This window comes from Sphingomonas sp. SUN019 (assembly GCF_024758705.1).
Lineage (GTDB): Bacteria > Pseudomonadota > Alphaproteobacteria > Sphingomonadales > Sphingomonadaceae > Sphingomonas.
The window spans coordinates 452,645-566,428 of the sequence record NZ_CP096971.1 but is presented as its reverse complement, the minus strand read 5'-3'; the positions used below and the strand labels follow the sequence as shown (position 1 = coordinate 566,428).

Sequence of the window (113,784 nt, the reverse complement as noted above, 5' to 3'; positions counted from 1 at the left end):
CAAAAGGTGCCTTACCGGTTATTGTCGTTACTGCCGACACAGCCACCGACCTCCGGGAGCGCTGCCTTAAGACCGGTGCCGACGACGTAATCCAGAAACCCGTCGCGATGGGCGCACTCCTTAATGCCATGGGCCGGATGGTCGCGAAATCCGGCGGCAACGAGATGATGCTCGATTAACTGACGAGCACACAATCCTTGAATTCTGTGCGGCGATTACCGAGCGCTAGGACAAGCAATTTGCTCGACGATCACTTCCGGTATGGATCATCGAGGTTTGCCGCCCAGCCGGTCCCTACGGCTTTGAAACCGCGGGGACTAGGTTCGGTCCTCTTAAGTCTGTTAGCCGTTGATCCACCTGTAGATACGATGGTTTTCGAGCGTGCCGCGTCCGGATCTATCGTCTGGGCAAACCGCAGACCTGCTACGTCGTCGTACACCCAAACGACCGTCGCACCGACTTCTTCCAGCGCTCCGACCGATACGAGTACGGTACTTCCGACACGGAGCGACCTGGCCTGATCAAAGCGCGCACCGCCGCTGGACAAATCGCGGACCCGATGCTGAGTCGGGGTACCACCCCAAAATCCGGAAATTCGCGCGCCCAGCATCACCCGCTGGCGCGGCTCTCGTAAAGGCGGCTTTTCAGGCGCGTCGGTTTCGGACACGGCGGTCCTCCAAAGGCACTCATCGGCGTTACTGGCTCTACCGGGAAGGATAGATACGCGTCGCTGGTCGCCATATCAGATTCACCATTAATTCCGCGCGTCCAAAAAGTTCACGAGGGTCCCATCAAACGAATGCGTCGCGATTTTGATCGCTGTTGTTTCGAGCCAGCTTTCAGGGCTCGGTGCGGTACGTAGCCGCAAAACTTACGCTCGATCTACTGACCGGCATCCGCGGAATAACACATCGGATTGCGCAGCCAGGCATCGACCGCGGATTCGCGCCAACCGGCGCAACGATCGCTGATCCGAAGATTCTGGGGAAACGTTCCATTCTGCATTTTCCGATACATCGTCGACCGGCTGAGCCCGGTGCGGTCGAGCACTGCGTTCAGGCGGAGGATGCGGTCGGGAGTGTTGGTCATGCTGTGGTCCTTTCTGCGTTGCTTTGACGTGCAGAGGATAGAATTGAGATTGACGTGTGCGCTGCAAGGGCGCGCGATCCGGGCGGCATCGCACGTGTCCTCTACGACCCCATAAAAGCTTCACGACTAAGAATTTTCATCCGGCCATAGCGGCATCCCACGCCCGCGGCGTGGCCGCGCTCTACGCCGCTGCCGCGTCGCCGAGCCGCCCTTAAGCGTCTCGAGCCATTCGGATGACGATCGCTGACGCGTGGCCGTCGCTACGCGCCGGCGTGGCGGTCGGCGCGTTGCGCGCAGGCTTGGGTTTGGCGCGGCTCGGCGGGGTGGGCGTCGCTACCCTCTGGTCCCGCCGCGGCGGGCCGCAACCTGAGCTCCGCTCAGGTCCTCCTCTTCGTTTCGGTCCTGCGGATGCTGCCCGCCGCTTCGGCGGGACCGGTGGGCACGCTCCTGCCGCCCACCCCGCCATTCCGGCCGGGCTGCGGTGGTTGGGAGTAAGGAAGATGGGCCCTGAGACAGGCGAGCAGCGGCAGAGCCTCTATGCCGAGGTGACCGCGCGGGTGATTGCCGAGCTGGAGGCAGGGCGGCTGCCATGGGTGCAACCGTGGGACGGCGCGGCGTGCGGCTGCGCCATGCCGCACAATGCGACGACCGGGCGGCGGTATTCGGGGATCAACGTCCTGATCCTGTGGGGCGCGGTGATCGCGGGCAGATATCGCGCACAGCGCTGGCTGACCTACAAGCAAGCACAGGCGGCGGGCGGCAACGTCCGGCGCGGCGAGAAGGGAACCGTCGTCTGCTACGCCGACCGGTTCACGCCGAAGGTTGAACAGGCCCAGGCGATGGACGAGGAACGCGACCCGCGCGCGGTGGCGTTCCTGAAGCGGTTTACCGTGTTCAACATCGACCAGTGCGAGGGCCTGCCCGATAGGCTGACCAGCGTACCCAAACCGATGGCCGACGAGACCGCTTTGCTTCCCGCAGTGCAGGCGTTGATTGACGCGAGCGGCGCGGATTTCCGAATCAGTGGTGAGCATGCATTTTATGCGCCCGCCGAGGACGTGGTCGCTGTGCCGCCGCCGGTCGCCTTCCATAACCCGGCGAACTGGTACCGCACAGCACTGCACGAGCTTGGCCATTGGACCGGGCATCGCTCCCGCTTCGATCGCAATAAGCGCGGGTCCTTCGGCAGCGCCGACTATGCGCGCGAGGAGCTGGTAGCAGAGATGGCAAGCGCGTTTGCGTGTGCATCGCTGGCGATCACCCCGACCGTTCGCCACGCCGACTATATCGGCTGTTGGCTGGCGGTGTTGCGCGAGGACGACCGAGCGATCTTCCGCGCCGCCAGTGCTGCGTCCAAAGCCGCCGACTATCTGCTGGCGTTCGTGCCGGAGACGGCGTCATGATCCCGCACCCCGCCGGTACCGCGCGCATGGCCCGGCTCGCAGCGGTGCTGCGGCAGATGCCCGAGCGGCAGCGGGCGATCTTCCTGACGGTGAGCAACGACGAACAGACCTTTGCCGAGCTGGCCGAGCGGTTCGGCATCAGCAGCGCAGCAGTCGAGCAGGAACTGGCGCGCGCGTTGGTGCTGTTGGACGGGGCGGCGGACGACGCCGGATCACTAGGCGGACGCTTTTGCTCCGCTGGATCAGGCGGCATCCCCGGGGCTGACCGATGCGTCTCGCTGGCACCGCCAGCGAGACTGTCGCGGGGCGGAAACCATGGTTACAAGCGATGACGATGCGCACCGACCTCGACCATCTGCCGCCCGCCAAACAGCGCGAGCTCGAGCGCGTGGTCGAGATCCTGTTCGAGGAGTTTGGCGACGCGAACGGGCTGGCGACCGGCAAGCGCAAAGCCGGGCGCATCCTCAAGATCATCCTGTTCGGCAGCTACGCGCGCGGCGGCTGGGTCGACGAGCCGCAGACCGCCAAAGGCTATCAATCCGACTACGACCTGCTGATCATCGTCAACCAGCAGGAGCTGACCGACCGCGCCACCTATTGGTACCGCGCCGACGAGCGGCTGATCCGCGAGATGACCATCACGAAGACGCTCAGGACCCCGGTCAACTTTATCGTCCACACGCTGCAGGAAGTGAACGACGCGCTCGCGCACGGGCGGTTCTTCTTCATCGACATCGCGCGCGACGGCGTTGCGCTCTACCAAGCCGACGACAAGCCGCTCCTCACCCCCACCCCCAAGACGCCCGATCAGGCGCTCGCGATGGCGCGGGAGTATTTTGAGGAGTGGTTCCCGAGTTCACTTGTCTACTTGGAGACAGCGAACGGCCTTCGCGAAAAGGGCCGGACAAAGGAACCCGCCTTCATTCTGCACCAAGCCGTTGAGCGGCTTTACCACTGCGTGCTCCTAGTCAGCACGTTCTACACGCCGCACGTCCACAACATCGCGTTCCTGCGTACCCAGGCCGACAAGCTAGACCGTCGGCTGATGTACGTCTGGCCGCGCGACACGCGCGCCGAGCGCGCGATGTTCGAAAAACTGAAGGACGCGTACGTGAAGGCGCGCTACTCCAAACATTATCGCATCACCGCCGAGGAGCTCACATGGCTCAGCGCGCGCGTCGAGGAGCTTGGCCGTGCGGTGCAGGAAGTATGCGAAGAGCGCATCGCGCTGCTCGCGCGCGATGTCGCTGCGTAAGGTCTAGCGCGCGGCGCTGTCGCGGATCGCCTGCTCGATCATGGCCGCGAGCGTCTCTTCCGCTCGCACCCGGATGCCCGGCTCAGGCAACACGAGGTCCTGCCGTATCCACTGCGGCGCGCGCGCCAGAACAGCAATTATTATGGCTTGGAGATCGTCAGGCATCGCGCGCTATGCGTCGGACGTGTCGGCGACCGCACCCCAGAAGGTACAAGCCTGCGTGTCGGTTGCGAGAGAAGTGATCCGCGCCCGTATCGCTTCGAGCAATAGTGTGGTTCGCGCAAGACTGCTCGCGCCGCGCGATGATCGCGCGGCGCTCGCCGCCTCAGTCCATCTTCAGCTTGAGCGGCGCGCGTTTCGTACGCTCGGCTCCTGCAGTTTTCGATGCGGTCGCCTTCGCCTTGCGTCCCTTTTGGCCGAGACCGATCTTCAGCGCTGCTGCGCGACGAGCCTCCGAATAGCCTTCGGCGACCATCGGGTAGTCCGCCTTCAGCTTGTACCGCGCGCGATACTCTGCCGGGGTCAGGCCATGGCTCGACAGATGCCGGCGCAGCGTCTTGTAGGGCTTGCCGTCGATCATCGAGATGATGTGATCTTTCGATGCAAGCGATTTACGTGCCGTCACCGCGGGCGTGTACTCTTCGGTCTGTGCATCGTCCGTTGAGGGCAAAGAGGTGGAAGACCCGTTCGCGAGTTCGGTTACTGTGTCGAACATCTTCTGCAGGAACGCTGGCACGTCTTCCGCAGATATGCGATTGTTCTGATTGGAGAGCCACGCGATCGTCAGTTCGGTGGCGAGTTCGACGGTGTTCGTGTCGCTGGTGTCGGTCATCTTGGTCCTGCGTTGTTGGATGGCCGATCCGCATTGATCAGCTTTTAGCTAATCGATCCATAATGGATGTTTCTAGCGAGTCGATACTCGCAAGCGCGCAATCCGATCAATCGATCGCGCCATGCTCGAACATTCGCTTTCCACGCCGACGCCACAGCAGGATCAACTGCTCGCGATCGTCAGCGCGAAGTCTTGTGGCAATATCGGCCAACGCGCCGAGCATCACTGCACGATCGTCGTCGGTAAGCTCGATCAGTCCGGCCTTGGCGATCAGGCCGCCAAGCTCGATCAACTGGCGCGTGCGTTCGCGGCGTTTCATGATCCAGTCGCGTCGGTCATTTCTCGCGCGTTTCGCGTCCAGGCGATGACGCCATGCCGCCACCTTTCGCAGTGTCGCCAGCGTCGCGGCGAGATCGGCGCACCGACTTATCTGCCCCGCGCTGAAAGAACGCAGCGCCGCGGGTGCGCCAACTCTCTTTCGCGCCCGCGTCCTTGGTTTCGACCGCGGCGAGCAGCACGCCCGCCAGCTGTTCGATCGGCAAAGCCCCGCCGCCGGTGGCGACGACGAGTTCTCCGAGCTGATTGATCCTCCGGTCTTTCAATCGCCGCGCCTTGTCGTTCAGCGTCATCAACTCTGCATCGAAATCGCGCGGCTTGCGCATCGCCCGTGTCCTCCGGTTGATCGTCGGGGACAGACCAGTTATCGCGTCGTTCGATCAGTCGCAATGCGTTGAAATCTCTTGGGATCACGCGGTCCCGAGACAGATGAAATCTTTCGAGGGCGCGCTTATACGTCGTGCCGACGTCGCTTCTGAAGTGTAAGTGGATTGCCGTCATGGCGATCTACCACTTCTCGGCCAAGGTCATTTCGCGCGCCGCCGGATCGAGCGCGGTTGCGTCCGCCGCCTATCGCTCGGCCTCGCGGCTTCACGATGAGCGGGTCGATCGGCATCACGATTTCTCGAACAAGGCGGGCGTCGTCCATTCCGAGGTGATGCTGCCCGAAGGTGCGCCCGAGCATCTGGCAGACCGCGAACGGCTGTGGAACGCGGTCGAAGCGGGCGAGAAGCGCATCGATGCGCAGCTTGCCCGCGAGATCGAGTTTGCGATCCCGCGCGAACTGAGCAGACAAGAAGGTATCCGTCTGGCGCGCGAGTTCGTGCGCGACGAGTTCGTCGATCGCGGCATGATCGCCGACCTGAACGTGCATTGGGACATGGGTGCGGACGGCATGCCGAAGCCGCACGCGCACGTGATGCTCACCATGCGCGAGATAAACGGGGAGGGGTTCGGTTCCAAAGTTCGCGACTGGAATCGTACCGATCTGTTGGAGCATTGGCGCGGAAGTTGGGCCGAACACGCCAACCGGCGGCTCGCCGAACTCGATATCGATGCGCGGGTCGATCACCGCAGCCTCGAAGCGCAGGGCATCGAGCTCGAGCCGCAGCACAAGATCGGCCCCGCCGCCTCGCGCATGGTGCGCCAAGGCCTGGCATCCGAACGGCTCGACGAGCATTGCGATATCGCGCGGGCGAACGGCGACAAGATCATCGCCAATCCACGTATCGCGCTCGACGCGATCACGCGGACGCAGGCGACCTTCACCACACGCGACCTAGCGAGGTTCGTGCATTGCCATAGCGACGACAAGGAGCAGTTCGACCGCGCGATGAGCGCCGTGCGGGGCGCGCCCGACCTGGTCGCGCTTGGCAAGGACGGGCGCGGCGAAGAGCGGTTCACCAGTCGTGACATGATCGAGACGGAGCAGCGGCTGGAGCGTGCCACCGCCGCACTGGAGGCGCAGCGCCGACACGCGGTCGGCGAGCAGCATCGCAAGCTTGCGCTGGTCCGGGCTGAGATGCGCGGTCTCGTACTTTCCGCAGAGCAGCAGTCAGCGTTCAATCATGTGACAAAGGCGGACGGAATCAGCACGGTCGTCGGCTACGCCGGCACCGGCAAATCCGCGATGCTTGGCGTCGCGCGCGCCACTTGGGTGAGTGCGGGTTATGAGGTGCGCGGCTGCGCGCTGTCCGGCATCGCCGCGGAGAATCTGGAAAGCGGGTCGGGCATCGCATCGCGCACGATCGCGAGCCTGGAGCATCAATGGGCTCAGGGCCGCGACTTGCTGACGGCGCATGACGTGCTCGTCATCGACGAAGCCGGCATGATCGGTACGCGGCAGATGGAACGCGTGATCGCCGAGGCAGAGAAACGCGGGGCGAAGGTCGTGCTGGTCGGCGATCCCGAACAGTTGCAGGCGATCGAAGCCGGTGCGGCGTTCCGGTCGATCGCCGAACGCCACGGCAGCGTCGAGATCACCGACATCCGCCGCCAGCAGAGCGACTGGCAACGCACCGCGACGCGGCATCTGGCGACCGGGCGGTCGGCTGACGCGATAGAAGCTTACCGCGATCACGGCGCGGTTCATGCCTCCGCCACGCGCGGCGATGCGCGCGCAAACCTGATCGACCGGTGGGATCGGGAGCGCGCCGCGCAGCCCGATGCCAGCCGCATCATCCTCACGCACACCAATGAGGAGGTGCAGGCGCTGAACGCCGCCGCACGCGACCGGCTGCGCCGCGGCGGGGATCTCGGCGACGATGTCATGCTGCACGTCGAGAAAGGCGAGCGCGCGTTCGCGCGCGGCGACCGCGTGATGTTCGGTCGGAACGAGCGCAGCCTCGGCGTGAAGAACGGATCGCTGGGGCGGATCGAGAGCGTTAGCGCCGTGCGAATGGCGGTAATGCTCGACGATGGTCGTGCGGTGGCGTTCGACCTGAAGGATTATGCCGCCATCGATCATGGTTATGCCGCGACCATCCACAAGGCGCAGGGTGTGACGGTCGACCATGTTCATGTGCTGGCGACGCCGGGGCTCGACCGCCACGCTGCTTACGTCGCGCTGTCGCGGCATCGCGACGCGGTTGAGGTTCACTACGGTCGGGACGACTTCGCCGACGAGGGTCGGATGGTCCGCACGCTGTCGCGCGAGCGGGCAAAGGACATGGCATCCGACTATCGCCGGACGTTCGCCGACCGACGGCAGATTATCCTGCCGTCACCGCCAGCGCCTGAACGCGTAAGCGCCGTCGACCGATCGGTGTCCGATCGACTGGCGCCGGTGACCCCACCAATCACATCGGTGCGCGATCTGACACCGGCTGCCACTACCGCGGTCGAGCGGCATGGCCGCATCGTACAGGCCCTGCGGTTCGCGACCAGCGTCGGAGAGCCGCATACCGCCCAACAACGAAATGAACTGAATGCCAGCCGCAGTTCGCTCGACGGCCTCCGACCGTATGGTGCGCGTGACCTTGAAGCCGCGTTTGCGTCGGATCATGGACTGATCCGCAACGCGGCCGAAGGCCGGACCACGGCCGCACTCCGCGCGATGCAATTTGAAGCCGAGGTTCGGGTCGACCCTCAGCTCCGCGCGAGCACCTTCGTCCAGCGCTGGCAGACGCTCGAGCGGCAGCGGCGGATGCTGCTCCGTGATCACGAAGACACGCGTGCAAACGCGGTCGGCGACCGTATGCTCGGCATGGCCAGGAGCCTCGAGCGCGACCCGCAGATCGAGTCGATCCTGCGCAGTCGCAAGGCGCAGCTTGGCTTGCCGGAAGTACCGGGACGAAGCGTTGGCCAGAGCCTTGCCGACCTTGTCGGTCGCAATCGAAGCCGCGGCATTGGTATCGGTATGTGAGTACGCTGTTGCCCGGCCCGTCTCGTCGCAACGGGCGGCCAGCCGGCTGCGATTCGATGCTCGGATGGGTGCTTTCGGTGGAGAACGGCCTGGCGGCTTCCGGGCGATGAGTGGCGTATCCTAGAAGAGGTCCAGCGGCAGTTCTTGGGCTGTTCGATCCATCCGTCACCGCTCAACCCCCCCCTAGACTTGGTTGAGGTTCGCCGAAACGACGCGAGGAACCAAATTCGGTCACGTCAGCGTTATTGGGCGTGTTTCGAAACCGGATGGCCATTAATCTCGACATACGGCATCGTTGGAGACGCAATCGGATCGAGTGTGCGTGGGTCGAAGAGCTCCGCGCGTCGCCGATCACCCGTGACCATGTCGATAATCATCCGCCTGGAGAAGCGTCGCATCAGCTTGATCATCGAGAGGCGTTCAAGATTTCTGGCGTCGCCCGACGCTTCGTTAGTAAACAGATGGCCGATCGGCGGCCCGAGAAGCAGGTCACGTTGACCCGGGTTACAGTTGGCCACCACAGTTGTTATGTACGGGATTCGGCCATTTTTGTATGTGTTGAACAGCGGTGTATCGCAACATCGTGCGTACCATCGAAGCGTTGGCTTTTCGGTTAGATGTAGGCAGGCAAGCTGATCACGACCGACAGTAAGTCTCATCATCGCGCAGCGGCCTTGGTAAAGCGCGGTTCCGGCGGTTCGATCCAGAACGCGATCAACCGCACCAAGACGCTTTGCGAAAGCCTGACAATCTGTGCAGTGGCATACGACATGGTCGCCGACGCTCGGGCCGGGTTTGATCAGCGTTCCCACTACCGACCCGCAGGCGCACGAAAAGGACAGGTCGAGCCGCAACTGCTCATTTCCTTTGCTGTCGGTCAACAACCGGCCGTTCGCTCCTGCAACCCGCTGAGTGCACATGATAAGGTATTTGTGATGATTTGCGTAGCCGGCGTTTAGGCGGCCTAGTGATCGTCCGGGCGGTCGCCGCCAAGTAGCAAACCCAATCCCAGACATTCAGGCGGTCCAAGTCTCTTACTTAAACCTGACCTTCGTTCATGGCGGAAGCCCACGGCAGCTATGCGCCCATAATCGGTCATCGCACTTGCCAGCCAGCAATCCCGGAACCTGCCTTTCGTTCACCTTGCTCGCCGTGAGGACTTGGATGGCCTATATTGGGACGGTGCCGACGGTCTGCTTCCAAGCGCGGGTTCCTAGAAAGCAGTCATCCGAGCTAAGGATTGACGGCTGTTCCGGATCATTACTTAATAAGAGAGACGGAATAGCGGACACTCGACCTTGATATATGACGGAGCGTTTAAACGACCGACCCGTTTAGCCTCCATATAAAGACGTGCCAATCCCCGCTATGATGGCTAAGAGCGGCCCGCCTCCCGATCAGTATTCGAGAACGCCGGATGGCCGATGTTTTGTTGTGCGCGGGCACCTCTGGCAAATCTTGGACCCGTCTTGCTCTCCAGAAGATAAGGTTCGCTTGGTATCCGATCTCATGGCTGCGCGCCGTGATACCGGATCGGGTCTCCGATCCGGCGACGATGGGCGACAACACGCGGTGCAAATCTTTGTCGGCAGGCTGGGTTTCTTGCGGACGATAGACGATCAACGCGCGGAGGCCCACGCTTCTGTCATCTCGGTCCGAAGGCATGCGAAGAAGCGCGAAGCTGTCGTTTTCCCGGCGCATCAGCCCAATCCGTGCGAAGGCCTCGAGCTAGCCTTCCATCGGCCATCTGCCCGAACGCTCACTTAACCGGCGTGCGTTTCGCACGATTCGGTAACATGCTGTAATGGGGATCATAGTTTTCGTCATGGTGCGCGATCGTCGCGACTGCGCGCCGGGCGCGCGAGGTGGCAGCCACTCCGCCCTAGCGGGGCACTTGGTGCCCGCGGGCCGCGAACCAGCCGACGCGGAGCTGTCCAGCGAGGTCTGCCGCGACCTCCAGACCGTCTACCACCATGCTGGCACCGGCCGGATGAGCGAGCGGCGGGCGTGCATTGGCGTCGGAGTGGACCGCAAGAGCATGCGGTATCGCTCGTGCCAGTCAGACCTGCGGTCGCGACTATGTGAGTTGGCGCAGCAGCGCCGACGGTTCGGCTATCGGCGGCTGCACGTCCTGCTCCGCCGGGACGGCGTCAAGATCAACCGCAAGGAATCCCAGCGGCTGTATCGAGAAAAGGGTTTGACGGTGCGGCTCAGGAAGGAACGGAAGCGTGCCGTTGGTTCGCGGGCACCCGCGCCGGTGTTGGCGCTACCGAACCAACGCTGGAGCTTGGACTTCGTCCATTATCAGCTTGCCACCGGCCGGCGCTTCCATATGCTTAACATCGTCGGCGACATCACGCGCGAGTGCCTAGCGGCGGTGCTCGACACGTCGATCTCAGGTCCGCGGGCTGTTCGCGAACTGGGGATCTAATCACGAGGCGCGGTGCGCCGAAGATGATCGTTAGCGACAACGGGACCGAACTTACCTCGAACGCGGTGCTGGCCTGGTCAGGCGATGTCGGCGTCGAGTGGCATTACGTCGCACCGGGCAAACCGACGCAGAACGGCGTTGTCCAGAGAGAGCTTCAGCGGGCGCATGTGCGACGAACTGCCCAACGAAACATTGGTCTTCACGATCGGTTAGGCACGTGCGATCCTCGCCCGCTACTCGAACAGCGAAGGGGCGGAGTTAACCCCGCCGTTGCTTCACCTGCACTCATACGCGACAACACCGGTCGGTCTCTGGTTGCCGCTGGATGAAAGGCGGGGGTCACGTCATCGCCATACCAGCATCCCGTTCCTTCAAGATCGCGATGATCTGCTCTTCGCTTAACCTGCCGCGGTTCATTTTTGTCAGCGTCCCTAGAAGCGGCCTCCACCTGCTCGCGGTCAAATTTTAGGCGCGCACATCACCTCTTCCAAACAGGATAACAAAGGGGGAGACGCGAGCGTCTTTAAAGTTGGAATACTTGATGCTATGCCTTTGAAAATTTGGGGGTGCAAGCGTGACAATCGAATACGCGCAGAGCAACGTCACAGTGCGCAATGGCGCCAATGTCACCGGCAACCCTGCCGTGCTGATAAGCGGTAACAACGTTACACTTCGAAACGCCGGCTATCTAGACGGCGAGAGTTCTGGCACGATTGTTGGTCTGACCGGTAGCGGCACCACGTTCATCAACGAGGCGGCCGGCAATGTTGGGTCGGACTTTTTCCGCTCGACCATCGTCGGCTCGGCGTTCAGCGACACCATTATTAACGAGGGTCGCATTCGCGGCCGGGTCGACCTTGGCGCTGGCGATGATGTCTATATCGAGCGCCGCTCGAGCGCAGAGGTGGCTCTCGGAGACGGCGACGATCGGTTCGACTTCGTGGCGGGCCAAAACTACACCGATATGTTTTTCCTGTCGCTCAGGCTTGACGGTGGCATAGGCACCGACACGCTCAACCTCTCCGGTCAAGTATTAAAGCTCAATCCAATCATCCGAGACTTTGAAACACTTAATGTCTCTAGCTCGTTGGCCTATTTAAATAGCGTTTCTGGGTTCAAGACGATCAACTTGGCACCGAACGGATTCTATGAACTGGCCTACTCCTTGAACCCTGATGTCGATCTTTCGCTGCAGAGCTCGCTATCCTTACGGGGCAGCTCTTCGTTGCGGAGCATAACGGGCTCGGATGGGCAGGAAGAGCTTCGGCTGGCCGGCAACGTCCGTATTGGCGGGAATGTTCGGCTTGGTGCCGGCAGCGACTTTGTGACGCTGGACTATACAACAGCAGATCTTGGTGCACCGAAGGTAGGAGGTCTTATCGACGGCGGTCTCGGTACGGACCAGCTCACCATAATGACGACGGGCACGATGCCGCTTACCGTCGATTTAACGCAGTTTCGCAACTTTGAGAGCATTCAAACTCGTTCGGGCGCAAGTAACCTGATATTTCAGGGTGTTTCCGACGTTGCAACCATCTGGCTGTCCGAGGACGCATTATCTACATTCGAGTTGCAAGCCGCGACGCTGGATGTGGCTGCGATAAGCGGGCGCATTCAGATTGTTTCGGGCACCATTGTTGGATCAATCACCGGACCCGGAGGGCATTCAACCGAGCCCGCTGAAAGCAGCCTTTCGATCGTCAATACCGGGAGCATCCTCGGCAACGTACGGCTGAGCAATGGCGATGACAGCTATCAGGGCACCGGCAGCGTCAGCGGCGTCATTTACGGTTTTGCCGGCAATGATCATCTGGTTGGCGGTATGGGATCGCAGACGATCGATGGCGGCGACGGTCACGACAGACTGTACGGCGGCATCGGTTCGGACCAATTTTTTGGTGGATCGGGTGACGACCTTCTTGATGGCGGTTCCGGCGCTGATCGTTTGGACGGCGGCACCGGTAATGACACCTATATGATCGACAATGCCGGTGACGAAGTCATCGAGTTCAGTCAGGCCGGCGTCGACACCGTGATCTCAAGCGTCAGCTTCACGCTAACCGCGGGCCTCGAGAACCTGACTCTTATGGGGAACGGCTGGATCGACGGCACCGGCAACGAGTTGGCCAACTACATCGTCGGTAACAGAGGTAACAACCGTCTATCGACGGGCGCGGGGGACGACATCGTCACGACCGTAGCGGGGGTTGAGGGTTACAAGTCCGATGCCGGCTTCGACGTGGCGGATGGCGGCGACGGCTTCGACACGCTGCTCCTTGGCGGGTTCAAGTCGGACTATCATGCGTTGATGGCCAGTGGTCGCACCTTTCTTGTCACCGAAAACGGCGCGGTCGAGCTATTCGGGTTCGAGCAAGGCGCGTTCAGGTCGAAGGGGGCCACCTCGATCCCGGAGCTGTTAGCGAGCACGGTGGCGTTCGACGGCCTTGAATACGTCGCGTCTTATAGCGACCTTCGCGCCGCGTTCGGCACTGATGCGGCCAAGGGTCTGACCCATTATGTCCAGAACGGTTTTACCGAAGGTCGGTCGGTTGTGTTCGGCGGTCTCGAGTACATCGCGTCGTACAGCGATTTACGGGCAGCGTTCGGCGCCGATGCCACCGCGGGTGCGCGCCACTACATCCAGAACGGCGCGAGCGAGGGCCGTAGCATCACTTTCGATAGCCTCACCTATCTGGCGTCGTACGGGGATCTCATTCAGGCCTTCGGGACGGATGCGAACGCAGCAGCGCGTCACTTCATTCAGTGGGGCGCGAACGAGGGCCGGTCGACCATGTTCGATGCCAATACCTATGCGGCGAATTACAGCGATTTGGCCGCGGCATTCGGCGACGATGCGGATGCGTTGGCGCGTCACTACATCCTGACCGGTTACGCCGAAGGACGGACGTTTGTGCCGCCGTCGTCGGGCTCTGCCGCTGCGCCGTCTTCGGTACCGGCCGACGCTTTTGCCGATACAGTTGGCGCGCCGAACGCATCCTGGTTTGATGGGCACTTTCCCGGCGCGATAGCACTGGACACTCACCTTCTCATCATCGCCTGATAACAGCGTGAAAACGCCCGGTGCTCGCTCGTTTAGAATTCAGATAACCTCCGACGAGTTCCGCTGAGCGGCGTCGCGCACATCTGGCGCTGTCCGCTTACTCTAGTACCCCGGTCACGTTCTCGCTGAGCGCCTGCATGGTACCGCCGCATGCGCCGCACGCGTCTGCGTCCGGGTCGAATGTCTTGGCCTAAGGTGGTTAGCCGACGTTCTGCTCCCACTCTACAAAGCCAACCTTGACCTTATTCTCTCTCGCTCACCGCATAAAGCAATCTGCCTGCTCAAAAGAGTGGCCGGATGCGTCAACTCGCTTGTCGCCGAACAGAACTCACCCCTGTCTGTAACCCTGTAAAGCACATCGTCCGGGAACATCCCGCATTTACGGATTGCGTTGGCTGCCTCTTCAAAGGTCGCCGTCTTAGCTCCACATCCCGTAAGCAACGGTAGCGCAGCGATCCACCCAACCATCGACTTAGGCGCATCCTGACAAGCATCGGCAAAGCGTGCATCATTGTCGGTGATGTCCGCAAGTGGGCGTAAACGGTCGTTCAGGACGCTGGCCCCGGCAGGGTCAGCTTTGCGCCCTAATTTCCGCCGTTCGGCAGGACACTGCACAATCCCCGAAACCAGCCGTTCATGTAGCCGGTCTCAGCTATTGCCTGACGTCCGACATTAGCACTTTGCTGCCGTTTCGCGGCCACCAATTGAACGACAGGTTGAGCCAAAAGCCGCCGTTCTTTGGCTGGAATCAGAATGACCGCGATGTTGGACGTTCCGGTTAGTCCGCTTGGCAATTGAAAGGGGCCGGGACAAACCGTTAGCTCGTGCCGGGTGCCACCATCGTGATGTTTTTCGGATTGATGAGCAATTTCAGATCGGACATTGCCGCCTGATCCGCCCCATATTCCTCCAAGTCATCGACTTTCCGGCGAACATCAAGGGCTTCGGAGCGTGTCGACCGATACTGCCAGTCGGGGTCTTCGGTCTTGGCAAACAAGACCTTGGCGCTGAAGGTTATGCTGCTTTTGGCAAACGATGCCGAGTTGAGATACAGCCCTTCCGGGGGAGCCGACGTCTCTTCAATTCAGGCGCGATACCGGCAGCGCGCAGCCCCGCCCCCTCAGGACACCATGACCGTAGGCATCCCAAACATGAGTGAGCGATCCGGCCATGATCGGACTACCGCCGGGTTATCTAGCGCGGTTCATCCGCGACGGACGACCGAGAAGCGTGCCGCCGCTTGATCGCCGCCATCTATCGCTGCTCTTCGACGTTGAAGAGACGGAGTTCGGTGCCGATGGTCCGCGGCGGGTCGAAAATATTGCCGATCGGCGGAACGCGGAGCAGGTTCAATATCAAACGGGAATTACAATGTTGAGCGACCATATCGACTATTTCCGCCAGCGGGCGGCGCAGGAGCTGATAATTGCGAACGAGTGCACCGACCCGGTGACCGCGGCGATCCATCGCCGAATGGCGCAGGAATACTCGCGGCGGGTACGCGAGGCGGGATCAACTCTGCGAATCGTTGTAGACCAATAGATAGGCAGGGCGGGCGGTGACCGCATACCGGCACAATTTTCCGGGGACGGAACATCTTGCGGACGCGCCGCATATGGTTGGCTACCGCTGCCGCCTTTGCACCGCCAATGATCCCGACGGCGTGATCGAGCAGCTTGCCGCCGATCTATGGGATGGCCGCCGCAACCGGCATCTTGATGATCGTTCATGGGCGCAGGCGGGGGAATACTGGCAGCGCACGCTTCGCGAGTTCGTTTCGACGGCGGTAAGTTCGCTCAGCCATCCGAATGCCGAACCAATGAGCGATGGCTGAGGCCAGGAAAACATGGCGTCCCGCTCGAACGACTGGGAATCGGAGTGCGGGACGCCAAGGAGTTTGCGTATTGCAGGAGGGCCCTAGTGTAACGGTCAGCCAGCGTCACGGTCTTAATTTAGATCATTCGACGGACGCGATTTGTCCACAATTATCACGCCTTGCTCACCCGGCAGATGAAGTTGCATCATAAACAAGGATTCTGACCTGTCCGCTTTACCTGAGCGCCAGAAGGCGTTCCGCGCATCGTGGAACCACGGCGACGTGATCGACGAAGCTTCACACCGGACCGCAGACGAACTCGATGCGATCATCACCCAAGCTGAGTTTGACCTGATTACCTGACCCGCGACTAGCCGCTTATGTTAAGGTCAGATTTGGTCGAATTCGTCGCCGCAGAGATTGGTAGCCCGACGGTGGCGGATGATATGGTGAAATGTCTTTTCTCGACGATGGTCGCGCATTTTGAAAAGGGCGGCCGCGTCGAGCTTCGCAAGTTTGGTTCGTTCAGCGTGAGATCGTATCGCGGGCGGAACGCGAGGAACCCTGCGACCGGCGAATTTGTAACGGTTTCGCCCAAGTGCCGGGTTCATTTCAAGCCAAGTCGTCAACTCACGGCATCGCTAGCAGCAGGCGCTGCTTTAGCGTGACACTTAGGGGCGAGAAGCTGGACGGCTGCCAGCAGGGCGCGATTGAAGCGGATCGCCGTCACTCAGTCCTTACCATTCTGCGTAGTATGTCGTTCGCGCCATTTGGAATAGCATTCTTCATCGCTGTGCTGCTGGAATTTGGTCGATGACGGATGAGATCGAAGGCGATTGGCGGATGCTGATCGAAGATGAGGCGCTGGGCGCGGAAACGACAATATACTCATTCCGCGACGGTATGGTGATCGACCCAAACCGCGAGTCAGTAGGTTCATATGAGGCTTCCGACGACGGGCGTTATCTCATCACCATTGGCGGGATGGCCTGCAGCGTGAGCGCTGGGGCGAGTGGCACGATCGAGACGCTCACGGGATCAATCGATCAGGGCGAATGGTCCGACCCGGTGACGTTCCTTAGGATGCGGTTCGACGTGCGAGCGCCCGACCATCTCGACGGAGCCTAGGGTTTCAAGGTGCAATCGCGCAACGCTCCAGCACGAGGCTGACCCAGATTGCGATGAATTGCGGTGGGAGACGGACCCTCTATTGCACTTCGCCGTTGAGACTTCCGCACGAGCGGCGCTCGCGCCCCACCCAGTTGGAGGAAGCATTATGGGCTTGTTCACGAAAGACATCGCCACGTTCGACGACCTGTTCCTTCACCAGTTGCAGGACGTGTACTACGCCGAGCACCAAATCACGAAGGCGCTGCCGAAGATGGTCCACAAGGCTACCGATGCGGGCCTGAAGCAGGGCTTCCAAACCCATCTGAAAGAAACCGAAGGTCAGATCGAGCGGCTGGATCGCGTGTTTGATCTGCTCGGGGAGAAGCCGAAGGCAGTCACGTGTCCGGCGATCGACGGCATCATTAAGGAAGCCAACGAAGTTGCTGGCGACATCTCCGACAAGGCAGTGCTTGATGCCGCGCTGATCGCTTCAGCCCAAGCGGTCGAGCATTACGAAATCACGCGCTATGGCACGCTGGTCACATGGGCCGGGCAATTGGGCCGCCCGGACATCGCAAAGCTCCTTCAAGAGACGCTCGACGAGGAATATGCGACCGATGACAAGCTGACCGCGATGGCGAAGGCGAAGGTCAACCCGAAGGCCGAAGCGGTCACGGCCTGATCGACCGGGGGCGGCCGTTCCCGGGGAAGGCCGCTCCCGTGTCACCCGCGCATCCGCCTCATTCACCGTCGCCAGTCGTACCTCGATCGCGGCAACCATGCGGTATGACGATCGCCGCTATCCAAAATTCGGCGCATTCTAAAAATGCAAGGCCGCCGCAGGGGGGAGCCGCGACGGGCCTAAGTGCATCGCTGGAACAGCTTTAATGGTCGCAGCGCACGACAGCTCCAGACGCTCGGTTTATGTTGTACCGATTGAGCCACAATCTCGCATCATCTTGTGCCTTTCGTAGTTGATGACCTGAGGATTAGAGCGATAGCGCAGGCATACAACCAGCCTTTGGTCGTCGAGGCTGAAGGTGGAGACCCTCACGTTGATGGTCTTGGCGGCGTGACAATGTCTCTAACACCTGAAGCGGCGGCTGAGATGTCGGCGCGGCTTGCGCGTGTCGCGGTCGCGACGGCAGGACAGATCGTCACGCGTCGTGGCTCTCGGCGCGTCGATCTGCCAAGCGCGCGATAGCTCGTACGGCCCCGGGCTTGGAACATCGGTAAGTGGCAGTTCGCTTTGCGGCAATGCCTACTCGTTTGCTTTTCGCGTACAGTTTGATCGTCGTGCTATTGGTCAGCGTGGGGATGGGGTTAGCCGTTTGGTATCGCCAAAAACGCAAGCGGCGTCAAAATCGACCACGCCGCCCTCCTGCAAAATTCTAGGAGGCGCGGCGGTGCATCTGTCAGGTAGTAACCTCAATTGAGACGCCGCCCGAGCTAATAATCTTCAGACGGTTCCTCCGACGCGTTGATTGGTTGAGCAGCTTAAGCAGCCATCTCCAGTCCTCAAGCCACCGCGCGGACATTAAGCCGACCGCAATGCTGGCCGCCACGCCGACGATCGGGTAGCCCAACCGCATCGCACCCCCGACACAGATCATCTGCCAAAGGTAGATGCTGTAACTAGCGCGCCCCAACGCGACCAACGCTCGCGAAACCCGTATGTGCGGCGGCTCGTACCCTTGAAGCGCGACGAGTGCGCCGAGCGCGAAGAATGCCGCCGTTCCAACCATTACCGCGGGATGACCTACCGCGGCCCACACCGTGAAGAAACCGACAGCCATCGCGAAGAGGATCAAACGTCTGAACCGACCCGCCGCCATAATAGCGGGCCAAACGGCATACGCTTGAAACTCTACCGCAATCGACCACAGGTGGCCGACATGGCCATGCCCAGAGGCTCCGCCAAAAGCTATTAGCACGTCAGATCCGCCGAGGAAGTGCCAGGGGTAACCCGCCATATCGCGCCCTTGAGCTTCCGCGATGATGAGGTTCGCGACGAGGTAGATGTAGAAGGGCGGGATCAAGCGTACGGCGCGCCGCTGCCAAAATGTAATCGGTCGCATACCGTCCCGCATTTGTCGGGTGATGAGATACCCGGACAGCGCGAAGAAAATCGGAACGCCGATCCAACCGATAGAGAGATAGTTCGCATGGAATAGAAGCACAGCAACCGCCGCGACGCCGCGGGCCGCGTCAATCGAGCTGTTTCTCTGCATCTCGGGCGCGTGCGCCTATCGGCTCTCGGTAGCAAGCGGAACCGCGAGCAGCGCGCTCATCCTTGTTGACGCTAAGTCTGCGAAGATGGCGGCAACTGGATGATCCGCTGCCACAGCTCGATCGGGACCATCGCACCGCGAGCGCAACTGGCGGCACCTGCAACCGGGATCGCCGCGATTACCCGCGCATCCGCCTCACCAACCGCCGCCAGTCGTCTTCCGTTTTCGGCCCCCGGTTCGGCAATTTCGGCAGATCGAAAGACAACGCGTACCTGTATGACCTTGCCCTGCAGCGCACACATCGCAGATGGCCGAGGAGGTAGATTATCATCTTGTCCCAGCGCATTACGAAGAAATAGCGTTCCAGTGTCTCCCGGTCGATCGTGCCCTTATGGCCGCACCGGCCCGCATAGCTGCCGTGGGCCTCCGCCATGAACGAAGGTCAGGTTTGGGGAAGAGGCTGAGCCCGCCTGAACGTCTGAGATTGGGTCAAATTCGTGATTGCCAATCACCGCCGTGATTGAAAAATGAGTGCTTTAGATTGAGCAGCGTCTGTGCGTTTCCGTGCGTGATCGCCGCCTTCTCCGCCGCCGTCAAATGGAGCCGGTCGAGCGCGTTCAGCGTCCGTGCCAGCGAGAACTGAGGATAGTCGGACCCGAGCAAGACATGGTCGATGCCGACGTTGCGAATGGTCCAGACAAACTCGTCGGCGATTGGAGAGCCGGCGGCTAAGGTCACGGTCGCCGAAATGTCGAAATAGATGTTGTCGCCGAACAAACCCTCGGCCGTTCGCGCGAGCTTCAGCACGTTCCAGAAGCGGAAATTCATACCGCCAAGGTGAGCGAACAGGAATTTGGTCTTGGGTGCCCGCAGTGCGAGGTTGAACAGTTTCTCGCTGTCGCCGGGCAGAATGTTGGCGTTGTCCATCATTACGATGACGCTCAGTTCCCCGGCGCGCCGGACTAGTGCCAGCACACGCGGATCGGCCGCATCGAATAGCTGAGTATGGGGATGGATTTTGATCACCCTGATGCCAAGACCGGCGACGCGCTGCAGCTCGGCGAGAGCTGCCGCACCGTCATAGGGATGGACAGTCGCGATAGGGAGCATTTCTGAGTGTCTGGCGGCTAGTGCCAGTAGCGCGTCGTTGCTGGCGCGGATGCGAACTGGCTGTCCCGCCAGCGCCTGATTGGGCCCACCAAACCACATTCCGCCGAAACCGGTCACTGTCTTGCAGTCCGCCTTAATCTGCTCCTCGTACTCGCGCAGCGACTGCTCGCCGTTCCAGAGATGGACGTGGTTGTCGAACACCTGCGCTTGCGCTGCCGGCGTGACGAGCAGAAGCGCCGTGGCGAGGATCGATCTGAACTTCATGCCGCCTCCAAGCCGTTGGTTGTGACGCCGTCGTTGCCGTCGCCGTCAGCCTACGAGGCGGGAGGCCGGTGTAAACGCGTTTTGCGCCCGCTCCACCCGCCTGGGTGGAATGCCTGAGCCGGCTGTAAGTCCAGATGAACGGGCGGCCGGTTTGGGGAAATGCTTTCGGGCCTAGCTGAGTGTCTGCAATTGGGTCGCAACCGCCAGCTTCCGCCCGTTAGGCAACGACCGGCACCCGCCCCGTCCGCAACGCTTGCTTCATTGCACCGCTCAGATGATCATTGCCACATGCATGCCGGAGCCGCTCCTCTCCTAGACATCGTGTTCGAGGCGGCGGTAATCGAGTGGCGTGGGCCCGCTCCCTTCTACTTCGTCGCCATACCTTCCGAGCATCTCGGTGAGGTAAGCTATGCCGCGCGTGAGGCGAGCTACGGCTGGGGCTGCGTTCCGGTCACGGCCAGTATCGCCAGCGCATCGTTCGAAACCTCGCTTTTCCCGAAGGACGGCGGCCATCTGCTACCGCTGAGGGCTGCGGTGCGGGTGCAGGCCGGTATCGCGCCCGGCGATAACGTTTGCGTTCGCATGCGCATCGCCCGCGTCGGTGCCTAACGGTCAGGCCGGGAGGAGCGGCTGTGGCATCAACAAACCGCATGAACGAGTGACCAAAATGGGGAAGCCGATAGGATAGCGTAAACGTCTTCTCCTGGGTCACCCTTGCTAGATTGCCGGGCCCTATTGAGTTCAGACCGTGGCTATCAGCAGTACCCGCCTGAACGCTCGCCGCGACGAATGGTTGATCTTTGGTTCTAGCAGCCGTTCGGGGCAGTAATTGACCTAATGAGAGGCCGCGGTCCCCCGGAAGTAAGCTGGACGAGGGCTCTACCATTGCAGCGCATTCCAGGGGCTGCGTAGCGATACGTTACTCGATAGCTTCCACGCCCAGCGGGTGTGATACTTGTCAGTCGCAACGGGTCGGGCAACCGTCCGTAGAAGCGGGTGATTGCGTCGGCAGATTAGGTGCGGCTGGACCTTTCTTCCGGGATGATCTGCGCCGATGCCACGTCGCCTCAGCCAGTGCCGAGAGCATTATAAAAGGTCCGTACCGTATCCTCACCCACTGACGCGGCGACGGCCTGAGGCTCAGTTGCGTTCGCGACCTTCCGCGGGTCCGGTACTCTCGTCTGAGGGGAAAGCGCCGAGAGTACTACCTCCTCCGCCTCGCGATTTGTGCGTGGGCCGCCAATTTCTGAGAATGGAACTCGAGGAGAGACCTCTGACGGTCCGGTATCGGATGCTGCGAGCGAGGTCTTTGGGGATGTCGTATCGACCGCGGGGCGCGGGCGGTATGTCGCGTCAGACAGGTTGAACGCAGCAAGTTTGCTGACGATCGCCTCTTCGCCCGTCATGACGTAGACGAGGCCGCTCGCGTCTGCCGCGCCTTGGGCTGTGTACTCGATGTCCGCCGTCAGGCGGCGCTCGCCACCGAGCGCCTGTCCGGAACCGGGAGGAGCGTCAAGAATAAGACGCCCCTTGCAGCGTGTGAGGTCGAGGGTCGGATCCCAGTCTTTTACGATGGGCGCTTCCATCCTTACGAACGAAAAGGCTTCGAGCGTGTTTAGGTTGGTTCGATGGCTGCTTTGCGCGCGCGTCTGATCGAAAACGACGCGCTTCATGCGATCATAGGCTGTGCTCGATGCGCAGGCATCCTTATGCCGCTTTGCCTCAGCGCGAGTTTGTGCCGGCTCGGCAGGCTCGGTTTCCTTGAACTTGCCGCATGCGCCAACCGCAAGCGCAATCAGGAGAGACCATGTCGAGATGTTCCACGCAATCGTTGACCGATTCATTGCCACTCCAAAACGAACTAGTCCGTCCAACTTATCCGATCCGGCAAAGTTCAGGTGGTGCGCCAAACGCGCATGGCAACCTCTGACGTGACTGAAACGCTGGGGGCCAGAATAAGGGCTCGTGCTCCGGCGTACGTCCCTCAGCCTGTATCAGATACGTAGCGAGAGCAACGGGGCGCCTGGAAACATAAAAGTCCGACCGAGATGAGCTTGCGACCGTCGCCTGCACAGCAATGGACCGGTCGGCAAGGCTGCCGATCCGATCCATCACCATACGCTACGCCACGCTACTTAACTGAAGCTCTCAGGTGGTGAATCGCGAGCGGCGCGAACTGTGGCCCCCGTGACGGTACAGGATGTCGGTCACGGTTTCGGCCGGGACCGTATCGGCACTCGCTTCGACCGAGACCAGCACGCCTCCTCGACCAAGGTGATCGCCGTAATACCCGGCATCCTGCTCATCGACGCCGTGCTTGGTCAGCGTCTCGTTGAGCGTTCCAGCCGCAGCGCCGGCGGCCGCGCCGATTGCCATTGCGCCGGGGACTGCCGTCGCGGCAATCGCGCCGGCGGCGATCAACGGTCCGACGCCAGGAATGGCGAGGGCTGCGACACCAAGCCCGGCGCCAAGCGCGCCGCCGCCCAGGATGCCGCGCATGACGCTGCCATGGCCGTCGTCGGTAACGTCACCAACGCCGTCTGCAGTGCTGGTCACGCCGTCGTTCGTGGTCACGATGGACAAAGCGCGATCGGGCACGCCCGCCTGGCGAAGATCCGCGATGGCGCGATTTGCTTCTTCGGGGGTGTCAAAAACGGCCGAAGCTAGATTGGTGGTCATTGGATATTCTCCAGAGATCAACGCAGCGAACCGCGGCGAAAGAAGTTGATGATTGCGAGCAGCACGACCGCCCCTAGCAACGATACGAGGATCGACTGAATTGAGATCACTCCGCTGGTGATCGGCGCGCCGCCAATGAGCGGGGTCACGATGAACCCGGCGAGCAACGCGCCAACGATGCCGACAACGACGTTCAGCAGGATGCCTTGCTGGCCATCGGTGCGCATGATCATGCTGGCGACCCAGCCGATCAGCCCGCCGACGATAAGAAGGACGATGAGGCCCATGATAATTCCCTTCGCTTGATTGCGTGAAGGTTAAACCGCTGGCGGAATGCGAATGTTCAGATCAACGCGACCATCGTCCAGCGACGATTGGTGCAGACGTACCAAGTTGATTGGTACTGATCCGCGGAACAGTCGGCGCTTTCGCGCGCTTGAAGGGCATGTCGAACGCTGCAATCGCCGACCATCAGATCACGCTCCGTCATCTCGAGCAATTGATGGCGCAACTGCTCGACGGAGTGATATTGATCGACACGACTGGCGTTATTTTGAGCGCGAACGACGCGGCGCTGGGTATGCACGGCGCGCGCACGATCGAGGATCTGGGGAGAACAGCAGAGGAGTATGCACAGCGCTTCGCGCTGCGCACCCGCGAGAACCGGCCGATGCGGCATCGCGAGTATCCGCTGTTCCGGCTGCTCGCAGGAGAAAGTTTTCCCGACCTGATCGTCGAAGTCGCACCGGCGGGCGACGATGAGGTCCGTTGGGTGCATCAGGTGCGCGACGTCGTTACGAACGTCGATGGCGGTGAGGCCGATTTCCTTGCGCTGGTGATCAGCGATGTGTCCGAGCGGTTCGATGCCGAAGCGCGCTTTGCTGCGATGTTCAATGCTAATCCCGCCCCGGCGATCGTCGTGCGGCTGAGCGATCAGCGGATTGTCCAGGTCAATCCCGGGTTCGAGGCGTTGACCGGGTTTGCGCCCGAGCAGCTCGTCGGCAAATCGCTGTTCGGGCTCGATCTACTCGATGGACTTACCGAACCAGTTGCAGTGCGACGGCAAATCGAGGACGGCGCGGTCGTCACTCAGAGCGAGGCCGACCTACTCATTGCGGACGGATCGCGGCGCCTAGTGCTGTTCGCTGGCCAGCCGATCGACGTGACCGATGAGGACGCGCTCCTGTTAACCTTCGCTGATCTCGAACCGCGGCGGCAGGCCGAACGTGCGCTTTCCGCGAGCGAACATCACTTACAGGCGGTGTTCGAGATGGCACCGGTCGCCATGATGGTGACGCGTGAGGTCGATCATAGGATATCGAGCGTCAATGCGGCATTCCGCGAGCTGACGGAACATGGCAGCGCCGCCGCGATCGGGCGAACGACTGACGATTTGCAGCTATGGACGCAGGCTGAGCATCGCGCGGCGCTCGAGCGCCGATTGGCCGAACACAGCAGCGTCCGCAATGACGATGCCGTCCTTCAGTCCGCAAACGGCGCTCCGATCGATTGCCTCGTATCGGCGGAGACGATCAGCATGGACGGCGCGGCGTGCGTGCTCTGGGTGTTCCACAACGTGACCGAGCGTAAGCAGACCGAGCGTGAGCTTGCTGCCGCGATCGAGGAGGTAATGAAGGACACCAACTGGCTCAGTCACTCGATCCTCGACAAATTGGCGACGCTGCGTCGCCCCGAGACGCAGGCCCCGACGGCCGCCCTAAGCTCGCGCGAGCGCGAAATCCTCGAGTTCATCTGCGACGATCTGGACGACAACGCGATCGCCGAGCGATTGGCGCTCTCGCGCAACACGGTACGCAACCATGTCGCGCGTCTCTACGCCAAGATCGGCGTCAACCGCCGCAGCGGCGCAGTCGTGTGGGGGCGGGAGCGGGGGATTGGGAAGGCAGGCTGATGCTTGAGCGGCATGCAGTAAGGCTCAGTAACCTTGAAGAGGGGTCGCCCGCGAAGATTTATCATGCGGCGCCACATGCCGACCACGAAGACGACTATCCTGTCGGCAGCGGCATCTCAGAAAGCCTGGCACCCGACACAATTAGACAATGAGCGTATGGAGTGGAAAGCGAAGGCGGCGCGACTCATAACTACCATTGGGTCTTTCAGGCTTTGAGGCTAGCTGAACGATGTATCCCGTTCAGCATTGAGCACCCGCACGCGGTCGGTCAACTTCCCCGTAGTTCCAGTCAGGTTCCGACGGTGGGTCAGGCTCGCTAGGCGGAGGCGAATCTCATTTAGCGCCAAATTGTTTCGGACTGTCGCATACTCGGCGCTACCTAGAACGCTACCTTGCAAGGTGCCATAAGAGGAAGGCACCCGGCGAGCGGCTCTAAATGATTGATTTTGCTAAAAAATATGGTGGACGCACTTGGGCTCGAACCAAGGACCCGCTGATTAAGAGTCAGCTGCTCTACCAACTGAGCTATGCGTCCATGACCGTCGTGGAGGCCGGGAAAACGGCCGCCCCGTGATCGGGAAGGGCGCGGATAGCAGCGGGGGCGGGGAATGCAAACTCTTTTTACCCTCCAACACACGCCCTACCAGCGGCTCGCGCGGCGGTTGGTGCGGTCGATCGACATCAGAATCGCCAGGCACAGGCACACCGTCATCTGCGCCGATCCGCCGAAGCTGACCAGCGGCAGCGGGATGCCGACGACAGGGGCAAGCCCCATCACCATCATCAGGTTGATCGCAACGTAGAAGAAGATCGTCGTCGACAGCCCCGCCGCGGTCAGTTTCGCAAAGCGGCTGTCGGCGCGCACCCCCACGTTCACGCCCCAGCGGATGACGAGGAGGAACGCGGCGATGATGAAGATGCCGCCCGCCAGCCCCCATTCCTCCGCCATCGTCGCAAAGACGAAATCGGTATGTCCTTCAGGGAGATAGTCGAGATGGCTCTGCGTGCCGTTAAGGAACCCCTTGCCAAAGATGCCGCCCGATCCGATCGCGATCTTCGACTGGCTGATATGGTATCCGGTGCCCAGCGGGTCGCTTTCGGGATCCATGAAGATCAGCACGCGGTTGCGCTGGTAATCGTGGAGCAGGAAATTCACCGCCAGCGGCGCGGCGACCGCCAGGCTGAGCGCGCCGCCGACGAACAGCCGGAGTGGAACGCCCGCCAGGAACACCACCGTCACGCCACCCGCCGCGATCATCAGCGCCGTGCCCAGGTCGGGCTGCAGCATCACCAGACCCGCGGGAATGCCGACCAGCAGCACGGCCGGCCACAACCCGCCGATCCGCCGGGTCTGGTTCGGCGGCAGCATATCGTAGAAGCGTGCTACGGCCAGCACGATGCCGACCTTCATCAATTCGGACGGCTGCAACCTGATGAACCCGAGATCAAGCCAGCGCTGCGCCCCGCCGCGCACCGCGCCGAGCAGTTCGACCAGCACCAGCAGCACCAGGATGACGACGTAGGCGGGCAGCGCCGCCTGCCGCCAGACCTCCTCGCGCAGCCGCGATAGCACCACCGCGCCGCCCAGGAACACGAAAAAGCGCACCGCCTGCGGCAACGCCCACGGCCTGAGACTCCCGCCCGCCGCCGAATACAGCACGACCAGCCCGAAACAGCCGATCGCCAGCACCGTCAGCAGCAGCCGCCACGGCAGCCGGGCGAGCGGAGCGGGAACGATCGAGCTGTGCCGCATCACTCGAACCCCGGATCGTGCGAACCGACGCTCGCCGGACCCGCGCCGTTCGCAATATCGCCGACGACCGCCTCCTGCGACGCATTGGAGGCGTCGGTCGCGCGCTCCACGGCGGGCGCGTCGGTCGCGCCGGGCGCGTCGGTTTCGGTCGCCACCGCCTGCACCGGCGGGGGCGCATTTTCCGCCACGCGATACGCTTCCGCGGTCGCCGCCATGCGCGTGCGGATGTCGCCGCCCCACGTCGGTTCGTATTCGGCAAGCGATTTCAGCGCGCGGTCGCGGTCGAGCAGATAGGTGAAGATGTCGCGCGCGATCATCGGCGTATCAAGGTTTTGGATGAGATGCCCGTTATGCTCCAGCACGATCCCGACGGCATAGCGCGGGTTTTCGGTCGGGCCGAACGCGATGAACAAGGCGTGGTCGCGCAGTTTGAACGGCAATTGCCGGTTGTTCAGCACGCCGCCCGCGCGCTCGGCCATCGTGATGCGGCGAACCTGCGCGGTGCCGGTCTTCGCGCTGATCGTCATGCCCGGAATCTGCAGCCGCGACATGCCCGCGGTGCCGCCGTCGTTGACCACCGCGAACATCGCGTCGCGAATGCGCGCCAGATTTTCCGCGCTCGACGACAATAAAGGCGCGTCGCGACGCACCTTGTTCACCAGCAGGCTCGGCTGCAGCGCGCGGCCCGATGCGATCCGCGCCGCCATCACCGCCAGCTGCAGCGGATTGGCCAGCACATAGCCTTGGCCGATCGATGCGTTCATCGTGTCGGCGACGGTCCAATCGTCCTTGTATTTCTTCAGCTTCCAGGCGCTGTCTGGCACGGTGCCGTAACGCTGGCTGTTGTACGGCAGGTCGAATTTCTCACCCAGCCCCAGCGACCGCGCGACCGGCGCGATCGCGTCATATCCCACGCGCCGCGCCATTTCGTAGAAATAGATGTCGCAGCTCTGCGCCACCGCGCGCCGCATATTGATCCCGCCGTGCCCGCCGCGTTTCCAGCAATGGAACACGCCGCTGCCGACCCGCAGCGCGCCCGAACAACTGACGCTGGCGTTCGGATCGACCCCCGCCTCCAGCAGCGCCAGCGCGTTCATCGGCTTGACCGTCGATCCCGGCGGATACAGTCCCTGCAGCACCTTATTCATCAGCGGAACGTGATCGTCGTCGCTCAGCATCTTCCATTCGAGATGGCTGATCCCGTCGGAAAAGCTGTTCGGATCATAGGCCGGCATCGACACCATCGCGAGGATCTCACCGGTCAGCGTGTCGATCACCACCGCGGAGCCCGAATTGGTCCCCAGCCGCCGCGCGATATATTCCTGCAGCCCGACGTCGATCGTCAGCCGCTGGGTCTGCCCCGGCACGTCGGGCCGCGTGGCGAGTTCGGCGACCAGTTTCCCGCGCGCAGTGACCTCGACCCGCTTCGCCCCGGCCTGCCCGCGCAGCTCGGTTTCCATCGTCTTTTCAAGTCCATCCTTGCCAAGCTTGAAACCGGGTGTGACGAGCAATTGCTCCTTCGTTTCCTTGAATTGCTCGGCCGTCGCCGCCCCGACATAGCCGGTCAGATGCGCCACCGCGGCCCCCGCGGGATAGTTGCGCGCAAAGCCGCGCGTCGGCGCGACGCCGGGCAATTCGGGCTGGCGCACCTGCACCGCCGCAAAGCGTTCCCAATCGACATTGTGCGCGACCTGCACCGGTTGGAACCCCGCCGCCTTCTTCAGATCGGCGCGAATGCGCAGCAGATCCTCGGGTGTCAGCGCCAGCAATTGCTGGAGCAGCGCCAGCGTCTTGTCCTCGTCACGCAGCCGGTCGGGGATGATGTCGACGCGGAAATCGGTGCGATTGTCCGCGATCGGGCGGCCGTGCCGGTCGACGATCCACCCGCGCCGCGGCGGGATCAGCGTCAGGTTGACGCGATTGCTCTCGCTCAGCAGGTTGTAATGCTCGTTCTCGGCGATCGACAGCCAGCCCATCCGTCCGATCAGCAGTGCGCCGACGCCCAGTTGCGCGGTGCCGAGCAGCCACGCGCGCCGCGAGAACGTGTAACCCTGCTGCGCCTCGGTCGCGATTCGTTGCTGGCGCATCTGTCGCAGCCCTCAGTCGACGTCGCGTTTGCGGTCGATCCACGCGACGATGCGGGCGGCGACGGGGAAGAGCAGGATCGAGATCACGATCTGCACTATTAACACGCTATCGACGTGCGCGCCGAGGGGGGATGCGAAAATTCGCCCGCCGATCAGGCACAAGGCGATGCCCGCCGCGGCGATCGCCCAATCCTGCAGGAAATCGCGGAACATCGTCCGCTGGTCGAACAGGTCGATCAGGAAGAAGGCCAGCGTCCACAGCAATACCGCACTGCCCAGCGGCTGACCGCTCACCAGGTCGTCGAAAAACCCCAGCAAAGCGGGGGCCCAGCGCCTTAGCGCCAGCGGTGCGAGCAACCGCCACGCCAGCAGCATGAGCAGTCCGCACGGCGGCAACAGCGCAAACGTCGCCGCGACGGGGATCGCCGTCACCAACGATCCCGCCATCACGCTGACCCACGGGACCAGCCGCGCGCGCGTCGGCGGCAGCGTCGGCGCAAACTCCTTGCGCGGCGCGGCGCTCACGGCGCGCTTCCCTCCGGTGGCGCGGCGCGCGGCGACAGGGTGGGCATGAACGCGCGGCTGACGATCGCGAAGTCGAACGTGTCGGCGCTGGCGAAAGGTTGCGCCGGGGCCGAATCGCTGCCCGTCGCGCGCACCTCCGCCACCAGCACCCCCGGCGCGAAGATGCCGCCGGTGCCGGACGTGACGAACCGGTCGCCGGGCCGCAGCTTCGCGTCGGCGGTATAGACCGAGCGGATGTCGATCAGCCCGTCGCCGCGTCCGGCCGCCAGCGCAGGCATTCCGTCACTGATGCGCTTCACCGGCACGACGCTTTCGGGATCGGTCAGCAACAGGACGCGCGCGGTGTTCGGCCCGGTTTCGATGATCCGCCCGATCAGCCCGTCGGGGCCGCGCACCGGTTGTCCCGGCTCCACGCCCTGCCAGCGGCCCGCGTTCAGCACCCCGAAGCGCCGGGTGCTCGACGCGCTGGAACTGACGATACGCGCGGTCGCGACCGCCCCGGCATCCGCCTCGCGCAGCTTCAGCAGCCCGCGCAGCCGCCGGTTGTCGCGCACGATGATCCGCGCCTGCACCAACGCGTCATGCGTGCGCTTCACCTCGGCGCGCAGTTGCTCGTTCTCGCCATGGACGCGGAAATAGGTGCCGATCGTCTCGGGGATCGACACGATGCCGCGCACCACCGCCGACACGCCCGACGAAACCGGCGCGGTCACTTCGGTCGCCGCCGACCGGAATGCCGCGAACGCTGGCGGATTGAAGGCGGACAGCGCGAGCAGCACCGCACCGACCACCGCGCCCGCGATGGCCAGGACATAGCTGACGAACAGCGAATATTGCGCCCGACGCGAGAAACCCGGACGCCGGTCCCGCGACGGCGCCATCTGCTGTCAGCCTTCTATCAGCCGTTGAGGAGGACGCCGCGGTAGATCGGATCCTCCAATGCACGGCCGGTGCCCAGCGCAACGCAGGTGAGGGGGTCGTCCGCCACCGTCACGGGCAATCCCGTCTCGTCGCGCAGCACCTCGTCCAGCCCCTGCAGCAACGCGCCGCCGCCGGTCAGCACGATGCCCTGATCGACGATGTCGGCCGCCAGCTCGGGCGCGGTATTCTCCAGCGCGACGCGGACACCCTCGACGATCGTCGCAACGGGCTCGGACAGCGCCTCGGCGATCTGCCCCTGGTTGATCTGGATTTCCTTAGGCACGCCGTTCACCAGGTCGCGGCCTTTGATGTGGATCGTCAGGCCGATGCCGTCGGCGGGCGGCTTTGCGCAGCCGACCTCCTGCTTGATCCGTTCGGCGGTCGCTTCGCCGATCAGCAGGTTGTGGTTGCGGCGGACATAGCTGACGATCGCCTCGTCCATCTTGTCGCCGCCGACGCGCACCGACGTGGTATAGGCAAGACCACGCAAGCTCAGCACCGCGACCTCGGTCGTGCCGCCGCCGATGTCGACCACCATCGACCCGATCGGTTCGGTCACCGGCATATCCGCGCCGATCGCCGCCGCCATCGGCTCCTCGATCAGGAACACCTGGCTCGCGCCCGCATTCGACGCGGCGTCGCGGATCGCGCGGCGTTCAACCTTGGTCGATCCCGACGGCACGCAGATCACGATTTCGGGCCAGCGCATGAAGCGGCGCTGGCCGTGCACCTTGCGGATGAAATGCTTGATCATCTCCTCGGCGACGTCGATGTCCGCGATCACGCCGTCGCGCAAAGGTCGGATGGCTTCGATGTTGCCCGGCGTCTTGCCCATCATCAATTTGGCGTCGTCGCCGACCGCCTTCACGCGCTTCACGCCGTTGATCGTCTCGACCGCCACGACCGACGGCTCGTTCAGCACGATGCCGCGACCGCGCAGATAAACCAGTGTGTTGGCGGTCCCGAGGTCGATCGCCATGTCGTGCGACATGAATTTGAAGAAGCGCGAGAAAAATGCCATTTGACCGTGGATTCCGTACCCGTTGGCCGGGACGTCCCGGCAGATAACGACACTTATACCGCCGCCCCGCCGCGCGCCGAATCTTCGCGGTTCAGATGAAACGTCGCACGGGGTCGCGGGATGGCTGCGCTTGGTCTAGGGCTTGCCCTGTGTCAATACGCCGCCTCCCTTCGCATCTGGTCAACCGCATCGCCGCCGGTGAAGTGGTCGAAAGACCGGCCAGCGCGTTGAAGGAACTGGTCGAAAACGCGATCGATTCAGGCGCATCACGCATCGCGGTGGCGCTGTCCGAGGGCGGTCTGACGCGGATCGAGGTGGTCGACGACGGCTGCGGGATGAGCCCCGAAGACATGACCTTGGCGCTCGAACGTCACGCGACGTCGAAACTTCCCGATGAGGCGATCGAATCGGTCGTGACCTTGGGTTTTCGCGGTGAGGCATTGCCCTCGATCGCCAGCGTCGCGCGGTTGACCCTGGAAAGCCGCCCGCGCGGGGCGGATGGGTGGTCGCGCGTCGTCGACAATGGCGACGTGGTGCGCGAAGGCCCCGCCGCGTTGCCGCCCGGGACACGCGTATTGGTCGAGGAACTGTTCGCCCGCGTCCCCGCCCGCCGCAAATTCCTCCGCTCCGCCCGCAGCGAATATGCCGCCTGCCTCGACGCGGTGAAGCGGCTCGCGATGGCGCGCCCCGACATCGCCTTCACGGTCGACCATGACGGGCGGCGGGTATTGGCCACGCTGCAGGCGGAGGACCGGCCGGGCAGGGTGGCCGCGCTGGTCGATCGCCAGCTCGCCGACAATTCGGTCGCGATCGATCTGGTGCGTGACGGTGTGACGCTGGGCGGGGTGGCGGGCCTGCCGACCTTCCACCGCGGCGTCGCCGATCATCAATATCTGTTCGTCAACGGCAGGCCTGTGAAGGACCGCCTGCTGATCGGCGCGATCCGCGGCGCTTATGCGGAAATGATGCCGCGCGACCGGCACGCGGTGGTAGCGCTTTTCCTCGATGTGCCCGGCGGCGAGGTCGACGTCAACGTCCACCCCGCCAAGACCGAAGTCCGCTTCCGCGACCCGGCGATGATCCGCGGCATGATCGTCTCCGGCCTGCGCCGCGCGCTCGACGCCGCGGGCCACCGCGTCGCGCACCGCGCGGCACCCGATGCGCTCGCGATGTGGCGTCATGGTGATCTCCCGCACACCTCGGCGCCAATATCGGATGCCTATGCGTCGACATCCGCCAACATCCACGCGGTGTATGAACCGCGCCCGACCTTCTTCGCGCCCCCGCCACAGGCCCGCGCCGAACCCGCTTACGCACAACCATCGCCAACATCCGATTTTCCCTTGGGCGTCGCCCGCGGGCAGGTCGCCAAAACCTATATCGTCGCGGAGGCAGACGACGGCCTGATCATCGTCGATCAGCACGCCGCCCACGAACGGCTCGTCCTCGAACGGATGCGCGCCGCGCTGATCGGGGGCAGGGTCGCGACGCAGGCGCTGCTGCTGCCCGAGGTGGTCGAACTCGACGAACCCGCCTGCGACCGACTGGAGGTGCGGATCGCCGAACTCGCTGAATTCGGTCTGGAACTCGAACGCTTCGGCCCCCGCGCGATCCTCGTCCGCGCCACGCCCGCCTTGCTCGGACAGGCCGACCCGACCGGCCTCGTCACCGATCTCGCCGACGAACTCGCCGCCTATGACGAAGCGTTGAGCCTCAAGGAACGGCTGGACGCGGTCGCCGGCACGATGGCCTGCCACGGCTCGGTCCGCGCCGGGCGCATCCTGTCGGTGACTGAAATGAACGCCCTCCTGCGCGAAATGGAGGCCACGCCCCACTCCGGCCAGTGCAACCACGGCCGCCCGACCTGGGTAAAGCTTTCAAGTTCGGACTTGGAAAAGCTTTTCGGTAGAAAATAAAACAACTTAAGCGAAATCTGAAAAACCGCGAGCCGTAGGTGGGACCCCCCGTGGTTGAAATGACTGCTATCGCCCAGTTGCGGACATTCAGGTCCGCAGCGTTTCGACGTATTCATGGACCGCCTTGGCCACATCCAAAGCCCGCGCTTGAATGCCCGGGACAGCGGTCAACCCCATGTGCTCCGTCTCGATTTGGACTAGGTAATCAGCGACCGCTTCGTCCGGCTGGCCATTCCAGAGTTGCCCGGCTGCTTGGAGCAGGTAGCTATCGTATTCGTCGGCGGGCCAGCCATGACCGGGTCCGCCGACGCCGATGGGGTCCCACTTGGACCATCCTATCTCGCGAAGACGCGATAGCTGAAACGACGGAAGGGCGCTCATTGGTCCCTCTTACAACGCCAACGTCCGCTTTCCACCAATCCCGGACATTTGACGAGGCGACCTGCTTGTTTTGTGACTCAACCTTGGTAAAGCTGGCGCACGGCGACATCGAAAAGCTCTTCGGTCGCCGCTGATTGACAGCCCGTGCGTGGCGCGCTGTAGTCTGCCCACGGGGCCAGGCGATCGCCCCGCGAGGCGCAACGCCGAAGCATCGCGTCCACCCCGTTCAACGGACGCGCCGATGATCCGACCGCTAACGCTCGCCGCCTGCCTCGCGCTCGCCCCCGCCGCCCACGCGCAGGAAAAGGCCGGGCCGCTCGACATCACCGCCTCCACCCGCCTGCGCGCGGAGGCGATCGACGGTCAGGCGCGCGCCGGGTTCGGCACCTCGGACGAACTGTTCAACATCCGCTCGACGCTGGGAGTCTCGTGGCGCGGCGAGGACGTGACGCTGGCCGCCGAACTGTGGGACAGCCGGGTCTATGGCGCGAAGCCGACCACACCGTTGACCACCGGAGAGGTCAACGCGGTCGAGCTGGTCCAGCTCTACGCTACCGCCAACGTCCGCGACCTTCTTGGGGCGGGCACGAAGACCCAGCTGCAGGCGGGCCGCTTCACGCTCAACATAGGTTCGCGGCGGCTGGTCGCGGCGGACGACTACCGCAACACGACCAACGGCTACACCGGGCTCCGCGCCGACATCGCCGCGCCGGGCGGGGTGAAGGCGGTGCTGATCTACACCCTCCCGCAGGTCCGCAAACCCGACGATTTCGCGTCGCTGAAGCGCAACGCGGTCGCGGTCGACCGCGAGAGTTTCGATCTGGTGCTGTGGGGCGGCACGGTCAGCCGCGACCGCACGATCGGCGACGCGATGGCGGAATTGAGCTTCTACCACCTCGGCGAGCGCGATTCGCCAAGCCTCGCCACGCGCGATCGGTCGCTCAACACCGCGGGCGGGCGAGTAATGATCGATCCGAAGACCGGCCATGCCGATGTTGAAATAGAAGCCTTCTATCAATGGGGCAGGGCGAGCAGCGGCGTCGCGACGAACGCCGCGCGAACCGACGTCTCCGCCTCTTTTGTCCACGCCGACGCGGGCTACACCTTCGCGCATTCGTGGAAACCGCGCGTGTCGGTCGAATACGACCGCGCCAGCGGCGACAGGCCCGGTGGAGCGAATGCACGGTTCGATACTTTGTTCGGGATGCGCCGCGCGGATCTCGCGCCTGCCGGGCTCTACAACGCCATCGCGCGCACGAATCTGGAGACGTTCGGTCTGCGGCTTGAGGTGGAGCCGTCGAAACGTCTCGACGCGTTCGTCACCTGGCACTCGCTGTGGCTCGCGTCGGCGACCGACGCCTTTTCGTCGACCGGCGTCGTCGATCGCAGCGGCGCATCGGGGCGGTTCGCGGGCAACCAGATCGACGCGCGTCTCCGTTACTGGCTCGTGCCCGATCGCCTGCGGTTCGAGTTCGACGGTGTGCTGCTCGCCAAGGGCCATTTCCTGCGCGACGCGCCCAACGCGCCTTCGGGAAGAACGACGCGCTACGGCTCGATCAATCTGACGATGATGTTATGATAGCGTAACAATGACGCAAGCTTCATTCGCGCAATCGCGAATAGGTCTAATAAAGTTCCAGAACAATAATCCATGACAAGGTTATTGCCGGATTTCGGCGTAGCTTTGTCTATGTGATCTCCTTTCGGTTCTCCGATCACGCCCCCTATCGGCGTTCCGTCGTCCTCCCTTGGCGGGACGCCGTTTTTTCGGTCTGACGTGTGGAGCGAGAAATGGACCAGCTAAACGACCGGGAATATTATCGTTCGCGCGCCATCGCGTCGCGCCAACTGGCCGAAAGGTGCAGCGATCCGCAGATCGCGAAGATCCATTCGGATTTCGCGCGCCATTACGAAGCGGCGATGGCGAGCAGGCAACCGCTTCTGCGGGCAGTCGACGACTGATACTACGCCGCGCGCCGCATTCGATTATGTAGATACGTCTCGTCGAACCCCGCCACCTTCACCAATCCCGGCGGATCGAGAATGGTCAACTTGCCCCGACCCAGCTCCATCAGTCCGGCGATCCGCAATCGGCGCAGGATGCGATTGATATGTACCGGGGTCATGCCGAGCGAATCGGCGAGGATGACCTGCGACACCGGAATTTCGAGTGTATTGCCCCTGATCAGCCCGATATTGCGGGCGCGCACGAACAATTCGCACATCAGATGCGCGACCCGCGCTTCGCCATCGCGGCGTCCCATGCTGACGATCCAGGCCCGCATCGTGCTTTCGTCAACCAATTGCGTGGACCACAAGGCGTGCGCGATCTGCGCCCGCGTCGTCACCAGTTCGTGCATTTCGGCGCGCGATATCATCGCCACCCGCGATGCGCTCAAAGTCTGAATGCTATGATCCATCTGCGCCAGAACCGCGACGTGCATGTCGCAGGTGTCGCCGGGCATCAGGAAAGCGACGATCTGGCGACCACCTTCGGGCAGTATCTTGTAGCGGCAAGCCCAACCTTCCAGCATCACGAACACAGGCCCCGGCCGGTCACCTTCGCGGATCAGATCCTGCCGCGCGCCCACCTTGCGCGGGTTGGAGGTGACGCGCTCGGCTAACGCAATGTCTTCACTCGACAGTTCAGCATAGCAAAGGAGCTTTTCGACGAATCTGTTCGGCATGGCCGTGGCTAACAACGAAAAAGGGCCGAAATCTTAACCTGGGTTGAGGCTGCGCATTAAATTCGATTGTGGCTTCAGTTTAACACAGGGTCTACTCGACTGTCATCGTCGACTTCTGCGATCGGGCGCCGGCGGCTGTGAGCCATCAGACTCTCGCCTGCGGTACGCGGAAAGCAACCCATGCCACCGAATAACAACGATAATGAGCGGCAACGGCCGCCCGGCGGCGACGCGGGTGCGCATGGGCAGGCCGCGCTTCTGCTGATCGAAGCGACATTGCACGCATTGGTTGAGGCAAAGGCTTTCACGGTCGGCGAGGCGTTGTCGATCGTCGAGACCGCGGCGGAGGTGAAGCTGGATGTCGCCGAGGCCAATGGCGAATCGACCGCTTCAATGGAGGAGGCGCTGCTGCTGCTGCAAAAGATCGCGCACAGCCTGCGCGGCGGTCGCTGAGACGTCGGTTTCGTTCATCGCGCAGAAACCTTTCGCCTGCGCGCGCATTGTGCCGACCGAACCGAACGACACACGGGCCGTCGCAATGAAGCAAATTCTCCCCATCGTTCTCGCGCTGATCCCGCTAGCTGCAGTCGTGGGAGCGTGCGTGACCTGCCCGTGACCCGCGCTTTGTCAGCCAAACAAGAAAAGGCCCGCCCGGATCGCTCCGGACGGGCCTTTTTCTATTCGGCCAAGGTTGGCGTCGGGCTTCAGCCCTGCGCTTCTTCCTCGCGTGCCGGCGCGTCCGCAGTTGCGCCGGGTTCCGCGTTCGGATCGTAATCCTCTACGAAACCGGCCTCGTCCTTCTCGAACATCGCCGACATGACGTCGACGCCCGACGCCTGCATCTCGGCCTCTTCGGGCGAGCGTGCGACGTTGACCTTCACGGTCACCGACACCTCGGGGTGCAACGCGACCTTCACCTCGTACACGCCGATCGCCTTGATCGGCTTGTTGAGGACGATCGCCGACTTCGCAACCTTGTGGCCATCGGCGATCAGCGCATCGATCAGGTCGCGCACCGCGACCGAACCGTAAAGCTGGCCGGCGTTCGACGCTTGGCGGATCAGCGTGACGCTCGCGTTCTCGAAGGTCTTGGCTTCCTTCTCGGCATCGGCGCGCCGCGAAGCGTTGTCCGATTCGATCCGCGCACGGTTCGATTCGAACACCTTGCGGTTGGCTTCGTTCGAGCGAAGCGCCTTCTTGTTCGGCAGCAGGAAGTTACGGGCGTAACCGTCCTTCACCTTCACCACGTCGCCGATGGCGCCGAGCTTCTCGACGCGCTCAAGCAGAATGACGTCCATGTCGGGCGCTCCTTACTTAACGATGTAGGGCAGCAGGCCCAGATGACGTGCGCGCTTGATGGCCTGGGCCAGTTCGCGCTGCTTCTTCGCGCTCACCGAGGTGATTCGCGACGGGACGATCTTGCCACGCTCGGACACGAAGCCCTGCAGCAACCGGACGTCCTTATAGTCGATCCGGGGAGCATCCTTGGCCGAAAACGGGCAGCTCTTGCGGCGGCGGAAAAACGGGCGAGCCATTATGCGGCCTCCTCTTCACGGTCACGACGGGGGCGGTCGGGGCGGTCGCCACGATCGCCGCGCGGGCCGCCGTCACGGCCACCATCACCACGGCCGTCGCGGTCACGGCGCTCACGGTCGCGCTCCTGCTTGCGCATCATCACCGTCGGGCCGGCTTCGTGTTCGTCGACCTTGACGGTCATGAAACGGATCACGTCCTCGTTGATCTGGGTCTGACGCTCCAGCTCGGCGACGACATCGCCGGGGGCCTCGATCTCGAGCATCACATAATGCGCCTTGCGGTTCTTCGCGATCTTGTACGCGAGGCTGCGCAGGCCCCAGCTCTCGGTCTTGACGACCTTGCCCTGGTGATCGGTGACGATCTTGGTGGCGGCTTCCGCCAGTGCGTCCACTTGCGCCTGCGCCAGATCCTGGCGCGCAAGGAACACGTGCTCGTACAGAGCCATGCTTCGTTTCTCCTGCCGATCGCTGACACCGCCCCATGCGATGCCCCTCCGGCTGTCTTTGCAGTATTGACGTTCCAACGGCTACGGGGCGGCAGGATTGCTCCCGCCACCCCGGCTGTGTCAGCGTCTCCTACCGGAAAGCGCGTCAAAGGCAAGTCCTACCAGCGGATGTTGCGGATCACCTGCTTCACGACGCCGCCGTTCGTGACGAGTACGGCGTCACGACCCGAACGTGCCCAATACTGGCCGCGCGGCGGAGCATACAGGCGCGCGGTACGGTACCGGCGATAGTCGACCACCCGATAGTTCTGCGCATAGCGCCGGTCGAAGCGCTGTCCGTTGTTCCATTGGCGATAGTTTGCGCGCGGCTGCTGGCGAATGGTCGTCTTCTGCACGATCGTGCCATTCGGCCGCTGCTTGACCGTCGTCACCTGACGGGTCTGCGCTTCGGCTGCGCTTGCCGCGATCAGCGGCGTTGCGACGAGCGATGCGGCGAGCGTCGCCTGGATGATCTTCTTCAGCATGATCTGTCTCCTCTTCATGTCGGCGCCGTGTGTGGCTTGGCGTCGAGAACCTATCTGGGCCGCGGATGTATCCGTCGCTTGTCGCGGCAGCCGCTGTTTGGTCGCGAATTGTCGCAAGACGCCCGCGGGGCTGAACCAACGTTCAGAAACCGCCAAAAACTAACGCTTTTTGCACCGGTCGGCGCGTAACCGCGGTGGCGATGACACGATCGACGAACTGGCGATGGGGGCTGCTGCTCGCCGTTCTGGCGGCGGCGGCGCTGTGGCTGGGGTGGGTCGGCTTCATCGCGTCGGACGATTCGCTCTATTACGCCGGGGCGATGCGCTGGCTGACCGATCCGCCGTTTGCAGGCGATACGCACTGGTCGACCCGCTTTCCGTTGACGCTGACCTTCGCGGCGGTGCTTACGGTGATGGGGCAGGGGTTCGCGGCGTTCGCGGCGACGGCGGTGCTGTTCTACGCTGCGATCATCGCCGTGACCGGCCTCTATGCCGCGAAGGTCGGTGGGCAGCGCGCCGGGTGGATCTCGGCGCTGCTGACCGCGACCATGCCGGTCATCGTCAGTCACGCGACGACGGTCAGCGTCGATCTGCTGGAGGCGTCTGCGTTGCTGCTGGGCGCGCTGCTGGTGTCAGGCGCCACCGCGACGTGGCGCGGCGTCGCGGCGGGCGCGTGCTTCGGTGTCGCGGTGCTGTGCCGCGAGACGAGCCTGCTCCCGATCGTCGGCCTTGCGCCGTTGTTTTTGCTGGGCCGCCCGGTGCCGCGCCGCATACTGATCGCGAGCGGCATCGGCTTTCTGCTGGTGATCGGCGGGGAGGCGCTGTTCCAATATGCGATGACCGGCGATCCGCTGCGCCGCTACGCGATCGCCTTCCACCACGACGAACATATCGATCGCGCCGCGAACATGGAGGGCAATTTCCTGCTCCATCCCGCGATCGATCCGCTGCTGGTGCTGCTGGTCAACGATGATTTCGGGCTGCTGTTCTGGCTCGGGGGGGCGGCGGTCGCATTCGGCGCGTTGCGAGGTATCTCGGCCGAGGGCCGCAAGCGCCTGATCGTCCTGTCGGCGATGGCGCTGGCCAGCTTCGTGCTGGTGTCGGTCCTCTATTCGAAGCTCGTCCTCAACCCGCGCTATTTCACGCTCCCCGCGCTGGTCGCGGCGATTGTGCTGGCGATGTGGCTCGACCGGATCGCGCCACGCTGGCGCGCCTTGCTGCTGGCGGCGGTGGTCGGCAGCAACCTGCTGCTGATGAGCGTCGGCAACGCGCATCCGCGCTGGGAGATGGAGGCCTTGGTCGACGCCGCGCGCGCGCATCCTGCCCAAACCGTCATCGGCGACGAGAACGACGTTCGCCGCGCCGCGTTGCCGCTGGGGTTCGCGGGTCAGCAGAACATCGCGTCCGGCGCGCCGCAGCCCGGCGTCCTGCTGGTGGCGCGCGAGGACCAATCGCCGGTCGGCACCGTCATCGCCCGTTATCCGTCACCCCCGACGCGTCTCGGCGGCATCCTGCGCGGCCTCGGCCTCGAACCGTTCGTCCCCGCGCCCGTAGCGCACCGGATGTTCGCACCCAGTCCGCCAGTGGTGCTGGTCCGCACCCCGCGTTAGGATCGTCCCCGACACGACAAAAGGGGACGATATGCGCGCGATTTTTCTGGCCCTGCTGCTCGCGGAGACGCCGCTCGCCGCGCAGACCGCCGAGCCACTGACCGTCATCCACGCCGGCCGCCTGATCGCCCGCGCCGACCAGCCCGCGCGCGGCCCTTCGACGATCACGATCCGCGGCAACAAGGTCGAACGAATCGACGCCGGGCTCCAGCCGCCGCCCGCGGGTGCGAAGCTGATCGACCTGTCGCAGATGACCGTCCTGCCCGGCCTGATCGACGCGCACGTCCACCTGACCTCCGATCGCGCTGGCACGGAGGGGCAACTCGCCGCGGTGACCGAATCGATCCCGCTCCACGCCTACGAAGCGCAGATGAACGCGGCCAAGACGCTGCAGGCGGGCTTCACCACGGTGCGCAACCTGGGCGACGACGCCTCGGGGGTTACGCTGGCGCTGCGCGACGCGATCGCGCGCGGCTGGACGATCGGGCCGCGGATCGTCGACGCGGGCGAATCGATCTCCACCACGTCGGGCCACATGGACGCGCGGCTGGGTCTGGCCGAACACGTCGGCGAGGCTATCGTCCACACCGACAACCTCTGCGATGGCCCCGACGAATGCCGCAAAGCGGTGCGGCGGCAGGTCGGCCGCGGCGCGGACGTGATCAAGATCGCGACTACCGCCGGGGTGAACAGCGTCATCGCCGCAGGGCTGGGTCAGCAGATGTTCGACGACGAGGCCAAGGCGATCGTCGACACCGCGCACCTTTATGGCAAGAAGGTCGCGGTCCATGCGCACGGCGCGGACGGCATCGCGGTCGCGCTGCGCGCCGGGGCCGATTCGATCGAGCACGGCACGTTGATGGAGGCGAACGAGGTCGCGCTGTTCCGCAAATCGGGGGCGTATTACGTGCCGACGCTATCGACCGTGAATGGCTACAAGGAACGCATCGCGGCAAATCCCAACGCTTATTCCCCGGCGGTGCGCGCGAAGATCGACTGGCGGATCGGCATCACCGGAAAGGCGCTGGAGCGTGCGGTCGCGGGCGGGGTGAAGATTGCGTTCGGCACCGACGCTGGCGTGTCGAAGCACGGCCGCAACGCCGACGAATTCGAACTGATGGTGAAGCACGGCATGAGTCCCAGGACGGCCCTCACCGCTGCGACGATCGGCGCGGCTGATCTCCTTGGCCTCACCGACATAGGGACTCTGGAGGCCGGCAAGACCGCTGACATCGTCGCGGTGTCGGGCGATCCGCTCACCGACGTGACGGTGTTGAAGCGCGTCAACTTCGTGATGCGCGACGGCCAGGTGCACAAGCAATCCCAATAGTCGCTAGGCTGTAGGGTGGACGGATCGCACGGTCCGCCCTAGTCCCGCGCGCCTTGGATTTCCGAGAGGACATGAGATGCGCGCGTTCGTTTTTCCGGGTCAGGGCAGTCAGGCGGTCGGCATGGGCGCGGCGCTGGCCGAAGCCTCGTCGCACGCCCGCGCGGTGTTCCAGGAGGTAGACGAGGCGCTCGGCCAGAACCTGTTCCGGCTGATGACGGACGGCCCCGCGGACGACCTGACGCTCACCGAGAATGCGCAGCCCGCGATCATGGCCAACGCCATCGCGACGCTGCGCGTGCTGGAGCAGGAAGGCGGCGTGCGTCTGTCGGAAAAGGCTGATTTCGTCGCGGGCCATTCGCTAGGTGAATATACTGCCTTGTGTGCGGCGGGCGCGATCGACCTGGCGACCACCGCGCGGCTGCTGAAGCTGCGCGGACGGGCGATGCAGGCGGCGGTTCCGGTCGGCACCGGCGGCATGGCGGCGTTGCTCGGCGCGACGATCGAACAGGCGGAAGCGATCGCGGCGGCGGCGGCCGAGGGCGAAATCTGCACCGTCGCCAATGACAATGCGCCGGGACAGGTGGTCATTTCGGGGAATGCGGGCGCGATCGAGCGCGCCGCGGGCCTCGTGAAGGAGCACGGCGTGAAGCGCGCGATGCCGCTCCCCGTCTCGGCCCCGTTCCACTGCCCGCTGATGCAGCCCGCCGCCGACGCGATGGAAGCGGCGCTGGCCGAAGCCCGCATCGACGCGCCGTTCGTCCCCGTCTTCGCCAACGTCACCGCCGCCCCGGTCACCGCCTCCGACACGATCCGCCGCCTGCTGGTCGAACAGGTCACCGGCATCGTCCGCTGGCGCGAATCGGTGCTCGCGATGCACGCGGCGGGCGTGACGCGCTTCGTCGAACTCGGCGGCAAGGTGCTAGTCCCCATGATCAAACGCATCACCCCCGACGTGGATTCGATCAGCGTCGTGTCGATGGACGAGATCGAAGCGCTGCTTCAGAAGATTTGATGGAGACCCGAATGTTCGACCTCACAGGCATGACCGCCCTCGTCACCGGCGCATCGGGCGGGATCGGTTCCGCCATCGCGCAGGCGCTCGCCGCGAAGGGTGCGCGGATCGCGGTGTCCGGGTCCAACGTCGACAAGCTGGAGGCATTTCGCGCCAGCCTGACGGGCGATCACGTCGCGGTGCCGTGCGACCTGTCCGATGCCGCGGCGGTCGACGCGCTGGTCCCGCAAGCCGTGACCGCGTTGGATGGCAAACTCGACATCCTCGTCAACAACGCCGGGGTGACGCGCGACAACCTCGCCATGCGGATGAAGGATGAGGAATGGGACACCGTCATCCGCGTCAATCTGGAGGCGGCGTTCCGGCTGATCCGCGCGGCGGCCAAACCAATGATGAAGGCGCGCTTCGGCCGCGTCATCTCGATTACGTCGGTCGTCGGGCAGACCGGCAACCCCGGTCAGGCGAACTATGCCGCGTCGAAGGCGGGGCTGGTCGGGATGTCGAAGGCGCTGGCGCAGGAACTCGCCAGCCGCAACATCACGGTCAATTGCGTCGCGCCCGGTTTCATCCGATCGGCGATGACCGATGCGCTGCCGGATGCGCAAAAGGCCGCGCTGCTGACGAAGATTCCTGCCGGCGACCTGGGCACGGGGGAAGACATCGCCGCCGCGGTCGTCTATCTCGCCAGTCGCGAGGCCGGATACGTCACCGGCCAGACCGTGCACGTGAACGGCGGAATGGCGATGGTGTAAGGCTTGCGCCGGACCCAAGCGCGTTCTACCTGCGTTCAGGAATACCGTTGAACCCCCCAATCGAAAGAGGGACGAATATGAGCGAGACCGCCGACCGCGTGAAGAAGATCGTCGTCGAGCATCTCGGCGTCGAGGCCGAAAAGGTCACCGAGGACGCCAGTTTCATCGATGATCTGGGCGCGGACAGCCTCGACATCGTCGAGCTGGTGATGGCGTTCGAGGAAGAATTCGGCGTCGAAATCCCCGATGACGCCGCCGAGAAGATCGCCACCGTCAAGGATGCGATCACTTACATCGACGAACACAAAGCCTGATTTTACGGGTTTGAACTATTGCCCGAAAGGGCCGGAATTGAGCGGCTCCCCGTCCCCGGCTAGAGGGCGGGGAGCCGTTTTCGTATTTGAGATATTCGGAGTTGAGCGTCATGCGCCGCGTCGTCATCACGGGTTTGGGCCTCGTTACCCCGCTGGGGGCCGATGTCGAAACCGCCTGGGCCAATCTGATCGCCGGAAAATCGGGCGCGGGGCCGATCACGCGCTTCGACGCGTCGGACCAGAAATGCCGCATCGCGTGTGAGGTGAAACCCGCCGACCACCCGTACGGCTTCGATCCGAACAAGCGCGTCGACCACAAGGTCCAGCGACAGGTCGATCCGTTCATCATCTTCGGCATCGACGCCGCGGGGCAGGCGCTGGAAGACGCCGGCCTGACCGAAATGACGGAGGCGGAACGCTTTCGCGCGGGATGTTCGATCGGCTCCGGCATCGGCGGTTTGCCGGGAATCGCCAGCGAATCCCTGGTCTGCGAAAACAAGGGACCGACGCGGGTCAGCCCGCATTTCGTGCACGGCCGCCTGATCAACCTGATCTCGGGTCAGGTCAGCATCAAATACGGGCTGATGGGACCGAATCATGCGGTCGTCACGGCGTGCTCGACCGGCGCGCACTCGATCGGTGACGCCGCGCGGATGATCGCGATGGACGATGCCGACGTGATGCTGGCGGGCGGTGCGGAGGGCGCGATCTGCCCGCTCGGTATCGCCGGCTTCGCGCAGGCGAAGGCGCTGTCAATGCGCAACGACGAACCCGAGCGCGCGAGCCGTCCCTATGACGTCGATCGCGACGGTTTCGTCATGGGCGAAGGCGCGGGCGTCGTCGTGCTTGAGGAATATGAGCGGGCGAAGGCGCGCGGCGCGAAAATCTATGCCGAGGTCATCGGTTACGGCCTGTCGGGCGACGCATACCATGTCACCGCGCCGCATCCCGAAGGATCGGGCGCATTCCGCTCGATGGAAATGGCGATGAAGAAGTCGGGCCTCGCGCTGACCGACATCGACTACATCAATGCGCACGGCACCTCGACGCCTTTGGGCGACGAATTGGAGCTGGGCGCAGTGCGGCGGCTATTCGGCGACGCGCTGACCGGCCTGTCGATGAGCTCGACCAAATCCGCGATCGGGCATCTGCTCGGCGGCGCGGGCGCGGTCGAATCGATCTTCTGCATCCTCGCGATGCGCGACCAGATCGTGCCGCCGACGCTGAACCTCGATAACCCCAGCGAAGGCTGCACCGGTGTCGACCTGGTCCCGCACGTCGCGAAGAAGCGTGAAGTGAAGGCGGTGCTGAACAACAGCTTCGGCTTCGGCGGCACCAATGCATCGTTGGTGATGCGGGCGCTGTGATCCAGTCATGAGGCCGCTTGGCTGTATCGGCCTCCTGATCGGCCTGCTTGGCATCTTCGCGCTGATGCTGATCGCGCAGGATTGGCGCGGTGCGGGGCCGACCAACCGCGCGCTGACCGTCCAGGTGCCGCGCGGGGCGTCGCTCGCGCGGGCGGCGACCGAACTTCAAAAGGCGGGCGCGATCGATTCCGCACTGCGTTTCCGAGCCTATGCCCGCATCTTCGGCGACGGCGCGCCGATCAAGGCGGGCGAATACGACATCCCTGCTTCCGCCAGCCAGTCGAAGGTGCTCGACCTGCTGCAATCGGGCAAGGTCCGCCAACGCTTCGTGATCGTACCCGAGGGCCTGCCTTCGGTGCTGGTGCAGGAGGCGTTGTTGCGCAGCGACGGCCTGACCGGCGCGGTCGATGTGCCGCGTGAGGGATCGGTCCTGCCCGACAGCTACGCCTACGAACGCGGCGATACGCGCGTGTCGGTCGTGCTGCGGATGCAAAAGGCGATGCGCGACTACCTGGCTGCTGCGTGGAAGAAGCGCAAACCCGGCATCGCTGTGACGACGCCCGAACAGGCGATCGTCCTCGCCTCGATCGTGGAGAAAGAGACCGGCAAACCCGGCGAACGCCGCATGGTCGCCGCCGTCTATGGCAACCGCCTGCGCCAGGGGATGCCGCTACAGGCCGACCCGACGGTGATCTACCCGCAGACCAAAGGCCGCGCGCTCGGCCGCCGCATCCTGCGGTCGGAGCTGGACGCGAAGAACGGTTACAACACCTATGCCGAGGCGGGATTGCCCGCGGGGCCGATCGCCAATCCGGGCAAGGCCTCGATCGACGCGGTGTTAGACCCGGCGCAATCGCCCGCCCTTTATTTCGTCGCGAACGGAACCGGCGGCCACGTGTTCGCGAACACGCTCGACCAGCACAACGCCAACGTGCAGAAATGGTATGCGATCAGGCGGGCTCGGGGAGAGATGTAGGGATTATGCCTGCCAATGGTGGTTAGCCGACATTCGCGTCCCCGCCCTTCACTGCCCACACCGTCGCAACCAACTCGTCTAGTGACACGGACCCAACAGGTAAGCGACCAGTGGCTTCCAGACAGTTCAGTAGCAAACGGTGCAGGTCATCAGGCCTGTTCGGCTCATCGATCCGCTCAACAAACACCAACCCCTCGTGAGAAGTAATAGAGTAGGCTTCGCCACCCGGTCCATATGCGGCGGGATACACGCCATCCTCCACGTCAATGGCTTCAAGGTATTGCTGCGTATCCGAGGCCGATGCAAAGACCAGCAACGCTCATCCGCCGCTACGAACACCGCGCTTGACGGAACTTCCACCACGTAACCTCCCACGTATTACCCCCTGCCGTTGCGAGGTTGTGTGTGCCGGTTTGCCGAATGTCCGCAAGTGGGCGAAGGCGGATGCTTGCCTATTCGTCACCCTCCGCAGAGCCAAATCCTTCCGTCCAGTGATCTTGACCGAGTTCGTAGCGATCGATCTGCCAACCGTTCGGATGCTCCACGAAGCCCGGCTGGCGAGCGAGCCGCTTTGTGGCAGCCTCTGCGCTGCTGGCCGTTGGGTAAACGCCGATCAGCTTGGCGTCGTCGCCAAACTCGTCATCGGAGCGGATATGATGGAGGATGAAGACGGCTTCCATCGTTCCAGTATGCTCGCCCGCCGGAACGTCCGCAAATGGGCGGAAACGGTCATCCGCGTTTTCCTACACGGTCGCTATCTGCTAAGGATCGCTAGCTGCTTCTCATCGCCGGATTACGACAGGACACCGCCGCGCCCGCGATCAGTGCGTAGGTGCGATTTTAATGCGATTTTTGCCGTACGCCGAAATGCCGCCTTGGCCTAACCTTAGACTAACTTTCCGCGAAGGTTTTCATCTGCAATGCGTCCCTGCGGCGCAGTTTTGGGGCGCAGCAACCTCTCGCTATCGCAGACCCGCGGCCTTGCGCGCCTTCGCCTCGACCTCCGCCATCGAACCGCCGGTCACCCAGCTACCCCCCACGCACAGCACCTTATCGAACACCAGCCATTCGGGTGCGCTCGCTTCGGTGATGCCGCCTGTGGGGCAGAAGCGGCATTGGTAGAACGGGGCCGCCAACGCCTTCAGCGCCTTCAGCCCGCCGCTCGTTTCCGCCGGGAAGAACTTGAAATGCGTCAGGCCCAGGTCGAGGCCGCGCATGATGTCGCCCGCGGTCGCGATGCCGGGGAGGTAGGGGACGCCGCTGGCGATGATCGGGTCGGCCAGCCGTTCGGTCAGGCCGGGCGAGACGATGAACTCCGCGCCCGCGTCCATCACCTGCGCGAACTGCTCCGCGTTGACGACCGTGCCCGCGCCCACGATCGCGCCGGGCACCTGCTTCATCTCGCGGATTGCGTCGAGCGCGGCGTCGGTGCGCATCGTCACCTCCAGCACGAGCAGGCCGCCCGCGACCAGCGCCTCGGCCAGCGGTTTCGCGGTCGCGGCGTCGTCGATCACCAGCACCGGAATGACCGCGCTGGTGCGCATGATCTCTGCGATATCGGGCATCACGAATGTTCCTGTGCGAAAGCAGCGGCGGCGCCGAACAGGCCCGGCTGCGGATGGGTGATGAGTTTCACGGGAATGCCCGCCATCAACGACTGGAACCGCCCCTTCGCGACGAACCGCTGGTCGAAGCCCGACCGGATCAATTTGTCCTTGATCCGCAGGCCAAGCCCGCCCGCGATCACCACGCCTTTCGCGCCATGCGCCAGCGCCAGATCGCCCGCGACGGCGCCCAGCGCGAGGCAGAAACGGTCGAGCGCGGCCAGCGCGATCGAATCGGACCCGTCCAGCGCCTCGGCCCAGATCGTCTTGTCGTCGCGGCTCGGCACCGAACGTCCTTCCATTTCGGCGAGCGTCTCGTAGATCGCGACGATCGCCGGTCCCGCGACGACGCGTTCGGTCGACACGCGCGTGAAGGTTTTCCGCAGCCGCTTGACGATCGCATCCTCGATCCCGTCGAGCGGCGCGTAATCGACGTGCCCACCCTCGGTCGGCAACACGTGATAGCGCCCCTCGACCTTCAAGACCTGCGCCACGCCCAGCCCGGTGCCGGGGCCACAAACCGTCGTCACGCCATCGCCCGGCAGGTCGGTGTCGGGACCGCACAGATGGACGAACTGGTCCTTCGGCAATTGCGCCACCGCATGCCCGACCGCGCCGAAATCGTTGATGATCGTATAGGTTTCCGCACCCAGCCGCTCGCCGATCAGCGACGGCCGGATCACCCATGGGTTGTTAGTCAGCCGGATAACGTCGCCGGTGATCGGCGACGCGACCGATATCGCCGCGGCCTTCGGGATCGGGCGATCGGTCTGCGCGTCGAACGCCTGCCACGCGGTCTGCAGGCTGGCGTGTTCGGCGGTCTTTAGCGTCACCGGCTCATCCATCGACACGACGCGCCCGCCATCCACTTCTGCGATCGCGAAGCGCGCGTGCGTGCCGCCGATGTCGACTGCCACTACTTCCATGCGCTTCTCTCCGTTATTTCCACGCCGTCACCCCAGCCTTCGGTGGGGTGACGGATCGTCACAAACCCGCCCCAGCCAGCACCGCACTCGCGCCCTTTTCGGCCTCGTCGCTAAGCCCGCGGAACATCCCGAACAATTCGCGGCCCATGCCGGTCGCGGGCGGCGGGGCTGGGGCGGGGACACGCGCGGCCCATTCAGCCGGATCGACGAGGGCATCGAGCGTGCCGTTGATCGCGTCGACCCGGATCATGTCGCCGTCGCGGATCAGCCCGATCGCGCCGTCCAGCAACGCTTCGGGCGAACAATGGATCGCGCACGGCACCTTGCCGCTCGCCCCCGACATCCGCCCATCGGTGACCAGCGCCACGCGAAATCCGCGGTTTTGCAACACCCCGAGCGGCGGGGTCAGCTTATGGAGTTCGGGCATCCCGTTCGCGCGCGGCCCCTGGAACCGCACGACGACGACGACATCCTGTTCCAGCTCGCCGCGCTTGAACGCCTCCAGCACGTCGAGCTGGTCGATGAACACCCGCGCCGGAGCCTCGACGATCCATCGCTCGCGCTCGACCGCCGACACCTTGATGCACGCGCGCCCGATATTACCCGCCAGAATGCGCATCCCGCCATCGGGCGAAAAGGGGTTCGTCACCGGTCGGACGATCGTCTCGTCGCCGCTTTCGGTCACCGGTTTCCACGCGAGCGTATCGTTCTCGATCGACGGCTTTTGCGCCGAAGCTGCGAGGCCGTCCGCATTCACAGTCAATATGTCGCCGTGGAGATAACCGCCCTCCAGCAACTGCCTGATGACATAGGGCATACCCCCGGCGGCCTCGAACGCATTCACGTCGGCCGACCCGTTGGGATAGACCCGCGCGATCGTCGGGACTGCGCACGACAGGCGATCGAAGTCCTCCCAATCGATCACGATCCCCGCCGCGCGCGCGATGGCGGGGACGTGAAGCAGATGGTTGGTCGACCCGCCTGTCGCCAGCAGCCCGACCGCGGCATTGACGATCGCCTTCTCATCCACGCACCAGCCGAGCGGCCGATAGTCGTCGCCGCGCCAGCCGATCGCCGCCACGCGGTGCGTCGCGGCACGGGTCAATTCCTGCCGCAGCTTCGTGCCCGGATTGACGAACGCCGATCCCGGCATGTGCAGCCCCATCACCTCCATCATCATCTGATTGGTGTTGGCGGTGCCGAAAAAGGTGCAGGTGCCCGTCGTGTGATACGCCGCGATCTCACTGTCGAGCAGCTCCTCGCGGCTGGCGTCGCCGGTCGCGAACCGCTCGCGCACCGCGGCCTTCGTCTTGTTGGCCAGCCCCGACGGCATCGGCCCGCCGGGGATCAGCACCATCGGCAGATGCCCGAAGCGCAGCGCGCCCATCAGCAGCCCCGGCACGATCTTGTCGCAGATGCCGAGCAGCGCCGCGCCCTCAAACGTGCCGTGGGACAAAGCGATCGCGGTCGCCAGCGCGATCGTGTCGCGGCTGAACAGCGACAGTTCCATGCCGGCATAGCCCTGCGTCACGCCGTCGCACATCGCGGGCACGCCGCCAGCCACTTGCGCCGTCGCGCCGACCTCGCGCGCCCACACCTTCATCAGTTCGGGATAGCGATAGTAGACCGCGTGCGCCGACAGCATGTCGTTGTACGCGGTTACGATCCCGATGTTCATGCCGTCGCCCGCCTTCATGGCGTCACGGTCTTCGGGCGTTCCGGCATAAGCGTGGGCCAGGTTCGCGCAGCCGAGCGACGGTCGTCCGATCCACGTCTCGCGCTCACGCTCGATCAGCGCCAGATAGGCTGACCGGGTCGGGCGCGAGCGTTCGATGATCCGGTCGGTGACGGCGCTGACGGCGGGGTTCATATCTCAGCCTCCGTTCACGGTGCCCAATGGATGTCCACCGGCAGTTCGGCATCGGCCAGCACGCGACCGATCGGATAGGGCGAGCCCGCGCCTTCGGAGATGGCGTCCTCGATCACGCGCTTCTTGCCCGCGCCGGTCACCGCAATCATCAATGCCCGCGCGGTGATGATCCCCTGCCGCGACAAAGTGACGCGCGCGACCGGGGCCTCGGGCGGCAGCGGCTCGGGCATCACGCCCAGCGCGCGGCGTTCCTTCGGGCCGTTCAGCGCCTCGTCGAAATCGGGGCCGGGGAAGATCGACGCGGTATGCCCATCGCCGCCGACGCCCAGCAGGCACAGGTCCAGCGGCCAGTGCAGATCCTGCATCAGCGCATCGGCCGACCGCCCCGCCGCCTTGTAGTCGGCATTGGCACCCGGCACGATCGGCATGACGCGCGCGCCCTTCGGCAGGAACGCCTTGGCGATCATCGTCACATTGCTCAGCGCATCGCCCAGCGGCACGACGCGTTCGTCGGTCGGCACGATCGTGACGCGCTTCCAGTCGAGCTTCGCCGCGCTCAGTTTCTCGTAGATCGGGACCGGAGTCTTGCCGCCGGGCAAAGCGATGACCGCCGCGCCCCGCGCGTCGATCGCGCTTTCGATGATGAACTGCACATCGCCAGCGACCGCGCCCGCCATCTCGGCCGCGTCCTCATATTCCCACCATTCGATCTCGGTCATAGCAATGCTCTTTACCTGAAGATTTTAGAAACCGCTCATCCTGAGGAGCCATTGAGCTTGTCGAAATGGCGTCTCTAAGGACGTGTCCGGCTCCGTCCTTCGAGACGGTCTTCGACAAGCTCAGCCCCTCCTTAGGATGAGCGGGCTGAGAAACCATTTCTGCCCTAATCGTCCTGCCAGGTCACGCCATCACGCTCGGTCAGCGCGATCGCGGTGGACGGACCCCAGGTGCCTGACGGATAATGTTTCGGCTTCGTGCCGTTCGCATCCCAACCGGCGCGGATCGCGTCGATCCACGTCCATTGCGCCTCCACCTCGTCGCGCCGCACGAACAGCGTCTGATCGCCTTCTATCAGGTCGAGCAGCAAGCGTTCATACGCGATCCGTCGCCGCGTGCCTGCAAATTCTGCGTCCAGGCTCAGCTTCAGCGGCACTTCACGCAGTCGTACCCCGTCGCGATCCAGCCCCGGTTCCTTCGCCATCACCAGCAACTCGATATATTCTTCGGGCTGCAGCCGGATGATCAGCGTGTTGGGCTGGAGCAGCCCGCCGCGCCCGACGAACATCGAATGCGGCACCGGCTTGAACTGGATCGCGATCTCGCTGCGACGCACCGCCATGCGCTTGCCGGTACGGATGTAGAAGGGGACGCCCTGCCAGCGCCAATTGTCGATATGCGCCTTGATCGCGACGAACGTCTCGACGTTCGAATCCTTGCCCAGTTCCTCGTCGTAGCTTTTGACGATCGCGCCATTCACCGCGCCGCCAAGATACTGGCCGGTGACGGTCAGCGAGGGCACGTCTTCGGGCTTCATCTGCCGCAGCGACCGGAACACCTTCGCCTTTTCGTCGCGCACCGCGGTCATGTCGTACCGGGCAGGGGGCTCCATCGCGATCAACGCGAGCAATTGGAGCATATGGTTGGCGACCATGTCGCGCAGTGCGCCGGCGCCTTCGTAATACCCCGCGCGATCCTCCAGCCCGACCGTCTCGGCGATCGTGATCTGGACGTTGTCGATGCCCTGCGCGTTCCACACCGGTTCGAAGAAGGAGTTGCCGAAGCGTAGGGAGAGGATGTTTTGAACAGTCTCCTTCCCAAGGTAGTGATCGATCCGGAAAATCCGGTCCTCGGGAAAGACGCTGGCGACGGTGTCGTTGATCTCGCGGCTGGAAGCGAGGTCGTAGCCGAGCGGCTTTTCCAGCCCGATCCGCACCGTATCGCCCGCCAGCCCGACCGTCTTCAGCCCCTTTACCGCGGGTTCGAACAGCGACGGCGCGGTCGACAGGAAGATCGCCAGCCCACCGCTGACGTCGCCCACCTTGTCGGCCAGCGGCTGAAAGGTCTTCAGGTCCGACAGATCGGCCGACTGGTAGAACAGCCGGTCGAGGAACCCGCCGACCGCCTTTTCGTCCGAACGATCCTTGGGCAGAAACTCGTCGAGCGCCTCCTTGGCGAACTTCCGAAACCCCTTGTCGTCCAGTTCGGAGCGCGCCGACCCGGTGATCGTCAGCCCCTCGGGCAGAAGGCCATCGGCGTGCAGGCCGTATAGCGAGGGCAGCAACATCCGCTGCGCCAGATCGCCGGTCGCGCCGAACAGCAGCAGCTTGCCGACAGGATTGCGCTCCATCGTCACCCTTTCAGAGCGTGAGGCCGGTGGTCGCATCGAACCCGGCCATGATGTTGAGATTCTGCACCGCGGCGCCCGCCGCGCCCTTGCCGAGATTGTCGAGCGTCGCGATCAGCCGTGCCTGACCCGATTCGTCAGCGCCGGTAATGCGCAGCGTCATCCGGTCGGACCCGGCATTCTCTTCGATCGTCACCAGCGCCGCGTCGTCGTCGGCGACACGCACCAGACCGGCGGGATAGGCGTCCGCCAGCACGCCGCGCAGGTCCGCGACCGTCGCGGGTTTCGTCAGCATCGACAGGTGCAACGGCACCTCGACCAGCATCCCGCGATACGTCCGCGCGACCGATGGCTGGAAGATCGGTGCGTGCGTGAGGCCCGAATGAACCGTCATCTCGGGCACATGCTTGTGCGCGAGCGACAGGCCATAGGCGCGAAACGCGGTATCGGTCCCGCCGCCCTCGAATTCGGCGATCATCGCCTTGCCGCCGCCCGAATAGCCCGACGCTGCGTTGACGCTCAGCAACGCATCGGCGGGCAGCAGCCCCGCGCGGATCAGCGGCCTTACAAGCGCGAGGAAGCCGGTCGGATAGCATCCCGGATTGGACACGAACCGCGCCGCGGCGATCCGTTCCGCCTGATCGGTCTCCAACTCCGGAAATCCGTAGGTCCAGCCGTCCGCTACCCGGTGCGCGCTAGACGCGTCGATCACGCGTGTGCGGAAATTGTCGATCAGCGTCACCGCTTCGCGTGCGGATTCGTCGGGCAGGCACAGGATCACGAAATCGGCGTCGTTCAGCGCCTGCCGCCGCGCGCGCGCATCCTTGCGACGTTCGTCATCGAGCACGATCACCGACACATCCGCCCGGCCACCCAGCCGCTCGCGGATTTCCAGACCGGTGGTGCCCACCGCGCCGTCGATGAAAACCGATACGCTCAATCCACGATCCCCAGCGCCACCGCGTCGACATAACCGACCAGCCCGTGCGCGGTCGCCACGCCCCATGCGACGCCGCCGGTCACGTCGAGCAATTCGAACGTCTCGCCCTTCGCCAGCGTCGCCATCACGGGCGAATCGACGATGCGGGTTTCGCGAAGCATGGCTTCCCCTATCAGAACGCTTGCGAGCGGGGCGGCGTAATGCGGCGCGAATACGTATTCGGCGAGCCGCACGTCGGCGATGTCGGGCCTGACCGCATTGGTGCGTGGGTCGAGCGGGCGCGACCGCCCCGTCAGTGCAAACGCCTTATGCGTTGACGCGTCCGGTCGATGCGGGCTCTGCCTCGCCGATGAACTGCCCGAACTCTTCAAGAAAACCTGCCCCTTCGGAAGTCTGCGCGACGAAGATGTTGCGCTTGTCGCTGTCGTCGCGCTGGCGGCGCAGATAGCCGAGCGCGCCCAGCCTGTTCAAGGCGCGTGTCACGACGGGCTTCGACACGTTCAGGATTCGCGCCAGGCCCCGCACGGTATGCGGGCCGGGTTTGAGGTACACCACCAGCAAAAGCGCCATCTGGCGATTGGTCAGGTCGGGTTCGCCCGACCGCACATAATCCACCAGCGCGTTCATCCAGGTGCCGAGTTCAGTCTGTACGAAACTTGCCACGTCTGCCTTCCGATCGAGGATTTCGGTCGTCTCAGGAGTCACAAGGGCAGTAACGCAGCCCACCCCAAGGTGGTTTCAGGTCCGTGACAAATAGCCGCGGTTGATCGCGTGCCGCGCGTCCCCTATGTGCCCGCCGTCGCGCGCTCCCGCGCTTGTTTCGGAAAACCGATGTTCACCTTTCTGCTCGTCCTGCACATCATCATCACCGCCGCGCTCGTGACGGTGGTCCTGATGCAGCGTTCGGAGGGCGGCGGGTTGACGTCGGGCGGCAGCCCGTCGGGCCTGATGTCGGCGCGCGGCGCATCCGATTTCCTGACCCGCGCCACCGCGGTGCTGGGCACGCTGTTCATCCTGCTGTCGATCGCGCTGGCCGCCTTTGCGGCGTCGCGTGGCGGTACGTCGGTCGATACCTCGCTGCAACGGACTGTTCCGGCAGCCGCTCCGGCAGCGACCGCACCGCCGTCCACCGGTGACGCGCCGTTCGCGGGCGCAGCGCAGAACGCGGCAGCAGCAGCGGGGGGCAACCAGTCAGCCCCCGCCAATACCGACAACGGCGTCCCGCTCGCCAACTAATCCACTCGGTTCGCCGGTTTAACGGCGCTCGCGGCGACGCGGGCGCTTGTCGTTCATGCGTGTTAAAGGCGAGGAGCCAAACCCAATGACCGCAACGGTCGTGATCGTCCGGGGAAGGCCGCTGGCAAGAAGCGCAGCGCAGCCGCGTAGCTTAAGCTACGCGCAAGCAAGCGACGCCGCCAGCGGCCTTCCCCGGACGACCGCGAAGCGGCGAGCCGTCTTTTGTCGCACAGCGGCGTCGCTCGTCGATCACGATGCTTTGGCATCGCTCACTCCTCGCTCCTACCTGTGCGACAAAACTCGGCCCGTCACGACCATTGCGGTCGTTGGGTTTGGCTCCTAGGCGTTACCTCCCATGGCGCGGTTCATCTTCATCACCGGCGGCGTGGTCTCCTCGCTTGGCAAAGGTCTCATGGCGGCGAGCCTCGCGGCGTTGCTGCAGGCGCGCGGTTATCGCGTCCGTATCCGCAAGTTCGATCCGTATCTGAACGTCGATCCCGGCACGATGAGCCCGTATCAGCACGGCGAGGTCTATGTGACCGACGACGGGGCGGAAACCGACCTAGACCTCGGCCATTACGAACGCTTCACCGGCGTCGCCGCGCGGCAGAGCGACAACGTGACCTCGGGCCGCATCTATCAGCAGATCATCACGCGCGAACGCCGCGGCGACTATCTCGGCGCGACGGTGCAGGTCATTCCGCACGTCACCGACGCCATCAAGGCATTTGCGAAGGCCGAAACCGACGACCTGGATTTCGTGTTGTGCGAGATCGGCGGCACGGTCGGCGACATCGAATCGCTCCCTTTCATCGAGGCGATTCGACAGTTGAAGAACGAGGTCGGCCGCGGCAATGCGATCAGCGTCCACGTCACGCTGGTCCCGTACATCGCCGCCGCGGGCGAATTGAAGACCAAGCCGACGCAGCATTCGGTGCGCGAACTGGCCGCCCTCGGCGTCCAGCCCGACGTGCTGGTCTGCCGCTGCGAACATCCGCTGCCACCGTCCGAACGCGCGAAGATCGCGCTGTTCTGCAACGTCCCCGAAAGCGCGGTCATCCCCGCGCTGGACGCCAAGAGCATCTACTCTGTTCCGCTGCAATATCACGGCGAGGGGCTCGATTCGGAGGTGCTCCGCGCCTTCGGCATCATGCCGTCATCGCCGCCCGACCTCAGCCGTTGGTCCGAAATCGTCGATCGCCTGACCAATCCCGAGGGCGAAGTGACCGTTGGGGTCGTCGGCAAATATGTCGGACTGCAGGACGCGTACAAATCGCTGAACGAGGCGCTCGTCCACGGCGGGATCGCCAATCGCGTGAAGGTCAACGTCCGCTGGATCGATGCCGAACTGTTCGAGAACGACGATTCGGAAATCGCCGCGCATCTCGAACCGTGCGACGCGATCTTGGTCCCCGGCGCGTTCGGTGAGCGCGGCGCAGAGGGCAAGATTGCCAGCGTCCGTTTCGCACGCGAACGCGAAATTCCGTATTTCGGCATCTGTTTCGGGATGCAGATGGCCTGCGTCGAGGGCGCGCGCGACCTGGCGGGGATCGAAAAGGCGTCATCGACCGAATTTGGTCCTACGGACGAACCCGTCGTCGGCCTGATTACCGAGTGGATGGGCCGCAGCGGTCTCGAAAAGCGCGCCGCGGAAGGTGACATGGGCGGCACGATGCGATTGGGGGCGTATGAAGCGTCGCTCAGCGGCAACAGCGTCGTCGCCTCGATCTACGGCGCGCAGACGATCCACGAACGTCACCGTCACCGCTACGAAGTGAACACCAACTATCGCGAGGCGCTGGAAAAGGGCGGCCTCGTCTTCTCGGGCATGAGCCCCGACGGCACGCTTCCCGAAATCGTCGAACGCCCCGACCACCCGTGGTTCGTCGGCGTCCAGTTCCATCCCGAACTGAAAAGCAAACCGTTCGATCCGCACCCCTTGTTCGCCAGCTTCATCGGCGCGGCGGTCAAGCAGAGTCGGTTGGTCTAGAACCAAACGAAAGCGCCCGGACCTTTACGGCCCGGACGCCCAACGACGCCCCGGAAAAGGGAGTAACGGGGCGCCGAACAGTTACGCCGCTTGCGCGTCCTCGGACGCGTGTTCGACCGCGGCGACCGACGCGCCGGTGCGGATCGCGATCGTCTTCGGCTTCATCGCCTCCGGCACCTCACGCACCAGGTCGATCACCAGCAGGCCATCGTTCAGCCGCGCATCGTCGACGAATACGAAATCGGCGAGTTCGAAACGCCGTTCGAAACTGCGCGTCGCGATGCCCAGATGCAGGAACTGCGCGGCGTTCGCGTCGTCCGCCTTCTTCCCCGCGACCAACAGCAGATTCTGCCGCGCGGTGATCTCGATTTCGTCACGCGCGAACCCGGCCACCGCCAGCGTAATGCGGTAGCGGTCGTCTGCGATGCGCTCGAGATTGAAAGGCGGATAGTTTTCCGACGCATTGCGCCCGTTGCTTTCCAGCATGTCGAACAGCCGGTCGAAGCCGATTGTCGAACGGCGATAGGGGGTCAGATCAAGTCGCATATCAAATCCTCCATAATGAGCGAGTTGATGGCGGCGTCCGGCGGGGCCGCGACGCCGTCTGCGCGGCCCGTCAGCGGCGCCGCGCCCCGCAAAAATGGTGCGATGAAGCGAAGGTTCAAGGGGGTGAAACAAATCCTACTATACCGATGGGGTATTGCATCATCTACCGGATCGATAGGATATAAAGTCTGCCGATCTAGGGGGTTTTGAAATGTCGATCACGCTCGCGCTGCTTCTGTCGCTTCAGGCCGCCCCCGCGGCCGTTCCCCCGGAACAAGCGGCCCCGCCCGAGTCCGCCCCGGCGGGCGATCAGGTCACGGTGGACGGCGAACGGGAGCCCTCGGGCCGACTTGGTCCGGCGCAGCAGGGTGGTGGCGACATCGTCGTCACCGCGCGGCGGCGCGCCGAGACGGTGCAGAACGTGCCGATCGCGATGTCGGTGATCGGCGGGACGGCGCTGGCGGAAACCGGCGCATACAATGTCGGCCGCCTCACGCAGCTGCAGCCAAGCCTGCAATTCTATTCGACCAACCCGCGCAATTCCGCCGCGAACATCCGCGGGCTCGGCGCGCCGTTCGGCCTGACCAACGACGGCATCGAACAGGGGGTCGGCATCTATGTCGACCAGGTCTATTACGCGCGAATCGCCTCGGCGACGTTCGACTTTACCGATACCGAGCGGTTGGAAGTGCTGCGCGGGCCGCAGGGTACGTTGTACGGCAAGAACACGACCGCGGGCGCGATCAACGTCACCACGCGCAAGCCGAGCTTCACGCCCGAGGCGCGGGTCGAGATGACCGGCGGCAATCTCGACTTCTTCCAGGGTAAATTCTCGCTGTCCGGCGCGCTGGTCGAGGATGTGGTCGCCGCGCGGCTGTCCGGCTCGATCACCACCAGGCGGGGCACGATCTACAACGTCACGACCGACAAATGGGTCAACAGCCAGGACAATATCGGCCTGCGCGGGCAGATGCTGTTTCAGGCCGCGCCGAACCTCGATATCACGCTCTACGCCGACTATAACCGGCAGGATCCCGAATGCTGCGCACAGATATTCGCGCGCGTCGGCACCACGCAACGCCCGATCAACCGGCAATATGAGGCGCTGGCCGCCGCGTTCGGGTATGAACCGCCCTCACGCAACGCGTTCGATCGCATCACCGATCTCGATTCCCCACTGCGCGCAAAGCAGGAACTGGGGGGCGCGTCGGCGCTGGTCAATTGGGATCTCGGCCCGGCGACGCTGACCTCGGTCACGGCATGGCGTTTCTGGAACTGGCTGCCGTCGAACGACCGCGATTTCATCGGCCTGCCGATCACCACGGTTTCGGCCAACCCGTCGCAGCAACGCCAGTTTAGCCAGGAACTCCGGCTTGGTTCGAATGGTAAGAACGATGTCGATTACACGGTCGGCGCATTCTTCTTCCACCAGACGATCGATACGCAAGGGCTGCAGGTGCAGGGCGCCGCGGCCAGCCGCTTCCTGCTCAATCCGGGCAATCTCGTCGTACCGGGCGCCGCGGGTTGCATTCCTGCGACAGCCAATGCGTGCAACCCGGCGATCCTGGACGGGCTGACCTCGCGCAACACGATCGGGTTCAAGAATACCAGCGCCGCGGCGTTCGGCAAGCTCGCGTGGCACGTCACCGACCGGCTGGAGATCGCACCCGGCCTGCGCGTAAATTACGACAAGAAGACCGGTGATTATGTGTCGGTGGTCACGACCGGCGCGGGCAGCACGACGCTGAACTCCGATCAGCGCGGCGTGCTGGCGCCGCAAGTCTACACGCCCGATTTCGATGACTGGAACATCTCGGGCGACATCACGGTCAGCTACGATTTCTCCCCCGACATCCATTATTACGCCAGCTACGCGAAAAGCTATAAATCGGGCGGCATTAATCTGTCGGGCCTGCCGCTGGACGCGAACAACAACCCGATCCTCACGTCGGCGACGGTGAAGCCCGAAAGCGTCAACGCGTTCGAACTGGGGCTGAAGACGCAGTTGCTGGACCGCCGCGTGACGTTCAACATCGCGGGCTTCTGGACCGAGATCGAGGATTATCAGGCGACCGTCACCAACGGGCAGCTAGGCGTGCTGCGCGGCTATCTCGCGAATGCGGGGAAGGTGCGGACACGCGGTGTGGAAATCGATTCGGCTTTCCGCCCGTTCGACGGCCTGAACATCTATGCCAACGCCGCCTTCACCGACGCGAAATACGTCCGTTTCGTCGATGCGCCATGCCCGCCCGAACTGTCGGGCGGCACCGCGGCCAGCGCCACCAATCCGGCGAGCCCTGCGGGACAAGCGGGAACCGCCACGGCGCCATCGTTCAGCCCGGCCAATTGCGACGTGTCGGGACAGCGCTTGCCGGGCATTTCGAAATGGGCGTTCAGCTACGGCGCGGAATACAATATCCCGACGCGGATCGCGGGCTACGATGGCCAAATCTATTTCGGTTATGACGGCAGCTATCGCTCGGATTTCTCGTCCAACCCGTCCGAATCGATCTATACGAACGTGAGCGGCTATTCGCTGTCGAACTTCCGTGTCGGCTTCCGCGCTGACGATCAGCTCAACATCTTCGCGTGGCTGCGCAATGCCTTCGACCAAGATTATTACGACCTGCTCGCGACGCAATCCGGGAACACCGGACTGATCGTCGGCCAACCGGCCGATCCGCGGACGTATGGCGTGACGCTGTCGAAGTCGTTCTGATCTTATAGCTCCTCCCCTGCTCTTGCAGCGAATGGTGGAGGGGCGGCCGCACTTGCTGCCGTGTTGATATTGGAGGCGTCGGCGGCAAAGCCGCCGTCGGTAGGGTGCGGCGTTCGCCGACCCGCCGGCCGGTTTGGGCGGCGCGCGTTGCGCACCGCTCGGCAGCGTCGCTGCGCTCGCTCCGCCCAAACGCAAACGCCCGGATCGTTTCCGATCCGGGCGCCTGCGTGACGATTGCTCGTCAGCCCCCTTGGTTTTGCCCCAGCCCGCGCGCTTCGTGTCGAAGCGGGTCTGGAAGCCATTCCCCGAACCACGGCCATTGCCTGTGTGCCAGTGCCTGGATTGCTAGGTGCGCCGGGGTTGCGTGTCGATGAAAATGAACGCCGCATAAACCGATTGCGGCGACCGTGTGGCGATTCCGCAACATCGCTTATACGCCCCGCGGCACACCGCGATTGCCAGTCCCCCACCGCCCCGGTAGAGGCGGCGACATGATCCTGTCGCGCTACGAACGGATGATCGCGCGGCGATACCTGCTTCCCGGAAAGGGCGAGCGCTTCATCGTGCTCGTCGCGGGCTTCAGCCTTGGCGCGGTGATGCTCGGCGTCGCCGCGCTGGTCATCGTGATGAGCGTGATGAACGGGTTTCGCGCCGAGCTGTTCGACAAGATCGTCGGCCTGAACGGCCACGCGGTGGTGCAGGGTGTCGGCGGACGCCTATCCGACTGGCGCGAGATCGCTGGGCTCGCCAAGGCGACTCCCGGCGTGACCAGCGCGGTGCCGATGATCGAGCAGCCGCTGATGACGACCTATAACGGCCGGGTGGAAGCGGTGCTGGTGCGCGGGATGCGTGTCGAGGACATCCGTTCCAACGCCACGATCGGGTCGAAGGTCGTCGCGGGTTCGCTCGCGTCGGTAACGTCGGGGTCGAATCGCGTCGCGGTCGGCGCGCGGCTCGCCGAATCATTGGGGGCAGGCGTCGGGTCCGAGATCACGCTGATCAACCCGTCGGGTCAGTCGACCCCGTTCGGCACCGTCCCGCGCTACGTCAACTATACGATCGCCGCGGTGTTCGAGATCGGCGTGTACGATTACGACAAGGCGTACGTCATCGTGCCGATGGAGGATGCGCAGACGCTCCTGCTGCTCGGCGATGCGGTCGGCATGATCGAGCTGGAGACGACCGACGCCGACCGTGTCGGACAGATCCTCGCTCCGCTCGCGGACAAGATCGGCAACCGCGGCGTCATTTCCGACTGGCGGCAGATGAATGCGCAATTGTTCGAGGCGCTGGCGGTCGAGCGCATCGCGATGTTCGTCGTGCTGTGCATCATCATCCTGGTCGCCGCCTTCAACATCGCGTCCTCGCTCATCATGCTGGTCCGCGCCAAGACCCGCGACATCGCGATCCTGCGCACGATGGGCGCGACGCGCGCGGCGATGATGCGCATCTTCATGCTGGTCGGCACCAGTATCGGCGCGCTGGGCATCGTCGCTGGGCTGATCCTTGGCGCGGTGTTCCTGTTCTACCGGCAGGCTGTGGTGAATTTCGTGCAGTTCGTGACGGGGCAGAATTTGTGGGATCCCTCGATCCGTTATCTGACCGAACTCCCGTCGAAACCCGATCCGGTCGAGATCACCGCGATCGTCATCATCACCGCGCTGATGACCCTGCTCGCGACGATCTATCCCGCGTACAAGGCGGCGAGCACCGATCCGGTTCAGGTGTTGCGGTATGAGTAGTTTTCAATTCCTCCCCGGAACGGGAAGGGGGACCAGCCGCAGGCTGGTCGAGGGGCAGCCAAGCAGTGCTGTCCTTTGTGGCTGCCCCTCCGTCGCGCTGCGCGCGCCACCTCCCCGTTCCGGGGAGGAATTGTGAGCGCCGTCCTCCAGACCACCGCCCTCGCGCGCAGCTTCACGCAAGGCGAGGAGACCATCCACGTCCTGCGCGGCGTCGACCTGACCGTTGCGCCGGGCGAGATCGTCGCGCTGCTCGGCCCCTCCGGCTCGGGCAAATCGACGCTGTTGCAGGCGGTCGGCCTGCTCGAAGGCGGCTTCGAAGGATCTATCCGCATCGCGGGTGAGGAAGCGGCGAAGCTCGATGCGCACGGCCGCACGATCGTGCGCCGCGACCAGCTCGGCTTCGTCTATCAGTTCCACCATCTGCTGCCCGACTTCAACGCGCTGGAAAACGTCGTCCTTCCGCAGCTGGTCCACGGCGCCGAACGCGCCGCCGCCGACGATCGCGCGGCGTCGTTGCTCACCGCGCTGGGTCTGGGCCACCGCCTGACGCACCGGCCGAGCCAGCTTTCTGGCGGCGAGCAGCAGCGTGTGGCGGTCGCGCGCGCGCTTGCCAACCGCCCGGCGCTGATCCTGGCCGACGAACCGACCGGCAATCTCGACGAACATACCGCCGACGTCGTGCTGGCCGAATTTCTGCGGCTGGTGCGTGAGGAAGGCTCCGCCGCGCTCGTCGCGACGCACAACGAGCGGCTTGCAGCCAAGATGGACCGGGTCGTCCGCCTCCACGACGGCACGCTGCAATAAATGGAAGAAAGGGCGAACCCCTGGCGCGATACCCCGACGCTCGTCGGCGATCACGTCACCCTCCGCCCGCTCACCCCCGAAGACAGCGAAGCGCTCGCCATCGCCGCAGCCGACGGCGACCTGACGCAATTGTTTTTCGCCAATGTTTCCGCGCTGACCAATCCCGACGCGTTCATCGCCGCGGCGCTGAAGGAACGAGATTTCGGCCGTGCGATGCCGTTCGCAGTAGAAACCCCTGACGGCAAACTCGTCGGCATGACCCGCCTGATGCGGATGAGCGAGCAGCACCGCCGGGTCGAGATTGGCGGCACGTTCTATGCGAAATCGGTCCAGCGCTCGGGCCTGAATAGCGAGGCGAAGAAACTGCTGCTCGGCTACGCCTTCGACACGCTCGGCTGTCAGGTCGTCCAGATCCGTACCGACTGGTTCAACCGCGCTTCGCAACGCGCAATCGAACGGCTGGGCGCGAAGCGTGACGGCGTGCTGCGCTCACACCAGCTGATGGACGGCCGCGTCCGCGATCTCGTGGTCTATTCGATCATCGCTTGCGAATGGCCCGGGGTGCGTGCGAACCTCGATCATCTTTTGTTGCGGGGGCAGGCACGATGAACGCGATCACCGATTTCGAGGTCAAGGCGGCGGACGGCGGCCCGGCCTCGCTCGACACGTGGCGCGGAAAGGTGCTGCTGATCGTCAACACCGCGTCGAAATGCGGCTTCACCCCGCAATATGAGGGGCTGGAGGCGCTGCACCGCAAGTTCGGCGGACAGGGCTTCGAAGTGCTGGCCTTCCCGTGCAACCAGTTCGGCGCGCAGGAACCCGGCGACGCTGCGGAAATCGCCAATTTCTGCACGTTGACCTATGACGTGACCTTCCCCGTTTTCGCCAAGGTCGACGTCAACGGCCCCAACGCCGATCCCTTGTTCGACCGGCTGAAATCGGACGCGCCGGGGCTGCTGGGGTCGAAGGCGATCAAGTGGAATTTCACCAAATTCCTCGTAAACCGCGGCGGCGAAGTGGTGGCGCGCTACGCCCCCACGACGAAGCCGGAAGACATCGAGAGCGACATCACGAAGCTTCTCTAATTCCTCCCCGGAACGGGGAGGGGGACCAGCCGCAGGCTGGTGGAGGGGGTGTGCCGCAAGTGGATCGCTCGCGGCACACCCCCTCCGTCACGCCTTCGGCGCGCCACCTCCCCGTGCCGGGGAGGACTTTAGCGGTTCCCGAATCGCGCCCGTCGTCCCATAACCTCCCGAATGCCGCATTCCGGGTTCGTCCCCCTCCGCAATTTCTCCTGTTACACGATGCTCGACGGCGCGATCGAGCCGAAGGCGATCGCGGTGCAGGCCGCGAAGCTGGGCTTTCCCGCCGCCGCGCTCACCGATCGCAACGGGCTTTACGCCGCGATGGCGTTCTCCGACGCCGCGTTCGACAAGGGCGTGCAGCCGATCATCGGCGCGATGCTGGGCGTCGCGCGGCCCGACCGGCCCGATGGCGTTTCCCCGCAACTCGACTGGCTGGCGCTCTATGCGCAGGACGACACCGGCTACGACAATCTCTGCGCTTTGGTCAGCCGCGCGCACCTCGACCGCCCGATCGATCAGGCCCCGCATGTCGATTTCGCCGCGTTGAAGGGCCGTACCGGCGGCCTTCTCGCGCTCACTGCGGGCGGGGAGGGGGCGCTGGCGCGGCTGTTCGCCGAGGACCAGCCCGACGCCGCGCGCACCTATGCTGACCGCTTGCAGGCACTGTTCCCCGACCGCCTGTTCGTAGAACTCGTTCGCCGCCACGATGCGACCGAAATGGCCGCCGAGGCGCACCTGATCGACTTGGCCTACGACCGCGGCCTCCCGCTTGTCGCCACCAACCCGTGCTGCTTCGCCGAATCCGATTTCGGCGACGCGCATGACGCCATGCTGTGCATCGCGCATTCGACCTATGTCGAAAGCGACGATCGCCTGCGCAGTTCGCCCGAAGCGTGGATGAAGCCCGCCGCAACGATGCAGGCGCTGTTTGCCGATTTGCCCGAGGTGATCGCCAACACCCTCGTCGTCGCGCAACGCTGCGCGGTCGCTGCGCCGAAGCGCAAGCCGATCCTCCCCAGCCTCGCCGGCGACCGTGAGGGCGAATCGCTGCTATTGCTCCGCGATGCTCACGCCGGGCTTGAGGTGCGGCTCGACCGGATCGAGGAACTGGGGCTGGCGGGTGAGGGCGACTGGCGCGCCGAGTATCGCGCGCGGCTCGATTTCGAACTCGACGTCATCATTCAGATGGGATTCCCCGGTTATTTCCTGATCGTCGCCGATTTCATCAAATGGGCGAAGGATCACGACATTCCGGTCGGGCCGGGGCGCGGTTCCGGCGCGGGGTCGGTCGTCGCCTGGTCGCTGACGATCACCGATCTCGATCCGATGAAGCTTGGCCTGCTGTTCGAACGCTTCCTCAATCCCGAACGCGTATCGATGCCCGATTTCGACATCGATTTCTGCGAAACCCGCCGCGGCGAGGTCATCCGCTACGTGCAGGAAAAATACGGCCGCGATCAGGTCGCGCAGATCATCACCTTCGGAAAGCTGAAGGCGCGTGCGGTGTTGAAGGACACCGGCCGCGTGCTGCAGATGAGCTATGGGCAGGTCGACCGGCTCGCCAAGCTGGTTCCCAACCACCCGACCGATCCATGGACGCTGGATCGCGCGCTGAACGGCGTCGGCGAACTGGCGAAGGAATACGCCAATGACAATGGGGTACGGCGGCTTCTTGACCTCGCGATGAAACTGGAGGGGTTGCCGCGGCATTCCTCCACCCATGCCGCGGGCGTCGTGATCGGCGATCGTCCGCTGGCGCAACTCGTCCCGCTTTATCGCGATCCGCGCTCCGACATGCCTGTCACGCAATTCGACATGAAATATGTCGAGGGCGCCGGGTTGGTGAAGTTCGACTTCCTCGGTCTGAAGACGTTGTCAGTGCTGAAAAAGGCGGTGCAACTGCTGGCGAAGCGGGGGGTTTCGATCGATCTCGATGCGCTCGCATGGGACGATCCCGCGGTGTACGCTTTGCTCCAGCGTGGCGACACGGTCGGCGTATTTCAGCTTGAATCGGAAGGGATGCGGCGCACGCTGTCGGCGGTGAAGCCGTCCAATTTCGGTGACATCATCGCGCTGGTATCGCTCTACCGGCCAGGGCCGATGGACAATATTCCGATGTTCGGCCGTCGCAAGAATGGCGCGGAAGATATTGAATACCCTCATGCTCTGCTCGAACCGATCCTGAACGAGACCTACGGCATCTTCGTCTATCAGGAACAGGTGATGCAGGCCGCGCAGATCCTGGCGGGCTTCTCGCTCGGCGGCGCCGACCTGCTCCGCCGCGCGATGGGCAAGAAGGTGAAGGCCGAAATGGACGCGCAGCGCGCCGGCTTCGTCGAGGGCTGCGCGACGACCAACAACATCCCGAAGGCCAAGGCCAACGAACTCTTCGATCTGATCGACAAGTTCGCGGGTTACGGCTTCAACAAGAGCCACGCCGCGGCCTATGCCCTGCTCGCCTATCAAACCGCATGGCTGAAGGCGCATCATCCGGCCGAATTCTTCGCAGCCTCGATGTGCTACGACCTGCATCTGACGGATAAGCTGGCGATTTTCTGCGACGATATGCGGCGGCTCGGCGTCAAATGCCTGCCGCCCGACATCAACCGCAGCCAGGCCGAATTCGACGTCGAACCGCATGAGGACGGCCTCGCGGTGCGCTACGCGCTGGCCGCGCTGAAATCGGTCGGGGAGGGGGCAATGGAGAAACTCGTGCTCGAACGCGAAGCGTCGGGCGCGTTCGCCAGCCTCGACGACCTCGCGCACCGCGTCGATCCGCGGCTGATCAACAAGCGCCAGCTCGAAACGCTCGCCGCCGCGGGCGCGTTCGACGCGCTCAGCGCCAATCGCGCGGCGGTGTTCGCAGTCGCCGAAACAATGCTCGCGGTCGCTGCGCGGGCGCATGACGCGAAGACCAGCGGACAGGGCGGCCTGTTCGGCGAAGCGACCGGCGCGGGTGATTCGATCAAGCTGTCGACCTCCACACGCTGGACCGTCGCCGAGCGGATGGAGCAGGAAAAGGAGGCGTACGGCTTCTATTTCTCCGCGCACCCCGTCGACCGCCACGCGCATCTCGCCAAAGCGCACGGCGCGCGGCAGTTCGGCGCGCTCGCCGCGCTCGCCATCCCCGACGACGGGACGCGCGCAGGCGCGACGATGGCGGTGCTGGTCGAAGACGCGCGCTGGCGCACCTCCGCGCGCGGGAAACGCTATATGATGGCCACGCTCAGCGACCAGAGCGGCCAGTTCGTCGCGACCTGCTTCGACGACGCCGTCGCCAACGATCTGGAGGAAGCCGCGAAGGCCGGCGGCTGCGGCCTCGCCACGGTCGAACTCGACCGCCGCCCCGGTGAGGAACAGCCCCGCGTGACCGTAAAGCGCATCCAGCCCTTCGAGGGATTGGCGTCGAACGCGCGCTTCACGGTGGAGATCGCGGTGTCCGAGGGCTTCGACGTCACGTCGCTGGCCTATGTGCTCGCCGACCATCGCGGCGCGCGCGGCGAGGTGCGGCTGCTGACGCCGCTGCCTGACGGTGGGATAGCGACGCTGCTGATAGGCCGCGATTTCCTGCTCGACGCCGAACTGGTGACGCATATCGAGCATCTGCCGGGGGTGACCGCGGTCGCGATGAAGGCATCGGAGGCAAGGCTGGCACTCGTGGGCTGAGGCTACATCGTTATTCAGACAGTGTCGCTCCTCCCCGGAACGGGGAGGTGGCAGCCCGAAAGGCTGACGGAGGGGCAGCGACAAAGGCCAGCATTGCTTGGCTGCCCCTCCACCATCGCCTTCGGCGACGGTCCCCCTCCCCGTGCCGGGGAGGATTGGCTCTCAAAACAACTCCCCCTGATCCCCCCGCGGCGGGCGGAAAAGGTCGGTCCGCAACCGCATTTTCTCCCGGTTACGGTCGATCCCGCTCCGCTTCCGCGCGATCAGGAACCGCGCCCGCAGCAACTCCCCCCACGGCCCTTGCCCGCGCATCCGCGTGAAGAACCCCGGATCATTGTCGCGCTCGCCCCCGCGCAGCGACTGGATCGTCGCCATGACCTTCCCCGCGCGATCGGGAAAATGTTCGTCGAGCCATGCACGGAACAACGGCGCGACTTCCCACGGCAGGCGCACCGGGATGAACGACACCCCCAGCGCGCCCGCCTCGGCCGCGCGCGCGACGATCGCCTCCACCTCATGATCAGTGATCGCCGGGATCACCGGGGCCATGTTCACATAAATCGGGATGCCCGCGTCGCTCAGCCGCCGCACCGCAGTCAGCCGCCGTTCGGGATGCGGCGCGCGCGGCTCGATCGTCATCGCGATGCGCGAGTCGAGCGACGTGACCGAGATCGCCACCGCCACCAGCCCCTTCGCCGCCATGGGGCCGAGCAGATCGATGTCGCGCACCACGCGATCGGATTTGGTGGTGATGACGAGCGGATGATCGCATTCCGCCAGCACCTCGATCACCCCGCGCGTCACGCGCCACTCACGCTCGATCGGCTGATACGGATCGGTATTCGTCCCCATCGCGATCGGCCCGCACGTGTAGGACGGCTTCGACAATTCGGCGCGGAGCAACGCCGCCGCATCGGGTTTGGCGAACAGCTTGGTCTCGAAATCCAGCCCCGGCGACAGATCGTGGAACGCGTGGGTCGGCCGCGCGAAGCAATAGATGCAGCCATGCTCACAGCCGCGATACGGATTGATCGAGCGATCGAACGGCAGGTCGGGGGATACGTTGCGGCTGATGATCGTCTTCGGCCGCTCGACCGTCACGCTGGTCCGCAGCGGCGGCGGCGCGCCGTCGATTTCGTCGCGCGCATCGAGCCAGTCACCGTCCGCCTCGGTCTGCGGCAGATTGAAACGCGCGCTCTCACGATTGATCGTTGCGCCGCGACTCGGGCGGGGACTCGGGCGGGCGTTGGCCATGCACCACTATATTCCAGTCGGAACATAAAAGGAACAACGACGCGCCGGCGTTAACCCTTTGGTGTACGAATCGCGCTATAACGCCTTTAGAAGAGGGCCAATGGCGACACGATCGAGCCAGTTCAACTGCGTCGAGCCCGCACGGATCGAGCGACGGGAGACTCGTCGCCTGAGCGTTCACGTGAGTCGCGCCACCACGCGCCGCCACGGCGAGGTCGCGAACGAAGCCACGTTGCACGACCTGTCGATCTACGGTTGCCGCATGACGCTCGACAGTCAGCAAAGCGCCGGTGAGCGGCTATGGATTCGTTTCGACGGCGGCCTGCCGGTCGCGGCGACAGTCGTGTGGTGCAACGGGGGTCTCGCCGGCTGCCGCTTCGACGAACCGATCGAGCGCAGCGTGCTGCGCAAGCTGACGATCGGCGTCTGCTAACGCTCCAGCAGCCGCGGCATCAGTTCGACGAAATTGCACGGCCGGTGGCGGCTATCGAGCTGATCGCGGAATATCCCGTCCCACGCATCCTTCACCGCGCCGGTCGATCCGGGCAACGCGAAGATATACGTGCCCCGCGCGACACAAGCGCAGGCGCGCGACTGGACCGTCGACGTGCCGATCGTTTGGAATGACAGCCAGCGGAACAGTTCGCCGAACCCGGGGATCATCTTGTCGGCGACCCGCTCAATGGACTCGGGCGTCACATCGCGCCCGGTAACGCCCGTCCCGCCGGTGGTGATGATGCAATCGACCGCCGGATCGTCGATCCAGCGATGGAGTTGTGCGACTATATCGTCGGCATCGTCCTTCAGGATCAGCCGCTCGGCCAGCTCATGCCCCGCGTCGGTCAGCCGTGCGATCAGCGTGTCGCCGGATCGGTCCTCGGCGAGACCGCGCGTATCGGAGACGGTCAGCACCGCGATGCGGACGGGCTTGAAGGGCAGGGTGTCGTCGATCGGCATGGCGATCGCCTACCATCTATCTCCACCCCGGCGAAAGCCGGGGTCCAGTTTCAACGAATCTTGTGATCGAGATTCGGACCCAGCCAACTGAATACCGTGCAACTGGACCCCGGCGTTCGCCGGGGAGGTGTTCCGCCTCCAGGTTTCGACTTATCGCGCCAGCGTGACCCCGCCGGTCTCGCCCGCGATGCTCGCGGTCGCGGTCCGCGGGGCTTGCGCGTTCAGCCGCACCGCACTCGCCCCCGGCAGCCCCGGAAAGCGCGGCCACATCCCCTGCGCCAGCGCGGTGCGGCTGGCCGAGGCGGGCTTGCCGCCTTGCGATTCGTACATCCAGTAATTGCGCAGCACCGTCGTCACATACCCACGCGTCTCCCAATACGGGATGCTCTCGATATACAGTAACGGATCGCCGTTATCGCGGACCTGCGCGTTCCAGTCCTGCACCGGCTTCGGCCCGGCGTTATACGCTGCGATCACCTTCGGCAGCAGGCCTTGCGTTAACCCCATGTCGCGCAGCCGCTCGATATGCCGCTGCCCGATGTCGATGTTGGTCGACGGCTTGGTCAGCGCGATCTTGTCGACACTGATGCCGCGCTCGCGCATGTAATCGGTCGCCGCGGCGGGCATGATCTGCATCAGGCCGTAGGCGCCCGCGGGGCTCACCACTTTGTTGCGGAACCCGCTCTCCTGCAGCGTGTGCGCATAGACCAACGCCTTGTCGATCCGCCACCCGCTGTCGGGCGTCCAGTTCGGCATCGGATAGCGCGCCTCGGCGGTCGCGGTTACGCCCTGTGGGCAATTGTGCGCCAGCCATACGACGCTAGCTGGCAGGTCCATCTGCTCGGTCACGCGGACCAGGCTGGCGAATTCGCCCGGGTTGCCGATCCGCGCCTGCTGGCGGATGACCTGATCGGCCTCGTCGCTCTCACCGATCTCGACCAGCGCGGCGGCGACGCGGACGTTGGGGCGTTTTTCCAGCGTCGCCCAGTCGGCAGTCACCTGCTGCGGCGATTCCTTGGCGGATTTCATGCCCAGCGCCTGCCGCGAAAGCTGTCCGTAGAACGCCTCGCGGTACTGCGCCGCGTTCTTCAACCGCGCCTCGACCCGGTCGGGACGGCCGCACGCCATGTCGGCGCGTCCGGCCCAGTACAGCCCGGCGGCGCGCATATCGGTATCGGTCGCGCGCGCCGCGACGCCTTCAAAGCCCGCACCCGCCGCCGCGCAGTCATTCTGCCGCCACGCCGACAAGGCCGACGTCCAGCGCCCGGTGATCGCCCACTCGCCGCCGCCGTTCGCAGCTTGGTCGCCAACCCGGCGCGCATCGCCGTCCATCCCTTGCAGGAAATAGATCCACGCGACCTTCGCCTGCCATTCCGTCTGGGCTTCCAATGAAAGACCGCCGGTGCCGGTCAGCAAGGCCTCAGCCTCGCGGCCCATATCGGCCTTGACGTAGGGCGTCATCCGGTTGGCCAGATCGGCCGCGATCATGTCGCTTTTCACGCTCTTCGCACGCACGCGGATCGGAGCCCCGTCCTGCCAGATCAGCCGCTGCGCCACTGGCAACGGCGGCAATTCCTCCGCCCCGCGCGCCTTGGCCAGCCGCGCCAGCGCCTCGGCCTGCGGCAGTTCGGGGGCCTCGGTCAGCAATTTGACCAGCGGCTCCAGCTCGACCCGCGGGCTGCCCTTGGCGGTGTAGAGTTCGGCGCGTGCGAACGAATGCAGCGGCCCCGGCGCCATCGCGTCCAGGCCGATCTGCGCATCGCTCCAGCGGCTCTCGCGGATCGCGGTGAAGACCGCGCGATACGCGCCGCGCTGTTCGGGGGTGAGCTGTGAGGGTATGCCGGCGGCGGGAGTGGGCGCGGTGTCGGCGCTCGCGATGGTCGGGGTCAATGCGGCCAGGCACACGGCCGAAAGCAAGATACGGATCACTTCATTCCCCCGATCAGCATCTGCAGATCCCTCCACGCCTCGGCTTTGGCGGCTGGCTTTTCCAGCAGGAAGCGCGGATGATAACTCGTCACGACTGCAGTCACTTTCCCGCCCGTATGGTTAAGAACAGGTAAATTTTCTCGGGACTGCGCGGCGTCCGTCGGCAGGATCGCACGGCTCGCCGCATTGCCCATCACCAGCAGCCTTTTCGGCGCAACCAAAGCAACGTGGTGCCGCGCGATCTCGCCCAGCCGCGCCTCGATCTCGCGCGGCATACGCCCGGCGACCGGCCGCGCGGCGCACAAGGCCGCAAGGTGGATATCCGCCCGGCTCCGCCCGATCGCCGCGAGCATCCGGTCGAACAGCCGACCGACTGCACCCGACATCAGCACGTCGCTGTCCTCGCGCTCCGGGCAATCGACCAGCACCATCAGGACGGCATCGACCGGCCCGCTCGCGGCGATCTTCACCCCGCTCCAATCCGCCTCGGGCGCGTCCGCGCTCATCCGCCACGCCAGGAATGCCTCGATCGTAGCGGGAGGCGCTGCCGATCGCGTAGCGGCAGGCGCGACGGCAACGGGCGCGGCCGCTTCAGGGATCGCCGCCAGCCAATCGCGCGGCGCATCCTCGACCAGCATGTCGACACCCGCGTCGCGCCACCATTCCAGCGCGCTCGCCGCGGTTTTCGCCCAGTCGATATTCTGATCGGCCCCCATGCCGCTACCTAGCTACGCGGTTGACGCGGCGGTCAATTCGCATGAGAGCCAATCGGAGACAGGACGTTGCCCGAGCGCGCCCGGATGCGCCGGTCTGGAGAAGAGAATTGAGCGAACGCGAATCCATGCCCTACGACGTGGTGATCGTCGGCGCCGGGCCCGCGGGCCTTTCCGCCGCGATCCGCCTGAAACAGCTCGCCGCGCAGAAAGAGGCCGACCTGTCGGTCTGCGTGCTGGAAAAGGGATCGGAGGTCGGCGCGCACATTCTGTCCGGCGCGGTGATCGATCCGAAATCGCTCGACGAATTGCTCCCCGACTGGCGCGACGACGGCTGTCCGCTGGCCGAAGTGCCGGTGACGGAAAACCTCCATTGGGTGCTGTCGAAGACCGGCAAGACCAACCTGCCGCACGTCCTGACCCCGCCGTTCCTGCACAACAAGGGCACCTACACCGGCAGCCTCGGCAATCTGTGCCGCTGGCTCGCGGGCAAGGCCGAGGAGCTGGGCGTCGAAATTTTCCCCGGCTTCGCCGCCGCCGAAATCCTCTATAATGAGGACGGATCGGTGAAGGGCGTCGCGACCGGCGACATGGGCGTGGCGCGCGACGGCGAGCACAAAGGGGATTATCAGCCCGGCCTCGAACTCCACGCAAAATACACCTTATTATCAGAAGGTTGCCGAGGACACCTCAGCAAGCAACTGATCCGTACGTTCGACCTTGCGAAAGACAGCAGCCCGCAGGTCTATGGCTTGGGTGTCAAGGAATTGTGGGACATCGACCCCGCGCTCCACGTCCCCGGCCGCGTCATCCACACGCAGGGCTGGCCGATCAGCGAAAACCACGGCACCAACGGCGGCGGCTGGCTGTATCATCAGGCGAACGGCCAGGTCAGCCTCGGCTTCGTCACCTGGCTCAACTACACCAACCCCTATGTCTCGCCGTTCAACGAGATGCAGCGCTGGAAGACCCATCCGGAGATCGCCGCGATCCTGAAGGGCGCGAAACGCGTCAGCTATGGCGCGCGCGCGATCAGCGACGGCGGATTGCAGTCGATCCCGAAGCTCGTCTTCCCGGGCGGTGCGCTGATCGGCGACAGCGCGGGCTTCCTCAACGTGCCCCGCATCAAGGGCACGCACACCGCGATGAAATCGGGCATTATGGCCGCCGAGGCCGCCGCCGACGCCATCCTGTCGCAGCGCCAGCACGACGAACTCGTCGCCTACCCCGCGGCGTTTGAAAAATCCTGGGTGCACAAGGAACTGTCGGTCGTTCGTAACGTCGTGCCGTTGGTCAAGAAGTTCGGCGATTTCGTCGGTTCGGGTCTTGCGGGCGTTACGATGTGGCTCGAACATTTCGGGCTGAAGATGCCCTTCACGCTGAAACATCACCCTGACCACGAGACGCTCCAACGCAGGGATGCGGTCGCGAAGATCGTCTATCCCAAGCCCGACGGCGTGCTGACCTTCGACCGCCTCTCGTCGGTGTTCATCTCGAACACCAACCACGAGGAAGATCAGCCCGTCCACCTGACGCTGAAGGATCCGGCGGTCCCGGTGGCCCACAATCTGCCGCTCTACGACGAACCCGCGCAGCTTTACTGCCCGGCGGGCGTTTACGAGGTCGTCGGCGAGGAAACCGGCGATCCGAAGTTCGTGATCAACGCGCAGAATTGCGTCCACTGCAAGACGTGCGACATCAAGGATCCGACGCAGAACATCAACTGGGTTGTCCCGGAAGGCGGCGGTGGTCCCAATTATCCCAATATGTAAGACGCCATTCCTCGCAGGCATTGCGAGCATCCTCGCGCTGCCCGCCTTGGCTGCGCCGAGCGACCTGTCGGCGTTCGCCCGCGCCCGCGCCGCCGATGGCGACGGCGCGATCGAAGTGGCCGCGGCGAACTACGCCAGTGCCCTGAACGCCGCGCCCGGCAACGCGATCGTCGCCGAACACGCCTATTGCCAGGCGGTCGAGGCGGGGAATTACGCGCTCGCTGATCGCGCCGCCGCGACACTCGCCGCCGCCGGGCAAGCGCCCGCTGACGCCGCCTTGCTCGCGATCGCCAAGGCTGCGGCGGCGCACGATATCACCGCCGCCGACACCGCGATCACCGGCCTCGCGAAGACCCCGCTCGCGCTGCTCATCACCCCGCTTCGCGCCTGGGCGGCGTTCGAGCATGGGGCCGACCCGCTCGCCCTGCTGGCCATCAAACCCAAGGACATCGTCGCCCGCCGCTTTGCCGAAGAGACGCGCGGCCTGATCCTGATCGCGCAGGGCAAAACGGCGCAGGGGATTGCCGCGCTCCAACCTGTCCTTGGGAAGGGTCAGGCCGCAGAGGATATCCGCATTGCCGCCGCGCAACTGCTGAACGGCGCGGGCCGGGTCGATCAGGCGAAGACCCTGCTGGTCGGCGACGCCCGCGCCATCGCCGCGCTCCGCGACGATCCGGGAACCGGCGTCAAGCCGTCGCTCGCGTTCGGAGCATCGCGGCTGTTGGCGCGGATCGCCTCGGACATCGCCGCCGCTCCGCCGGGGCCACTGGCGATCGCGCTGACACGCGCTGCGCTGCGCGCCGATCCGCAGCACGATCGCGCGCGGCTGCTGCTCGCCAGTTCGCTCGCGCAATCGGGCCTCGCCGATCCGGCGCTGACGGTGCTCACCGCGGTCGACCCGGACGGCCCCTATGCCGCCGCCGCCATCGCCGCGCGGATCGAGGTGCTGACCGGCGACGATCGCCTGCCCGAGGCGCTGAAGCTCGCCGCCGCGCAAACCCGCACCGCCGCCGATCTCCAGCAATATGCCGACCTGCTGATGACCGCGAACCGCCCGATGGACGCCGCTGCGGTCTATGCCAAACTGCTCGCCCGTCCCGACCACGTCGCGAACTGGGCAGCATGGTTGCAATATGGCGGTGCGCTCGACACCGCAGGCGATTGGGAGCGCGCGCGTCCCGCACTGGCCCGTGCGGTGGTGCTCGCGCCAGAAGAACCCGTCGCGCTCAATTACTTCGGCTACGCCCGGCTCCAGCACGATGAGGACGTGGTCGCCGCGCGCGCCATGCTTGAAAAGGCCAGCCGCCTTGCCCCGACCGACCCCGCGATCACCGATTCGCTCGGCTGGGCCTACCACCGCGCCGGGGAGAACGACCGTGCGGTGCCGCTGCTCGAACGCGCCGCCGCCGCCGCACCCGGCAATCCCGAAATCGCCGAACATCTCGGCGACGCTTATTGGTCCACGGGCCGCCGCTACGAGGCGCGTTACGCGTGGCGCGCCGCCAAACTGACCGCCGACAGCGCGGAGTCCGCGCGGCTGTCGGCGAAGATCGTCACCGGTCTCGCCACCGCCGCGCAATGATCGCAAATTCTGTGCCCCTCTCGATCCAATGATCGTCGAGCCCGCGCCCGCGAAACTCAACCTCGCGCTCCACGTCCGCCGCCGCCGCCCGGACGGCTATCACGATATAGAGACGTTGTTCGCCTTCTGCCACGACGGCGACACAGTCGCGCTCAACCCATCGGAATCGCCTCGTTTCCATATCACCGGTCCGTTCGCGGCGGACCTCTCGCCAACCGATGATCCCTGGGCCAACAACCTCGTCACCCGCGCCGCCGACGCCTTCGCCGCACAATTCGGCGCGGGGCCATATGACATCATCCTCGACAAGCACTTGCCTATCGCGTCGGGCATCGGCGGCGGATCGGCCGACGCCGCCGCCACGCTCCGCGCGCTCTCCCGCCGCCGCGGCATCCCGCTCGACGATCCCATGCTGTTGGCGATCGCAGGCCAACTCGGCGCGGACGTGCCCGCCTGCCTCGCGGGCGTCACCGCTTTCGCCACCGGCCGTGGTGACGCGCTGACCGCGCTGGAGGGTTGGGCCGACACGCCCGTCCTGCTCGTCAATCCTCGCGTCGCGCTCTCGACCGCGCGGGTCTTCGCGGCGTGGGACGGGACCGATCGCGGCGCGCTCGACCCGGCCGCTCCGGAAAAGGGCCGCAACGACCTCGAAGCCCCCGCGCGTCGCCTCGCGCCTTCGATCGACGACGTGCTCGACGCACTCGCGATCCAGCCTGGCGCGACACTCGTTCGCATGTCCGGCTCGGGCGCGACCTGTTTCGCGCTGTTCGACACGATCGCCGAGCGCGACGCCGCGGACATGGCTATCGCCAGCATCGCGCCTGATTGGTGGCGGCTGGCCACCACACTCGCATGATCGCGCTCGATCACGCCGATGGCATCGCCACGATCACGCTGGCGCGCCCCGAACGCCGCAACGCGCTCCGCGTGGCGGATTGGCGTCACCTTGCCGAAACCATCGCTGCCGTATCGCCCGAAACGACCGTCGTCCTGCTCCGTTCGGGCGTCGAAGGCGTGTTCTGCGCCGGTGCGGATATCGAGGAACTCGCGACGCTCGCGGACCAAACCAAAGATCGACCCGCGTTCCGCGCCGCCATGCGCGCCGCGATCGACGGCCTCGCCGCGCTCCCCATTCCCGTAGTCGCCGCCATCGACAGCGGTTGCTTCGGCGCAGGCGTCGCCCTCGCGCTCGCCGCCGATCTGCGCGTCGCGGGGGAGGGCGCGCGTTTCGCCGTCCCGCCCGCACGCCTCGGCATCGGTTATCCCGCAGAAGACGTCGCCCGACTCGCCGCACGCGTCGGTCAGGGCCAAGCCGCGCGCCTGCTGTTCACCGCCGCTACGATCGACGCCGGCGAAGCCCTCCGGATCGGTCTCGTCGATCTGCTGGGAAAAGGGGTGGAGGTCGCCCGCTCGATCGCCGCCAACGACCCCGCCGCGCTTCGTCAGCTAAAGGCGACGCTGGCGGACGCCGCCGATCCCGCGCACGCGGAGGTCTTCGATGCCGCCTTCGACAGCCCTGGATTCGCCCGCGGCGTCGCCACGTTCCGGTCGCGGACCCGAAACTGAAGTTCCCCTCTTGTTCCAACAGAACAAACGCGATACATCGCCAGATACGCGTTGAACGGTTCGCGCGGGTGATCTAGCGAAGGGGCTTCCCGATGGCCGCCAATCTCAAGGTGATCAAGACCGACATGGCAACCCCGAACACTGCGGTGAATTCAGATCGTCAGAAGGCTCTCGACGCCGCGCTCGCGCAGATCGACCGCGCCTTCGGCAAGGGCTCGGCGATGAAGCTGGGGTCGAAGGAAACGATGAAGGTCGAAACCGTCTCGACCGGTTCGTTGGGCCTCGACATCGCGCTCGGCGTCGGCGGCCTGCCCAAGGGACGGATCGTCGAGATTTTCGGCCCTGAAAGCTCGGGCAAGACCACGCTCGCACTCCACGCGATCGCCGAAGCGCAGAAGCGCGGCGGGACCGCGGCGTTCGTCGACGCCGAACACGCGCTCGACCCCGGTTACGCCAAGAAGCTCGGGGTCAACATCGACGAACTGATCGTGTCGCAGCCCGATACCGGCGAACAGGCGCTGGAAATCGTCGATACGCTGGTCCGCTCGAACGCGATCGACGTGCTGGTGATCGATTCGGTCGCCGCCCTCGTGCCGCGCGCGGAGATCGAGGGCGAGATGGGCGACAGCCACGTCGGCTTGCAGGCGCGGCTGATGAGCCAGGCGCTGCGCAAGCTGACCGGCACGATCAGCCGTTCGAACTGCCTTGTGATCTTCATCAACCAGATCCGCATGAAGATCGGCGTGATGTACGGCTCGCCCGAAACGACGACCGGCGGCAATGCGCTGAAATTCTACGCCAGCGTCCGGCTCGATATCCGCCGCATCGGATCGATCAAGGAGCGCGACGACGTCACCGGCAACACGACCCGCGTGAAGGTGGTGAAGAACAAGGTCGCGCCGCCGTTCAAGCAGGTCGAATTCGACATCATGTTCGGGGAGGGCATTTCGAAGCTCGGCGAGATGATCGATCTCGGCGTGAAGGCCGGGCTGGTCGAGAAATCGGGCTCGTGGTTCAGCTACGACAGCGTCCGCATCGGGCAGGGGCGCGAGAATTCGAAGACGTTTCTGCGCGAAAACCCCGAAATGGCCGACCGTCTCGAAAAGGCGATTCGCGCGCGCACCGACAAGGTTGCCGAGGAGTTGATGGTCGGTCCGTCGGACGACGACGAACTGTGACCTTACGGTGACCTTTGCGCCAACATCCGCAGCGTCCGGGTCATCTAAGTGCAAACATCCGTAAACATCGGGCCCGTCGGCAACGGCGGGCCCGTATCGTTTTTCAGGGCGCGGCCTCAGCGTTTCGTTCCGTTCCGCGTCACCTTCGCCAACATCCGCGCAGCGTAACGGCGTCGCCCGGCTACTACAGTTTCGGCAGCGTCACGCCACGCTGCCCCATGTACTTGCCGGCCCGATCAGCATAGGTCGTCTCGCACGGCTCGTTCCCCTTCAGGAACAGGAACTGGCACGCGCCTTCGTTGGCGTAGATTTTCGCCGGAAGCGGCGTGGTGTTGGAGAATTCGAGCGTGACGTGCCCCTCCCAGCCGGGCTCCAGCGGCGTCACGTTCACGATGATGCCGCAGCGGGCGTAGGTGGATTTGCCGAGACAGATGACCAGCACGTCGTCGGGCACGCGAAAATATTCGACCGTGCGGGCCAGCGCGAAGCTGTTCGGCGGAATGATGCACACGTCGGTCTTGCGATCGACGAAGCTGTTGGCGGCGAAATCCTTCGGATCGACGATCGCGCTGTCGACGTTGGTGAAAATCTTGAATTCGTCCGCCACGCGCGCATCATAGCCGTAGGACGACAGACCATAGCTGATGCAGCCGTCGCGCCGCTGTGATTCGACGAACGGTTCGATCATCGCATGCGCCAGCGCGTTTTCGCGAATCCAGCGATCGGACAGGACGGACATCTTGCTCCCCTTCGCGGCCCGTTTCGCCGCGGGCGAGGGGGGAGGCAAGCGCGAATCGTTCGGTCCCGCAGCGCCGAGAACAATGAGGGTCAAAACCGATCAGGTTTGGTCACCGGAAAAATACTTCCCCGTAAGGGGAAGCGGCGCGCAGCGCCGGAGGGGTGTCACCCTGTGGCGAGCGCGACACCCCTCCGTCTCGCTACGCGAGCCACCTCTCCTTGTAGGGGAGGATTAGAGGAGGATTGAAACATGGTGCAAACTTGAGCGCGTTGATCGGCGCAACGCGCCGCCGCCGCCGATCGTATTGACCCGTTGCGGTCATCATACGCTGGCCGGCGCTGTTGCCGGGAGCCACCTTGCGTCCGTGCGAAACGATGGCATCTTCGTGGTGTGAGGATGGCTTATGACCCGATCGACTCGTCCGATCCTGATCGTACTGATCATGTCGATAGTAATCGGCGCGGCATGGCTGGCGTTCGGGGGAGCCGAAAAGGCTTCGGCCGGTAACGAAAGGATATTGTTCGTTGAGGGCGATACGCCGTCGCCGACGAATATCCCGGTCCTGCAGATCGCGCCCGCAGCCTCCGCCAAAATGACGCCGCCCGGTGCGTCGCCACCGACAACAATAGCGACCGCCGATGAGGGAGACGCGGTTGTGGATGCGATGCTGCCACCGACGTCGGATAGTCCCCGCGCGCTCCATGATCGCCTCCGCGCCGAACCGCGAGACGCCGAATGGGCGTCGCGGACCGAAGGCAAGATCAAGGACGCTTACGTTAGCATACCCTATGTCGGAACGTCCGCCGATCCACTGCGCATCCGCTGCGGCACGAGCGTCTGCGAGGTGGCGGGAACCTTGCCGGAGCGACTGTCGATGGCCAATTCCAACGTTGCGATGGATGCGTTGCAGGGGAAGCAGTTGAACGACAGGTTCACCGGCAATGGCCTGGATGTGAAGTCGATGCTTTTCGGCAGTGGTTCCGGCAAACAGACCTTCGTCACTTATCTTGCACGGAAGTAATCACCGCCGTGCGATGACGATCGCTGCCTCCAGCCCGCCACCGTCGCGGTTCGACAGTCGGATGTCGCCGCCCGCTTCGCGCACGATCGCGCGGGCCAGCGCGAGGCCCAAGCCGATGCCGCCGGTGTCGCGGTTGCGGGAGGTTTCGAGGCGGGTGAAGGGATCGAACACCGCCTCCAGCTGACCGTCGGGTATGCCGGGGCCTCGATCGGCGACGCATACTGTGACGCGGTCGCCATCGTCGCGGATCGCGACCTCGGCGGACCCGGCGTATTTCAGCGCGTTCTCGATCAGGTTGCGCACCGCGCGGCGGAACAGCGTGGGCCGCAGCCGCATTTTTACGCGCGGGGTCTCGTCAAACGTCACGTTCGCGCCAAGATCGCGGAAGTCGTCAACCACCGCATCGACCAAGGCCGCGAGGTCGACCTCGGTCATCTCCTCGCTCGGGCGGCCAAGGCGCGCCAATGATAGAATATCGTCCAGAGTGCGATTCATCTCGTCGATCGTCTCCGCCATCTTCACGCGATCGGTGTCGTCGTCGACAGATTCGATGCGGACGCGAAGTGCGGCGAGCGGCGTGCGCAGATCGTGCCCGATCGCGCCGAGCATCCGGTCCTTTTCCTCCAGCATCGCCGCGACGCGCTGACCCAGCGCGTTATAGGCCGATATCACCGCGCGGACATCTGGCGGGCCGGCTTCGGTCACCGTTTCGCTGTCGCCGCCGGGAGTGAAGCGGCGCGCGGCGATGGCGAGCGATTGCAGCGGGCGCGAGATACGGCGGGCGAGCAGCAGCACCGGGAACAGGACGATAGCGTAAAGGACGAACGTCTGGGCGAGCAGCCGCCAGAGGATATAAGCCTCGGGTTCGGGCCACGGCGCGCCGATGACGAGCCAGCCGCGACCGGGTTGTTCGACCGCGATCAGCAACTCCGTTGGCGGTGGCGGACGACCGCGACCGCGCATCCGCTGCATGCGGCGCGGTGGCGTGGGGCGGGTCGCAGCCTCGATCCGGCCAGCGCTGATTCCCATCGCCGTCAGTTTCGTGCGAAGTTCGCTGGCGACCTCCGGACGCGGTTCGAGGCTGGCGGCGATCGGGTTGGTTGCGACGCGGCGGACGCGGCCGCGGTCGAGACGCAGTGGTCGGCCCGCGGCTTCGCGTTCCAGCGCGTCGACGATCCGCGCGGCAGACGGGCCGGAGGCTTGTTCCAGCCGCAGCGCGGTGCGTTCGCGGAGCAGCAGGCCAAGGTTGATCGCCTGTGCCACGAACAGCGCCAACGCGACTACGAGCGCGAGCTGCCCCGCCAAGCTGCTGGGGACGAGGCGTGCCCATCGCGAGCGCCGCGACGGCTCATTCACAGCCGCGTCACTTCGGCGGCGAGCGTATAGCCGCCGCCCCAAACGGTCTTGATGAGGTCGGGATTCTTTGCGTCGGTCTCGATCTTGCGGCGCAGGCGGCTGACCTGATTATCGATCGCGCGATCGAACGCGCCCGCCTCGCGCCCCTGTGTCAGATCGAGCAGCTGATCGCGCGTCAGCACCTGGCGCGGGCGCGTGACCAGCGCGAGCAGAAGGTTGTATTCGCCGGTCGAGAGCGGGAGGGAAACGCCTTCGCGATCGACCAAGGCGCGCTCACCGGTCTTCAGCACCCAGCCGGCGAAGGCGTAGGCGCCGCTGTCGGGCGCGTGCTGCCGCGCGCCGCCCGCCTGCACACGCCGCAGCACGACCTTGATCCGCGCCGCCAGTTCGCGCGGGGAGAAGGGCTTCACGACATAATCGTCGGCGCCCATCTCAAGTCCCACGATGCGGTCGGTCTCTTCCGATTTCGCGGTCAGCAGGATGACGGGCGTTTCGCTGGTCGCGCGGATGTGGCGGCACAGCGACAGGCCGTCCTCGCCCGGCATCATGATGTCCAAGATGACGAGGTCTATCGCATAAGCGGTCAGCCGCGTCCGGGCGCCCTCCGCATCGCCGACCTGCGTGACGCGAAAGCCCTGCTTCGTCAGATATTGCGCGAGCGGCTCGCGGATCGAGCGTTCGTCATCGACGAGCAGGATATGCGGTGTGTCGCCCATGGGATCGTGCATAGAGATTGTGTCCGGTCCGTAAAGCGCCGGGCGGCGAGGAGGGGTGCCGCCCGGCGCTTCTCCGTGCCTCAACCCGCGGGGGGCGGCGGCGGAGGGGTGTTTCCGGCGCGGTGCATCTTGCGCAGGTCGCGCATCGCGGTGCGTTCGTTCGCGTCGATGCGGCCGTCCTTGTTGGCGTCTTCGCGGGCGAAGCGAGCGTCGGCGCGCGCGAGCCATTCGGCGCGGGTCGCTTCGCCGTCACCGTTCGGGTCGACGCGCTTGCCCATGCTCATCCCGCCGTGCTTCGGACCGTGGTGCATCCCGGCCCGTGGACCGCGTTCGGCCCGGTTGGCCATCCGGCGTTCCCCGGCGGCAGTCATTTCAGCCTTCGTCACGCTGCCGTCGCGGTTCTTGTCGATACGGTCGAACCGGCGGTCGGCGCGCATCGCGCGATGGCGTTCGCGTTCGGCGCGCAGTTCGTCCTTCGTGACCTTTCCGTCGCGGTTCGCGTCGATCGCGGTGAAGCGGCGTTCGGCCTCCGCGGTCGCTTCGGCGCGGGTTACGATGCCGTCGCGGTTCGCGTCGGCCGGGCCTGCACCACGCGGGCCGCCGGGGGCGGTGGGCGGTGGCGGGGGTGCCGCGGTCTGGGCGATGGCGGGTACGCCGGCGAGCACACTGGCGCCCATGACGGCGGCCAAGAACAACTTCCTCATGATCGGTCCTTTTCAAGAACCGGCGAGGGTCATCCCCGCCGTTGGTGCCGATCTAGGGGGCGGTTGTCGCGAGGATGTGCCGCGGGCGCGGGGATGTGTCGCAATTTGTCGCGAAGCCAAAAATCAAATCCTCATCTACAAGGGGAGGTGGCTCGCGCAGCGAGACGGAGGGGTGTCGCACTATCGACAGGTCGATACCCCTCCGGCGCTTCGCGCCACCTCCCCTTGCAGGGGAGGATTTGATTCAGGCGAACAGCGCGACCGACTGCATCTGTTCGGCGACCATTTCTCCGCGCGAATTCCAGATGCCCATCTGCTGCGACGAACTGCCCGTGCGGGCGTAATCGGCGTTGGAGCGCAGCAGCCACCAGCCGTCTTCGGTCGTCGGCGCGGGGCCAAGGATATTGAGAATCCATGTCAGCGAACTCATCGGCACGTTGCGGCCGAGCAGGCGTAGCGCCGCGGGAGGCAGGCAATCGCCGACCGCGATCAGCTCGACCATCGGGTCGAGTCCCTCGCGTTCGTTCAGCCGCGTCCAGCGGAGCCATTCGGCGGGGAGCAGGTTCGGTCCCTCGCGGCGGTCGAGAAACTCGAAATTGCGCGTGAAGGCGACGTGCGGGTTGCCCTTGAAGGTGGTGTCGTCGGCGGTCGGCTGCGGGAACGCAGGGAGCGTGGTGGTCTGATAATCAACCTCGCTGTCGATCGCGCGCATGAAGACGAAGGTGCAGCGGAGGCCAAGGCCCGCTTCGCTCTCGACATCGACCTGGATGAAGGCGGCGTTCTTCCCGCGGCGCAGACGGTGCGCGGTGACCAGGATCGGGCCGGACAGCGGGCCGATGAAGCTGACCTGGGCGGAACGCAGGGGGGGCAGGTCTTCATCGGATTGCATCGCGCAGTGGAGCGCGATCGCCGCGGAGAGCCCACCGTAGGCGGTGCGGCCCTGCAGCCAGTTTTCGGGGATTTCGCCGCGCCAGCCGGGGCCGTCGGACAAGGGCTCCAGCGTATCGAGGATTTCCTTCAAAGACTTCATGCAAACTCCCCTGCGGCAAGCCGATCGCGCAGCTCGCGCTTCAATACTTTCCCGATCGCGCTGCGCGGCAGTTCTTTTGCGACGTGGAGCGCGGACAGGCGCTGCGTCTTGCCGAGCTTCGCGTTGGTCGCAGCCATCACCGCGGCGGCGTCCTCGGTCGCGCCATCGCGCGGGACGTAGAAGCCGACCGGCGTCTCGCCCCAATCGTCGCTCGGCACGCCGACGACGGTGCAGTCGGCGACCGCCGGGTGTTGCGCCAGCACCGCCTCCAGATCGGACGGATAGATGTTGAAGCCGCCCGAGATGATCATGTCCTTCTTGCGGTCCATCAGGATCAGGAAGCCGTCTTCGTCGAACCGCCCGACGTCGCCGTGCCGGATGAAGCGCTGCCCGTCGGGGGCGAACCATTCGGCGTCGCGCGTTGCGCCGTCGCGGCCGTGATAGCCGTTCATCATTGCCGCCGATCGCCCGACGATCTCGCCGGTTTCGCCCGGCGCGACCTCCACGCCATCATCGTCGATCAGGCGGATGTCGTGGCCCGGCAGCGGGCGGCCGACGGTGTGGAGCTTGTCGGGAAACTCGCTGGCGTTCAGCGCGGTTGATCCGCCGCCCTCGGTCATGCCGTAATATTCAACCAGCAGGCCGGGCCAGCGCGCAAGGACATCGGCCTTCAGCGCGGGTTTAAACGGCGCGCTGGTGCAGGTCTTGAAGCGGAAGGCGGACAGGTCGAACGCATCGAAATCGGGCAGCGCCATGATGCGCTGGTATTGGACCGGGACCAGCATCGTGTGCGTCGCATGATAGGTCTGCGCGAGTTCGAGATAGCGGCGCGCGTCGAACTTCTTCATCAGCACGACCGTCCCGCCCCAGCCGAGCGTCGGCAGGAAACTGACGAGCGTTGTGTTGGAATATAGCGGCGTGGCGAGGAGCGTGACCGCGTTGTCGAACCCCGCGGCGGCGTTGCGCGACAGATGCTGCCAGCGCATCGCATGGCTCTGCACGATCCCCTTCGGCACGCCGGTGGTGCCGGATGAGTAGATGATGTTGAAACCGTCGGCGGGGGCGATCGTGACGGGGGACGGGGTGGCGTTTTCTTCGGCGAGCCAGTCGTCCAGGCCCTCCAGCATCATGACCTTTGCGGTCAGTCGCTGTCCGGCGAGCGCTTCGGCATTCGCCGCATCGAGGAACACCAGAGACGCGCCGCTGTCGCCGATCATCCCGGCAATCTGTTCCGGCGTAGCGGACGGCTGGATCGGCGCGGCGACCATGCCCGCGCGGAGAGCCGCGAGGTAGGTCACCGCCTGTGCGATGCACGGATAGGCGACGGCTGCGACCGCCTGCCGCTGCGCCACGCCATCGCGCTGCAACGCGGTGGCGGCGCGGTCGATCAGCCGATCGAGTGCGGCATAGGTGATCGCATCCTCGTCATCGGCGATCGCCAGCTTCGTCGGGTGCGCCGCGGCGTGCGCGCGGATCAGGTCGGGCAGCGTCGCGAAATCGGCGCTGAGCATCTCGGCGGCGGTGGTCATGCCACGGGTGGCTAGGCGAAAGGATACGCGAATGCCATACGCGATCTTCGAAAAACGGGAGAGTGTGCGTGAAGGATGCGGTGGCGATCGTGACGGGGGGCGGCACCGGGATCGGCGCGGCGGTGGTGCGGCGGCTGGCGAAGCGCGGCGTGCGCTGCATCATCAACTATTCCTCCAGCCGTGACGATGCCGAGGCGTTGGCCGTCGAAGTCGGAAACAACGCGATCGCGGTGCAGGCGGACATCGTGGAGGATGCCGCGTGCCGGAAGCTGGCGGCGGTCGCGGTCGAGGCGTTCGGACGGATCGATTTCTTGGTCAACAACGCCGGCAAGACCAAATACGCCAATCACGAGGATCTCGACGCGCTGGATGCGGAGGATTTCATCGACATCTATCGCCTGAATACGGTAGCAGCGTTCCAGATGATCCGTGCGTGCGCGCCGTCGTTGCGAGAAGGCGGGTTGGGCGCGGTGGTCAACGTCGCGTCGATCGCGGGCACGCACGGGATCGGATCGTCGGTCGCCTATGCCGCGTCGAAGGGCGCGATGATCACCATGACCAAGAGCCTGGCGCGCGTGCTGGCCCCCGCGATCCGCGTGAATGCGGTGGCGCCGGGCTACGTCGGTACGGGCTGGTTCGAAAAGCGGCTGGGCGATGAAGGATTCGCCCGACTGAATGCGCGCATCGCGGCGAGCACGCCGATGGCGATGGCTGCGGGCGCGGACGACATCGCCGGGCCGATCGAGATGCTGCTCGACCCTGCCAGCCGGGTGGTGACGGGCGAGGTGATGTTGCTGGATGCGGGGGCGCATCTGGACATCGGGTTGAGCAGGCGGCCGGGGCGGGAGGGGTGACGGCTGCGTAATTCGTCGCGCCAACGAACGCCCGCATTTCGTGCGACGACGCGAAGGAGAGTCCTCCGTGCTCTGTACTCCTATTGATTGCGACTCCGTCCTTCGCGGGGGTGACGAAAGTGGGTGGCCAGCCCCCAGCGTCCTGACCCTTTGCGCTCGCGTTCGTTTCGTGCGAGGGAACGGCCATACCCGATCTTCAGATTCGATTTTGCCGGAGACGAACTATGGCGACCGCCGTCGAACTAGACCGACCTGCCGACGCGCTGGAGGGTTTCCGCGCTGAGGTACGCGCGTGGCTGGAGGCGAATTTTCCGCCCGCGTTGAAGGATGCCGACAATGCGATGTCGGCGGTCGAGGGGCCGAGCGATGAGACGCCGGACCAGCGGAAATGGCGCGAGGCGATGGGCGCGAAGGGCTGGGGCGTGCCGACCTGGCCGAAGGAATATGGCGGCGGCGGGCTGACCCGCGCCGAGGCGGGCGTGCTGAACCAGGAGATGGCGCGGATCGGCGCATGGAATCCGATCGGCGGGATGGGCGTGATGATGTTCGGGCCGACCCTGTTGGAATATGGCACCGACGCGCAGAAGGGCGAGCATATCCCGAAGATCGCCAAGGGCGAAATTCGCTGGTGCCAGGGATATTCGGAGCCGGGCGCGGGGTCCGACCTAGCGTCGCTGCAGACCTTCGCCGAGGACAAGGGCGATCATTATGTCGTCAACGGGCAGAAGACGTGGACCTCGGGCGGGCAGTGGGCGGACAAGTGTTTCGCACTGGTCCGCACCGACAAATCGCAGAAGCACGCGGGGATCAGCTTCCTGCTGATCGACATGGATGCGGAAGGCGTCGAGACGAAGCCGATCCGCCTCATCAGCGGTCAATCGCCGTTCTGCGAGACGTTTTTCACCAATGTGAAGGTGCCGAAGAACAACCTCGTCGGGCTGGAGGGGCAGGGCTGGTCGATCGGCACGCGCCTGTTGCAGCACGAACGCAATTCGCTGTCGTCGGGCGGTGGTTCGTCGAGCCGGATGAACGCGGGCAAGCAGGTGCCCGAGATCGCGAAGAAGTACCGCGGCACCGATGCCGAGGGGCGGATCGCCGATGCGGAACTCCGCACGCGCATCATCAAGCATGAGATGGACCAGCGCGCGTTCGCGTTGACGCTGCGCCGCGCCGCGCTGGATGCGAAATCGAACCAGGGGCCGTCGGCGGCGACCAGCATCATGAAGAACGTCGGCGCACGCATCACGCAGGACCGCGCCGAGCTGAACATCGAGATCATGGGGATGAACGGGCTCGGCTGGGAAGGCGAAGGGTTCAGCGAGGACGAACTGACGCAGACCCGCAGCTGGCTGTGGGGCAAGGCGGTGTCGATCTACGGCGGATCGAGCGAGATCCAGAACAACGTGATCGCCAAACGCATCCTGGGGATGCTGGATCATCAATAAGAGATAGGCGGGCGCACCGGGATAGTCAGACAAACCGGGTGCCGCGCTTTGGAGAGGCCGGGTCGAGGCAGGCGGGCAATCCGCCGCCTCCCCGGCAGACAATTCGAGGGAAGAGACGATGGCGGTATTGAACGACGAACAGGTGATGCTGCGCGACATGGCGCGCGAGTGGGCCGACAACGAGAGCCCGGTCACCGCCTTTCGCAAGCTGAGGGACGCAGCTCCGGCGAAGGGCTTCGACCCCGAGGCATGGCGCACGGTCGGCGAGATGGGCTGGGCGGGTGTTGTGATCCCGGAGGAATTCGGCGGGTCGGCGTTCGGGTATCTCTCGCTCGGGCTGGTGGTCGAGCAGCTTGGGCGCAACCTTGCGGTGTCGCCGCTGGCATCAACCGCAGTGGCGGCGACGGCGATCGCGATGGGATCATCCGACGCGGCGAAGAACGATTGGCTGGCCAAACTGGCGAGCGGCGAGGCGGTGGCGACGCTGGCGATCGACGAAGGCCCGCATCACGACATGAAGATCGCCGCGACGGTCGCGGCGGGCAAGCTGACGGGAACGAAGGCGTTCGTTGCGGAGGGCGATGGCGCGGACGCATTCGTCGTTGCCGCGGCGGACGGACTGTATCTCGTCGCGCGTGGCGAGGGTGCCACGGTGTCGCCGCGGAGGATGGCGGATTCGCGCAGTCATGCCGAGGTGCGCTTCGACGGCGCGCCTGCGGAAAAGTTGGGCGGGACCGACCTGACGCAAGCGATCGTCGATCGCGCGACCGCGGTGGCGTGCGCGGAAATGCTCGGGATGGCGGAGACCGCGTTCCACCAGACCAACGATTATCTGAAACAGCGCGTCCAGTTCGGGCAGGTGCTGTCGACCTTCCAGGCGCTGCAGCACCGCATGGCGAAGATGTTCACCGAGCTCGAACTGATGCGATCGGCGGTCGAGGGCGCGCTGGAGGCGATCGATGCCGGGCGCAGCGATCTCGACCAGTCGGTCAGCCTGGCCAAGGCGATCGCCAGCGACACGCTGAAGCTGATCAGCCGCGAGATGGTGCAGTTGCACGGCGGCGTCGGGATGACCGACGAGTACGACGCCGGGCTTTACCTGAAACGGTCGGCGGTGCTGGAGACGATGTGGGGCACGGCGTCCTACCACCGCGAACGGTTTGCGCGGGCGAACGGATACTAAACGTTTCAATTTGTTGCGGCGTGACTTTCGCGTCGTATCTGCGGGTCGCGCGAGTAATGTAGGCGACGCCGCCGGCACGAGGAGAAATCGTTGACCGCATCGTCGCTGAACCCGCCTGAAACGCTTGACGCGCGTGCGCTGCGGCGGCGCACCTGGACGTTGGCGCTGCTTACGTTGGTCTATTTCTTCAGCTTCATGGACCGGCAGATTCTCGCCATCCTGCTGGAGGCGATCAAGGCCGACCTGAAGCTGAGCGATACGCAATTGGGGCTGTTATCGGGGCTGGTCTTCGCGATCTTTTACGCGACGCTCGGCATTCCGATCGCGCGGCTGGCGGACCGGACGAGCAGGCGCAACATCATCGCAGTCAGCGTGGCGGTGTGGAGCGTGATGACCGCATTGTGCGGGCTCGCGCAGAACTTCACGCAATTGATGCTGGCGCGGATCGGCGTGGGCGTCGGCGAGGCGGGGGCGGGGCCTTCGAGCCATTCGATCATCGCCGACCTCTATCCGCCCGAAAAACGCGCGAGCGCGATGGCGATCTATTCGCTGGGCGTGCTGCTGGGCGGCGGCCTGGGGATGATGATCGGCGGCGTCGTTGCCCATTCTTATGGCTGGCGCGTGGCGATGTTCGTCGTCGGGCTGCCGGGCGTCGCGCTGGCCATCATCGTGCGGTTGTTCGTGGTGGAGCCGCGGCGCGGGCTGTCGGACGCGGACCAGACCGTCGATCCGTCTCCGATGCCAAGTCTGAAACAGGGCATCGTCTCGATCTGGCAGAGCGCGCCCGCGTTTCACCTGATCGCGGCGATCACGATCACGTCGCTGGTCGGCTATGCGCTGACCGGATGGGGGCCGAGTTACATGCAGCGCTCGCTCGGCATGTCGATGCTGGACGTGTCGAAGTACGTGGCGTTGCCCGCGGCGCTGATCGGCGGCGGATCGGCGCTGATCGGCGGGGCGCTGGCTGATCGGGCGGCGCGCAAGCACGGCGTCTGGGCGCAAAGCTGGGTCGTGATGGTGATGAAGATCATCGCGTTTCCGTTCGCGGTGTCGTTTTATTTCGTCGACAATCCGACGATCGCGATCGGCTGCTATTTCGTGTCATACATCTTTGCCGGCGCCTATCTTGGGCCGACGTTCGCGATGATCCAGTATCTCGCGCCGTTGCGGTTGCGCGCGACCTGGGCGGCGTTGTCGCTGTTGACGATTAACCTGATCGGGCTGGGGCTGGGGCCGTATGCGGTCGGGCAGTTGAGCGATCTATTGCGACCTGCTTACGGCGATGAATCGCTGCGTTATGCGATGCTGTGCGTGGCGTGCCTGACGCCGTGGGCGATCTTCCACTATTGGCGCGCTGGCCTGCTGATCCGGCAGCGGGATGCGGACCTAGCGGTGGTCAGCTAATCGCGCGATCGTCGAACATGCCGAACATCAAGGTGGAGGCGTAGAGTTCGATCGCTCGGGGGCGGTTCATCGACCAGGCCCATTTGCGCATGTCGAACGCGGCGTTCTGGAACGCCATCAGCGCCTGCGCCGCGATCAGCGGATCGACCGCGCGGATCGTCCCTTCCGCGATACCGTCCGCCATCGTGCCAGCATAGCGCCGCGCGATTCCGTTCGAACGGTCGACCATCGCTTGCCGCACGCCGGGCGGCAGGCCGCTGAGCGCAGTCGTGCGCAACAACGGGCCGAGTTCGGAGAATTGCACGTCGATCAGTGTCGCGATCGTATCGGTCAGGCGCTGCCACTGCGTCCCGCCGCGTTCGTCCGCCTGCCGCTGCGCATGGGTGATCGCATCGAAGCTGCGTTTGTAGCAGGCGATGACCAGATCGTCCTTGGCGTCGAGATGGTGGTAGAAGCTGCCCTTAGTCACGTTCAGCTCGGACGCGATACGCTGCACCGATGCGCCACGATAGCCGAGTTCGTTGATCAGCCGCGTCGCCGCGAGCAGGAACGATTCGCGCCCCGGCACAGCATCATCGTGCGGCAGGTCGATCAGGTCCGGCGCCCATTCCATGCCCGGCCCCGCGATGCCGTGCCGGAACACGTCCATCAGCCGCGCCTCCACGCGGGGATATTGATCGGGTTCGTAGCGGTTCAGCCACACCGGCAGCCAGAAGGTGTTTTCCAGCAGGACGTGCGCGCGTGCGCCGTTCTGATCGTTTGCGACACGCGACCCGCCCGGTCCCCATAACCCGCGGGCACGACGAAACACCTCGCGCCAGCCCGCCATCAGCCGGCCGCGCACCGGCTCCTCCATCGCGCGCAGGTCGGACAGGCCCGCCATCTGGCGCTCTTCGCCGCGCTGGACGCGCGCCAGCCGCGCCATGTTCAGCGCGAGATAACGTTCCACCCGCGCTTCCGGTGTCGCGGACTCCATCGCGGCGTCGATCATCACCAGCAGATAATCGAGCGTGTGCTCGAATGCGGCGGCGGCAAGGTCTTCCTTGCGTTTGAAATAATAAGTGACGCTCGTTGTATTCAGCCCAACGCGGCGCGCCACATCTGCGAAGGTCATGCCCTTCGCGCTCTGTTCGTTGATCGCTTCGGCCGCGGCGGCGAGAATCGCATCACGCTTCGCCCGGAAGCGCCGCGTGCCCTGTTCCCCCTCCTCGGCGGCTGTATCCGTCGCCTGCATCGGGCGATCCTAGCAGCAACGTTTCGAAGAACCAGTCCCTTTTACGACGATCGGGTTACAGAGGTTTTCGCAGCGTCAAAAACGCGATTCGCCCGCTTTACCGAATGTCGGGTACGGTCTAGGACCGCCTGCGACAGCCATAGGAGAGCGACGATGGACTTCACGCTGAGCGAACGCGAAACCTATTTTCGGGACCGCGTGCGGGACTTCATCGATCAGCAGGTTCGGCCCAATCAGAGCGTCTATCACCAGCAGGCGTATGAAGGCGATCGCTGGAAGGTGATCCCGATCGTCGAGGAGACGAAGGCCAAGGCGAAGGCCGCGGGGCTGTGGAATTTCTTCATGCCGCCGCATTCGGGGCAGACCCATGTCGACGACACGTTCGAGTTCGAGGGTACGCAGCTCACCAACCTGGAATATGCGTTGTGCGCCGAGGAGATGGGCAAGATCGGCTGGGGGTCGGAGGTGTTCAACTGCTCCGCGCCCGACACCGGCAACATGGAAGTGCTGCACCGCTACGGCACGCGCGAGCATAAGGATCGCTGGCTGAAGCCGCTGATGGAGGGCGAGATCCGCTCCGCCTTCCTGATGACCGAGCCTGCCGTAGCGTCATCCGACGCGACGAATATCGAGACGCGGATCGACCGCGACGGCGATCACTACGTCATCAACGGCACGAAATGGTGGTCGTCGGGCGTCGGCGATCCGCGCTGCAAGGTGGCGATCGTGATGGGCAAGACCAGCCACGACGGATCGCGCCACAGCCAGCAATCGCAGGTGCTGGTGCCGCTCGACACGCCGGGCGTCACGACCGAGCGGATGCTGTCGGTCTACGGCTACGACCACGCGCCGCATGGGCACGGCGTCGTGAAGCTGGAAAACGTCCGCGTGCCGGTCGAGAATTGCCTGCTCGGCGAAGGCCGCGGGTTCGAGATCGCGCAGGGGCGGCTGGGACCGGGGCGCATCCACCATTGTATGCGCACGATTGGTGTGGCGGAGAATGCGATCGAGGCGATGGCCAAGCGGCTGCTGTCCCGCGTTGCGTTCGGGAAGCGGATTTCCGATCATTCGGTATGGGAACAGCGCATCGCGCGCGCGCGCATCGATATAGAGATGACGCGGCTGTTGTGCCTGAAGGCGGCGGACATGATGGACAAGGCCGGTAACAAGTCGGCGCAGCTCGAGATCGCGATGGTGAAGGTGCAGGCGCCGTCAATGGCGCTGCAGATCATCGACGATGCGGTGCAAGCGCATGGCGGCGGCGGCGTATCGGGCGATTTCGGACTGGCGCACGATTGGGCGTCGCAGCGGACGCTGAGGCTGGCGGATGGTCCGGACGAGGTCCACTCGCGCTCGATCGCGCGCGCCGAGTTCGGGAAGTACGGCGACTGGAAGGCCGAGATCGCGTCGAACGATCGCGGGCCGAGCGGTGGGTTCTCTAGTGGGGATGTCGGCGTCTCGCGCTGATTGAAGCGTTGTCACCCCAGCGAAGGCTGGGGTCTCGTGCCGCACGCGCACGCTACATGACAGGGAGACCCCAGCCTTCGCTGGGGTGACGGACTTGATATGAAGGCTGCCGTAATCTTCGAGACGAAGAAGCCGCTTGAGATTGCGGACGTCGTCACCTCCAAGCCCGCCGCGCATGAGGTGCTGATCCGCACCGTCGCGGTCGGGGTGTGCCGGTCGGACCTGCACTTCGTTGACGGCGCGTACCCGCATCCGCTGCCGGCGATCCCTGGCCACGAAGCGGCGGGCGTGGTCGAGGCCGTGGGGGACGAGGTGCGGACCGTAAAGGTCGGCGATCATGTCGTCACATGCCTCAGCGCGTTCTGCGGGCATTGCGAATTCTGCGTCACCGGCCGGATGTTCCTGTGCGTCGATCCAGGGACGAAGCGCGCGAAGGGTGCCGAGCCGCGGCTGAAATTCGCCAATGGCGATCCGGTGAACCAGATGCTGAACCTCAGCGCCTATGCCGAGATGATGCTGGTGCACGAACACGCGTGCGTGGCGATCGACCGCGATATGCCGCTCGACCGCGCCGCGCTGATCGGCTGCGCGGTGACGACCGGCGCGGGGGCGGTGTTCAATACGACCGACGTTACGCCCGGTGAAACCGTGTGCGTCGTCGGCTGCGGCGGGATCGGTCTGGCGGCGGTGAATGCGGCGAAGATCGCGGGCGCGGGGAAGATCATCGCGCTCGATCCGGTGCCGGAAAAGCGCGCGATCGCGGAGAAGCTGGGCGCGACGCACACCTATGATGCGATGGGCGAGAATGTCGTCGCGGAGGTCATCGAACTGACCAAGGGCGGGGTGCATCACGCGATCGAGGCGGTCGGACGCGCGCAATCGGCGCAGGCCACGGTCGACGTGCTGCGGCGTGGCGGGACCGCGACGATCCTGGGCATGATGCCGCTCGATCAGAAGGTCGGGCTTTCCGCGATGGAATTGCTGTCCGGCAAAAGGTTGCAGGGCGGGATCATGGGATCGAACCGTTTCCCCGTCGACATTCCTCGGCTGGTGGATTTCTATCAGCGCGGGCTGCTTGATCTGGATACGATCATCGGCGAGCGGATGGGGCTGGAGCGGATCAACGACGCGTTCGACGAATTGCGCAAGGGCGACGCGACCCGCAGCGTGATCACTTTTGGCTGAGGGGAGGCCATGACCGACACGAGTTTGCAGGACGAGGTTTCCGAACGCGACCGGCTCGATACCGATCGACTGTCGACGTGGATGGAGGCGCATGTCGAGGGTTTTGCTGGGCCGCTGACCTATGCGAAGTTCTCGGGCGGACAGTCCAACCCGACGTACAAGTTGATGACGCCGGGGCGGAATTACGTGTTGCGGCGCAAGCCGATGGGGGAATTGCTGCCGTCCGCGCATCAGGTAGACCGCGAATATCGCGTGATGGCGGGGCTGTACCCGACCGGGTTTCCCGTGCCGCGGCAATATGGCCTGTGCGAGGACGATGCCGTTATCGGCTCGGCCTTTTACGTCATGGAGATGGTCGACGGGCGGACGATCTGGGACGGCGCGATGCCCGGGCTGACCGTCGATCAGCGCCGCGATCATTACAACGCGATGATCGATACGCTGGCCGCGCTGCACAACGTCGATCACGTTGCCGCGGGGCTGGGCGATTTCGGGCGGCCGGGTAATTATTTCGAACGTCAGGTCGGGCGTTGGACGAAGCAATATCGCGGCGCCGAGACCGAGCCTATGGAGCCGATGGAGCGGCTGATCGAATATCTGCCGCGCACCGTCCCCGGACAGACGCGCACGACGATTGTTCATGGCGACTACCGCTGTGATAACATGAAGTTCGCGCCGGGCGTCGAGCCGCGTGTGGCGGCGGTGCTCGACTGGGAGTTGTGCACGACGGGTGATCCGATCGCGGACCTCAGCTATTTCCTGATTTCCTGGGTGACCGAACCTGAGGGGCGATCGGGGGTGATGGGGCTGACGGGGCCGGAGACGGGCATCCCGACCGTCGACGAGGTCGTCGCGCGCTATTGCGAGAAGACCGGGCGCGACGGGGTGCCGAACCTCGACTGGTATATCGCGTTCAACCTCTTCCGGCTGGCGAGCATCGTGCAGGGGATCAAGAAGCGCTTCCTGATCGGCACGGCGTCCAGCGCAAGCGCGGAGGCGACGAGTGCGCGCGTGCCGATGCTGGCCGATGCGGCGTGGCATTTCGCACGGCGGGCGGGGGCTTAATTGAAACTCCCTCTCCCCTCCGGGGAGAGGGTTGGGGAGAGGGGCAGTGTTGATGGGTCGCCAAGGCCCCTCTCCCCGGCCCTCTCCCCAAAGGGGAGAGGGAGAAGAATGAGTTTGTTCGATCTGACCGGCAAGGTCGTCGTCATCACCGGTTCCACCCGCGGGATCGGCAAGGCCTCCGCCATCGCGTGCGCCGAACAGGGCGCGAAGGTGGTCATCTCCAGCCGCAAGCAGGATGCGTGCGACGCGGTAGCCGCGGAGATCAACGCGCAGTTCGGGGACGGGACCGCGATGGGGGTCGCGGCGAACATTTCCGACAAGGCGGGGCTGCAGAATCTGGTCGATCAGGCGCGCGCCGCATTCGGGCAAATCGACTGCCTGGTCTGCAACGCCGCCTCCAATCCCTATTACGGGCCGCAGGAGGGGATTGCGGATGAGCAGTTCCGCAAGATCCTCGACAACAACATCCTGTCGAACCACTGGCTGATCTCGATGGTGATCGACGAGATGCGGGAGCGCAAGGATGGCTCGATCGTGATCGTGTCGTCGATCGGGGGCTTGCGCGGCACGCCGATCATTGGGGCGTATGCGATCAGCAAGGCCGCCGATATGCAACTCGCCCGCAATCTGGCGCATGAGTACGGCAAGCACGGGGTGCGCGTGAACTGCATCGCGCCGGGGCTGATAAAGACCGATTTCGCCAAGGCCTTGTGGGAGGATGAGAAAGCAGTCGCCGAACGCAACCGCTCGACGCCGATGCGGCGGATCGGTGAGCCGGAGGAGATTGCGGGCGCGGTGGTGTATCTCGCGTCGAAGGCGAGCGCTTTCATGACCGGGCAGGTGATGGTGATCGACGGCGGGGTTACGATTTAGATCGCTGCCGTCACCCGCCTTCCACCGTCACCCCAGCGAAGGCTGGAGTCTCGTGACGAAGCGCGGGACGGGAGCCGCTTGAGACCCCAGCCTTCGCTGGGGTGACGGATTTTGCGGAGAGTTTGGAATGGCGCGCTTCACCAACAAATCGATCATCGTCACCGGCGGCGGGTCGGGCATCGGGCGCGCGGCGTCGATCCTGTTTGCGGCCGAGGGCGGAAGCGTCGTGGTCGCCGACAAGACCACCGCCGCACACGATACCGTGAACGCGATCACCGATGCGGGCGGCACGGCGGTCGCGATCGAGATGGATGCGGGCGTCGAGGAGGACGTGATTCGCACCGTCGCGCTGGCTGTCGACACGTTCGGCGGGCTGGATATTGCGTTCGCCAACGCCGGGATTTCGGGCGGGATGGCCAACATCTTCGACACCGACGTCGCGCTGATCGCCGAGGTGCTGCGCGTCAACGTGATCGGCCCGTATCTGATGGTGAAGCACGCCGCGCCGAAGATCGCCGAGCGTGGCGGCGGGGCTTTGGTGCTGACCGCGAGCGTGGCGGGCATCCGTTCGGGCGCAGGGTCGCCGGCGTATTCCGCGTCGAAGGCGGGGGTCATCAGCCTGGCCATGACGTCGGCGCAGCAATTGTCGGGCTCGAACGTCCGGGTGAACGCGCTGTGTCCGGGCCTGACCGAGACGGGCATGACCAAGCCGACCTTCGATTACGCGCGCGAGGCGGGGAAGATGGACCGCGTCGGGCGGTTGAACCCCCTGCGCCGCGGTGCGCAGCCCGAGGAACTGGCGAAGGTCGCATTGTTCCTGGCGAGCGACGATGCCAGCTACGTCAACGGCCAGGCGATCGCGGTCGATGGGGGGCTGTCGTCGAGCCATCCGGTGACCAAGCAGGAATACGGCCGGACGGCGGTTTAGGCGGTCGAACGCGCTCTGATCGGGCCAAAGTTCACACAAGTTCACACCAACGAACGCGTTCGCACGTGTCGAAAGTCACACTAAGGTCACACCAACGACGCCATGTTACATGCGTGCTGTGGCGTGTCGTGATCCGGCGATGAGAAATAGCAAGCGACCCTTACCAAGTTGGCACCGTGTAGGAAAACGCGGATGGCGGCTTTCGCCCACTTGCAGCCGTTAGGTCTACCCGTGAAGGTACGGCTTGGTGGCATGAGGGCAGTTAATGACACGACGCGGGTGCGCTGCGGGATTGGTGGTTGGGCTGGTTTTAGCCTTCGGGGGCGTCATCTGGCTCAACTTTGCGCTGGCCTACGAACGAGAACGAGCCGTCTCGCCTAGCGGCGAATGGGTGGCAACCGCCTTCATTGATGGAACACCGCTATCCGCCGAGAACGAGCGAGTGCATGTCTGGCGCTGGTGGCAACCGCGATTTCGGTGGCTGGGTTGCCAAGTCCTTGAGGCTAAAAATGAGTCCCCGACACGGCTGATTTGGGAAAGCGCTGGGCATCTTCGCGTTCAGCACGGCTTCCGACCGCGAGAATTGTTAAGCGTCGAAGGTCGCTGCGGGCCCGTGCGAGTGTCCCACGAACGGAAGTTCGCACCATATTCCTAATGTCCGGTTCCAACGAATACCCGACGTCATGGCGTGTTCGGCTAGGTTTACCCGCCGTCATGCCGGACTTGATCCGGCATCCACGGTGCCGCCGATGCTGAAGCTTGTTGATTGGTGGATGCCGGATCAGGTCCGGCATGACAGAGGCGGCGGGCGGAGCGTATCGTAACATTAGGTGTACGTGCATCTTACCGTCTCAAACACCCGCACTCCACCGCTCCACCACCGTCGCGAGCACGCCGAGCGGCACGCCGCCGGTCTGCACCACCGTATCGTTGAATCCGCGAACGTCGAACCTCGCCCCAAGCTTCGCTTTCGCCGCGTCGCGCAGGCCGTTGATTTCGTTGTGGCCGGTCTTGTAGCCGAGCGCCTGTCCCGGCCAGGTGCAATAGCGGCGCAGTTCCGATCCGGCCTGGCTTTCGGTGAAGCCGGTCGCGCCCATGAACCAGCGCATCGCCTGATCCATCGTCCAGCGTTTGTGGTGCAGGCCGGTGTCGACCACCAGTCGCGCGGCGCGGAAGTTCATCGACTGGAGGTAGCCGATGCGGCCGAGCGGATCGTCCTGATAGTAACCAAGTTCGTCGCCGATCTGTTCGGCGTACAGCCCCCAGCCTTCGCTGTAGGCGTTGAAGCCGAGCAAGGTGCGGATCAGCGGGAGCGAGAAGGTGTATTCGCCCTGCCAGATGTGGCCGGGAATCCCCTCGTGGAAGGTCAGCGTCGGGAGCGCGAAGCGCGGCCAGATGCCGGTGTCCTTCAGGTTGATGAAATACTGGCCCGGGGTCTTGCCGTCGATCGAGCCCGGCCCCGCGTAACCGTTTGGCGCGCCGTCCTGAATCGCGACCGGCACGCGTTTGATGACGAGGTTGCCGGGGACGAGCTTGCCGAACGCGCCGCGCAGTTTCGGGCGCAGCTTCGCGACGATCGCGTTGAGGTAGGCGAGCAGTTCGGCGCGGCCCGCGTCGGTGTTCGCGAACAGCAGGTCTGGCCGCTTGCCGAGTGCGGCGAGGCGTTCGCCCGCGGTGCCTTGGCTCAGGCCTTGCGCGCGGAGCAGCGGATCGAGTTCGGCGGCGTAGGCCTTGCACTGTTCGAGGCCCGAGGCGTGGATGCCGTCGGGGGTGTTCTTCGTCGTCGTGCCAGCCTCGGCGAGCCAGGCGTAGCGGTCGGCGTCGTCGGGCTGTTCCCACATGCCGGGCGTGTCCTTCGCGCGCGGGCGGAGTGCGGCGAAGGCGTCGGCCTGCGCGGACAGCGCGGGGGTGACGCGGCGTTCGACGATCGCGGTGGCGCGCTGAGTCCAGTCGCCGGTAAGGCCCGCCGCCTTCGTCTTCGCGGCGAAGGTGGTGATGATCGCGGCGGTGGCGGCGGGTTCGGCGGCCCCGGCGCGGCGTTGCTTCACGGTGATGTCGTTGAGGAAGCCGGGGAGCAGGATGCCCTTTGCGGCGTCGGCATTCAGGCGTTCGGTCTCGGCGGTCAATTGTCCGGCATAGGCTTCGAGCCGGGCGAGATAGGCTTCGGCGTCGGCTTTCGTCGCGACGCCGTGCTTGTTCTCGAGCAGGTCGGGCGTGTCGACGAACGCGCCGTTGCCCTGGCTGATGACATAAGGCGTGCTGCGGTATCCATTGTTCGACAGGAACGCCATGTCCCCGACCGGCATCCGCCGCCAGCCGTCGAGCGCGATGTCGTGCGCGGTCTGAGTGGTGTCGAGGTGGACGCGGACCGTGGGGGAGAGCGTGTCGCGGGGGATCGCCTTTAGTTGTGCGAGGCGTGCGGCGGCGTCGGTGCGGCGGGCGGCTTCGGCGGTGGCGCTGCGGTCGGTGAGTTTGGATTTCAGATCGGCGCGGGGGCCGGTGTCGAGGCCGAGATAGGCGGCGGATTCGGGGTAAGCCTTCAGCAGCGCCTCGGCGTGCGCGTCGAGGGTTTTCAGGGCTGTGGCGTCGGCGGCGGTGGCGGCGCGGGCGGGGAAGGCGGCGGTTGCGCCGAGGGCGGTAGCGCCTGCGAGGAGCGTGCGGCGGTCGATCTTCATGCGTTTTTCTCTTTCGGCTCGCGCAAGCGGATCAACCCCTCTTGCGTGACGCTCGCCACCAGCCGTCCGTCGCGTGCGAAGATCTTGCCGCGGTTGAAGCCGCGGGCGTGGCCTGCCCATGGGCTGTCGGTGACGTAGAGCAGCCAGTCGTCGGCGCGGAAATCCTCGTGCAGCCACAGCGCATGGTCGAGGCTGGCGGTCTGGAACCCGGGCGTGGTCCAGTTGACGCCGTGCGGGAGCATACAGGTGCCGAGCAGCGCCATGTCGGAGGCGTAGGACAGGACGGCGCGGTGGAGTGCGGGGTCGTCGCCGATCGGAGCGACGATGCGGAACCAACTGTGCTGGAGCGGGGCGGTCGGCTGCGGATCGAACCATTGCCGCGGATAGACCGGGCGAATCTCGATCGGGCGCGGCCGGGTGAGCTGGCGGCGGAAGCGTTCGTCGACATGGGCGCTGGATTCGGCGCGGATCTCTGCTTCGGACTTCAGCGATTCGGGGGCGAGGACGTCGGGCATCGTGTCCTGATGCGTGAAGCCGTCCTCGGGCAACTGTAGCGAGCACGCCATGTTGAGGATCGGTTGCCCACGCTGCATCGCGATGACGCGGCGGGTGGAGAAGCTCTTGCCATCGAAATCGCGCACGACGCGGTAGATGATCGGATAATCCTCATTCCCCGCGCGCATGAAATAGGCGTGAAGCGAGTGCGCGACCTTCGGTGCATCGGTGGAGCGTTGCGCGGCCTGGAGCGCCTGCGCGATGACCTGTCCGCCGAAGACGCGGCCGACGCCGTTCGAGGACCGGCGACCGCGATAGAGGTCGGTGTCGATTTCCTCGATATCTAGGAGGTCGATGAGGTCGGCGGCGAGGGCTTCGGGCGTGGGGGTGTCGGTCATGGGTGTCCTTCTTCTCCCTCTCCCCTTCAGGGGAGAGGGTCGGGGAGAGGGGCCTGGACAAAGTGTCACGACATGCCCCTCTCCCGACCTCGCTTCGCTCGGCCACCCTCTCCCCTGAAGGGGAGAGGGAGAAGGATCAATACCCCGCGGCCGTCGCGAGCGCGTCGGCGTGGAAGTTCGCGTCGCCGAACAGCTCGGCCAGCACACGCGCGCGCTTCATGTAGAAGCCGATGTCATATTCGTCGGTCATGCCGATGCCGCCGTGCATCTGGACGCCTTCCTGCACCGCGAGCGTGGTGGCCATGCCGGTCATCGCTTTGGCGACGGACACCGCCGCGTCGGCCTTGGGATCGCCCGCATCCAGCAATTGCTGCGCCTTCAGGACCGCGGCGCGGGCGACCTCCATTTCGGCATAGAGATGCGCGGCGCGGTGCTGGAGCGCCTGGAAGCTGCCGATCGGCACGCCGAACTGCTTGCGCTGTTTGAGATAGTCGACCGTCATGTCCATCGCGCCGCCGCCGACGCCGAGCAATTCCGCCGAGGCTCCGGTGCGTCCTGCGCGGAGCAGGCGGTCGAGCGGGCTTCGGCCGGCGTCGACTTCGCCGATCACCGCGTCGGCATCGACCTCCACCCCGTCGAATTCGATCCGCGCGGCGAGGTTGGCGTCGGCGAGGCGTTCGGGCGTGGCGGTCAGCTTTGCGGCGTCCTTGGGGACGGCGAACAGGGTCACGCCGTCCGTGTCGTTCGCACTGCCGGATGTGCGCGCGGCGACGATCAGCAGGTCGGCGACGTGGCCGTGGGTGACGAACTGCTTCGCGCCGGTCAGCTTGAAGCCGTTGCCGGAGCGTTCGGCCTTCAGCGCGACGCTCGCGCGGTGCTTGGCGCTTTCGTCGATCGCTAGCGCGGCGACGGTGTCGCCAGAGACGATGCCGGGAAACCAGCGTTCGGCGGCGCCGGTGCCCTTGAGGGCTGCGACCGCGGCGACCGCGGTGGAGAGGAAGGGGGAGGGGGCAAGGTTGCGCCCGATCTCCTCCAGCACGACGCCCGCCTCGACATGACCGAGGCCGAGACCGCCGTGGTCCTCGCCGATGAGGATGCCGGTGAAGCCCATCTCGGCGAACTGCTTCCAGTGATCGCGGCTGAAGCCGGTCGTGTCGTTTGTATCGCGGAGCGCGCGCATGTGGGCGACGGGCATCTGTTCGCCGACGAATTCGCGCGCGGCGTCGCGGAGCATCTGCTGGTCTTCGTTGAGGTAGAGCGGCATTCGGAATCTTTCTCGTGAGTGTCGGGCGGCGGGAGCGTCGCGGCTACGCTCCCGGCAATTCCAGGATGCGTTTGGCGACGATGTTCAGCTGCACCTCGCTCGTTCCGCCCTCGATCGAATTGGCCTTGGTGCGGAGCCATGCGCGGGGCGCGGCGCCGCCGTCGGAGCGGTCGCTGTCCCATTCCAGCGCGTCCGATCCGCCCGCGGCCATCATCAACTCGTGGCGCGATTTGTTCAGTTCGGTGCCGTAATATTTCATCATCGACGGATCGGCAGGATGCGCCTTTCCGGCCTTCAGTTCGTCGATGAAGCGTTCGGACATCGCCGCGAACGCCTTCGACCGGACCTCGAACTGCGCGATCTGCGCGCGGAGCAGGGGGTCGGCGAGCTTGCCGTCGTGATCGACCCCGATCGTCGCCAGCGCGCCCTCGATCAACGGGTTTTTCGACCCACCGCCGAGGCCCATGCCCGAGATCATCTCGCGCTCATGCCCGAGCAAATATTTCGCGACGTCCCAGCCCTTGTTCAGCGTGCCGACGAGATTCTCCTTCGGCACCTTCACATCGTCGAAGAACGTTTCGCAAAAGGGTGAATAGCCCGAGATCAGCAGGATCGGTTTCGTCGACACGCCCGGCGTCGCCATGTCGAACAAAACGAAGCTGATGCCGTTGTGCTTGTTAGTCTTGTCGGTCCGGACGAGGCAGAAGATCCAGTCAGCGTAGTCGGCGTAGCTGGTCCACACCTTCTGGCCGTTGACGAGGAAATGGTCGCCCTTGTCCTCGGCGCTGGTCGCCAGGCTGGCCAGGTCGGACCCGGCGTTGGGTTCGGAATAGCCCTGACACCAGCGGATTTCGCCGCGCGCGATCTTGGGGAGGTGATCCTTCTTCTGCTCCTCGGTGCCGTATTTCAGCAGCGCCGGGCCGAGCATCGATATGCCGAAGCTGTTGAGCGGGTTGCGCGCGCGGATGCGGGCCATTTCCTCGCGCAGGGTCTTCGTCTCGGCCGGGTTCAAACCGCCGCCACCATATTCCTTCGGCCAGTCGGGCACGGTCCAACCGCGTTCGCCCATGCGGTTCATCCAGTCCTTTTGCGGCTGGGTCAGCTTCGACTGGTCGCGCCCGCCCCAGCAGACGTCGGCGTCGGTGCGGACGGGTTCGCGCATTTCGGGCGGGCAGTTCGCCTCCAGCCAGGCGCGGGTTTCGGTGCGGAAGGTGTCTTCGGTCATGTGTTGCTCCAGACGAGGTCGTGCGCCGCGCGGGCGATGGCGATGGCGGTGTGGTCGCGCCAGGTGTCGGCGATGACCTGCACGCCGATCGGCAAGCCATCGGCATCGCGGCCGATGGGCACCGAGGTGGCGGGCAGCATCGGGAAGGTCGCGAGGCCGGGGAAGACGAACTGGTGCGTGAACGGCGTTTCCGCGCCATCGATCGTCAGCTTGCGGTCGCCGAGCGGGGTGTCGTCGTGCGCGAAGGCGGTGACGCCCAGCGCGGGCGCGATCACCGCGTCGTATTGGTCGAACAAGCGGTTCCACGCGCGTTTGTTGCGCGCCTGACGATCGCCGAGGTCGAACCAATGCGCCAGCGTCGCGGGTTCGCCGCCGTCGACGGGGACGCCGCGGGTGATCGCGATGTTGAGCATCGCCCAATAATCGCGGTGCTGCTGCGAAAGGTCGGGGAGCAGGTCGCTGCTGCGGTCGACGGTCGCGCCCGCGGCCTCGAACGCCGCGGCGAGGTTTTCGATTGCGGTAACGATCGACGCCTGCACTTTGGCCATCGGGTGACCGGCCAGGATCAGGATGCGCCATTCGCCGGGTTTGCGGATCGGCGCGCGTGGGATCGGGAAATCGGCCCCGATGTCGAGCGCCACGGCGAGATCGTCGGCGTCGCGCGCGAGCGGTCCGATGACGCTGAGCGCGGGTTTCGCGCCGTCGGTGTCGGGGAAATAATGGCCTTCGCCGGTCATCAGGCCGTAGCTGATCTTGTGCCCCCACACCCCGTTGAACGCGGCGGGGACGCGGATCGAACCGCCGATGTCGGACCCGTATTCCAGCGGGACCATGCCGGATGCCAGCGCCACCGCGGAGCCGCCCGACGACCCGCCTGCGCTGCGTGACTGGTCGACCGCGTTGCGGGTGCGGCCATAGACCGGGTTGATCGATTGGAGGTCGGCGAGTGCGACGGGGACGTTGGTCTTGCCGAGCAGGATCGCGCCCGCGGCCTTCAGCCGTTTGACCATCACCGCATCGTCGCGCGCGATGAACGTTCGGTGCTCCTCGTAACCCCAGGTCGTTGGCAGCCCGGCGATGTCGAACGATTCCTTGATCGTCATCGGCACGCCGAGCAGGGGTCCGTCGAAGCCCGCGGCGATACGCTGGTCCATCTCGGCGGCGGCCTTGCGCGCGTTATCGAAGTCGCGGACGACGACCGCGTTGAGGTCACTGTCGCGGGATTCGATACGCGCGATGGCGGCTTCGGTTTCGGCGATCGCGGTGGTTTCGCCCGCGCGGATCGCGGCCGCGGTTTCTAGGGCCGACTTCTCCCTCTCCCCGCTTGCGGGGAGAGGGCCGGGGAGAGGGGCAGTTCGTTGCATCGTCGTCGTATCCGTCATGCCCCTCTCCCTCGCTTCGCTGCGCTCGCTTGCCCTCTCCCCGCAAGCGGGGAGAGGGAGATTCTGTTCACTTCACCGTCCCGTCCTTCAACGTCTGCGCGACCTTGAAGCCGTGCTTCTCCAGCCCCGCGACGACCTTCTCATACCCTTCGGTCTTCGCCCAGAACATCGGGCCGCCGCGATAGACGGGCCAGCCGTAGCCGTAGATCCACACCACATCGACGTCCGACGCGCGCTGCGCCTTGCCTTCTTCCAGGATCAGCGCGCCTTCGTTGACCATCGGATAGAGCGTGCGTTCGACGATTTCCTGATCGGTGATGTCGCGCTTGGCCATGTTCGATTTGCTGCGGAAATCCTCGATGATCTCGGCGACGCGGGGGGAGGGGGTGGGGTTCCGCTTTTCGTCGTAATCGTAGAACCCGGCCTGCTTCTTCTGGCCCCAGCGGCCTTCGGCGGCGAGCGCATCGCGGATGCTCTCAACGCGGGTCGGATCGCGGTGCCAGCCGATGTCGACCCCGGCGAGGTCGGCCATCTGGAACGGCCCCATCGGCATCCCGAAATCGACGTGGACCTTGTCGATCTGTTCGGGCGTCGCGCCCTCCATCAGCAATTTGTTCGCTTCCTGCTGGCGCGGGGAGAGCATGCGGTTGCCGATGAAGCCGTGGGTGACGCCAGCGACGACCGCGACCTTTCTGATCTTCTTGGCCAGCGCCATGACCGTCGCGAGCACGTCCTTCGCGGTCTTCTCGCCGCGCACGACCTCCAGCAGTTTCATCACGTTGGCGGGGGAGAAGAAGTGCATCCCGACGACATCCTCGGGGCGCGAGGTGCTGGCGGCGATTTCATCCACGTTCAGGTAGGACGTGTTAGACGCGAGGATCGCACCGGGCTTGGCGATCTTGTCGAGCTTACCGAACAGTTCCTTCTTCACGTCCATATTCTCATACACCGCCTCGATGATGAGGTCGCAGTCGGCGAGGTCGTCGAGGCTGAGCGTGGGGGTCAGCAGGCCCATCGCCTTATCGGGCGCGTCGGGCTTGATCCGGCCCTTGGCGGCGGAGGCCTCGTAATTCTTGCGCATCACGCCGGTGCCGCGGTCGAGCGCGTCCTGCTGCATCTCGACGATCGTCACCGCGATCCCCGCGGAGAGGAAATTCATGCTGATCCCGCCGCCCATCGTGCCCGCGCCGATCACGCCGACTTTGTTGATGGGGCGGAGCGTGGTGGTCTTGGGGTCGATGTCGTCGATCTTCGCGGCCTGACGCTCGGCGAAGAACAGATGGCGCTGGGCGGCGGATTGCGTGCCCATCATCAGTTTCATGAACTCTTCGCGCTCGAACTTCATGCCCTCGGCGAAGGGGCGGTCGGTTGCCGCTTCGACGCAGCGGATGTTGGCTTCGGGCGCGTCGAAGCCGCGCATTTTCCGCGCGTTGGCCTTGCGGAATGCTTCCACCGCTTCCGGGTCGGCGGTGGCGGTTTTTTCGCTGATACGGGGGACGGGTTTGCCGATTTGTTCGCGCGCGAAGGCGATGGCGTCGGCTTCCAGGCTATCCTCGCCGACGACGCGGTCGACCAGCCCGATTTCGGCGGCCTTCTTCGCCGGGACCGGATCGCCGATCGCGACCATTTCCAGCGCAGCCTTCACGCCGACCAGCCGCGGCAGACGCTGCGTGCCGCCCGCGCCGGGGAGCAGGCCCAGCTTCACCTCGGGCGTGCCGAGCACCGCGGAGGGAACGGCGACGCGGTAATGGCACGCGAGCGCGGTTTCGCAGCCACCGCCGAGCGCCGTGCCGTGGATCGCGGCGACGATCGGCTTGTCGGCCTTGTCCATCGCGTCGAGCACCTCGTGCAGGCCGGGGCCGCGCGGGGGTTTGCCGAATTCAGTGATGTCGGCGCCTGCGAAAAAGGTCTTGCCGTCGCAGCGCAGGACGATCGCCTTGATCGATGCGTCGTTCAGGCCTTCCTCGAAGCCCGCTTTCAAGCCTTCACGGACGTCTGCGCCCAGCGCGTTCACGGGCGGGCTGTCGGAGATGATGACGAGCACGTCGTCGTGGCGTTCGGTGCGGACGGGGAAGGTCATTGTCTTCGGTCTCCTAGCATTCTGTTTCGTCATTCTCGCGAAAGCGGGAACCCATCTCGTGCGCGCGCCGCATGTGGACGCGGCGGGAGATGGGTCCCCGCGTGCGCGGGGACGACGCTAATTCATCGCCGCATAGATCATCGTCTTCAGTTCGCGGCGGATCGGGTAGATCATCGAGGGGCTGAGCTGCGTCATGAACACCATGCTCACCCGTTCTACGGGGTCGATGAAGAAGGCGGTGTTGAACATGCCGCCCCAATAATATTCGCCGACGCTGCCCGGCATCATAGACCGCGCGACGTCGATCGTGACCGCGAAGCCGAGGCCGAAGCCGGTGCCGGCATTCTGCGTCTCGCTGAACAGCGACTTCGACATCGCCGACAGGTCCGCGCCGCCGGGCAAATGGTTCTGCGTCATCAGCTGCAGCGTCTTGCGGCCAAGGATGCGCGCGCCGTCCAACTCGCCGCCGTTCAGGCACATCCGGATGAAGCGGTGATAGTCGAGCGCGGTCGAGACGAGGCCGCCGCCGCCCGACAGGAATTTGAACGGCGCGGCCCACATGCTCTCGTCCGCGCGGTCGAACATCGTCCGGCCCTTTTCGGGGAGGAAGGTGTAGCAATCGGTCAGCCGATCGACCTTGTCCGCGGGCACGGTGAAGAACGTGTCGTCCATCTTCAGCGGGGCGAAGATGCGCGTGCGGAAGAATTCGTCGAGCGGCATCCCCGACACGCGCTGCACCACCGCGCCGAGCACATCGGTCGCGACCGAGTAATTCCAGCTGGTGCCGGGCGAAAATTCGAGCGGCAGCTTCGCGAGTTCGGCCACGAAAGAATCGAGATCGTGGTTGCCGTGCCAGTTCTCCAGCTTCGTCTCGCGATGCGCGGCGTCGATGTTGGAGCGGTTCTGGAAGCCGTAAGTGAGGCCCGCGGTGTGGCGCAGCAGGTCGACCATGCGCATCGGCTCGTCGGTCGGCTTCGTCACGAACGGCACGCCCGCGCCGCCGCCGTTATAGACGCCAACGCGCTTGAATTCGGGCAGGACGTGGTGGACCGGGGTGTCGAGCGCGACCTTCGCTTCCTCGACCAGCATCATGAACGCGACCGAGGTGATCGGCTTGGTCATCGACGCGATGCGGAACAGCGAGCCTTCGTCGATCGGCTTCTTCTTGCCTTCGCGCGCGGCCCCGGCGCTGGAGAAATGTACGATCTCGTCATCGCGCGCGACGAGCAATTGCGCGTTCGCGAACTCGCCCGAATCGAGATAGCGACCTTTAAGGAAGGTATCGATTGTGGCCAGCCGCTTGCCGTCGAATCCGTGCTTCTCGGGCTTTGCGATCTTCATGGCCTCTCCATACCCCTGCTTCTAAACATTGCCGGACCCTATCGCCTTGAGCGCTGGCGGAATCAACTCTAACCTCGAACCCGACATTCAGAAAACCCCGAGAGGATGCGTTGGTGGATACCGAAATGCTGGTTGCGCTGGACCCGTCCTGGCCTGCGATGGGGCTGGACGAGGCGAAGGCGATACTGACCGCGCCGGGCGCGAAGTTCGAGATGGAGACGGTCGAGATTCGCGGCGTGCCGACGCGGGTGTGGAGGAATTGCCCACCGTCGTTGCGCTGGCTGGTCGAGGCGTCGCGCGCGCACGGCGACGCGCTGTTTACGATCTATGAGGACGAACGCGTTTCGTATGAGGCGAATTACCGCGCAATGGCGGGGATCGCGGCCGATCTGGTACGGCGCGGGGTGGGGAAGGGCGACCGCGTGGCGATCGCGATGCGCAACCTGCCAGAGTTTCCTGCGATCTTCTTTGCAGTGGTGTCGATCGGCGCGATCGTCGTGCCGCTGAATGCGTGGTGGACCGGGGCGGAGCTTGAATACGGCCTCGCCGATTCGGGCGCGCGGCTGTTGTTCGTGGATGACGAGCGCCATGCGCGGCTGGCGGATCACTATGCGAAGCTGGCGGGGATCGAGCACGTCTATGTTTCGCGTTCCAGCACCCCGGTGGAGGGGGCGGCGTCGCGGCTGGAGGATTTGATCGGCACGCCGCACGACTGGCATCGCCTGCCCGACGCCGCGCTGCCCCCCGCCGAGATCGCACCCGACGATCATGCGACCATTTTCTACACCAGCGGGACGACGGGCCATCCGAAGGGTGCGCTGGGCACGCATCGCAACATGCTGACCAACATCCATACGAGCGGGTATTCGGGCGCACGTAGCTACTTGCGACGCGGTGCGCCGATCCCTGAGCCGACGCCACGGACGCAGTTGATCGTCGTGCCGATGTTTCACGTCACCGCCTGTTCGGCAGGAATGATGGGCGCAATCGCGAGCGGCGGCACGATGATCTACATGCGCAAATGGGACGCATTGCGGGGCATGGAAATCATCGAGCGCGAAAAGGTGCATATCACCGGTGGGGTGCCGACGATCGCATGGCAAATTCTGGAGCATCCCGAACGCGCGAACTACGATCTCTCCAGCCTGGAGGCGATCGCTTATGGCGGTGCGCCGTCCGCGCCCGAACTGGTGCGGCGCATCTATCAGGAATTCGGGGCGCTGCCGGGGAACGGGTGGGGGATGACCGAGACGATGGCGACGGTCACGTCCAATTCGGCGGAAGATTATCTCAACCGGCCGGACAGCGCGGGGCTGCCCGCGGCGGTGGCGGATGTTAAGGTGACCGACGAGGACGGGCGTGAACTGCCACCCGGCGAAATCGGAGAGCTGTGGATACGCGGGCCGATGACCGTCGTGGGGTATTGGAACAAGCCGGAGGCGTCGGCGGAGACGTTCGTCGACGGCTGGGTGCGGACCGGCGATCTGGGGCGCGTCGATGAGGAAGGGTTCGTCTATATCCTGGACCGCGCGAAGGACATGATCATCCGCGGTGGCGAGAACATCTATTCGACCGAGGTGGAGAACGTGCTCTACGCGCATCCCGCGGTCACCGATTGCGCGCTGATCGGGCTGCCGCACCGGATATTGGGGGAGGAACCCGCGGCGGTCGTCCATCTATGTCCGGGGTGCAGCGCGACCGAGGCGGAGCTGCAGGCGTGGGTGCGCGAGCGGCTCGCGGTATTCAAGACGCCGGTCGCGATCCGCTTCGTCGCGGACACACTACCGCGCAACGCCAACGGCAAGATACTGAAGCGCGATTTGAAGGTCTTGTTCGAGGACCGTGTCGCGGCGTAAAGCGCTGCGTACAAGGGGTGAACAGATGTCCGTGACGACAGACTTTCTGCGGGGCCGGCGACGTTCCGCGATGACCGCGGAAGAAAAGGCAGTGCTTGAGGCGTCGGTCGAGGACGTGAAGACGGTACCCGCGCGGAAAATCGTCATTCGGCGCGGTGATCGGGTCCACTACAGCACGTTGCTGCTGTCGGGGACGATGTGCCGGTACATGGACGCGCGCGATGGATACCGGCAACTGGTGGCGTATCAGGTGCCGGGCGATTTTGTCGACCTGCACGGCTATCCGCTGCAACGGCTGGACCACGACGTCGCGACGCTGAGCGAATCGCGCATCGCGTGCGTTCCGCATGAGCGGCTCGATGCGATCGTGCGCGATTATCCCAATCTTGCGCGGATGCTGTGGTTTTCGACGCTGCTGGATGCGGCGCTGCATCGCGAGTGGATTTTCCGGCTCGGACGTCTCGACGCCGGGGGCCGGATCGCGCACTTCCTGTGCGAGACGCATGACCGGATGGCGGCGACCGGCCGCGCGGAAAATGGGGTTTATGCGCTTCCGCTGACGCAGCAGGATATCGGCGAGGCGTGCGGGCTGACCAGTGTTCACGTCAACCGGACGCTGCGCAAGCTGCGTGAGGACGGGCTGGCGGACGTGGCGCGTGGCAAGGTGCAGATCATCGACCGCGCAGCGCTGGTGCGATTGGGCGAGTTCGATCCGGACTATCTGTATCTGGAAGAGGGTCCGTGGGCGGCGAGTTGAGTTGAACGACGCGGTCATTGCGAGCGAAGCGAAGCAACCCAGGGTCGCGCGCGCCACGCTGGGTTGCCGCGTCGCGTCGCTCCTCGCAATGACGATCTCAACCGATGTGATCCGGCTCTAAGCGCTGACCACGCGTTCCACCGCCGCCTTCCAGCCCGACAGCCGTACATCGCGCGCCTCAGCGTTCATCGTCGGCTCGAACGTCTCCACCGCGCCGCGCATCGTCCCCGCCGCCTCCAGGCCCGCGAACATGCCGCAGCCGACCCCGGCCAGCATCGCCGCGCCGAGCGCAGTCGTTTCGGCGAATTTCGGGCGCTCGACCGTCAGGCCGAGCATGTCGGCTAGATCCTGCGCCATCCAGTCGTTGGCGACCATGCCGCCATCGATGCGCAGGACGTTCCAGTCTTGACCATCGGCGGCGAAGGCGGCTTTCAGGTCGTGCACCTGGTGCGCCATCGCCTCCAGCGCGGCGCGGACGATATGCGCTTTCCCATTGGCGAAGCTGAGGCCGGTGATCGCGGCGCGGGCGTCGGGTTCCCACCACGGCGCGCCGAGGCCGGAGAGTGCGGGGACCAGATACACCCCGCCATTATCGTCGACCGATCGCGCCAGTGCGGCGGTCTCGGCCGCATCGCCGATCAGCCCGACCGAATCGCGCAGCCATTTGATCAGACTGCCTGCAACGAAAACCGATCCTTCCAGCGCGTAATGCCGCTTGCCGCCAAGCTGCCACGCGATGGTGGAGAGCAAGCGATGGTCCGATGTCGGCGGGGTCGTACCCGCCTGCGTCAGAACGAACGCGCCGGTGCCGAACGTCGCCTTCGTATCGCCGACCGCCAGGCAGCCCTGGCCGATCGTCGCCGCCTGCTGGTCCCCCGCCATGCCGCAGATCGGGATCGCGTCGCCGAACAAGGTGGTTTCGCCGAACCGCCCGGCGCAATCGACGATCTCGGGCAGCGCCGATCGAGGCACGCCGAACAGGTCGCAGAGTTCGTCGTCCCAGCCGCCGTCCAGCGTCATCAATTGCGTGCGGCTGGCGTTCGACGCGTCGGTGACGTGCGCGCCGGTCAAATTCCACACCAGCCAGCTTTCGACCGTACCGATCGCCAGCCGGTCGCCCGCGGCCTTCAGTTGCGGCCATTCCCTCAACGCCCAGCCGATCTTCGAGCCGGAAAAATACGGGTCGAGCAAAAGACCGGTCTTGCGCTGCACCAGTTCCTCATGCCCGGCGTCGCGCAAAGCCCGGCAGGTGTCCGCGGTGCGTCGGTCCTGCCAGACGATCGCGGGGGCCAGCGGTTCGCCGGTCGTCCGGTCCCAGAATACGATCGTCTCGCGCTGATTGGTGATGCCGATCGCCGCGATCCGCGAGGGGCCGCCGGCTTGCGCCACCATCGCGCCCGCCACACGCAACGTTTTGCGCCAGATCTCGCCCGCGTCATGTTCGATCCAGCCGGCGCGCGGATAATGCTGTTCCAGCTCGGTCTGTTCGCTCGCCAGGCATTCTCCGTCGGGGGAGAACAGCATCGCGCGGGTGGACGTGGTGCCTTCGTCGATAACCAGAATCGTGTCGCTCATGCGGCCCACGCTAGCGGCGTGGATGCGGGCGGGCTAGGACAGGAATATGGCCGATCACCCAAACGCCCCGCCGCCGCCCGCCACCACGGTGGGGGAGGGCGCGTTCGGATTGCCGCAGGCATCGTCGTCTCAACCCGGCGTCGGGATAGAGGATGCACGGATCGCGCTGCGCCGCGACCGGCTGCTCGCCGCACTGACCCTTATTGCGGGAATCGGGTTGGTCGTCGGCATACCGTTCGCGCTGAAGGAGGGGGCGGAGTTCTTCCTGCCGACCACCGGCGCGCTGGTCGTCGCGATCGCGCTGATCCCGCTGCTCGAATGGATGGAGGATCGGCGCATACCGTCGTCGATTGCGGCGTTGTTCTGCGTGTTGCTGTTCCTGATCGCGGCCAACATCGCGCTGGCCGCGATCGTGGTGCCCGCGACCGAATTCTTCCGCCTGCTTCCGAGCAGGATCGGGCGAATCCAGGAAAATCTCGCTCCTCTGCTCGATCTCTATTCGAACCTGGAAAAGTACGCGAACCGCACGCTCAGGCAGATCGCGTCGACCCCGATCCGGTCGTCGCCCACCGCCGCGGTCGCGCCGCCGAGCTCTATCCTCGAGCTGGCCGCGACGTCTGCGCCGGGGGTCATCATCCAGGTGTTCTACGCGATCCTCGTCGCGTTCTTCTTCCTGTCGGGCTGGACGCGGATGCGCGCGGCGACGATCAAGAATCGCGCCAGCTTCGGCGGCGCGATGGCGACCGCGCGGGTGATCCAGGATGTGGTGGACGACGTGTCGAGTTATCTCGGCACGATAACCGCGATCAATATCGTGCTGGGGCTGGTCGTGGCGGGCGCGATGCACCTGCTGGGAATGCCGTTTCCCTTGATGTGGGGCGGCATCATCGCGCTGCTGAACTACATCCCCTATTTCGGGCCGGTCATCGCGGCGCTGCTGCTGGCGATCGGCGGGCTGATGACCTTCGGCGATATCTGGACCGCGCTGGCCGCGCCCGCGATTCTGTATGGCTGCCACCTGATCGAGGCGAATGTCGTCACGCCGCTGATCGTCGGGCATCGGCTGACGATCAGCCCGATCCTGATCCTCATCTCGATCAGCTTCTGGGGCTGGGTGTGGGGCACGACGGGTGCGCTGCTCGCGGTGCCGCTGCTGATCATCCTGCAGACCGTGCTGGGCGCAGCGGGCAAGCCCGACATCGCGGGCTTCCTGTTCGAACATGGCACGCTGGTTCGGCAGCCACGCCCGCGCCGCCGAGCCTTCCTGCGTTCCGAAAAAAGCGGCGAGACGAGCGTTGACAGCCCCGGATCGCCCGCCTAGTTGGCGCGCCTCACGCTTTCCAAGCGGGTGTAGCTCAGTTGGTTAGAGCGCCGGCCTGTCACGCCGGAGGTCGCGGGTTCGAGCCCCGTCACTCGCGCCACCCTCTCCTGTGAAGAGGTGGTCACAAGCGTTTCTGCGAACCTGCATTTTCCGATTTCGCTTTCAGATACTCGGCTGACCCGTCGGGTCTTCGGACGGCGCGCCGGGCG

106 protein-coding genes, 2 tRNA genes and 1 pseudogene (2 of these 109 only partly in view) are annotated in these 113,784 nt (G+C 64.8%); 53 read left to right on the top strand and 56 right to left on the bottom strand.

Going from position 1 to position 113,784, the window contains the following annotated elements:
• Positions 1-179, top strand: the 3' end of a protein-coding gene (locus M0208_RS02805) for a response regulator (protein WP_258890214.1). It extends 214 nt beyond the left edge of the window; the window shows 179 of its 393 coding nt (coding positions 215-393); the start codon falls outside the window, past its left edge; the stop codon is at positions 177-179.
• A gap of 71 nt (positions 180-250) precedes the next feature.
• Here M0208_RS02805 and M0208_RS18515 read toward each other — a convergent pair whose 3' ends face one another.
• Positions 251-610, bottom strand: a complete 360-nt coding sequence (locus tag M0208_RS18515) for a PilZ domain-containing protein (protein WP_408988131.1) — start codon at positions 608-610, stop codon at positions 251-253.
• Between the two features lie 272 nt (positions 611-882).
• Positions 883-1,089 carry an AlpA family transcriptional regulator gene (locus M0208_RS02800; RefSeq protein WP_258890213.1) on the bottom strand — a complete coding sequence of 69 codons (207 nt, stop codon included), beginning with the start codon at positions 1,087-1,089 and terminating at the stop codon, positions 883-885.
• Between the two features lie 500 nt (positions 1,090-1,589).
• Between M0208_RS02800 and M0208_RS02795 the strand changes: the two genes are divergently transcribed.
• Genes M0208_RS02795 through M0208_RS02785 form a run of 3 tightly spaced genes read left to right on the top strand, consistent with a single transcriptional unit; the run spans position 1,590 to position 3,747 of the window.
• Positions 1,590-2,492: an ArdC family protein gene (locus tag M0208_RS02795; protein WP_258890212.1), complete on the top strand. Its 903-nt coding sequence runs from the start codon at positions 1,590-1,592 to the stop codon at positions 2,490-2,492.
• Positions 2,489-2,824, top strand: coding sequence for a sigma factor-like helix-turn-helix DNA-binding protein (locus tag M0208_RS02790; RefSeq protein ID WP_258890211.1), 336 nt, complete (start codon positions 2,489-2,491; stop codon positions 2,822-2,824). The genes M0208_RS02795 and M0208_RS02790 overlap by 4 nt, the downstream gene beginning before the upstream one ends.
• A 2-nt stretch (positions 2,825-2,826) precedes the next feature.
• The gene (locus M0208_RS02785; RefSeq protein WP_258893153.1) at positions 2,827-3,747 is read left to right on the top strand and encodes a HEPN domain-containing protein; all 921 of its coding nucleotides are present in this window, start codon (positions 2,827-2,829) and stop codon (positions 3,745-3,747) included.
• 3 nt (positions 3,748-3,750) lie between these two features.
• Here the strand turns inward: M0208_RS02785 and M0208_RS02780 are convergent, their stop codons facing one another.
• The 4 genes from M0208_RS02780 to M0208_RS02765 form a co-directional block, all read right to left on the bottom strand.
• Positions 3,751-3,912 (bottom strand): hypothetical protein, encoded by a 162-nt coding sequence (locus tag M0208_RS02780; protein WP_258890210.1) that lies wholly within the window; start codon positions 3,910-3,912, stop codon positions 3,751-3,753.
• A gap of 160 nt (positions 3,913-4,072) precedes the next feature.
• A complete protein-coding gene (locus M0208_RS02775) occupies positions 4,073-4,579 on the bottom strand; it encodes a MucR family transcriptional regulator (protein ID WP_258890209.1) in 507 nt (168 codons plus the stop codon).
• 106 nt (positions 4,580-4,685) lie between these two features.
• Complete coding sequence (locus M0208_RS02770) at positions 4,686-4,898, bottom strand: conjugal transfer protein TraD (RefSeq protein ID WP_258890208.1); 213 nt, start codon at positions 4,896-4,898, stop codon at positions 4,686-4,688.
• Positions 4,899-4,914: 16 nt separating this feature from the next.
• Positions 4,915-5,241, bottom strand: coding sequence for a conjugal transfer protein TraD (locus tag M0208_RS02765; protein ID WP_258890207.1), 327 nt, complete (start codon positions 5,239-5,241; stop codon positions 4,915-4,917).
• A gap of 173 nt (positions 5,242-5,414) precedes the next feature.
• Between M0208_RS02765 and traA the strand changes: the two genes are divergently transcribed.
• Entirely contained in the window at positions 5,415-8,279 is a 2,865-nt protein-coding gene (traA, locus tag M0208_RS02760; protein ID WP_258890206.1) for a Ti-type conjugative transfer relaxase TraA, read from the top strand.
• Between the two features lie 242 nt (positions 8,280-8,521).
• On the opposite strand, the gene M0208_RS02755 is transcribed toward traA, so the two are convergent.
• Positions 8,522-9,160 (bottom strand): DUF6151 family protein, encoded by a 639-nt coding sequence (locus M0208_RS02755; RefSeq protein ID WP_258890205.1) that lies wholly within the window; start codon positions 9,158-9,160, stop codon positions 8,522-8,524.
• A gap of 1,109 nt (positions 9,161-10,269) precedes the next feature.
• Between M0208_RS02755 and M0208_RS02750 the strand changes: the two are divergent.
• Together M0208_RS02750 and M0208_RS02745 are read left to right on the top strand one after the other, a co-directional pair.
• Positions 10,270-10,911, top strand: a pseudogene (locus M0208_RS02750) (DDE-type integrase/transposase/recombinase); the annotation flags it as partial.
• A 373-nt stretch (positions 10,912-11,284) separates the two neighbouring features.
• Positions 11,285-13,771: a calcium-binding protein gene (locus tag M0208_RS02745; protein WP_258890204.1), complete on the top strand. Its 2,487-nt coding sequence runs from the start codon at positions 11,285-11,287 to the stop codon at positions 13,769-13,771.
• Between the two features lie 817 nt (positions 13,772-14,588).
• On the opposite strand, the gene M0208_RS02740 is transcribed toward M0208_RS02745, so the two are convergent.
• Positions 14,589-14,768, bottom strand: coding sequence for a hypothetical protein (locus M0208_RS02740; RefSeq protein WP_258890203.1), 180 nt, complete (start codon positions 14,766-14,768; stop codon positions 14,589-14,591).
• Positions 14,769-14,926: 158 nt separating this feature from the next.
• Here M0208_RS02740 and M0208_RS02735 point away from each other — a divergent pair, with 158 nt between their 5' ends.
• The 5 genes from M0208_RS02735 (at position 14,927) to M0208_RS02715 (ending at position 17,379) form a co-directional block, all read left to right on the top strand.
• On the top strand, positions 14,927-15,313 hold the full coding sequence (locus M0208_RS02735; protein ID WP_258890202.1) for a hypothetical protein: 387 nt from the start codon (positions 14,927-14,929) through the stop codon (positions 15,311-15,313).
• Between the two features lie 121 nt (positions 15,314-15,434).
• Positions 15,435-15,605 (top strand): hypothetical protein, encoded by a 171-nt coding sequence (locus tag M0208_RS02730; RefSeq protein ID WP_258890201.1) that lies wholly within the window; start codon positions 15,435-15,437, stop codon positions 15,603-15,605.
• Between the two features lie 362 nt (positions 15,606-15,967).
• On the top strand, positions 15,968-16,255 hold the full coding sequence (locus M0208_RS02725; protein WP_258890200.1) for an HU family DNA-binding protein: 288 nt from the start codon (positions 15,968-15,970) through the stop codon (positions 16,253-16,255).
• A gap of 145 nt (positions 16,256-16,400) precedes the next feature.
• Entirely contained in the window at positions 16,401-16,715 is a 315-nt protein-coding gene (locus tag M0208_RS02720) for a hypothetical protein (RefSeq protein ID WP_258890199.1), read from the top strand.
• Positions 16,716-16,863: 148 nt separating this feature from the next.
• The gene (locus M0208_RS02715; RefSeq protein ID WP_258890198.1) at positions 16,864-17,379 is read left to right on the top strand and encodes a ferritin-like domain-containing protein; all 516 of its coding nucleotides are present in this window, start codon (positions 16,864-16,866) and stop codon (positions 17,377-17,379) included.
• A 733-nt stretch (positions 17,380-18,112) separates the two neighbouring features.
• Here M0208_RS02715 and M0208_RS02710 read toward each other — a convergent pair.
• Complete coding sequence (locus tag M0208_RS02710) at positions 18,113-18,928, bottom strand: acyltransferase (protein ID WP_258890197.1); 816 nt, start codon at positions 18,926-18,928, stop codon at positions 18,113-18,115.
• 489 nt (positions 18,929-19,417) lie between these two features.
• Positions 19,418-20,302, bottom strand: coding sequence for an amidohydrolase family protein (locus M0208_RS02705; RefSeq protein ID WP_258890196.1), 885 nt, complete (start codon positions 20,300-20,302; stop codon positions 19,418-19,420).
• A gap of 288 nt (positions 20,303-20,590) precedes the next feature.
• Between M0208_RS02705 and M0208_RS02700 the strand changes: the two genes are divergently transcribed.
• Complete coding sequence (locus tag M0208_RS02700) at positions 20,591-20,911, top strand: DUF1905 domain-containing protein (RefSeq protein ID WP_258890195.1); 321 nt, start codon at positions 20,591-20,593, stop codon at positions 20,909-20,911.
• Positions 20,912-21,369: 458 nt separating this feature from the next.
• Here M0208_RS02700 and M0208_RS02695 read toward each other — a convergent pair whose 3' ends face one another.
• From M0208_RS02695 to M0208_RS02685, 3 genes are all read right to left on the bottom strand, one after another.
• Entirely contained in the window at positions 21,370-22,146 is a 777-nt protein-coding gene (locus tag M0208_RS02695; protein ID WP_258890194.1) for a hypothetical protein, read from the bottom strand.
• A 304-nt stretch (positions 22,147-22,450) separates the two neighbouring features.
• Positions 22,451-22,981 (bottom strand): hypothetical protein, encoded by a 531-nt coding sequence (locus tag M0208_RS02690; protein ID WP_258890193.1) that lies wholly within the window; start codon positions 22,979-22,981, stop codon positions 22,451-22,453.
• Positions 22,982-22,998: 17 nt separating this feature from the next.
• The gene (locus M0208_RS02685) at positions 22,999-23,268 is read right to left on the bottom strand and encodes a GlsB/YeaQ/YmgE family stress response membrane protein (protein ID WP_258890192.1); all 270 of its coding nucleotides are present in this window, start codon (positions 23,266-23,268) and stop codon (positions 22,999-23,001) included.
• Between the two features lie 158 nt (positions 23,269-23,426).
• Between M0208_RS02685 and M0208_RS02680 the strand changes: the two genes are divergently transcribed.
• Positions 23,427-24,893, top strand: coding sequence for a PAS domain S-box protein (locus M0208_RS02680; RefSeq protein ID WP_258890191.1), 1,467 nt, complete (start codon positions 23,427-23,429; stop codon positions 24,891-24,893).
• 459 nt (positions 24,894-25,352) lie between these two features.
• Here the strand turns inward: M0208_RS02680 and M0208_RS02675 are convergent.
• The 6 genes from M0208_RS02675 to M0208_RS02650 all read right to left on the bottom strand — a co-directional run bounded on the left by M0208_RS02675 (position 25,353) and on the right by M0208_RS02650 (position 31,200).
• Positions 25,353-25,428, bottom strand: a tRNA-Lys gene (locus M0208_RS02675).
• Positions 25,429-25,533: 105 nt separating this feature from the next.
• Positions 25,534-26,646, bottom strand: coding sequence for a rod shape-determining protein RodA (gene rodA, locus M0208_RS02670; RefSeq protein WP_258890190.1), 1,113 nt, complete (start codon positions 26,644-26,646; stop codon positions 25,534-25,536).
• Positions 26,646-28,733, bottom strand: a complete 2,088-nt coding sequence (mrdA, locus tag M0208_RS02665) for a penicillin-binding protein 2 (RefSeq protein WP_258890189.1) — start codon at positions 28,731-28,733, stop codon at positions 26,646-26,648. Before mrdA ends, rodA begins: the two co-directional genes overlap by 1 nt.
• A gap of 12 nt (positions 28,734-28,745) precedes the next feature.
• On the bottom strand, positions 28,746-29,258 hold the full coding sequence (locus tag M0208_RS02660; RefSeq protein ID WP_258890188.1) for a rod shape-determining protein MreD: 513 nt from the start codon (positions 29,256-29,258) through the stop codon (positions 28,746-28,748).
• Positions 29,255-30,139 carry a rod shape-determining protein MreC gene (gene mreC, locus M0208_RS02655; RefSeq protein WP_258890187.1) on the bottom strand — a complete coding sequence of 295 codons (885 nt, stop codon included), beginning with the start codon at positions 30,137-30,139 and terminating at the stop codon, positions 29,255-29,257. Before mreC ends, M0208_RS02660 begins: the two co-directional genes overlap by 4 nt.
• A gap of 17 nt (positions 30,140-30,156) precedes the next feature.
• Positions 30,157-31,200 carry a rod shape-determining protein gene (locus M0208_RS02650; RefSeq protein ID WP_258890186.1) on the bottom strand — a complete coding sequence of 348 codons (1,044 nt, stop codon included), beginning with the start codon at positions 31,198-31,200 and terminating at the stop codon, positions 30,157-30,159.
• Between the two features lie 149 nt (positions 31,201-31,349).
• Here M0208_RS02650 and mutL point away from each other — a divergent pair, with 149 nt between their 5' ends.
• Positions 31,350-33,116 carry a DNA mismatch repair endonuclease MutL gene (gene mutL / locus M0208_RS02645; protein WP_258890185.1) on the top strand — a complete coding sequence of 589 codons (1,767 nt, stop codon included), beginning with the start codon at positions 31,350-31,352 and terminating at the stop codon, positions 33,114-33,116.
• Positions 33,117-33,203: 87 nt separating this feature from the next.
• Here the strand turns inward: mutL and M0208_RS02640 are convergent, their stop codons facing one another.
• Positions 33,204-33,497, bottom strand: a complete 294-nt coding sequence (locus tag M0208_RS02640; protein ID WP_258890184.1) for a hypothetical protein — start codon at positions 33,495-33,497, stop codon at positions 33,204-33,206.
• A 241-nt stretch (positions 33,498-33,738) separates the two neighbouring features.
• On the opposite strand from M0208_RS02640, the gene M0208_RS02635 reads away from it, so the two are divergent.
• Positions 33,739-35,076, top strand: a complete 1,338-nt coding sequence (locus M0208_RS02635) for an alginate export family protein (RefSeq protein ID WP_258890183.1) — start codon at positions 33,739-33,741, stop codon at positions 35,074-35,076.
• Positions 35,077-35,288: 212 nt separating this feature from the next.
• Positions 35,289-35,459 (top strand): hypothetical protein, encoded by a 171-nt coding sequence (locus M0208_RS02630; RefSeq protein WP_258890182.1) that lies wholly within the window; start codon positions 35,289-35,291, stop codon positions 35,457-35,459.
• A gap of 2 nt (positions 35,460-35,461) precedes the next feature.
• Here M0208_RS02630 and M0208_RS02625 read toward each other — a convergent pair whose 3' ends face one another.
• A complete protein-coding gene (locus M0208_RS02625; RefSeq protein WP_258890181.1) occupies positions 35,462-36,184 on the bottom strand; it encodes a Crp/Fnr family transcriptional regulator in 723 nt (240 codons plus the stop codon).
• A 180-nt stretch (positions 36,185-36,364) separates the two neighbouring features.
• Here M0208_RS02625 and M0208_RS02620 point away from each other — a divergent pair, with 180 nt between their 5' ends.
• Complete coding sequence (locus M0208_RS02620; protein ID WP_258890180.1) at positions 36,365-36,637, top strand: hypothetical protein; 273 nt, start codon at positions 36,365-36,367, stop codon at positions 36,635-36,637.
• Positions 36,638-36,888: 251 nt separating this feature from the next.
• Here the strand turns inward: M0208_RS02620 and rplI are convergent, their stop codons facing one another.
• The 4 genes from rplI to M0208_RS02600 form a co-directional block, all read right to left on the bottom strand.
• Positions 36,889-37,482, bottom strand: a complete 594-nt coding sequence (gene rplI / locus M0208_RS02615) for a 50S ribosomal protein L9 (RefSeq protein ID WP_258890179.1) — start codon at positions 37,480-37,482, stop codon at positions 36,889-36,891.
• Between the two features lie 12 nt (positions 37,483-37,494).
• On the bottom strand, positions 37,495-37,719 hold the full coding sequence (gene rpsR / locus M0208_RS02610; protein WP_010543816.1) for a 30S ribosomal protein S18: 225 nt from the start codon (positions 37,717-37,719) through the stop codon (positions 37,495-37,497).
• Positions 37,719-38,165: a 30S ribosomal protein S6 gene (gene rpsF / locus M0208_RS02605; protein ID WP_258890178.1), complete on the bottom strand. Its 447-nt coding sequence runs from the start codon at positions 38,163-38,165 to the stop codon at positions 37,719-37,721. The genes rpsR and rpsF overlap by 1 nt, the downstream gene beginning before the upstream one ends.
• Before the next feature lie 158 nt (positions 38,166-38,323).
• Entirely contained in the window at positions 38,324-38,689 is a 366-nt protein-coding gene (locus M0208_RS02600; protein ID WP_258890177.1) for an RcnB family protein, read from the bottom strand.
• A 200-nt stretch (positions 38,690-38,889) separates the two neighbouring features.
• On the opposite strand from M0208_RS02600, the gene M0208_RS02595 reads away from it, so the two are divergent.
• The 7 genes from M0208_RS02595 (at position 38,890) to mltG (ending at position 46,050) form a co-directional block, all read left to right on the top strand.
• Positions 38,890-40,299, top strand: a complete 1,410-nt coding sequence (locus tag M0208_RS02595; RefSeq protein WP_258890176.1) for a glycosyltransferase family 39 protein — start codon at positions 38,890-38,892, stop codon at positions 40,297-40,299.
• A 31-nt stretch (positions 40,300-40,330) separates the two neighbouring features.
• Positions 40,331-41,629, top strand: a complete 1,299-nt coding sequence (locus tag M0208_RS02590; protein WP_258890175.1) for an amidohydrolase family protein — start codon at positions 40,331-40,333, stop codon at positions 41,627-41,629.
• 76 nt (positions 41,630-41,705) lie between these two features.
• Complete coding sequence (gene fabD / locus M0208_RS02585; RefSeq protein WP_258890174.1) at positions 41,706-42,641, top strand: ACP S-malonyltransferase; 936 nt, start codon at positions 41,706-41,708, stop codon at positions 42,639-42,641.
• 11 nt (positions 42,642-42,652) lie between these two features.
• Positions 42,653-43,393 carry a 3-oxoacyl-[acyl-carrier-protein] reductase gene (gene fabG, locus M0208_RS02580; protein WP_258890173.1) on the top strand — a complete coding sequence of 247 codons (741 nt, stop codon included), beginning with the start codon at positions 42,653-42,655 and terminating at the stop codon, positions 43,391-43,393.
• A 77-nt stretch (positions 43,394-43,470) separates the two neighbouring features.
• Positions 43,471-43,707, top strand: a complete 237-nt coding sequence (locus tag M0208_RS02575; protein WP_258890172.1) for an acyl carrier protein — start codon at positions 43,471-43,473, stop codon at positions 43,705-43,707.
• Between the two features lie 110 nt (positions 43,708-43,817).
• Complete coding sequence (gene fabF, locus M0208_RS02570) at positions 43,818-45,074, top strand: beta-ketoacyl-ACP synthase II (RefSeq protein ID WP_258890171.1); 1,257 nt, start codon at positions 43,818-43,820, stop codon at positions 45,072-45,074.
• A gap of 7 nt (positions 45,075-45,081) precedes the next feature.
• Positions 45,082-46,050 (top strand): endolytic transglycosylase MltG, encoded by a 969-nt coding sequence (gene mltG / locus M0208_RS02565; RefSeq protein ID WP_258890170.1) that lies wholly within the window; start codon positions 45,082-45,084, stop codon positions 46,048-46,050.
• 22 nt (positions 46,051-46,072) lie between these two features.
• On the opposite strand, the gene M0208_RS02560 is transcribed toward mltG, so the two are convergent.
• The 10 genes from M0208_RS02560 to M0208_RS02515 all read right to left on the bottom strand — a co-directional run bounded on the left by M0208_RS02560 (position 46,073) and on the right by M0208_RS02515 (position 54,361).
• Complete coding sequence (locus M0208_RS02560) at positions 46,073-46,366, bottom strand: hypothetical protein (protein WP_258890169.1); 294 nt, start codon at positions 46,364-46,366, stop codon at positions 46,073-46,075.
• 136 nt (positions 46,367-46,502) lie between these two features.
• Complete coding sequence (locus tag M0208_RS02555; protein WP_258890168.1) at positions 46,503-46,730, bottom strand: hypothetical protein; 228 nt, start codon at positions 46,728-46,730, stop codon at positions 46,503-46,505.
• Between the two features lie 282 nt (positions 46,731-47,012).
• Positions 47,013-47,615, bottom strand: a complete 603-nt coding sequence (gene eda / locus M0208_RS02550) for a bifunctional 4-hydroxy-2-oxoglutarate aldolase/2-dehydro-3-deoxy-phosphogluconate aldolase (RefSeq protein ID WP_258890167.1) — start codon at positions 47,613-47,615, stop codon at positions 47,013-47,015.
• A complete protein-coding gene (glk, locus tag M0208_RS02545; protein WP_258890166.1) occupies positions 47,615-48,580 on the bottom strand; it encodes a glucokinase in 966 nt (321 codons plus the stop codon). Before glk ends, eda begins: the two co-directional genes overlap by 1 nt.
• A 58-nt stretch (positions 48,581-48,638) precedes the next feature.
• Complete coding sequence (gene edd, locus M0208_RS02540; protein ID WP_258890165.1) at positions 48,639-50,450, bottom strand: phosphogluconate dehydratase; 1,812 nt, start codon at positions 50,448-50,450, stop codon at positions 48,639-48,641.
• Between the two features lie 14 nt (positions 50,451-50,464).
• Positions 50,465-51,169 (bottom strand): 6-phosphogluconolactonase, encoded by a 705-nt coding sequence (gene pgl / locus M0208_RS02535; RefSeq protein WP_258890164.1) that lies wholly within the window; start codon positions 51,167-51,169, stop codon positions 50,465-50,467.
• Positions 51,170-51,333: 164 nt separating this feature from the next.
• Positions 51,334-52,797, bottom strand: a complete 1,464-nt coding sequence (gene zwf, locus M0208_RS02530; RefSeq protein WP_258890163.1) for a glucose-6-phosphate dehydrogenase — start codon at positions 52,795-52,797, stop codon at positions 51,334-51,336.
• 10 nt (positions 52,798-52,807) lie between these two features.
• On the bottom strand, positions 52,808-53,734 hold the full coding sequence (gene argC, locus M0208_RS02525) for an N-acetyl-gamma-glutamyl-phosphate reductase (protein WP_258890162.1): 927 nt from the start codon (positions 53,732-53,734) through the stop codon (positions 52,808-52,810).
• Complete coding sequence (locus M0208_RS02520) at positions 53,731-53,895, bottom strand: hypothetical protein (RefSeq protein ID WP_258890161.1); 165 nt, start codon at positions 53,893-53,895, stop codon at positions 53,731-53,733. Before M0208_RS02520 ends, argC begins: the two co-directional genes overlap by 4 nt.
• A 145-nt stretch (positions 53,896-54,040) precedes the next feature.
• Positions 54,041-54,361, bottom strand: a complete 321-nt coding sequence (locus M0208_RS02515; RefSeq protein ID WP_258893152.1) for a MarR family transcriptional regulator — start codon at positions 54,359-54,361, stop codon at positions 54,041-54,043.
• Between the two features lie 204 nt (positions 54,362-54,565).
• Here M0208_RS02515 and secG point away from each other — a divergent pair, with 204 nt between their 5' ends.
• Together secG and M0208_RS02505 are read left to right on the top strand one after the other, a co-directional pair.
• On the top strand, positions 54,566-54,970 hold the full coding sequence (gene secG / locus M0208_RS02510) for a preprotein translocase subunit SecG (RefSeq protein ID WP_258890160.1): 405 nt from the start codon (positions 54,566-54,568) through the stop codon (positions 54,968-54,970).
• 355 nt (positions 54,971-55,325) lie between these two features.
• Positions 55,326-56,960 carry a CTP synthase gene (locus M0208_RS02505; protein ID WP_258890159.1) on the top strand — a complete coding sequence of 545 codons (1,635 nt, stop codon included), beginning with the start codon at positions 55,326-55,328 and terminating at the stop codon, positions 56,958-56,960.
• A gap of 81 nt (positions 56,961-57,041) precedes the next feature.
• On the opposite strand, the gene M0208_RS02500 is transcribed toward M0208_RS02505, so the two are convergent.
• Positions 57,042-57,506 carry an Hsp20 family protein gene (locus M0208_RS02500; RefSeq protein WP_258890158.1) on the bottom strand — a complete coding sequence of 155 codons (465 nt, stop codon included), beginning with the start codon at positions 57,504-57,506 and terminating at the stop codon, positions 57,042-57,044.
• 211 nt (positions 57,507-57,717) lie between these two features.
• Between M0208_RS02500 and M0208_RS02495 the strand changes: the two genes are divergently transcribed.
• The 6 genes from M0208_RS02495 to dnaE all read left to right on the top strand — a co-directional run bounded on the left by M0208_RS02495 (position 57,718) and on the right by dnaE (position 67,522).
• Positions 57,718-60,225, top strand: coding sequence for a TonB-dependent receptor (locus tag M0208_RS02495; RefSeq protein ID WP_258890157.1), 2,508 nt, complete (start codon positions 57,718-57,720; stop codon positions 60,223-60,225).
• Between the two features lie 491 nt (positions 60,226-60,716).
• On the top strand, positions 60,717-61,967 hold the full coding sequence (locus tag M0208_RS02490) for a lipoprotein-releasing ABC transporter permease subunit (RefSeq protein ID WP_258890156.1): 1,251 nt from the start codon (positions 60,717-60,719) through the stop codon (positions 61,965-61,967).
• A gap of 132 nt (positions 61,968-62,099) precedes the next feature.
• On the top strand, positions 62,100-62,771 hold the full coding sequence (locus M0208_RS02485) for an ABC transporter ATP-binding protein (RefSeq protein WP_258890155.1): 672 nt from the start codon (positions 62,100-62,102) through the stop codon (positions 62,769-62,771).
• Complete coding sequence (locus tag M0208_RS02480) at positions 62,772-63,380, top strand: GNAT family N-acetyltransferase (protein WP_258890154.1); 609 nt, start codon at positions 62,772-62,774, stop codon at positions 63,378-63,380. It begins immediately after the preceding gene.
• A complete protein-coding gene (locus M0208_RS02475) occupies positions 63,377-63,856 on the top strand; it encodes a glutathione peroxidase (protein ID WP_258890153.1) in 480 nt (159 codons plus the stop codon). The genes M0208_RS02480 and M0208_RS02475 overlap by 4 nt, the downstream gene beginning before the upstream one ends.
• 171 nt (positions 63,857-64,027) lie before the next feature.
• Positions 64,028-67,522, top strand: coding sequence for a DNA polymerase III subunit alpha (gene dnaE, locus M0208_RS02470; protein ID WP_258890152.1), 3,495 nt, complete (start codon positions 64,028-64,030; stop codon positions 67,520-67,522).
• 162 nt (positions 67,523-67,684) lie between these two features.
• On the opposite strand, the gene M0208_RS02465 is transcribed toward dnaE, so the two are convergent.
• Complete coding sequence (locus M0208_RS02465; RefSeq protein WP_258890151.1) at positions 67,685-68,776, bottom strand: PA0069 family radical SAM protein; 1,092 nt, start codon at positions 68,774-68,776, stop codon at positions 67,685-67,687.
• 100 nt (positions 68,777-68,876) lie between these two features.
• On the opposite strand from M0208_RS02465, the gene M0208_RS02460 reads away from it, so the two are divergent.
• A complete protein-coding gene (locus M0208_RS02460) occupies positions 68,877-69,209 on the top strand; it encodes a PilZ domain-containing protein (protein ID WP_258890150.1) in 333 nt (110 codons plus the stop codon).
• Here the strand turns inward: M0208_RS02460 and moaB are convergent.
• The 3 genes from moaB to M0208_RS02445 form a co-directional block, all read right to left on the bottom strand.
• A complete protein-coding gene (gene moaB / locus M0208_RS02455; RefSeq protein ID WP_258890149.1) occupies positions 69,206-69,733 on the bottom strand; it encodes a molybdenum cofactor biosynthesis protein B in 528 nt (175 codons plus the stop codon). The genes M0208_RS02460 and moaB overlap by 4 nt on opposite strands.
• A gap of 150 nt (positions 69,734-69,883) precedes the next feature.
• Positions 69,884-71,659, bottom strand: coding sequence for a lytic transglycosylase domain-containing protein (locus M0208_RS02450; protein ID WP_408988130.1), 1,776 nt, complete (start codon positions 71,657-71,659; stop codon positions 69,884-69,886).
• Positions 71,659-72,378 (bottom strand): uracil-DNA glycosylase family protein, encoded by a 720-nt coding sequence (locus M0208_RS02445; RefSeq protein ID WP_258890148.1) that lies wholly within the window; start codon positions 72,376-72,378, stop codon positions 71,659-71,661. The genes M0208_RS02450 and M0208_RS02445 overlap by 1 nt, the downstream gene beginning before the upstream one ends.
• Positions 72,379-72,485: 107 nt before the next feature.
• Here M0208_RS02445 and M0208_RS02440 point away from each other — a divergent pair, with 107 nt between their 5' ends.
• From M0208_RS02440 to recA, 5 genes are all read left to right on the top strand, one after another.
• A complete protein-coding gene (locus tag M0208_RS02440) occupies positions 72,486-74,147 on the top strand; it encodes an electron transfer flavoprotein-ubiquinone oxidoreductase (protein ID WP_258890147.1) in 1,662 nt (553 codons plus the stop codon).
• Positions 74,122-75,729 (top strand): tetratricopeptide repeat protein, encoded by a 1,608-nt coding sequence (locus M0208_RS02435; protein ID WP_258890146.1) that lies wholly within the window; start codon positions 74,122-74,124, stop codon positions 75,727-75,729. Before M0208_RS02440 ends, M0208_RS02435 begins: the two co-directional genes overlap by 26 nt.
• Before the next feature lie 28 nt (positions 75,730-75,757).
• Positions 75,758-76,585, top strand: a complete 828-nt coding sequence (locus tag M0208_RS02430) for a 4-(cytidine 5'-diphospho)-2-C-methyl-D-erythritol kinase (RefSeq protein WP_258890145.1) — start codon at positions 75,758-75,760, stop codon at positions 76,583-76,585.
• On the top strand, positions 76,582-77,295 hold the full coding sequence (locus tag M0208_RS02425; protein ID WP_258890144.1) for an enoyl-CoA hydratase/isomerase family protein: 714 nt from the start codon (positions 76,582-76,584) through the stop codon (positions 77,293-77,295). Before M0208_RS02430 ends, M0208_RS02425 begins: the two co-directional genes overlap by 4 nt.
• 92 nt (positions 77,296-77,387) lie before the next feature.
• Complete coding sequence (gene recA, locus M0208_RS02420; protein WP_309546975.1) at positions 77,388-78,473, top strand: recombinase RecA; 1,086 nt, start codon at positions 77,388-77,390, stop codon at positions 78,471-78,473.
• A gap of 184 nt (positions 78,474-78,657) precedes the next feature.
• On the opposite strand, the gene dcd is transcribed toward recA, so the two are convergent.
• Complete coding sequence (dcd, locus tag M0208_RS02415; RefSeq protein ID WP_258890143.1) at positions 78,658-79,212, bottom strand: dCTP deaminase; 555 nt, start codon at positions 79,210-79,212, stop codon at positions 78,658-78,660.
• A 403-nt stretch (positions 79,213-79,615) separates the two neighbouring features.
• On the opposite strand from dcd, the gene M0208_RS02410 reads away from it, so the two are divergent.
• Positions 79,616-80,233 carry a hypothetical protein gene (locus tag M0208_RS02410; RefSeq protein WP_258890142.1) on the top strand — a complete coding sequence of 206 codons (618 nt, stop codon included), beginning with the start codon at positions 79,616-79,618 and terminating at the stop codon, positions 80,231-80,233.
• Here the strand turns inward: M0208_RS02410 and M0208_RS02405 are convergent, their stop codons facing one another.
• The 5 genes from M0208_RS02405 to M0208_RS02385 form a co-directional block, all read right to left on the bottom strand.
• A complete protein-coding gene (locus tag M0208_RS02405) occupies positions 80,234-81,538 on the bottom strand; it encodes a HAMP domain-containing sensor histidine kinase (protein ID WP_258890141.1) in 1,305 nt (434 codons plus the stop codon).
• Positions 81,539-81,585: 47 nt separating this feature from the next.
• A complete protein-coding gene (locus M0208_RS02400) occupies positions 81,586-82,305 on the bottom strand; it encodes a response regulator (protein ID WP_258890140.1) in 720 nt (239 codons plus the stop codon).
• A gap of 80 nt (positions 82,306-82,385) precedes the next feature.
• On the bottom strand, positions 82,386-83,009 hold the full coding sequence (locus tag M0208_RS02395) for an EF-hand domain-containing protein (protein ID WP_258890139.1): 624 nt from the start codon (positions 83,007-83,009) through the stop codon (positions 82,386-82,388).
• Between the two features lie 244 nt (positions 83,010-83,253).
• On the bottom strand, positions 83,254-84,039 hold the full coding sequence (locus M0208_RS02390) for a thioesterase family protein (protein ID WP_258890138.1): 786 nt from the start codon (positions 84,037-84,039) through the stop codon (positions 83,254-83,256).
• Complete coding sequence (locus M0208_RS02385) at positions 84,036-85,568, bottom strand: class I adenylate-forming enzyme family protein (protein ID WP_258890137.1); 1,533 nt, start codon at positions 85,566-85,568, stop codon at positions 84,036-84,038. Before M0208_RS02385 ends, M0208_RS02390 begins: the two co-directional genes overlap by 4 nt.
• 68 nt (positions 85,569-85,636) lie before the next feature.
• Here M0208_RS02385 and M0208_RS02380 point away from each other — a divergent pair, with 68 nt between their 5' ends.
• From M0208_RS02380 to M0208_RS02365, 4 genes are all read left to right on the top strand, one after another.
• Positions 85,637-86,422 carry an SDR family NAD(P)-dependent oxidoreductase gene (locus tag M0208_RS02380; RefSeq protein WP_258890136.1) on the top strand — a complete coding sequence of 262 codons (786 nt, stop codon included), beginning with the start codon at positions 85,637-85,639 and terminating at the stop codon, positions 86,420-86,422.
• 224 nt (positions 86,423-86,646) lie between these two features.
• Positions 86,647-87,867, top strand: coding sequence for an acyl-CoA dehydrogenase family protein (locus M0208_RS02375; RefSeq protein WP_258890135.1), 1,221 nt, complete (start codon positions 86,647-86,649; stop codon positions 87,865-87,867).
• A gap of 118 nt (positions 87,868-87,985) precedes the next feature.
• Entirely contained in the window at positions 87,986-89,050 is a 1,065-nt protein-coding gene (locus M0208_RS02370) for an acyl-CoA dehydrogenase family protein (protein ID WP_258890134.1), read from the top strand.
• A gap of 90 nt (positions 89,051-89,140) precedes the next feature.
• Positions 89,141-90,454, top strand: coding sequence for an MFS transporter (locus tag M0208_RS02365; protein ID WP_258890133.1), 1,314 nt, complete (start codon positions 89,141-89,143; stop codon positions 90,452-90,454).
• On the opposite strand, the gene M0208_RS02360 is transcribed toward M0208_RS02365, so the two are convergent.
• Positions 90,447-91,688 carry a TetR/AcrR family transcriptional regulator gene (locus tag M0208_RS02360; RefSeq protein WP_258890132.1) on the bottom strand — a complete coding sequence of 414 codons (1,242 nt, stop codon included), beginning with the start codon at positions 91,686-91,688 and terminating at the stop codon, positions 90,447-90,449. The genes M0208_RS02365 and M0208_RS02360 overlap by 8 nt on opposite strands.
• A gap of 153 nt (positions 91,689-91,841) precedes the next feature.
• Between M0208_RS02360 and M0208_RS02355 the strand changes: the two genes are divergently transcribed.
• The 5 genes from M0208_RS02355 to M0208_RS02335 all read left to right on the top strand — a co-directional run bounded on the left by M0208_RS02355 (position 91,842) and on the right by M0208_RS02335 (position 97,206).
• Complete coding sequence (locus M0208_RS02355) at positions 91,842-93,155, top strand: acyl-CoA dehydrogenase family protein (protein ID WP_258890131.1); 1,314 nt, start codon at positions 91,842-91,844, stop codon at positions 93,153-93,155.
• A gap of 99 nt (positions 93,156-93,254) precedes the next feature.
• The gene (locus M0208_RS02350) at positions 93,255-94,340 is read left to right on the top strand and encodes a Zn-dependent alcohol dehydrogenase (protein WP_258890130.1); all 1,086 of its coding nucleotides are present in this window, start codon (positions 93,255-93,257) and stop codon (positions 94,338-94,340) included.
• 9 nt (positions 94,341-94,349) lie between these two features.
• On the top strand, positions 94,350-95,405 hold the full coding sequence (locus tag M0208_RS02345) for a phosphotransferase family protein (protein WP_258890129.1): 1,056 nt from the start codon (positions 94,350-94,352) through the stop codon (positions 95,403-95,405).
• A 108-nt stretch (positions 95,406-95,513) separates the two neighbouring features.
• Positions 95,514-96,278, top strand: coding sequence for an SDR family NAD(P)-dependent oxidoreductase (locus M0208_RS02340; RefSeq protein ID WP_258890128.1), 765 nt, complete (start codon positions 95,514-95,516; stop codon positions 96,276-96,278).
• Between the two features lie 127 nt (positions 96,279-96,405).
• Positions 96,406-97,206 (top strand): SDR family NAD(P)-dependent oxidoreductase, encoded by an 801-nt coding sequence (locus tag M0208_RS02335; RefSeq protein WP_258890127.1) that lies wholly within the window; start codon positions 96,406-96,408, stop codon positions 97,204-97,206.
• Between the two features lie 851 nt (positions 97,207-98,057).
• Here the strand turns inward: M0208_RS02335 and M0208_RS02330 are convergent.
• From M0208_RS02330 to M0208_RS02300, 7 genes are all read right to left on the bottom strand, one after another.
• Positions 98,058-99,881 (bottom strand): DUF885 family protein, encoded by a 1,824-nt coding sequence (locus M0208_RS02330; protein ID WP_258890126.1) that lies wholly within the window; start codon positions 99,879-99,881, stop codon positions 98,058-98,060.
• On the bottom strand, positions 99,878-100,774 hold the full coding sequence (locus M0208_RS02325; protein ID WP_258890125.1) for an acyl-CoA thioesterase II: 897 nt from the start codon (positions 100,772-100,774) through the stop codon (positions 99,878-99,880). The genes M0208_RS02330 and M0208_RS02325 overlap by 4 nt, the downstream gene beginning before the upstream one ends.
• Positions 100,775-100,910: 136 nt before the next feature.
• A complete protein-coding gene (locus M0208_RS02320; protein ID WP_258890124.1) occupies positions 100,911-102,038 on the bottom strand; it encodes an acyl-CoA dehydrogenase family protein in 1,128 nt (375 codons plus the stop codon).
• A 43-nt stretch (positions 102,039-102,081) separates the two neighbouring features.
• On the bottom strand, positions 102,082-103,263 hold the full coding sequence (locus M0208_RS02315; protein WP_258890123.1) for an acyl-CoA dehydrogenase family protein: 1,182 nt from the start codon (positions 103,261-103,263) through the stop codon (positions 102,082-102,084).
• Positions 103,260-104,627: an amidase family protein gene (locus M0208_RS02310; RefSeq protein WP_408988129.1), complete on the bottom strand. Its 1,368-nt coding sequence runs from the start codon at positions 104,625-104,627 to the stop codon at positions 103,260-103,262. The genes M0208_RS02315 and M0208_RS02310 overlap by 4 nt, the downstream gene beginning before the upstream one ends.
• Positions 104,628-104,712: 85 nt before the next feature.
• Positions 104,713-106,725, bottom strand: coding sequence for a 3-hydroxyacyl-CoA dehydrogenase NAD-binding domain-containing protein (locus M0208_RS02305; protein WP_258890121.1), 2,013 nt, complete (start codon positions 106,723-106,725; stop codon positions 104,713-104,715).
• 117 nt (positions 106,726-106,842) lie between these two features.
• Positions 106,843-108,066 carry a serine hydrolase gene (locus M0208_RS02300; RefSeq protein WP_258890120.1) on the bottom strand — a complete coding sequence of 408 codons (1,224 nt, stop codon included), beginning with the start codon at positions 108,064-108,066 and terminating at the stop codon, positions 106,843-106,845.
• A gap of 125 nt (positions 108,067-108,191) precedes the next feature.
• Here M0208_RS02300 and M0208_RS02295 point away from each other — a divergent pair, with 125 nt between their 5' ends.
• Both M0208_RS02295 and M0208_RS02290 read left to right on the top strand, forming a co-directional pair.
• The gene (locus M0208_RS02295) at positions 108,192-109,922 is read left to right on the top strand and encodes a class I adenylate-forming enzyme family protein (protein ID WP_258893149.1); all 1,731 of its coding nucleotides are present in this window, start codon (positions 108,192-108,194) and stop codon (positions 109,920-109,922) included.
• Positions 109,923-109,992: 70 nt separating this feature from the next.
• A complete protein-coding gene (locus tag M0208_RS02290; RefSeq protein WP_309546974.1) occupies positions 109,993-110,679 on the top strand; it encodes a Crp/Fnr family transcriptional regulator in 687 nt (228 codons plus the stop codon).
• A 117-nt stretch (positions 110,680-110,796) separates the two neighbouring features.
• On the opposite strand, the gene glpK is transcribed toward M0208_RS02290, so the two are convergent.
• The gene (glpK, locus tag M0208_RS02285; protein WP_258890118.1) at positions 110,797-112,254 is read right to left on the bottom strand and encodes a glycerol kinase GlpK; all 1,458 of its coding nucleotides are present in this window, start codon (positions 112,252-112,254) and stop codon (positions 110,797-110,799) included.
• A 46-nt stretch (positions 112,255-112,300) separates the two neighbouring features.
• Between glpK and M0208_RS02280 the strand changes: the two genes are divergently transcribed.
• Positions 112,301-113,575: an AI-2E family transporter gene (locus M0208_RS02280; RefSeq protein ID WP_258890117.1), complete on the top strand. Its 1,275-nt coding sequence runs from the start codon at positions 112,301-112,303 to the stop codon at positions 113,573-113,575.
• A 23-nt stretch (positions 113,576-113,598) separates the two neighbouring features.
• Positions 113,599-113,675: transfer RNA gene (locus M0208_RS02275), tRNA-Asp, on the top strand.
• Positions 113,676-113,737: 62 nt separating this feature from the next.
• On the opposite strand, the gene M0208_RS02270 is transcribed toward M0208_RS02275, so the two are convergent.
• Positions 113,738-113,784, bottom strand: the 3' end of a protein-coding gene (locus tag M0208_RS02270; protein ID WP_258890116.1) for a hypothetical protein. It continues 109 nt past the right edge of the window; only the last 47 of its 156 coding nucleotides appear in the window; the start codon falls outside the window, past its right edge — the gene reads right to left on this strand; it ends in the stop codon at positions 113,738-113,740.

What these genes read in the sequence shown, in the direction of transcription:
- M0208_RS18515 (WP_408988131.1), bottom strand. Translation starts at nt 610, where the DNA reads ATGCTGGGCGCGCGAATTTCCGGATTTTGGGGTGGTACCCCGACTCAG.
- M0208_RS02800 (WP_258890213.1), bottom strand. Translation starts at nt 1,089, where the DNA reads ATGACCAACACTCCCGACCGCATCCTCCGCCTGAACGCAGTGCTCGAC.
- M0208_RS02795 (WP_258890212.1), top strand. Translation starts at nt 1,590, where the DNA reads ATGGGCCCTGAGACAGGCGAGCAGCGGCAGAGCCTCTATGCCGAGGTG.
- M0208_RS02790 (WP_258890211.1), top strand. Translation starts at nt 2,489, where the DNA reads ATGATCCCGCACCCCGCCGGTACCGCGCGCATGGCCCGGCTCGCAGCG.
- M0208_RS02785 (WP_258893153.1), top strand. Translation starts at nt 2,827, where the DNA reads ATGCGCACCGACCTCGACCATCTGCCGCCCGCCAAACAGCGCGAGCTC.
- M0208_RS02780 (WP_258890210.1), bottom strand. Translation starts at nt 3,912, where the DNA reads ATGCCTGACGATCTCCAAGCCATAATAATTGCTGTTCTGGCGCGCGCG.
- M0208_RS02775 (WP_258890209.1), bottom strand. Translation starts at nt 4,579, where the DNA reads ATGACCGACACCAGCGACACGAACACCGTCGAACTCGCCACCGAACTG.
- M0208_RS02770 (WP_258890208.1), bottom strand. Translation starts at nt 4,898, where the DNA reads ATGAAACGCCGCGAACGCACGCGCCAGTTGATCGAGCTTGGCGGCCTG.
- M0208_RS02765 (WP_258890207.1), bottom strand. Translation starts at nt 5,241, where the DNA reads ATGCGCAAGCCGCGCGATTTCGATGCAGAGTTGATGACGCTGAACGAC.
- traA (WP_258890206.1), top strand. Translation starts at nt 5,415, where the DNA reads ATGGCGATCTACCACTTCTCGGCCAAGGTCATTTCGCGCGCCGCCGGA.
- M0208_RS02725 (WP_258890200.1), top strand. Translation starts at nt 15,968, where the DNA reads ATGTTAAGGTCAGATTTGGTCGAATTCGTCGCCGCAGAGATTGGTAGC.
- M0208_RS02720 (WP_258890199.1), top strand. Translation starts at nt 16,401, where the DNA reads ATGACGGATGAGATCGAAGGCGATTGGCGGATGCTGATCGAAGATGAG.
- M0208_RS02715 (WP_258890198.1), top strand. Translation starts at nt 16,864, where the DNA reads ATGGGCTTGTTCACGAAAGACATCGCCACGTTCGACGACCTGTTCCTT.
- M0208_RS02710 (WP_258890197.1), bottom strand. Translation starts at nt 18,928, where the DNA reads ATGCAGAGAAACAGCTCGATTGACGCGGCCCGCGGCGTCGCGGCGGTT.
- M0208_RS02705 (WP_258890196.1), bottom strand. Translation starts at nt 20,302, where the DNA reads ATGAAGTTCAGATCGATCCTCGCCACGGCGCTTCTGCTCGTCACGCCG.
- M0208_RS02700 (WP_258890195.1), top strand. Translation starts at nt 20,591, where the DNA reads ATGCATGCCGGAGCCGCTCCTCTCCTAGACATCGTGTTCGAGGCGGCG.
- M0208_RS02695 (WP_258890194.1), bottom strand. Translation starts at nt 22,146, where the DNA reads ATGAATCGGTCAACGATTGCGTGGAACATCTCGACATGGTCTCTCCTG.
- M0208_RS02690 (WP_258890193.1), bottom strand. Translation starts at nt 22,981, where the DNA reads ATGACCACCAATCTAGCTTCGGCCGTTTTTGACACCCCCGAAGAAGCA.
- M0208_RS02685 (WP_258890192.1), bottom strand. Translation starts at nt 23,268, where the DNA reads ATGGGCCTCATCGTCCTTCTTATCGTCGGCGGGCTGATCGGCTGGGTC.
- M0208_RS02680 (WP_258890191.1), top strand. Translation starts at nt 23,427, where the DNA reads ATGTCGAACGCTGCAATCGCCGACCATCAGATCACGCTCCGTCATCTC.
- rodA (WP_258890190.1), bottom strand. Translation starts at nt 26,646, where the DNA reads ATGCGGCACAGCTCGATCGTTCCCGCTCCGCTCGCCCGGCTGCCGTGG.
- mrdA (WP_258890189.1), bottom strand. Translation starts at nt 28,733, where the DNA reads ATGCGCCAGCAACGAATCGCGACCGAGGCGCAGCAGGGTTACACGTTC.
- mreC (WP_258890187.1), bottom strand. Translation starts at nt 30,139, where the DNA reads ATGGCGCCGTCGCGGGACCGGCGTCCGGGTTTCTCGCGTCGGGCGCAA.
- M0208_RS02650 (WP_258890186.1), bottom strand. Translation starts at nt 31,200, where the DNA reads ATGGCATTTTTCTCGCGCTTCTTCAAATTCATGTCGCACGACATGGCG.
- M0208_RS02640 (WP_258890184.1), bottom strand. Translation starts at nt 33,497, where the DNA reads ATGAGCGCCCTTCCGTCGTTTCAGCTATCGCGTCTTCGCGAGATAGGA.
- M0208_RS02635 (WP_258890183.1), top strand. Translation starts at nt 33,739, where the DNA reads ATGATCCGACCGCTAACGCTCGCCGCCTGCCTCGCGCTCGCCCCCGCC.
- M0208_RS02630 (WP_258890182.1), top strand. Translation starts at nt 35,289, where the DNA reads ATGGACCAGCTAAACGACCGGGAATATTATCGTTCGCGCGCCATCGCG.
- M0208_RS02625 (WP_258890181.1), bottom strand. Translation starts at nt 36,184, where the DNA reads ATGCCGAACAGATTCGTCGAAAAGCTCCTTTGCTATGCTGAACTGTCG.
- M0208_RS02620 (WP_258890180.1), top strand. Translation starts at nt 36,365, where the DNA reads ATGCCACCGAATAACAACGATAATGAGCGGCAACGGCCGCCCGGCGGC.
- rplI (WP_258890179.1), bottom strand. Translation starts at nt 37,482, where the DNA reads ATGGACGTCATTCTGCTTGAGCGCGTCGAGAAGCTCGGCGCCATCGGC.
- rpsR (WP_010543816.1), bottom strand. Translation starts at nt 37,719, where the DNA reads ATGGCTCGCCCGTTTTTCCGCCGCCGCAAGAGCTGCCCGTTTTCGGCC.
- rpsF (WP_258890178.1), bottom strand. Translation starts at nt 38,165, where the DNA reads ATGGCTCTGTACGAGCACGTGTTCCTTGCGCGCCAGGATCTGGCGCAG.
- M0208_RS02600 (WP_258890177.1), bottom strand. Translation starts at nt 38,689, where the DNA reads ATGCTGAAGAAGATCATCCAGGCGACGCTCGCCGCATCGCTCGTCGCA.
- M0208_RS02595 (WP_258890176.1), top strand. Translation starts at nt 38,890, where the DNA reads ATGACACGATCGACGAACTGGCGATGGGGGCTGCTGCTCGCCGTTCTG.
- M0208_RS02590 (WP_258890175.1), top strand. Translation starts at nt 40,331, where the DNA reads ATGCGCGCGATTTTTCTGGCCCTGCTGCTCGCGGAGACGCCGCTCGCC.
- fabD (WP_258890174.1), top strand. Translation starts at nt 41,706, where the DNA reads ATGCGCGCGTTCGTTTTTCCGGGTCAGGGCAGTCAGGCGGTCGGCATG.
- fabG (WP_258890173.1), top strand. Translation starts at nt 42,653, where the DNA reads ATGTTCGACCTCACAGGCATGACCGCCCTCGTCACCGGCGCATCGGGC.
- M0208_RS02575 (WP_258890172.1), top strand. Translation starts at nt 43,471, where the DNA reads ATGAGCGAGACCGCCGACCGCGTGAAGAAGATCGTCGTCGAGCATCTC.
- fabF (WP_258890171.1), top strand. Translation starts at nt 43,818, where the DNA reads ATGCGCCGCGTCGTCATCACGGGTTTGGGCCTCGTTACCCCGCTGGGG.
- mltG (WP_258890170.1), top strand. Translation starts at nt 45,082, where the DNA reads ATGAGGCCGCTTGGCTGTATCGGCCTCCTGATCGGCCTGCTTGGCATC.
- M0208_RS02555 (WP_258890168.1), bottom strand. Translation starts at nt 46,730, where the DNA reads ATGGAAGCCGTCTTCATCCTCCATCATATCCGCTCCGATGACGAGTTT.
- eda (WP_258890167.1), bottom strand. Translation starts at nt 47,615, where the DNA reads ATGCCCGATATCGCAGAGATCATGCGCACCAGCGCGGTCATTCCGGTG.
- glk (WP_258890166.1), bottom strand. Translation starts at nt 48,580, where the DNA reads ATGGAAGTAGTGGCAGTCGACATCGGCGGCACGCACGCGCGCTTCGCG.
- edd (WP_258890165.1), bottom strand. Translation starts at nt 50,450, where the DNA reads ATGAACCCCGCCGTCAGCGCCGTCACCGACCGGATCATCGAACGCTCG.
- pgl (WP_258890164.1), bottom strand. Translation starts at nt 51,169, where the DNA reads ATGACCGAGATCGAATGGTGGGAATATGAGGACGCGGCCGAGATGGCG.
- zwf (WP_258890163.1), bottom strand. Translation starts at nt 52,797, where the DNA reads ATGGAGCGCAATCCTGTCGGCAAGCTGCTGCTGTTCGGCGCGACCGGC.
- M0208_RS02520 (WP_258890161.1), bottom strand. Translation starts at nt 53,895, where the DNA reads ATGCTTCGCGAAACCCGCATCGTCGATTCGCCCGTGATGGCGACGCTG.
- M0208_RS02515 (WP_258893152.1), bottom strand. Translation starts at nt 54,361, where the DNA reads ATGAACGCGCTGGTGGATTATGTGCGGTCGGGCGAACCCGACCTGACC.
- secG (WP_258890160.1), top strand. Translation starts at nt 54,566, where the DNA reads ATGTTCACCTTTCTGCTCGTCCTGCACATCATCATCACCGCCGCGCTC.
- M0208_RS02505 (WP_258890159.1), top strand. Translation starts at nt 55,326, where the DNA reads ATGGCGCGGTTCATCTTCATCACCGGCGGCGTGGTCTCCTCGCTTGGC.
- M0208_RS02500 (WP_258890158.1), bottom strand. Translation starts at nt 57,506, where the DNA reads ATGCGACTTGATCTGACCCCCTATCGCCGTTCGACAATCGGCTTCGAC.
- M0208_RS02495 (WP_258890157.1), top strand. Translation starts at nt 57,718, where the DNA reads ATGTCGATCACGCTCGCGCTGCTTCTGTCGCTTCAGGCCGCCCCCGCG.
- M0208_RS02490 (WP_258890156.1), top strand. Translation starts at nt 60,717, where the DNA reads ATGATCCTGTCGCGCTACGAACGGATGATCGCGCGGCGATACCTGCTT.
- M0208_RS02480 (WP_258890154.1), top strand. Translation starts at nt 62,772, where the DNA reads ATGGAAGAAAGGGCGAACCCCTGGCGCGATACCCCGACGCTCGTCGGC.
- M0208_RS02475 (WP_258890153.1), top strand. Translation starts at nt 63,377, where the DNA reads ATGAACGCGATCACCGATTTCGAGGTCAAGGCGGCGGACGGCGGCCCG.
- dnaE (WP_258890152.1), top strand. Translation starts at nt 64,028, where the DNA reads ATGCCGCATTCCGGGTTCGTCCCCCTCCGCAATTTCTCCTGTTACACG.
- M0208_RS02465 (WP_258890151.1), bottom strand. Translation starts at nt 68,776, where the DNA reads ATGGCCAACGCCCGCCCGAGTCCCCGCCCGAGTCGCGGCGCAACGATC.
- M0208_RS02460 (WP_258890150.1), top strand. Translation starts at nt 68,877, where the DNA reads ATGGCGACACGATCGAGCCAGTTCAACTGCGTCGAGCCCGCACGGATC.
- moaB (WP_258890149.1), bottom strand. Translation starts at nt 69,733, where the DNA reads ATGCCGATCGACGACACCCTGCCCTTCAAGCCCGTCCGCATCGCGGTG.
- M0208_RS02445 (WP_258890148.1), bottom strand. Translation starts at nt 72,378, where the DNA reads ATGGGGGCCGATCAGAATATCGACTGGGCGAAAACCGCGGCGAGCGCG.
- M0208_RS02430 (WP_258890145.1), top strand. Translation starts at nt 75,758, where the DNA reads ATGATCGTCGAGCCCGCGCCCGCGAAACTCAACCTCGCGCTCCACGTC.
- M0208_RS02425 (WP_258890144.1), top strand. Translation starts at nt 76,582, where the DNA reads ATGATCGCGCTCGATCACGCCGATGGCATCGCCACGATCACGCTGGCG.
- recA (WP_309546975.1), top strand. Translation starts at nt 77,388, where the DNA reads ATGGCCGCCAATCTCAAGGTGATCAAGACCGACATGGCAACCCCGAAC.
- dcd (WP_258890143.1), bottom strand. Translation starts at nt 79,212, where the DNA reads ATGTCCGTCCTGTCCGATCGCTGGATTCGCGAAAACGCGCTGGCGCAT.
- M0208_RS02410 (WP_258890142.1), top strand. Translation starts at nt 79,616, where the DNA reads ATGACCCGATCGACTCGTCCGATCCTGATCGTACTGATCATGTCGATA.
- M0208_RS02400 (WP_258890140.1), bottom strand. Translation starts at nt 82,305, where the DNA reads ATGGGCGACACACCGCATATCCTGCTCGTCGATGACGAACGCTCGATC.
- M0208_RS02395 (WP_258890139.1), bottom strand. Translation starts at nt 83,009, where the DNA reads ATGAGGAAGTTGTTCTTGGCCGCCGTCATGGGCGCCAGTGTGCTCGCC.
- M0208_RS02390 (WP_258890138.1), bottom strand. Translation starts at nt 84,039, where the DNA reads ATGAAGTCTTTGAAGGAAATCCTCGATACGCTGGAGCCCTTGTCCGAC.
- M0208_RS02385 (WP_258890137.1), bottom strand. Translation starts at nt 85,568, where the DNA reads ATGACCACCGCCGCCGAGATGCTCAGCGCCGATTTCGCGACGCTGCCC.
- M0208_RS02375 (WP_258890135.1), top strand. Translation starts at nt 86,647, where the DNA reads ATGGCGACCGCCGTCGAACTAGACCGACCTGCCGACGCGCTGGAGGGT.
- M0208_RS02370 (WP_258890134.1), top strand. Translation starts at nt 87,986, where the DNA reads ATGGCGGTATTGAACGACGAACAGGTGATGCTGCGCGACATGGCGCGC.
- M0208_RS02360 (WP_258890132.1), bottom strand. Translation starts at nt 91,688, where the DNA reads ATGCAGGCGACGGATACAGCCGCCGAGGAGGGGGAACAGGGCACGCGG.
- M0208_RS02355 (WP_258890131.1), top strand. Translation starts at nt 91,842, where the DNA reads ATGGACTTCACGCTGAGCGAACGCGAAACCTATTTTCGGGACCGCGTG.
- M0208_RS02350 (WP_258890130.1), top strand. Translation starts at nt 93,255, where the DNA reads ATGAAGGCTGCCGTAATCTTCGAGACGAAGAAGCCGCTTGAGATTGCG.
- M0208_RS02345 (WP_258890129.1), top strand. Translation starts at nt 94,350, where the DNA reads ATGACCGACACGAGTTTGCAGGACGAGGTTTCCGAACGCGACCGGCTC.
- M0208_RS02340 (WP_258890128.1), top strand. Translation starts at nt 95,514, where the DNA reads ATGAGTTTGTTCGATCTGACCGGCAAGGTCGTCGTCATCACCGGTTCC.
- M0208_RS02335 (WP_258890127.1), top strand. Translation starts at nt 96,406, where the DNA reads ATGGCGCGCTTCACCAACAAATCGATCATCGTCACCGGCGGCGGGTCG.
- M0208_RS02330 (WP_258890126.1), bottom strand. Translation starts at nt 99,881, where the DNA reads ATGAAGATCGACCGCCGCACGCTCCTCGCAGGCGCTACCGCCCTCGGC.
- M0208_RS02325 (WP_258890125.1), bottom strand. Translation starts at nt 100,774, where the DNA reads ATGACCGACACCCCCACGCCCGAAGCCCTCGCCGCCGACCTCATCGAC.
- M0208_RS02320 (WP_258890124.1), bottom strand. Translation starts at nt 102,038, where the DNA reads ATGCCGCTCTACCTCAACGAAGACCAGCAGATGCTCCGCGACGCCGCG.
- M0208_RS02315 (WP_258890123.1), bottom strand. Translation starts at nt 103,263, where the DNA reads ATGACCGAAGACACCTTCCGCACCGAAACCCGCGCCTGGCTGGAGGCG.
- M0208_RS02310 (WP_408988129.1), bottom strand. Translation starts at nt 104,627, where the DNA reads ATGCAACGAACTGCCCCTCTCCCCGGCCCTCTCCCCGCAAGCGGGGAG.
- M0208_RS02305 (WP_258890121.1), bottom strand. Translation starts at nt 106,725, where the DNA reads ATGACCTTCCCCGTCCGCACCGAACGCCACGACGACGTGCTCGTCATC.
- M0208_RS02300 (WP_258890120.1), bottom strand. Translation starts at nt 108,066, where the DNA reads ATGAAGATCGCAAAGCCCGAGAAGCACGGATTCGACGGCAAGCGGCTG.
- M0208_RS02295 (WP_258893149.1), top strand. Translation starts at nt 108,192, where the DNA reads ATGCTGGTTGCGCTGGACCCGTCCTGGCCTGCGATGGGGCTGGACGAG.
- M0208_RS02290 (WP_309546974.1), top strand. Translation starts at nt 109,993, where the DNA reads ATGACCGCGGAAGAAAAGGCAGTGCTTGAGGCGTCGGTCGAGGACGTG.
- glpK (WP_258890118.1), bottom strand. Translation starts at nt 112,254, where the DNA reads ATGAGCGACACGATTCTGGTTATCGACGAAGGCACCACGTCCACCCGC.
- M0208_RS02280 (WP_258890117.1), top strand. Translation starts at nt 112,301, where the DNA reads ATGGCCGATCACCCAAACGCCCCGCCGCCGCCCGCCACCACGGTGGGG.